Source organism: Kitasatospora sp. NPDC018619 (assembly GCF_044391605.1).
In the GTDB taxonomy this organism is placed as follows: domain Bacteria; phylum Actinomycetota; class Actinomycetes; order Streptomycetales; family Streptomycetaceae; genus Kitasatospora.
In genome coordinates this window covers 312618-426836 of sequence record NZ_JBISAI010000001.1, presented here as the reverse complement: position 1 = coordinate 426836, position 114219 = coordinate 312618, and the positions used below count along the sequence as shown (strand labels likewise).

The 114219-nt window shown below is 75.0% G+C and carries 99 protein-coding genes and 1 pseudogene (1 of these 100 cut by a window edge); 43 read left to right on the top strand and 57 right to left on the bottom strand.

Annotated features, from left to right (window positions below; all coding sequences use genetic code 11):
• Positions 1–92 carry the final stretch of an IclR family transcriptional regulator gene (locus ACH5AR_RS01635; RefSeq protein ID WP_396299334.1) on the top strand. It extends 691 nt beyond the left edge of the window, so only the last 92 of its 783 coding nucleotides appear in the window; the start codon falls outside the window, past its left edge; the stop codon is at positions 90–92.
• 149 nt (positions 93–241) lie between these two features.
• On the opposite strand, the gene ACH5AR_RS01630 is transcribed toward ACH5AR_RS01635, so the two are convergent.
• The 6 genes from ACH5AR_RS01630 to ACH5AR_RS01605 form a co-directional block, all read right to left on the bottom strand.
• On the bottom strand, positions 242–850 hold the full coding sequence (locus ACH5AR_RS01630) for a winged helix-turn-helix domain-containing protein (protein ID WP_396299333.1): 609 nt from the start codon (positions 848–850) through the stop codon (positions 242–244).
• A gap of 791 nt (positions 851–1641) precedes the next feature.
• Entirely contained in the window at positions 1642–1797 is a 156-nt protein-coding gene (locus tag ACH5AR_RS01625; RefSeq protein WP_396299332.1) for a hypothetical protein, read from the bottom strand.
• A 462-nt stretch (positions 1798–2259) separates the two neighbouring features.
• The gene (locus tag ACH5AR_RS01620; protein ID WP_396299532.1) at positions 2260–2808 is read right to left on the bottom strand and encodes a GTP-binding protein; all 549 of its coding nucleotides are present in this window, start codon (positions 2806–2808) and stop codon (positions 2260–2262) included.
• Positions 2809–2911: 103 nt separating this feature from the next.
• Positions 2912–3259, bottom strand: coding sequence for a DUF742 domain-containing protein (locus ACH5AR_RS01615; protein ID WP_396299531.1), 348 nt, complete (start codon positions 3257–3259; stop codon positions 2912–2914).
• A gap of 311 nt (positions 3260–3570) precedes the next feature.
• A complete protein-coding gene (locus ACH5AR_RS01610; protein ID WP_049652175.1) occupies positions 3571–3990 on the bottom strand; it encodes a roadblock/LC7 domain-containing protein in 420 nt (139 codons plus the stop codon).
• Positions 3987–7037, bottom strand: coding sequence for a nitrate- and nitrite sensing domain-containing protein (locus tag ACH5AR_RS01605; RefSeq protein WP_396299331.1), 3051 nt, complete (start codon positions 7035–7037; stop codon positions 3987–3989). Before ACH5AR_RS01605 ends, ACH5AR_RS01610 begins: the two co-directional genes overlap by 4 nt.
• Before the next feature lie 523 nt (positions 7038–7560).
• Here ACH5AR_RS01605 and ACH5AR_RS01600 point away from each other — a divergent pair.
• From ACH5AR_RS01600 to ACH5AR_RS01590, 3 genes are all read left to right on the top strand, one after another.
• Positions 7561–9387, top strand: coding sequence for an AMP-dependent synthetase/ligase (locus ACH5AR_RS01600; protein WP_396299330.1), 1827 nt, complete (start codon positions 7561–7563; stop codon positions 9385–9387).
• Between the two features lie 301 nt (positions 9388–9688).
• Positions 9689–10873, top strand: a complete 1185-nt coding sequence (locus ACH5AR_RS01595) for a polysaccharide deacetylase family protein (protein ID WP_396299530.1) — start codon at positions 9689–9691, stop codon at positions 10871–10873.
• Between the two features lie 526 nt (positions 10874–11399).
• On the top strand, positions 11400–12332 hold the full coding sequence (locus tag ACH5AR_RS01590; RefSeq protein WP_396299329.1) for a nitroreductase/quinone reductase family protein: 933 nt from the start codon (positions 11400–11402) through the stop codon (positions 12330–12332).
• Between the two features lie 137 nt (positions 12333–12469).
• Here the strand turns inward: ACH5AR_RS01590 and ACH5AR_RS01585 are convergent, their stop codons facing one another.
• The 3 genes from ACH5AR_RS01585 to ACH5AR_RS01575 form a co-directional block, all read right to left on the bottom strand.
• Positions 12470–13267, bottom strand: a complete 798-nt coding sequence (locus tag ACH5AR_RS01585) for an SGNH/GDSL hydrolase family protein (RefSeq protein WP_396299328.1) — start codon at positions 13265–13267, stop codon at positions 12470–12472.
• Between the two features lie 497 nt (positions 13268–13764).
• Positions 13765–14421 carry a hypothetical protein gene (locus tag ACH5AR_RS01580; protein WP_396299327.1) on the bottom strand — a complete coding sequence of 219 codons (657 nt, stop codon included), beginning with the start codon at positions 14419–14421 and terminating at the stop codon, positions 13765–13767.
• Between the two features lie 326 nt (positions 14422–14747).
• Positions 14748–15971 (bottom strand): hypothetical protein, encoded by a 1224-nt coding sequence (locus ACH5AR_RS01575; RefSeq protein ID WP_396299326.1) that lies wholly within the window; start codon positions 15969–15971, stop codon positions 14748–14750.
• A 237-nt stretch (positions 15972–16208) separates the two neighbouring features.
• On the opposite strand from ACH5AR_RS01575, the gene ACH5AR_RS01570 reads away from it, so the two are divergent.
• Positions 16209–17378, top strand: a complete 1170-nt coding sequence (locus ACH5AR_RS01570; RefSeq protein WP_396299325.1) for an exonuclease SbcCD subunit D — start codon at positions 16209–16211, stop codon at positions 17376–17378.
• Positions 17375–20413 (top strand): AAA family ATPase, encoded by a 3039-nt coding sequence (locus tag ACH5AR_RS01565; RefSeq protein ID WP_396299324.1) that lies wholly within the window; start codon positions 17375–17377, stop codon positions 20411–20413. Before ACH5AR_RS01570 ends, ACH5AR_RS01565 begins: the two co-directional genes overlap by 4 nt.
• A 60-nt stretch (positions 20414–20473) precedes the next feature.
• Here ACH5AR_RS01565 and ACH5AR_RS01560 read toward each other — a convergent pair whose 3' ends face one another.
• Positions 20474–20692, bottom strand: a complete 219-nt coding sequence (locus ACH5AR_RS01560) for a hypothetical protein (protein ID WP_396299323.1) — start codon at positions 20690–20692, stop codon at positions 20474–20476.
• Here ACH5AR_RS01560 and ACH5AR_RS01555 point away from each other — a divergent pair.
• Positions 20620–21288 (top strand): annotated as a pseudogene (locus ACH5AR_RS01555) (DUF1990 family protein); the annotation flags it as partial. The gene ACH5AR_RS01560 and the pseudogene ACH5AR_RS01555 overlap by 73 nt on opposite strands.
• 267 nt (positions 21289–21555) lie before the next feature.
• Here the strand turns inward: ACH5AR_RS01555 and ACH5AR_RS01550 are convergent.
• Positions 21556–22017 (bottom strand): YjbQ family protein, encoded by a 462-nt coding sequence (locus tag ACH5AR_RS01550; protein ID WP_396299322.1) that lies wholly within the window; start codon positions 22015–22017, stop codon positions 21556–21558.
• A 255-nt stretch (positions 22018–22272) separates the two neighbouring features.
• Entirely contained in the window at positions 22273–22539 is a 267-nt protein-coding gene (locus ACH5AR_RS01545; RefSeq protein ID WP_188298127.1) for a hypothetical protein, read from the bottom strand.
• A gap of 796 nt (positions 22540–23335) precedes the next feature.
• Here ACH5AR_RS01545 and ACH5AR_RS01540 point away from each other — a divergent pair.
• Complete coding sequence (locus ACH5AR_RS01540; RefSeq protein ID WP_396299321.1) at positions 23336–25540, top strand: CDP-glycerol glycerophosphotransferase family protein; 2205 nt, start codon at positions 23336–23338, stop codon at positions 25538–25540.
• A gap of 136 nt (positions 25541–25676) precedes the next feature.
• Here ACH5AR_RS01540 and ACH5AR_RS01535 read toward each other — a convergent pair whose 3' ends face one another.
• Complete coding sequence (locus tag ACH5AR_RS01535) at positions 25677–25889, bottom strand: EF-hand domain-containing protein (RefSeq protein WP_396299320.1); 213 nt, start codon at positions 25887–25889, stop codon at positions 25677–25679.
• A gap of 176 nt (positions 25890–26065) precedes the next feature.
• Here ACH5AR_RS01535 and ACH5AR_RS01530 point away from each other — a divergent pair, with 176 nt between their 5' ends.
• Positions 26066–26734: a lysophospholipid acyltransferase family protein gene (locus ACH5AR_RS01530; protein ID WP_396299319.1), complete on the top strand. Its 669-nt coding sequence runs from the start codon at positions 26066–26068 to the stop codon at positions 26732–26734.
• Between the two features lie 63 nt (positions 26735–26797).
• Here the strand turns inward: ACH5AR_RS01530 and ACH5AR_RS01525 are convergent, their stop codons facing one another.
• Positions 26798–28639, bottom strand: coding sequence for an ABC transporter ATP-binding protein (locus tag ACH5AR_RS01525; RefSeq protein ID WP_396299318.1), 1842 nt, complete (start codon positions 28637–28639; stop codon positions 26798–26800).
• Positions 28640–28848: 209 nt separating this feature from the next.
• A complete protein-coding gene (locus ACH5AR_RS01520) occupies positions 28849–29622 on the bottom strand; it encodes an SDR family NAD(P)-dependent oxidoreductase (RefSeq protein ID WP_396299317.1) in 774 nt (257 codons plus the stop codon).
• A 232-nt stretch (positions 29623–29854) separates the two neighbouring features.
• Here ACH5AR_RS01520 and ACH5AR_RS01515 point away from each other — a divergent pair, with 232 nt between their 5' ends.
• The 4 genes from ACH5AR_RS01515 to ACH5AR_RS01500 all read left to right on the top strand — a co-directional run bounded on the left by ACH5AR_RS01515 (position 29855) and on the right by ACH5AR_RS01500 (position 32917).
• Positions 29855–29980 carry a hypothetical protein gene (locus tag ACH5AR_RS01515; RefSeq protein ID WP_355252924.1) on the top strand — a complete coding sequence of 42 codons (126 nt, stop codon included), beginning with the start codon at positions 29855–29857 and terminating at the stop codon, positions 29978–29980.
• A gap of 65 nt (positions 29981–30045) precedes the next feature.
• A complete protein-coding gene (locus tag ACH5AR_RS01510) occupies positions 30046–30756 on the top strand; it encodes a hypothetical protein (RefSeq protein WP_396299316.1) in 711 nt (236 codons plus the stop codon).
• The gene (locus ACH5AR_RS01505) at positions 30753–31691 is read left to right on the top strand and encodes a DUF6895 family protein (RefSeq protein ID WP_396299315.1); all 939 of its coding nucleotides are present in this window, start codon (positions 30753–30755) and stop codon (positions 31689–31691) included. The genes ACH5AR_RS01510 and ACH5AR_RS01505 overlap by 4 nt, the downstream gene beginning before the upstream one ends.
• Before the next feature lie 212 nt (positions 31692–31903).
• On the top strand, positions 31904–32917 hold the full coding sequence (locus ACH5AR_RS01500) for a serine hydrolase domain-containing protein (protein WP_396299314.1): 1014 nt from the start codon (positions 31904–31906) through the stop codon (positions 32915–32917).
• Between the two features lie 89 nt (positions 32918–33006).
• Here the strand turns inward: ACH5AR_RS01500 and ACH5AR_RS01495 are convergent, their stop codons facing one another.
• Positions 33007–33669, bottom strand: a complete 663-nt coding sequence (locus ACH5AR_RS01495) for a LysE family translocator (RefSeq protein WP_396299313.1) — start codon at positions 33667–33669, stop codon at positions 33007–33009.
• Between the two features lie 186 nt (positions 33670–33855).
• Here ACH5AR_RS01495 and ACH5AR_RS01490 point away from each other — a divergent pair, with 186 nt between their 5' ends.
• Complete coding sequence (locus ACH5AR_RS01490; protein ID WP_396299312.1) at positions 33856–35316, top strand: PLP-dependent aminotransferase family protein; 1461 nt, start codon at positions 33856–33858, stop codon at positions 35314–35316.
• A gap of 86 nt (positions 35317–35402) precedes the next feature.
• Here ACH5AR_RS01490 and ACH5AR_RS01485 read toward each other — a convergent pair whose 3' ends face one another.
• The 3 genes from ACH5AR_RS01485 to ACH5AR_RS01475 are packed head-to-tail and all read right to left on the bottom strand — an operon-like array spanning position 35403 to position 38865.
• Complete coding sequence (locus ACH5AR_RS01485) at positions 35403–36299, bottom strand: SDR family oxidoreductase (RefSeq protein WP_396299311.1); 897 nt, start codon at positions 36297–36299, stop codon at positions 35403–35405.
• Positions 36296–37297, bottom strand: a complete 1002-nt coding sequence (locus ACH5AR_RS01480) for an alpha/beta fold hydrolase (protein WP_396299310.1) — start codon at positions 37295–37297, stop codon at positions 36296–36298. The genes ACH5AR_RS01485 and ACH5AR_RS01480 overlap by 4 nt, the downstream gene beginning before the upstream one ends.
• Positions 37294–38865 carry a flavin-containing monooxygenase gene (locus tag ACH5AR_RS01475; protein WP_396299309.1) on the bottom strand — a complete coding sequence of 524 codons (1572 nt, stop codon included), beginning with the start codon at positions 38863–38865 and terminating at the stop codon, positions 37294–37296. The genes ACH5AR_RS01480 and ACH5AR_RS01475 overlap by 4 nt, the downstream gene beginning before the upstream one ends.
• Before the next feature lie 202 nt (positions 38866–39067).
• Here ACH5AR_RS01475 and ACH5AR_RS01470 point away from each other — a divergent pair, with 202 nt between their 5' ends.
• Together ACH5AR_RS01470 and ACH5AR_RS01465 are read left to right on the top strand one after the other, a co-directional pair.
• Positions 39068–39856: a MerR family transcriptional regulator gene (locus ACH5AR_RS01470; RefSeq protein ID WP_396299308.1), complete on the top strand. Its 789-nt coding sequence runs from the start codon at positions 39068–39070 to the stop codon at positions 39854–39856.
• Between the two features lie 59 nt (positions 39857–39915).
• A complete protein-coding gene (locus ACH5AR_RS01465; RefSeq protein WP_396299307.1) occupies positions 39916–40902 on the top strand; it encodes an ABC transporter substrate-binding protein in 987 nt (328 codons plus the stop codon).
• A 51-nt stretch (positions 40903–40953) separates the two neighbouring features.
• Here the strand turns inward: ACH5AR_RS01465 and ACH5AR_RS01460 are convergent, their stop codons facing one another.
• From ACH5AR_RS01460 to ACH5AR_RS01440, 5 genes are all read right to left on the bottom strand, one after another.
• On the bottom strand, positions 40954–41913 hold the full coding sequence (locus tag ACH5AR_RS01460) for a CPBP family intramembrane glutamic endopeptidase (RefSeq protein ID WP_396299306.1): 960 nt from the start codon (positions 41911–41913) through the stop codon (positions 40954–40956).
• A gap of 499 nt (positions 41914–42412) precedes the next feature.
• Complete coding sequence (locus ACH5AR_RS01455; RefSeq protein ID WP_396299305.1) at positions 42413–44050, bottom strand: M4 family metallopeptidase; 1638 nt, start codon at positions 44048–44050, stop codon at positions 42413–42415.
• Positions 44051–44554: 504 nt separating this feature from the next.
• Positions 44555–46552, bottom strand: a complete 1998-nt coding sequence (locus tag ACH5AR_RS01450; RefSeq protein WP_396299304.1) for a protein kinase — start codon at positions 46550–46552, stop codon at positions 44555–44557.
• Between the two features lie 112 nt (positions 46553–46664).
• Positions 46665–47666, bottom strand: coding sequence for an alpha/beta fold hydrolase (locus ACH5AR_RS01445; RefSeq protein ID WP_396299303.1), 1002 nt, complete (start codon positions 47664–47666; stop codon positions 46665–46667).
• Between the two features lie 152 nt (positions 47667–47818).
• On the bottom strand, positions 47819–48577 hold the full coding sequence (locus ACH5AR_RS01440) for a dienelactone hydrolase family protein (RefSeq protein WP_396299302.1): 759 nt from the start codon (positions 48575–48577) through the stop codon (positions 47819–47821).
• Positions 48578–48803: 226 nt separating this feature from the next.
• On the opposite strand from ACH5AR_RS01440, the gene ACH5AR_RS01435 reads away from it, so the two are divergent.
• Entirely contained in the window at positions 48804–49154 is a 351-nt protein-coding gene (locus ACH5AR_RS01435) for a DUF6191 domain-containing protein (RefSeq protein WP_396299301.1), read from the top strand.
• On the opposite strand, the gene ACH5AR_RS01430 is transcribed toward ACH5AR_RS01435, so the two are convergent.
• Positions 49115–49516 carry a VOC family protein gene (locus ACH5AR_RS01430; protein WP_396299300.1) on the bottom strand — a complete coding sequence of 134 codons (402 nt, stop codon included), beginning with the start codon at positions 49514–49516 and terminating at the stop codon, positions 49115–49117. The two genes, ACH5AR_RS01435 and ACH5AR_RS01430, sit on opposite strands and share 40 nt — an antisense overlap.
• 316 nt (positions 49517–49832) lie before the next feature.
• Between ACH5AR_RS01430 and ACH5AR_RS01425 the strand changes: the two genes are divergently transcribed.
• Positions 49833–50630, top strand: coding sequence for an inositol monophosphatase family protein (locus ACH5AR_RS01425; RefSeq protein ID WP_396299529.1), 798 nt, complete (start codon positions 49833–49835; stop codon positions 50628–50630).
• 103 nt (positions 50631–50733) lie between these two features.
• Here the strand turns inward: ACH5AR_RS01425 and ACH5AR_RS01420 are convergent, their stop codons facing one another.
• The 4 genes from ACH5AR_RS01420 to ACH5AR_RS01405 form a co-directional block, all read right to left on the bottom strand.
• Entirely contained in the window at positions 50734–52248 is a 1515-nt protein-coding gene (locus ACH5AR_RS01420) for a pyridoxal phosphate-dependent decarboxylase family protein (protein ID WP_396299299.1), read from the bottom strand.
• Entirely contained in the window at positions 52245–53717 is a 1473-nt protein-coding gene (locus ACH5AR_RS01415; protein WP_396299298.1) for a diaminobutyrate--2-oxoglutarate transaminase, read from the bottom strand. The genes ACH5AR_RS01420 and ACH5AR_RS01415 overlap by 4 nt, the downstream gene beginning before the upstream one ends.
• A gap of 156 nt (positions 53718–53873) precedes the next feature.
• Positions 53874–54566 carry a response regulator gene (locus ACH5AR_RS01410; RefSeq protein ID WP_396299528.1) on the bottom strand — a complete coding sequence of 231 codons (693 nt, stop codon included), beginning with the start codon at positions 54564–54566 and terminating at the stop codon, positions 53874–53876.
• Positions 54567–54649: 83 nt separating this feature from the next.
• Positions 54650–56437, bottom strand: coding sequence for an ATP-binding protein (locus ACH5AR_RS01405; protein WP_396299297.1), 1788 nt, complete (start codon positions 56435–56437; stop codon positions 54650–54652).
• 222 nt (positions 56438–56659) lie between these two features.
• On the opposite strand from ACH5AR_RS01405, the gene ACH5AR_RS01400 reads away from it, so the two are divergent.
• Positions 56660–58105: a cation:dicarboxylate symporter family transporter gene (locus ACH5AR_RS01400; protein ID WP_396299296.1), complete on the top strand. Its 1446-nt coding sequence runs from the start codon at positions 56660–56662 to the stop codon at positions 58103–58105.
• 129 nt (positions 58106–58234) lie between these two features.
• Here the strand turns inward: ACH5AR_RS01400 and ACH5AR_RS01395 are convergent, their stop codons facing one another.
• Entirely contained in the window at positions 58235–59245 is a 1011-nt protein-coding gene (locus ACH5AR_RS01395) for a hypothetical protein (protein ID WP_396299295.1), read from the bottom strand.
• Positions 59246–59351: 106 nt separating this feature from the next.
• Positions 59352–59882: an RNA polymerase sigma factor gene (locus ACH5AR_RS01390; protein ID WP_396299294.1), complete on the bottom strand. Its 531-nt coding sequence runs from the start codon at positions 59880–59882 to the stop codon at positions 59352–59354.
• Positions 59883–60207: 325 nt separating this feature from the next.
• On the opposite strand from ACH5AR_RS01390, the gene ACH5AR_RS01385 reads away from it, so the two are divergent.
• A complete protein-coding gene (locus tag ACH5AR_RS01385; protein WP_396299293.1) occupies positions 60208–60579 on the top strand; it encodes a hypothetical protein in 372 nt (123 codons plus the stop codon).
• A gap of 172 nt (positions 60580–60751) precedes the next feature.
• Here the strand turns inward: ACH5AR_RS01385 and ACH5AR_RS01380 are convergent, their stop codons facing one another.
• From ACH5AR_RS01380 to ACH5AR_RS01350, 7 genes are all read right to left on the bottom strand, one after another.
• On the bottom strand, positions 60752–61420 hold the full coding sequence (locus tag ACH5AR_RS01380; protein ID WP_396299527.1) for a GTP-binding protein: 669 nt from the start codon (positions 61418–61420) through the stop codon (positions 60752–60754).
• Between the two features lie 82 nt (positions 61421–61502).
• Positions 61503–61832 carry a DUF742 domain-containing protein gene (locus ACH5AR_RS01375; RefSeq protein ID WP_396299526.1) on the bottom strand — a complete coding sequence of 110 codons (330 nt, stop codon included), beginning with the start codon at positions 61830–61832 and terminating at the stop codon, positions 61503–61505.
• Positions 61833–61975: 143 nt separating this feature from the next.
• Entirely contained in the window at positions 61976–62386 is a 411-nt protein-coding gene (locus ACH5AR_RS01370; protein WP_316524797.1) for a roadblock/LC7 domain-containing protein, read from the bottom strand.
• On the bottom strand, positions 62383–65331 hold the full coding sequence (locus tag ACH5AR_RS01365; protein ID WP_396299292.1) for a nitrate- and nitrite sensing domain-containing protein: 2949 nt from the start codon (positions 65329–65331) through the stop codon (positions 62383–62385). The genes ACH5AR_RS01370 and ACH5AR_RS01365 overlap by 4 nt, the downstream gene beginning before the upstream one ends.
• Before the next feature lie 158 nt (positions 65332–65489).
• Positions 65490–66413, bottom strand: a complete 924-nt coding sequence (locus ACH5AR_RS01360; RefSeq protein WP_396299291.1) for an MHYT domain-containing protein — start codon at positions 66411–66413, stop codon at positions 65490–65492.
• A gap of 392 nt (positions 66414–66805) precedes the next feature.
• Positions 66806–68236: a cytochrome P450 gene (locus tag ACH5AR_RS01355; RefSeq protein ID WP_396299290.1), complete on the bottom strand. Its 1431-nt coding sequence runs from the start codon at positions 68234–68236 to the stop codon at positions 66806–66808.
• Positions 68237–68387: 151 nt separating this feature from the next.
• Complete coding sequence (locus ACH5AR_RS01350; protein WP_396299289.1) at positions 68388–69455, bottom strand: RNA ligase (ATP); 1068 nt, start codon at positions 69453–69455, stop codon at positions 68388–68390.
• A gap of 380 nt (positions 69456–69835) precedes the next feature.
• On the opposite strand from ACH5AR_RS01350, the gene modA reads away from it, so the two are divergent.
• From modA to ACH5AR_RS01335, 3 genes are all read left to right on the top strand, one after another.
• Complete coding sequence (gene modA / locus ACH5AR_RS01345) at positions 69836–70702, top strand: molybdate ABC transporter substrate-binding protein (RefSeq protein WP_396299288.1); 867 nt, start codon at positions 69836–69838, stop codon at positions 70700–70702.
• A 71-nt stretch (positions 70703–70773) separates the two neighbouring features.
• Complete coding sequence (locus ACH5AR_RS01340) at positions 70774–71610, top strand: ABC transporter permease (RefSeq protein WP_396299525.1); 837 nt, start codon at positions 70774–70776, stop codon at positions 71608–71610.
• A gap of 202 nt (positions 71611–71812) precedes the next feature.
• Complete coding sequence (locus ACH5AR_RS01335; protein ID WP_396299287.1) at positions 71813–72919, top strand: ABC transporter ATP-binding protein; 1107 nt, start codon at positions 71813–71815, stop codon at positions 72917–72919.
• Positions 72920–73085: 166 nt separating this feature from the next.
• On the opposite strand, the gene ACH5AR_RS01330 is transcribed toward ACH5AR_RS01335, so the two are convergent.
• Both ACH5AR_RS01330 and ACH5AR_RS01325 read right to left on the bottom strand, forming a co-directional pair.
• Positions 73086–73736, bottom strand: coding sequence for a response regulator (locus ACH5AR_RS01330; protein WP_396299524.1), 651 nt, complete (start codon positions 73734–73736; stop codon positions 73086–73088).
• A gap of 59 nt (positions 73737–73795) precedes the next feature.
• Entirely contained in the window at positions 73796–75091 is a 1296-nt protein-coding gene (locus ACH5AR_RS01325; protein ID WP_396299286.1) for a sensor histidine kinase, read from the bottom strand.
• 202 nt (positions 75092–75293) lie between these two features.
• Here ACH5AR_RS01325 and ACH5AR_RS01320 point away from each other — a divergent pair, with 202 nt between their 5' ends.
• Genes ACH5AR_RS01320 through ACH5AR_RS01310 form a run of 3 tightly spaced genes read left to right on the top strand, consistent with a single transcriptional unit; the run spans position 75294 to position 77808 of the window.
• Positions 75294–76211: an ATP-binding cassette domain-containing protein gene (locus tag ACH5AR_RS01320; protein ID WP_396299285.1), complete on the top strand. Its 918-nt coding sequence runs from the start codon at positions 75294–75296 to the stop codon at positions 76209–76211.
• Complete coding sequence (locus ACH5AR_RS01315; RefSeq protein ID WP_396299284.1) at positions 76208–77035, top strand: hypothetical protein; 828 nt, start codon at positions 76208–76210, stop codon at positions 77033–77035. The genes ACH5AR_RS01320 and ACH5AR_RS01315 overlap by 4 nt, the downstream gene beginning before the upstream one ends.
• A 29-nt stretch (positions 77036–77064) precedes the next feature.
• Positions 77065–77808, top strand: coding sequence for a hypothetical protein (locus ACH5AR_RS01310; RefSeq protein ID WP_396299283.1), 744 nt, complete (start codon positions 77065–77067; stop codon positions 77806–77808).
• A 106-nt stretch (positions 77809–77914) separates the two neighbouring features.
• Here the strand turns inward: ACH5AR_RS01310 and ACH5AR_RS01305 are convergent, their stop codons facing one another.
• The 3 genes from ACH5AR_RS01305 to ACH5AR_RS01295 form a co-directional block, all read right to left on the bottom strand.
• Entirely contained in the window at positions 77915–78724 is an 810-nt protein-coding gene (locus ACH5AR_RS01305) for a peptidyl-tRNA hydrolase (RefSeq protein WP_396299282.1), read from the bottom strand.
• A gap of 169 nt (positions 78725–78893) precedes the next feature.
• A complete protein-coding gene (locus tag ACH5AR_RS01300; protein ID WP_396299281.1) occupies positions 78894–79451 on the bottom strand; it encodes a hypothetical protein in 558 nt (185 codons plus the stop codon).
• Positions 79452–79539: 88 nt separating this feature from the next.
• A complete protein-coding gene (locus ACH5AR_RS01295; RefSeq protein ID WP_396299280.1) occupies positions 79540–80469 on the bottom strand; it encodes a hypothetical protein in 930 nt (309 codons plus the stop codon).
• Between the two features lie 125 nt (positions 80470–80594).
• Here ACH5AR_RS01295 and ACH5AR_RS01290 point away from each other — a divergent pair, with 125 nt between their 5' ends.
• Both ACH5AR_RS01290 and ACH5AR_RS01285 read left to right on the top strand, forming a co-directional pair.
• Entirely contained in the window at positions 80595–80966 is a 372-nt protein-coding gene (locus tag ACH5AR_RS01290; RefSeq protein ID WP_396299279.1) for a YbjQ family protein, read from the top strand.
• A gap of 109 nt (positions 80967–81075) precedes the next feature.
• Positions 81076–82212, top strand: a complete 1137-nt coding sequence (locus ACH5AR_RS01285; RefSeq protein WP_396299278.1) for an NAD(P)-binding domain-containing protein — start codon at positions 81076–81078, stop codon at positions 82210–82212.
• A gap of 3 nt (positions 82213–82215) precedes the next feature.
• Here ACH5AR_RS01285 and paaE read toward each other — a convergent pair whose 3' ends face one another.
• The 8 genes from paaE to ACH5AR_RS01245 all read right to left on the bottom strand — a co-directional run bounded on the left by paaE (position 82216) and on the right by ACH5AR_RS01245 (position 91183).
• Positions 82216–83430 carry a 1,2-phenylacetyl-CoA epoxidase subunit PaaE gene (gene paaE / locus ACH5AR_RS01280; protein WP_396299277.1) on the bottom strand — a complete coding sequence of 405 codons (1215 nt, stop codon included), beginning with the start codon at positions 83428–83430 and terminating at the stop codon, positions 82216–82218.
• The gene (paaD, locus tag ACH5AR_RS01275) at positions 83431–83982 is read right to left on the bottom strand and encodes a 1,2-phenylacetyl-CoA epoxidase subunit PaaD (RefSeq protein ID WP_396299276.1); all 552 of its coding nucleotides are present in this window, start codon (positions 83980–83982) and stop codon (positions 83431–83433) included.
• A complete protein-coding gene (gene paaC / locus ACH5AR_RS01270) occupies positions 83976–84890 on the bottom strand; it encodes a 1,2-phenylacetyl-CoA epoxidase subunit PaaC (protein WP_396299275.1) in 915 nt (304 codons plus the stop codon). The genes paaD and paaC overlap by 7 nt, the downstream gene beginning before the upstream one ends.
• Before the next feature lie 13 nt (positions 84891–84903).
• A complete protein-coding gene (gene paaB, locus ACH5AR_RS01265) occupies positions 84904–85221 on the bottom strand; it encodes a 1,2-phenylacetyl-CoA epoxidase subunit PaaB (RefSeq protein WP_396299274.1) in 318 nt (105 codons plus the stop codon).
• A 28-nt stretch (positions 85222–85249) separates the two neighbouring features.
• A complete protein-coding gene (gene paaA, locus ACH5AR_RS01260; RefSeq protein ID WP_396299273.1) occupies positions 85250–86320 on the bottom strand; it encodes a 1,2-phenylacetyl-CoA epoxidase subunit PaaA in 1071 nt (356 codons plus the stop codon).
• A 211-nt stretch (positions 86321–86531) separates the two neighbouring features.
• Positions 86532–88301, bottom strand: coding sequence for a M20 family metallopeptidase (locus tag ACH5AR_RS01255; RefSeq protein WP_396299272.1), 1770 nt, complete (start codon positions 88299–88301; stop codon positions 86532–86534).
• 804 nt (positions 88302–89105) lie between these two features.
• Entirely contained in the window at positions 89106–89765 is a 660-nt protein-coding gene (locus tag ACH5AR_RS01250; protein WP_396299271.1) for a response regulator, read from the bottom strand.
• A complete protein-coding gene (locus tag ACH5AR_RS01245) occupies positions 89762–91183 on the bottom strand; it encodes a sensor histidine kinase (RefSeq protein WP_396299270.1) in 1422 nt (473 codons plus the stop codon). The genes ACH5AR_RS01250 and ACH5AR_RS01245 overlap by 4 nt, the downstream gene beginning before the upstream one ends.
• Positions 91184–91452: 269 nt before the next feature.
• Here ACH5AR_RS01245 and ACH5AR_RS01240 point away from each other — a divergent pair, with 269 nt between their 5' ends.
• The 4 genes from ACH5AR_RS01240 to ACH5AR_RS01225 all read left to right on the top strand — a co-directional run bounded on the left by ACH5AR_RS01240 (position 91453) and on the right by ACH5AR_RS01225 (position 94560).
• Positions 91453–92325: a class I SAM-dependent methyltransferase gene (locus ACH5AR_RS01240; protein WP_396299269.1), complete on the top strand. Its 873-nt coding sequence runs from the start codon at positions 91453–91455 to the stop codon at positions 92323–92325.
• A gap of 49 nt (positions 92326–92374) precedes the next feature.
• Positions 92375–92677 (top strand): GNAT family N-acetyltransferase, encoded by a 303-nt coding sequence (locus tag ACH5AR_RS01235; protein ID WP_396299268.1) that lies wholly within the window; start codon positions 92375–92377, stop codon positions 92675–92677.
• A 255-nt stretch (positions 92678–92932) separates the two neighbouring features.
• Positions 92933–93868, top strand: coding sequence for an aldo/keto reductase (locus tag ACH5AR_RS01230; RefSeq protein ID WP_396299523.1), 936 nt, complete (start codon positions 92933–92935; stop codon positions 93866–93868).
• 104 nt (positions 93869–93972) lie between these two features.
• The gene (locus ACH5AR_RS01225; RefSeq protein ID WP_396299267.1) at positions 93973–94560 is read left to right on the top strand and encodes a TetR family transcriptional regulator; all 588 of its coding nucleotides are present in this window, start codon (positions 93973–93975) and stop codon (positions 94558–94560) included.
• A gap of 133 nt (positions 94561–94693) precedes the next feature.
• On the opposite strand, the gene ACH5AR_RS01220 is transcribed toward ACH5AR_RS01225, so the two are convergent.
• Both ACH5AR_RS01220 and ACH5AR_RS01215 read right to left on the bottom strand, forming a co-directional pair.
• A complete protein-coding gene (locus ACH5AR_RS01220) occupies positions 94694–94957 on the bottom strand; it encodes a GlsB/YeaQ/YmgE family stress response membrane protein (protein ID WP_396299266.1) in 264 nt (87 codons plus the stop codon).
• 136 nt (positions 94958–95093) lie between these two features.
• Entirely contained in the window at positions 95094–95360 is a 267-nt protein-coding gene (locus ACH5AR_RS01215) for a GlsB/YeaQ/YmgE family stress response membrane protein (protein ID WP_359824894.1), read from the bottom strand.
• A gap of 219 nt (positions 95361–95579) precedes the next feature.
• Here ACH5AR_RS01215 and ACH5AR_RS01210 point away from each other — a divergent pair, with 219 nt between their 5' ends.
• Entirely contained in the window at positions 95580–96821 is a 1242-nt protein-coding gene (locus ACH5AR_RS01210; protein ID WP_396299265.1) for a glycosyltransferase, read from the top strand.
• Between the two features lie 58 nt (positions 96822–96879).
• On the opposite strand, the gene ACH5AR_RS01205 is transcribed toward ACH5AR_RS01210, so the two are convergent.
• From ACH5AR_RS01205 to ACH5AR_RS01190, 4 genes are all read right to left on the bottom strand, one after another.
• Entirely contained in the window at positions 96880–98448 is a 1569-nt protein-coding gene (locus ACH5AR_RS01205) for an NCS1 family nucleobase:cation symporter-1 (RefSeq protein WP_396299264.1), read from the bottom strand.
• An 89-nt stretch (positions 98449–98537) separates the two neighbouring features.
• Positions 98538–99551 carry a TIGR03842 family LLM class F420-dependent oxidoreductase gene (locus ACH5AR_RS01200; RefSeq protein ID WP_396299263.1) on the bottom strand — a complete coding sequence of 338 codons (1014 nt, stop codon included), beginning with the start codon at positions 99549–99551 and terminating at the stop codon, positions 98538–98540.
• 150 nt (positions 99552–99701) lie between these two features.
• Positions 99702–101132, bottom strand: a complete 1431-nt coding sequence (hydA, locus tag ACH5AR_RS01195; RefSeq protein ID WP_396299262.1) for a dihydropyrimidinase — start codon at positions 101130–101132, stop codon at positions 99702–99704.
• A gap of 11 nt (positions 101133–101143) precedes the next feature.
• Entirely contained in the window at positions 101144–101986 is an 843-nt protein-coding gene (locus ACH5AR_RS01190) for a nitrilase-related carbon-nitrogen hydrolase (protein WP_396299261.1), read from the bottom strand.
• A gap of 559 nt (positions 101987–102545) precedes the next feature.
• Here ACH5AR_RS01190 and ACH5AR_RS01185 point away from each other — a divergent pair.
• The 10 genes from ACH5AR_RS01185 to ACH5AR_RS01140 all read left to right on the top strand — a co-directional run bounded on the left by ACH5AR_RS01185 (position 102546) and on the right by ACH5AR_RS01140 (position 114209).
• Positions 102546–105677 carry a hypothetical protein gene (locus ACH5AR_RS01185; protein ID WP_396299260.1) on the top strand — a complete coding sequence of 1044 codons (3132 nt, stop codon included), beginning with the start codon at positions 102546–102548 and terminating at the stop codon, positions 105675–105677.
• 107 nt (positions 105678–105784) lie between these two features.
• Positions 105785–105862: a putative leader peptide gene (locus tag ACH5AR_RS01180; protein ID WP_396299522.1), complete on the top strand. Its 78-nt coding sequence runs from the start codon at positions 105785–105787 to the stop codon at positions 105860–105862.
• A gap of 186 nt (positions 105863–106048) precedes the next feature.
• Entirely contained in the window at positions 106049–106705 is a 657-nt protein-coding gene (locus ACH5AR_RS01175; RefSeq protein WP_396299259.1) for a cysteine dioxygenase, read from the top strand.
• Positions 106699–107085: a rhodanese-like domain-containing protein gene (locus tag ACH5AR_RS01170; protein ID WP_396299258.1), complete on the top strand. Its 387-nt coding sequence runs from the start codon at positions 106699–106701 to the stop codon at positions 107083–107085. The genes ACH5AR_RS01175 and ACH5AR_RS01170 overlap by 7 nt, the downstream gene beginning before the upstream one ends.
• Before the next feature lie 214 nt (positions 107086–107299).
• The gene (locus tag ACH5AR_RS01165; protein WP_396299257.1) at positions 107300–108496 is read left to right on the top strand and encodes an ABC transporter ATP-binding protein; all 1197 of its coding nucleotides are present in this window, start codon (positions 107300–107302) and stop codon (positions 108494–108496) included.
• Positions 108486–109154: an ABC transporter permease gene (locus ACH5AR_RS01160; RefSeq protein WP_396299256.1), complete on the top strand. Its 669-nt coding sequence runs from the start codon at positions 108486–108488 to the stop codon at positions 109152–109154. The genes ACH5AR_RS01165 and ACH5AR_RS01160 overlap by 11 nt, the downstream gene beginning before the upstream one ends.
• Positions 109151–109828, top strand: a complete 678-nt coding sequence (locus tag ACH5AR_RS01155) for an ABC transporter permease (protein WP_396299255.1) — start codon at positions 109151–109153, stop codon at positions 109826–109828. The genes ACH5AR_RS01160 and ACH5AR_RS01155 overlap by 4 nt, the downstream gene beginning before the upstream one ends.
• A gap of 44 nt (positions 109829–109872) precedes the next feature.
• Positions 109873–110811 carry an ABC transporter substrate-binding protein gene (locus ACH5AR_RS01150; protein ID WP_396299254.1) on the top strand — a complete coding sequence of 313 codons (939 nt, stop codon included), beginning with the start codon at positions 109873–109875 and terminating at the stop codon, positions 110809–110811.
• A gap of 135 nt (positions 110812–110946) precedes the next feature.
• The gene (locus tag ACH5AR_RS01145) at positions 110947–111528 is read left to right on the top strand and encodes a hypothetical protein (protein WP_396299253.1); all 582 of its coding nucleotides are present in this window, start codon (positions 110947–110949) and stop codon (positions 111526–111528) included.
• A 623-nt stretch (positions 111529–112151) separates the two neighbouring features.
• Positions 112152–114209, top strand: coding sequence for a glycosyl hydrolase family 18 protein (locus tag ACH5AR_RS01140; RefSeq protein ID WP_396299252.1), 2058 nt, complete (start codon positions 112152–112154; stop codon positions 114207–114209).
• Positions 114210–114219 lie beyond the last annotated feature (10 nt).

Below are 114219 nucleotides of genomic sequence, written 5' to 3'. Positions count from 1 at the left end.
CCGACGACCGGATGGACTGGTTCCTCGGCCATGCCCGCGCCTGCGCCGACGCACTCGCCGTCCTCCTGCTGCCGCCGGACCAGCGCGCCTGACGCCCCTGCGGCACACGACAGCGCAGCAGCGGGCCGCCCGTCCCGGACGTGGACGGACGGCCCGCTGCCGCCCCACTACCGGCGGCGCCCGGAGGAGCCGACGGAGCAGGACGGCGTCCGGCAGCGGCCTGCCGCCGCCGGACCGGCGGTCAGACCGCCGCCGGGGTGTACTTGTAGCCGACCCGGCGGACGGTCACGATGGTGTCCCGGTAGGCTGGCCCGAGCTTGCGGCGCAGCCGGGCCACGTGCACGTCGACCGTCCGCCCGTCCCCGACGTGGCCGTAGCCCCAGACCGCGGAGACCAGGTGGTCCCGGGTGTGCACCCGCTGCGGGTGCTCGGTGAGGTGGGCCAGCAGCTCGAACTCCAGGTAGGTGAGGTCGAGCAGCCGCCCGTCGACGTAGGCGTTGCGCCGCTCGGTGTCCACGGCGATGCCGCGTCCGGCCGGGCGGACCGGGCGGACCGCAGCCATCGGGGCGGCGGGGGCGCCGTTCACCGGCTGCGCCCCGGGGGCCGGGTGGGCCGGGTGGGCCCCGGAGGGGGCGGCGCCGACCGCGACCTGGACCCCCGGCAGCCCGACGGCCCCCGCCGCCGGGCTCTCGGCCGGCACCAGCACCAGGTACCCGACCACCGGGCTGCCGTTCGCGCCGCCGAACTGGGTCCCGTACTGGGCGAGCAGCCCCTGCGGCAGCACGCCCTGCGGCAGGGTGGCGACGACGGCCGCCCCCTCCGGCAGCGCGGCCAGCAGCGCCTGGGGCACCTGAGGGACGGCCGGGCCCGGCTGCGCGCCGACGGCAGCCGGGGCGGGGCCCGGACGGGCGGATCCGGCGTGGGCCGCCCCCGCAGGGGACGGCCCCGCATGGGGCCCCGCATGGGACGGACGGCCCGCCGCGGACCATCGCTCGGGCACCGGCACCGGGGGGACGGACGCTCCCGCGGCCCCGGAGGTACCGGGACCGACCGGCGCGGTGCCGGGGACGGAGGAGACCGGCGGGACGGAACGGACCGCGCGCAGGTGCGGGGTCGCGGTGGGCAGGGGAAGGGTGGCCGTGGAAGAAGAAGACATGGTGTGCCGCTCATTTCGCGCGTGACGGACGGGGTGGAGTCGTCTGCGCGTCGACCGGGCGTACTGCCTGGGCTGGACCGGTCCGAACCGGGTCAGCGGGCGGAGGGCCGGGACGCGCTGGGCGAGCCGGGACACGTCTGATCGAACAGGTGCGGCTGCCGGGACGGCCAGAACGGTTCGAGGTCGGGGCGACCCCGGCGGCTGTCCACGGCGCGGCTCCCGCACCGGTTCCACCGTCCGGTCCGTCCACCCGCGCGCATCGCGGGGGCCGACCCGGCCGTTCGGGTACGGCCTACGATGCCGGGGGTGGTGCTGGGGCAGACGATGCTCACTGGTGTCTCTCCGCTGGGCGGGTCCGGTTGGTCGGCCGCGGGCACGCCCGACGGGCGGTCCGCTACGGCCTGGTCGACGGGTGTCGGCGGTGCGCCGGGTGGAGGGCCGGATGGGCCGTCAGCGCCGGGGACGCACCGGGAGGGTCAGGCCGGTCAGCGACAACACGCGCTGCAGATCAGCGCGTGGTCGATGTAGCGGCGGACGGTGAGCGCCGGATCGGCGGCACCGGGCACGGCAGCGCCGGGCAGGAGGGCAGCGGGCACCGGGGAGCCGGGCACGGCGGTGGTGCTGCGTCGTCCGACGGTCATCGCGCTGCCCTCCCCCTCCTTCTCGATGCGGCGGCGCACCGCTGCCGGCGCCCGCCGACGATGCCTCGCCGGTCCGTCGAAGGCCGTCCGCCGGTCGCAACACCCGTGCGAACGGGGTGTTTCCGGCACTCCCGACGGCATGGCCGGGCGGCCTTCGACCACAGAGCCTTCCACGGCCGGGGCGGTCTAGGCAACCTTCCACGCAGTGATCGTCCAGGATGCGGACAGCTGAGTGAGACACCGGAAGGAAGGGGCAGGTCGGGGCGCCCACCTGCCGATCCGTCGCCCGACGGTCGCGCGGCCGTCGCGAAGCCGTCGCCCGGCCGCCGCCGACCGGGGCCGGCCCGGGTCGAGCCGGACCGGAGGGCGACGGTGCCGAGACCGAAGCCCGACGGCGCCGAGACCGGAGCCCGACGCTGCCGGACGGTGCCGACTCGGTGCCGGACGGAGCCGAAGGCTCCCTCAGGCGCCGACCGTGGTGCGGCGACGGAGGGCGGCGGCGTGCTCGACCAGGGCGACGAGCAGGTCCTTGCCGTCCTGCCGCAGCCGCGCGTCGCAGAGCAGCACCGGGATACCCGGGTCCAGGTCGAGCGCCTCGCGGACCTCGTCCGGCGCGAACCGCTCGGTGCCCTCGAAGCAGTTCACCGCGACCAGGAACGGGATGCCGCGCTGCTCGAAGAAGTCCACCGAGGGGAAGCAGTCGGCCAGCCGCCGGGTGTCCGCGAGCACCAGGGCCCCCAGCGCGCCGCGGGCCAACTCGTCCCAGACAAACCAGAACCGGTCCTGTCCGGGTGTGCCGAAGAGGTAGAGCGCGAGGCCCGGCCGCAGGTCGATCCGGCCGAAGTCCATCGCGACGGTGGTGGTGCGCTTCGCCTCCACCCCCGAGGTGTCGTCCACCGGGCGGCCCAGCTCGCTGAGCTCCTCCTCGGTGCGCAACGGCCGGATCTCGCTGACCGAGCCGACCAGGGTGGTCTTCCCCGCGCCGAAGCCGCCCGCGACCAGGATCTTCACCGCGACGGCCGGACCGCCGCGCCAGCGCGGGGAGTCGGCGTCCGCCGGGCGGGGCCCGGAGCCGTCCCGGTCGGGTGCGGCGCCGTCCGGGCGGGGCTTGGGGTCAGAGCGCACGGAGTCCATTGATCACGTCTCGCAGCAGGCGCTCGTCCGGCAGCTCGGCGAGCGGAACGGGTCGGGTGACGCTGATCAGCTCGGCGTCGTAGAGGTCGCCGAGCAGCACCCGCACCACGCTGACCGGCAGGTCGGTGTAGGAGCCGAGCTCGGCGACGGAGAGCGGCTCACGACGGCACAGGGTGAGCAGCGTGTGGTGCTCCGGATCGAGGACGTGCGCGGGCACCGACCCCGCGACCGGCCCGGGATCGACGGCGGTGACCAGCGAGATCAGGTCGAAGAGCCCCTCCTCGACCGGCCGGGTGCGGCCGCGGGTCATCGAGTAGAGGCGCACCACCGGGCCGGCCTCGTCGTCGAACCAGCGGTCCTCGACCGGGGTGCGGGGCCGGAACGGGTCGGCCTCGGGCCCGTCCGGCTCCGCCGCCTGCCCGTCCTCCGCCGACGCCTCCGGGCCGACGGGACCACCGCCGCCCGGGCCGCCCGCACCGGGCGGCCCGCCGAGAGCCGAGGGGTCGGCGAGAGCCGACGGGCCGACGGGGCCGGACGGGCCGACGCCGGACGGCCCGGCAGGGCCCACCGGCACCTGGGGGCCGTCCGACGTCTCCGGCTCGTCCGGCACGCCCGCCATCGGTTCCGCCATCGGACCGCTCATCTCACCGGCGGGGCGGTTTCGGTGCGCGGCTCGGCGGCCATGTGCTCGCCGACCCGCTTGACCAGCAGCGCCATCTCGTAAGCGATCTGGCCGATGTCCGCCTCGGCCTCGCTCAGCACGGCCAGACAGCTGCCGTCGCCGGCGGCCGTGATGAACAGGAAGGCCTCGTCCAGCTCCACCATGGTCTGCCGGACACCACCGACCTTGAAGTGACCGCCGGCCCCCTTCGCCAGGCTGTGGAACCCGGCGGCGACGGCGGCCAGGTGCTCGGCGTCCTCGCGGTCGAGGTCACGGGAGGCACCGGTGGCCAGACCGTCGTTGGAGAGGATCACCGCGTGCCGCAGGGCCGCGACGCGCCCCACCAGGTCGTCCAGGAGCCAGTTGAGGTCCCCGGACGACTGCATCGACGTGGTCATGAATCAGTTCCTTCCGCTGGAGCGGGTGGTGCGTGTGGAGCAGGTGGAGCAGGTGGAGCGGGTGGAGCAGGTGGAGCGGACCGCCCGGGCGGTGACGCGGATCGAGCGGGTCCGGCCGGTGGTTCGGGTACGGCGGGTGGCGCGGGCGCCCGGGTGTCCGGGCTCCGGCGGACCGGCGGCCCGGGCGGAACCCGGCGCGCGAGCGGCGCCCGACCGGTCTCCTGCGGCGCGGGCAGCGCCGCCGGGGCCGGCGCCGGAGCGATCGCCCGCGGGGACCGGTCCGACGGCTGCCCGAGCGGTACGGCGGTGGCCCGCCCGTTCCCGCGCACCGCACGATCGTCGGGCGTGCCGGGACGATCCGTCAACGGAGCCCCGACGCGCTCCCCCGGCGCACCGGCGCGGGCCGACGCTCCCGCCGTGCGGTCGGCCGGGGCGGTGGCGCCCCGGCCCCGGGTGAAGCCGCGCTGGAACGAGGCGAAGGTGGCCCGGGCCTCCTCGGGCGAGCGCTCCCGGGGCTCCCGGGCCTCCCCGCCGTCACGGCGGCTCCGCTCGTCCCGGGTCTCCCCGGCCGACACTCCCCGGGCCGATGCTCCCCCGGCCCCGCCGTCCGCTCCGGCCCCGTTGCGGAACCGTTCCTTCAGCTGCTCCGTGAGCTGGTCCCTGAGCTGCGGCGCCAGGTTCGCCTGCCGGACCCGCCGGGGCAGGCCGCCCGCCGTCCGGGCCACCGCAGGCGCGGCGGCAGCGGCGTCCGCAACGGGCGCGGTGCCCTCAGCGGGCCCGGCACCCCCGGCAGCCCCGGCAGCCGCGACGGCCGCCTCGGCCGCCGCCACCACGACGTCCTCCCGCCGGTGCCGCCCCGTCCCCGGCGCCTCCTCGGTCTCCGCCGCGGGCGCGGGCGCGGGCACGAGCACCGGCCCGCCCTTGGCCCGCGAGGTCCGACGCGGCAGCCCGCCGGCCGTACGACCGGCGTCCGGCGCGGAGGGCCGCGGCCCTCCCGTCGTCCCACGGTGCCTGCCGCCCGCCGCGCCGCCGGCCTCGCTCTCCGTCCTCCTCTCCGCTCCGGCCCCGGGCACCGCGACCAGGTCCCGTGGTCCGCGCCGACCGCCCGCCGCGGACCGCTGCCCGGCCCCGCCCGCCTCCGGCATCCCGTCCGGCGCCTCCGCGAGCAGCTCGCGCGGGATCAGCACCACGGCCGTCGTCCCGCCGTACGGGGACGGCCGCAGGTGCACCCGGATGCCGTGCCGCCGGGCCAGCCGGCTGACCACGAACAGGCCCAGCCGGTCGGTGTCGGCGAGGTCGAACTCCTGCTCCACGGCGAGGCGTTCGTTGATCTCGGCGAGCAGCTGCTCGCTCAGGCCGAGGCCGCGGTCGTCGATCTCCAGGGCGAAGCCGTGCGCCACCACCTCGCCCTGGACGGTGACCTGGGTGTTCGGCGGGGAGAACACCGCCGCGTTCTCGACGAGTTCGGCGACCAGGTGGGTGACGTCGGCGACGGCACTGCCGAGCAGGCCGGTGCCGGGGAACGGCCGGACGATCACCCGGGCGTAGTCCTCGACCTCGCCGACCGCCGCCCGGACCACGTCCACCATCCGGACCGGCTTGCGCCAGGCCCGCCCCGGCGAACCCCCGGCCAGGATGATCAGGCCCTCGGCGTGCCGGCGCATGCGGGTGGTGAGGTGGTCGACCTTGAAGAGGTCCTCCAGCTCCGCCGGGTCCTCCGTGCGGCGCTCCATGGTGTCGAGCAGGGTGAGCTGGCGGTGCAGCAGCACCTGGCTGCGGCGGGCCAGGTTGACGAACACCGCCGAGACCCCGCGCCGCAGTTCGGCCTGCTCGACGGCGGCCTCCACCGCGGCCCGCTGCACGGCGTTGAAGGCCTGGCCGACCTGGCCGATCTCGGCGTCCCCGAAGTGCAGCTCGGGGGCCTCGGTGGCCACGTCCACCGGCTCGCCGCGGCGCAGCCGCAGCATGACGGACGGCAGCCGGGTGCCGGCCAGCTCGTCGGCCGCGTTGCGCAGACCGATCAGCTCGCGGGCCAGGCCGCGGCCGATCCGGAACGAGATCATGATCGACAGCACCACGGCGACCAGGCCGACGGCACCGGCGATGCCGCCGCGCCACAGCAGTCCGATCGAGGAGGACCGCGCGCGCTCGTCCAGCCCGGCGGCGATCCGGCTGTTGATCGAGGCGAGGTCGCCGAGCGCCCGGTCGGCGGTCTCCCGCCAGGAGTCGCCGTTCAGCGCCTGGACCACCCGCTCGGGGCCGCCCGCGCCGACGAAGTCCGCCTCGGCGCGGGCCAGCGCGCCCCAGGCCTCGCCACCGCGCAGCGCGACGTAGTCGGACTGGTCCGCGGGGTCGAGCTCGGCGACGTAGACGGTGAACAGCGCCTGCTGGTTGTGCAGCGCGTCCAGCGCGACCTGGTACTGCTCGGCGGTGGGCTTGGCGGCGCCGGTGCGCAGGCCCTCCATCGCCGCGTCCTCCTGCGACAGGTACTCGCGGGCGCGCACCAGCTCGATCAGGATGGTGCCCTGGCGCGGCAGCTGGCCGCTCTGCCGGGCAATGTAGGCGGACCGGAAGCCGAACACCGGCTTGACCAGGTCGCTGTACTGGCCCAGCGCGAACTCCCAGTTCAGCGCGGAGCGGCCGACCTGGGCACGCAGCGGTCCGATCTGGTCGGCGGCGGCGACGATCTGCACGAAGCGGCCGCGCTGCGGAGCGGAGAGCTTGCCGGCGGAGCCGTCCTTCAGCTGCCGCAGCACGTCCAGGCTGCGGTCGGTGGCGGCCTTGGCCCGCTCGTAGGCGTCCCGGGCGACCGGCGAGCGCGGGTCCGCCAGCCGCTGCACGGCGGCGCGGCGCTCGTTCTGCAGGTCGCCGGTGTACTGGTCGACCGGGCCCGCGAACTCCTTGTACGTACGGCTGATCCCGAGCTGGTTCCAGACGTCCCCGGTGGTGGCGATCGTCGCGTACGCCCACAGGGCGGTGAGGGCGACGATGGGCACCAGGAGCAGCGCGATGATCTTCGCGCGGATCGAGCTGCTGCGCAGACGCATGGAGTCCTCGGTCGGGAAGTGCCAGGCGCGGACGGGGAGCGGTGGGCCGGTAGGGGCAGGACGAGCGGTGGGCCGGTGGGAGCGGTACGGGCGGTGGCACCGGCGGGTGCGGTGGGTGCGGCGGAGGAGCGGTGTCGAGGGCGGGGCGGCGCGGCGCGGCGGGTGCTGGGGGCAAGGTCGGAGGAGGGGTTCCCGGCCACAGGTCTGCGAGACTCTACTACGCCCTCCGCACTCGTTCGAGGGGCGAACCGGCCCGCCGGGCGGTCTCGTCCCGCACACGTCAGAAACCGCTCCCGCCGTCCTCCGCCCCGCGTCCGGAACGTCCGCTGGTGCCCGGAATCAGGGGATCCGCACGGAGCGGCCCCACCCTCCGCGCTTCCTCCCCCGCGCCTCCCCGGGGGCGTCACCACCGGAAGCGGCCCGTGCCGATCCCGTCGTGTCACCGCCACAACCCTGGGCAGTGACAGGGCGATCCGATAGTTTCGGCGCACTCCGTACCATCGGCACCGAACTGGGGAGGACTGTGCGCGAGTTCACCACCCCCGCCCCGGCCGCGCCCGAGGCCGCCGGAGGACTCGCCGACTCCCTCTACGACACCGCCGAGCGCACCCCCGACCTGGTCCAGCTGTCCTGGCGGGCCGGGGACGGGCCGTGGCAGGACGTCACCGCCCGGGAGTTCCGGGACCAGGTCCTCGCCTTGGCCAAGGGCCTGCTCACCCACGGCGTGCGCTACGGCGACCGGGTCGCCCTGATGTCCCGCACCCGCTACGAGTGGACGCTGTTCGACTACGCGCTCTGGTCGATCGGCGCGATCACCGTGCCGGTCTACCCCACCGCCTCGCCCGAGCAGGTGCGCTGGATCCTCGCCGAGACCCAGGCGGTCGCCTGCCTGGTCGAGGACGAGGACGCCGCGATGACCGTCGGCGCGGTCTGCGACGCGCTGCCCGACCTCACCGGCATCTGGCAGCTGGACCGCGACTGCGTCGGCGCGATCACCGAGGACGGCCTCGGCGTGCCCGACTCCGTGGTGCACCGCCAACGCCTCGGCGTCGCCGCCGGGAACATCGCCACGGTCGTCTACACCTCGGGTACCACCGGCCGCCCCAAGGGCTGCCTGATCACCCACGCCAACCTGGCCGCCGAGGCCGACGCCCTGCTCGCCGGCTGGGGGGAGGTCCTGCGCGACACCGGCGGCGGCCGCCCGGCCACCCTGCTGTTCCTGCCGCTGGCGCACGTCTACGGGCGGGCCGTGCAGGTCGCGGCGGTCCGCGGCGGCTTCCGGATCGGGCACATCCCCGAGGTCTCCACCGGCGCCCTGCTGCCCGCGCTGGAGAGCTTCCGTCCGACCTTCCTGCACGCCGTCCCCTACGTCTTCGAGAAGATCTTCCAGCGGGCCCGGCAGGCCGCCGAGGACGCCGGGCGCGGCGAGCTCTTCGAACAGGCCCGGCAGGTGGCCGTCGACTGGGCCGCCGCCCGCGAGCAGAAGGCCTTCGGCCGCGGCCCCGGCCCGGGCGCGGCCCTGCGGCTGCGCCACCTCGCCTACGAGCGGACCGTCTACCCGAAGCTGCGGGCGGTGCTCGGCGGCCGGGTGCGCAGCGTGATGTGCGGCGGCTCCACGCTGCGCCGCGAGCTGGGCCTGTTCTTCACCGGCGCCGGACTCCAGCTGTACGAGGGCTACGGGCTGACCGAGACCACCGCCGCGATCACCGCCAACCCGGCCGGTCGGCAGAAGCTCGGCACGGTCGGGCAGCCGGTGCCGGGCGCCTCGGTGGCGATCGCCGACGACGGCGAGGTGTGGGTGCGCGGCGGCTCGGTCTTCGACGGCTACCTCAACCACCCGCGGTGCACGGCCGAGTCCCTGGTCGACGGCTGGTTCGCGACCGGGGACCTGGGCCGGCTGGACGAAGACGGCTACCTCAGCATCACCGGCCGCAAGAAGGACCTGATCGTCACCAGCAGCGGCAAGGTCCTGGCCCCGGCGGCCCTGGAGGAGCGGGTCGAGGCGCACCCGCTGGTCTCCCAGTGCCTGGTGGTGGGCGACGACCGCCCGTACGTGGCCGCGCTGATCACGCTGGACCCGGCGGCGCTGGCGCACTGGTTGAAGACCCACGGGCGGGAGCAGGCGGACCCGTGGGCGGTGCTCGCGGACGAGGACCTGCACCTGGAGGTCCAGCGCGCCGTGGCGGCCGCGAACACGGCCGTCTCGCGGGCCGAGTCGATCCGCGCGTTCCGGCTGCTGCCGCGGGAGTTCAGCCAGGAGCAGGGGCTGCTGACCCCCTCGCTCAAACTGCGGCGGGCGGCGATCGCCGAGCACTACGCGACGGACATCGAGGAGCTGTACCTGTCCTGAACGGGCGTCTCCCGGACCGTCCCTGACGTACCGTCCCGGCCCGCGCGGCGCACGGGCGGCGGGTGTGCCGAAACCGGCCGACGGGCGCGGGGTTCATCCGCCGTTCCCTTGACGGCCCCATTGGTCTAGTCCATCGTTGCGACGATCCCGGGTTCCCCGATCCGGGTTCCACAGCCCTGAGTTCCCCCCACTTCCCGAGCACCCCCGTTCCTGAGTTGCCCCGTTCCTGAGTTCCACGGCCCGATTCCACTCACGCCCTCCCCCCGGGCGTGCCCCCACCTGCTGGAGTCCTCACGTGTCGATGTCCATGCGCCTGTCCGCGCTGGCCGCCTCGGTCGCACTGCTCACCGGCCTCACCGCCCCGGCGGCCTCCGCCGACGCCGCCCCCACCGCCCCGGCGGCCTCCGCCGACGCCGCCCCCACCGGCCCGGCGGCTCCCACTGCCACCGCTCCGACGGCCCCGACCGTCGACCTCGCCACCAATCCCGGCTTCGAGGCCCCCTCCCCCGACCTCGCCGACCGGGGCAGCATCCCCGGCTGGAGCTGCACCGGCGGCCCTGCCGAAGCCGCCGTCACCACCGCTGCCCCGCACACCGGCACCTCGGCGCTGACCGTCACCCCCGCGAGCGCGGACTCCACCGGGGAGTGCGCGCAGACCGTCGCCGTCCGGCCCGACACCACCTACACCGCCTCGGCCTGGGTCCGCGGCGACTTCGTCTACCTCGGCGCCACCGGCACCGGCAGGGACGTCGCCCCCTCCTGGACGGCGACCACCGGCGGCGGCTGGCAGCGGCTGAGCACCCGGTTCACCACCGGCCCGAACGCGCGCAGCGTCCGGCTGTACGTCCACGGCTGGTACCAGCAGGGCCCGTTCTCCGTGGACGACGTCCGGGTGGACGGCCCCGCGCCCGCCCCGGCCGTCGCCACGGGCTCGGTGCCCACCGGCGACAAGGTCGTTTTCTTCACCGTGGACGACGGCTGGCAGCGCACCCCCGAGGCGGAACGGTTCATCGTCGACCACCGGCTTCCGGTCACCGCCTTCCCGCTGCCGATGCCGGCCGCCACCGACCCGGCCTTCTTCCGGCGGGTCACCGCCGTCCCCGGGTCCTCCGTCCAGGACCACAGCGTCTCCCACACCGACCTCAGCAAGCTCCCCCTGGAGCAGCAGCAGGTCGAGATCTGCGACGCCCGCGACGCCATGACCCGCCTCTTCGGCACCGCGCCGACGTTCTTCCGCCCGCCGTACTTCGCCTGGAACGCCGACACCCTCCAGGCCGCCGCCAACTGCGGCATCCGCACCGTACTCACCGCCGACGCGGACTTCAGCTGGGGCGCGTCCGACATCTGGCACCCCGGGCTGCTGCAGCCCGGGGACGTCGTCCTGATGCACTGGACCGACACCCTCGCCACCGACCTCCAGCGCGCGCTCGCCGCCGCCGACGCCGCCGGGCTCCGGCCGGCCGGCCTGGCCGACTACCTCCGCTGACGGGCGTCGGCCGTACCCGAACGGAGAACGCGCCGTCACTTCCCCGGGGGTGGCGGCGCGTTCTCCGGCGCCGGGCGGCCGCGGCCCTCCCTGCGCCCCCGTGGAGATCGAGATCGTTGACAGCGCGCCGGCGTCCTGGCTCTAATGGGGGCGTGCAGCGCGGCGTCGGCCACAGAGCAGTGGGCCGGCCGACAGCCGAGCGGGCACCTTTCCGAAGGGACGATGCGCGATGAGCACTCTCTCCGCTTCCCTGATCTGACGCCGGGCGGTCAGCGCGCTGCCTGCGGGTGCGGACCACATGGCGCGTCCGTGGTCCACGTTCCGTACGCCGTGTCCTGTGCGCCCGGGTTCCGTGCGCCGGGTTCCGTGCGCCCGGGTTCCGGTTTCCGTGCGCCCGGGTTCCGTGACGAACGTCGCCGGGCAGCCGACCGGTCGGTCGTGCCACCGGCTCGGACTCCGGCTCCCGCATCCGCACCGGCACCGCTGCGACCGCGACATCCCCATCCCTGGAGATCCCTACCCACGCATGCCCATGTCCTTCAACCAGAACGTCATCGAGGAGTTCCGCGCCAACGAGGGACGGGTCGGCGGCCCGTTCGAGGGCGGCGACCTGCTCCTCCTGACCACCACCGGCGCGCGCTCCGGCCGACCGCACACCGTGCCGCTCGGGTACGTCCGGGCGGAGGGGCTGCTCCTGGTCGTCGCCTCGGCGGCCGGGGCGCCGGAACACCCCCAGTGGTACCGCAACCTCCTCGCCCACCCGGTGGTCCGGGTCGAGCTCGGCACCGAGGCCTTCGACACCGTCGCCGTACCCGCCGAAGGCGACCGCCGGGAGCGGCTGTTCGCCGCCGTCGTCCGGCAGGCCCCGGGCTACGGTGACTACCAGGCGCACACCGAGCGGCAGTTGCCGGTCGTCGTGCTGGAACGGCCCGATCCGCCCGCCGACGGCCCGGCCCCGGTGGTGCGCAGCCTCGCCGACAAGCTCCTGGAGGCGCACACCTGGCTGCGCGCGCAGCTGCGCCACGTACGGGAGGAGGCGCACGCCCACACCCCGGGCCGACCGCCCGCGCTCGGGCTCCAGCTGCGTCAGCACTGCCTGGCCTTCTGCGACGGGCTGGCGCACCACCACACCGGGGAGGACACCGCGGTCTTCCCGGCCCTCGCGCGCAGCCACCCGGAGCTGGCCGACGTCCTGGCGCGGCTCGACGAGCAGCACCGGGCCATCGGGCGGATCAAGGAGGAGCTGGTCGCCCTGTTGGCCGGGATCGCGGTCACCGAACCGGAGCGGCTGCGCGCGGAGCTGGACCGGATGGCCGCCGAGCTGGAGGCGCACCTCGACTTCGAGGAGGCCGAATTGCTGCCGGTCCTCGCCGCCATCCCGTTCCCGCCCCACGGGCCCGCGCCGACCGGGCCGCCGCCGGGCCGCGGTCGGAGCGGCCAGGACGGCCAGGACGACTAGAACGGTCGGAACGGTCCGAACGGCGGCCGAAGCGGCTGAGGCGGTCGCAACGGCGGTGCCGCCGCCCCCTCCCGAGGCGTGGGAGGGGGCGGCGGCACCGGTTGGGGCCTGTGCCGGGCAGGCCGTTGCGGCACGGCTCAGAGCGAGGAGAACACCGGCAGGTAGCCGCCGGACTGGCCGGCCGCCTTGGGGTGGTAGCTCTCGTCGACCGGCAGGGTGGTGCTGTTCAGCCAGGTGGTCAGCGAGCCGCAGATCTCGTGCTCGTTGAAGATGCTGCGGACGTCGCCGAAGGCGAAGCCGGCGTTGGCGGCCCGCTTGGCGAGGACGCCGTCCAGGGTGTCGGCGGCACCGTTGATGGCGGCGCGCTTGGTGTCACCGATGCCGAAGATGCAGCTGCCGCCGACCTTGTAGATGTGCGGGTAGCCCATCACCACGACGTGGGCGTTCGGGGACTTCGCCTTGATCGCCGAGTACACCTTGTCCAGCTGGCCGGGCAGGGTGGTGGTGGCGTAGTTCTTGGCCGTGTCGACGGCGTTGATGCAGTCGCTGTCCGAGCCGAGCACACAGGTCTGCATGGTGTCGGCGAACCCGGCGTCGTTGCCGCCGACCGAGATGCTGACCAGCGTGGTGCTGGCGTCCAGGGCGGAGATCTGGCTGTTGAGGATGTCGCCGGTCCTCGCGCCCGAACAGGCCACGAACTTGAAGGAGGACGGCGCGTGCGCGTTCTTCCAGAGGTACGCGTACGCGTTGGTGCTGCGCTTGCAGCTACCGCTGTCGCTCAGGTAGCTGCCGGCGCCGACACCGGAGGAGTACGAGTCGCCGAGCGCCACGTAGTTGACGCCGGCGGCGTTCGCGGACGACGCGGTGAAGAGCGTCGTCATGGTGAGGCCTGCCGCTATGGCGGCGATGGACAGGGCGCGGGCAGGGCGAATCATCACAGCTCCAGTGGGGTGGCGTGGTGAGGGTCACAGAAGTGATACCAGGCGGTAGCCCACCCCGGAAGCGGTCATGCCAAAGATATTGACGGACCGTCTGACAGCCTGGAGATGAACTGCCGCTGACGCTCCGTGATTTCGCCCAGGTCAACGAGGGTGCAGGGTGACGCGCGTAGCGCCGCACACCCGGACCGGCAACTTGCAGAAATTCCATGCAAGGCAAGCGGGGGATTGCCGCCCGGTCATTGCCGGGTCGGATTCCGATCGGGTGTCAGGGCGCGCAAGGGGGGGCTGATGGCACGGGTCGGGAAATACCGGAAGGTGGGCCAAAAGGGGCATCGGTGCCATCCCGAGATTCACCGTCGCGGCCGACCCGCCCTGGGCGGTCGGTGTTGACGGCGGCCGTGGCGGCGCATCAGCCGTGTCACGCACACCGGGCCGCGTACAAGAGCGGCATACAGGAGCGCCGTCGCGCAGGAGTACGGCGAGGCTCGCGGTCATCCCTGCGCGCCGGGGCGGCCGCCTCCCGGGTGCGGGGCGCCCGGGTCGACGGCCTCCGGGAAGACCGTGCAGCCCTCGACCGGCAGTTCCTCGATCGCCTCGTTCGCGGCCACGGGCACGCCGAGCCGGCGCGCCGCGGTGGCGACCGCCGCACGGGCCTGCCGCAGCCCGGGCGCACCCCAGCCGAGCAGCTCGACGGCGAGGCCCGGCGCGACCAGCAGGCGCCGGTAGTGCCGGCCCGAGGCCGGGTCGGCCTCGCTGGGGCCGACCGCCCGCAGCGCCGCCGCCATCCGGACCCGTGCGCACTCGTGCCCGCCGTTGGCCGAACCGACCCGGTCGTAGAGGTAGCCGAGGTAGTACGGCCGACCGATCAGGGCCTGCGCCTCCTCGCCGGCCTCCCTGGCCAGGGCGGCCGCGGGATCCCCGCCGTCCTCCGGCTCCAGCGAGCCGCCGGGCAGCGAGCAGATGCCGTCCCGCGGGTTCACCAGTGTCAGCACCCGCCCGTCCGGCGCGAACAGCCACCCCCAGGACTGCTTGACCGGCAGCCCCTGCGGCACCTGCTCGCCCGGGCGCCACGGCCAGCCCGCCGTGGGGCGACGCCGCACCCTCCCGAGCAGTTCGGAGATCTCCGCGCTGTACTCGATCGGGCTCATGCTCTCGCCCCGCGGACCTCGACGGGGGTGTCCACCCGCGTGCACCCCCGGGCACCGAGCTCGCTCCGCTCGTTCATCCGTCCCCCTCTCGCTGTCGGGCTTCGCCGGACCGGCGATGCGCGGGAGGACCTGCAGGGCGCGGTACGGAGCGGCCGGAACGGCGGCGTGGGGCACCGCACGCTCCTGCTGTTGATCTTCTCCGAATCTTCCCCGAACAGGCGGTCGATGAACAGTCCCCAGCGCCGCATGGTGGACGCGGAGGCGGTGGAAGCGTGGACACCGAGCCGACGACACCCCGGCCGCTCCGAGCCGACGGACGCCCCGGATCACCCCAGCGGCCCACCCCCCTCCGCGGCGCCCCGGAAGCCGGGCAGCGGGAACCCCGGCCTGGGCTCCACCCCGGGCGGGAAGGGCAGCCCCCGCGCGGCGTCGTCGGCCAGCTCGTCGAAGACCTCGTGCGCGGTCATCGGCCGCAGCCGCCCGCCCGCCAGGGCCCAGCCGAGCACCGGCGGTCGGGGCGCGGCGCCACCCGCCGGGGAGGCTCGCGGGCCGTCGGCCCCCGCCCCGGCCGACGGATCCCCGTGCAGCAGCAGCGCCCCCTCGCCGCCCAGTGCGATGCCGGCCGCGAGCGTGACGCAGAACGCCTCGGCGTCCCGCCCGGCCGGGCGCAGCAGCCCGTCCTCCACGCGGACGTCCACCGCGGAGGTGAGCTCCTCGCCGTCCTCCGGGCCGTGGCAGCGCAGCGTCAGCAGGTGGCACCCCTCCCCGGCTCCCCCGGCGAGCGCCAGGTAGACCGACGTCACGTACCGCATCACGGCCGTCATCCGGAGCTGCCCGGCCGGGTCCTCCCCGACGGCGTCCAGCAGGGCCGCGCAGGCCACGGACATCCGGACCCGCGCCCGGTGGTCGTCCAGCAGCACCGGGATCAGCTCGGCCAGCCGCTCCCCCGCGTAGACGAACGGCTCCCCGGCCAGGTCCGGATCGCCCGCATAGGCGACCCGGGCGGCGGGCAACCGCGGATCGAGGCCGAGCGCCTCGCAGTAGTCCTCGAAGTCGCCCGCCTCCAGGACCCGCAGGTGCACCTCCAGCCCCTGCCGGTGCAGGGCCGTCAGCTGCTCCTCGGCCCGACGCAGGTAGGCCTGGTGCCCCAGCCCGCCGAACAGCCCGTACCGCGCCAGCCCGGCGAAGTCCGCCGGGTCGACGGCCAGGGCCAGCGCCACCGGCTGGGGCGGCGGCGCGCCCCGTGCCCGCCCGCCGTACCCGGCCACCCGCGCGCCGCCTCCGCCCGCACGGGCCCCCGGCGGCCGCCCGCCGCCGGGCGGCACCGGGCCGCCGGGACCGGCCGCCGACGCCCCGCCGACCCCGCCGCCCGGCCTCCGCCCGGACAGCACCAGCACCCGCCGGCGCCGCCGGGGCGGCGGGGCCGCCGCGCCGCCCCGCACCTCGCGCCCCCACCCGCTCACCGCCCTGCTCACCACTCCGCTCGTCAGCGCCGTACTCGTCACCGACCCGCGCACCGACTCGCCCACCGTCCCGCTCACCGCAGTCATCGCTCCTCCTCCTGGCTCGCCCGACACCGGGCCCCCGGCCGCCCCCGGCTGGAGCGGCCGACGTCGAGGAACATACACAGAGCCACTGACAATGCACCCCCGGTAATCGAACAAGGTCGGTGCCGCGCCCTCCCGTCACCCGCCGCCCCCCGGACCCGGGGCCCGCGGCCCCGCCGGTGCGTGCGCTTCCCCGGCGCCGGACGGGATTGTCGGTGCCCCGGGTTAAGGTCGGGGACCATGCGACTGCTGCATACCTCCGACTGGCACCTCGGGCGCTCGTTCCACCGGGAGAGCCTGCACGACGCCCAGCGCGCCTTCCTGGACCACCTGGTGGAGGTGGTCCGGTCCGCGGGCGTGGAGGCCGTGCTGGTCGCGGGGGACGTGTACGACCGCGCACTGCCCGGCCTGGAAGCGGTCGCGATGTTCGACGACGTGCTGCACCGGCTGGCCGACCTCGGCGTCCCGACGGTCTTCATCAGCGGCAACCACGACTCGGCGCGGCGCCTGGGCGTCGGAGCGGGGCTGATCGGCCGCTCCGGCATCCACCTGCGGACCGACCCGGACGGGTGCGCCGAGCCCGTCCTGCTGGCGGACGAGCACGGCCCGGTGGCCGTCTACGGGCTCCCCTACCTGGAGCCGACGCTGGTGCGCGAGCGGTTCGGGCTGGCGAAGGGCGGGCATGCGGCGGTGCTCGGCGCAGCGATGGAACGGGTCCGGGCGGACCTCGCGGCGCGGCCGTCCGGCACCCGGGCGGTGGTGCTGGCGCACGCCTTCGTCACCGGCGGCGCGCCGAGCGACAGCGAGCGGGACATCGCGGTCGGCGGAGTCGCCTCCGTGCCCGCCGCGGTCTTCGACGGCGTGCACTACGCCGCACTCGGCCACCTGCACGGCTGCCAGACGCTCGCCCCGCACCTGCGCTACAGCGGCTCCCCGCTCGCCTACTCCTTCTCCGAGGCGAGCCAGCGCAAGACGATGTGGCTGGTCGACCTGGCCGCCGACGGCGCGGTGACGGCCGAGCGCGTCCCGTGCCCCGTGCCGCGCCGGCTGGCCACCCTGCGCGGCACCCTCGACGAGCTGCTCGCCGAGGAGCGGTACGCCGAGCACGAGCAGTCCTGGGTGCAGGCCACGCTCACCGACGCGGCCCGGCCGAGCGAGCCGATGGAGCGGCTGCGCCGGCGCTTCCCGCACACCCTCCAGCTGCTGTTCGACCCCGAGCGCAGCGAGGCCGAGCCCTCCCGGTCGTACGCGGCGCGGGTCGGCGGCCGCGCGGACCTCGAGATCGCGGAGGGCTTCCTGCGGCACGTCCGCCCAGGGGCCGCGCCCGGGCCGGAGGAGCTCGGCTGGCTGCGCGAGGGCTTCGAGCGCGTCCGGGAGACCACCGACCGGAAGGCGGACCTGCCCGGATGAGGCTGCACCGGCTCACCGTCACCGCCTTCGGCCCGTTCGCGGGCAGCGAGACGGTGGACTTCGACGCGCTCGCCGCCGGCGGGCTGTTCCTGCTGCGCGGCGCCACGGGCGCGGGCAAGACCAGCGTGCTGGACGCGGTCTGCTTCGCCCTGTACGGCGAGACGCCCGGTGCCCGCCGGGCCGCCAGGCTGCGCAGCGACCACGCCGATCCGAAGCGGCTGACCTCGGTGGACCTGGAGCTGACGCTCGGCGGGCGGCGGCTGTGGATCACCCGGCTGCCGGAGCAGCGCCGGCCGAAGAAGATCGGCACCGGCACCACCGTGGAGCGGGCGCAGACCCTGCTGCGCGAGTGGGTCGAGGACACCGGCGACGGCACGCCCGGCTGGCGCGGGCTCAGCAAGTCGCACCAGGAGGCCGGGGAGGAGATCCACCGGCTGGTCGGCATGAACCGGGAGCAGTTCTGCCAGGTGGTGCTGCTGCCGCAGGGGGACTTCGCCCGCTTCCTCAGGGCCGACTCGGAGGAACGCGGCAAGCTGCTGCGGCGGCTGTTCGACACCGAGCGGTTCCAGCACGTGGAGGCCTGGCTGGCCGAGCAGCGCCGCGGCGGGGAGGCCGTCGTCCAGGCCGGCCGCCGCCGGTTGCGGGACCTCGCCAGCAAGGCCGAACAGGCGGCCGGCCCGGGTGCCGAGCCCGCCGCGGACTGGGTGCCGGCCGAGGACGACGACCCCGGCCTGACCGACGGGGTGCTGGCGTGGGCGGCGGTCCTGCGCGGCGGCGCGGCCGAGCAGCTCGCCGTCGCCGAGGCCGCCCTCGCGAGTGCCGGGGCGGCCCAGCGCGCCGCCCAGGAGCGGCGCGAGGCCGCCGAGGAGTTGGCCGGGCACCAGCGCCGACACCGGGAGGCGGTGGGCCTGGCCGAGCGGTTGGCCGGCTTCGAGCCCGCCGCGGCCGCGGACCGGCGGCGGCTGGCCGCCGCTCAGGAGGCCGTCGGGGTGGAGTCGGCACTGCGGCTGCGCGAGGGCGCGGCCGAGGCGCTCGGGCGCGCCCGGCTGGCGGAGCAGCGGCACCGGGCAGCCCTCGCCGGCGCCGGCGGCGAGGGCCGGGAGCTCGCCGGGGCGGACACCGCCGGGCTGGCCGAGGCCGAGCTGCGGCTGCGGGCCGAGGTGGTCCGCCTGGAGGCGGCCCGGGCGGAGGAGCGGCGCTGCGCCGAACTCGCCCACGAGCAGCGCTCCCTGACGGAGGCGCGACGCACCGCCGAGGAGCTGGCCGAGGAGGCGCAGGACTGGCTCGCCGAGTTCGAGGGTGAGCTGGGCCGCCTGGAGCAGCAGCACACCGAGGCCGGGTCGGCGTCGTCCCGGGTCGAGCAGTTGGACGGGCAGCGCGCGGAGCTGGCCGTGCGCCTGGGCGCGGCCCGGGAGCGCGACGGCCTGCGCGCCGAGATCGCCGCGGCCGAGCCCCGGGTCGCCGCGCTGCGCACCGCCGTCCTGGACGCCCGCGAGCACGGCCTGGACCTGCGGGACCGCCGGCTGCGCGGCATGGCCGCCGAGCTGGCCGAGCAGCTGCGCCCGGGCGAGGCCTGCCGGGTCTGCGGCTCGCCCGAGCACCCGGCGCCCGCCGCGGCCGCACCCGGCAGCCGGGTCGGCGCCGAGGACGAGGAGCGGGCGCGTCTGGCGCTGGCCGCCGCCGAGCGGGTCTGGACGGAGGCCGACCAGGCACTCACCGCGCTGCGGGTGCGCGAGGCCACCGCCGCCGGCGCGGCCGGGCCGGACACCGTCGAGGCGCTCGCCCTGGCCCTCGCCGGGCTGGAGCGCGATCACCGCGAGGCGCGGCACGCGGCGGAGGCGCTCGGCCGGGTCGAGCAGGAGATCGCCCGGCTCTCGCAGGAGCGTGCCCGCCGGGTCGACGAGCTGCACGGCGCCAGGGAGCGCGCCGCCGTCCTCTCCGACCGGCTGCTGGCGCTCGGCGCCGAGCAGCAGGCGCTGTCCGCCCGGGTGGCGGCCGCCCGGGGCGAGGCGGCCTCGGTCGCCGACCGGGCCGCGGCCCTCATCCGGCTCACCGAGGCGGTCGCCGGGGCCGCCGCCGCCGCCCGGGCGCACGCGGAGGCGGCGGCCCGGCTGGGCGAGGCCGAGGAGGCGCTGGGCAAGGCCGCGGCCGCGGCGGGCTTCCCGGACGCCGAGGCGGCGCTGGCGGTCCTGCTGCCGCGCGAGGAGCGCGAGCGGCTGGAGGCCCGGCTGGAGCGGCACCGGGCGGAGACCGCCGCCGTCCGCCGCGAGCTGGCGCGGCCGGAGCTGGCCGCGGCCGCGGGCCGTCCGCCGGTGGACCTGACCGCCGTCACGGCTGCGCTGGACGCCGCCACCGACCGGCTCGGCCGGGCGCACGCCGCCCACGCCGCGGCCCGGGAGCGCTGTGCGGCGCTGGCCGGGATCGGGCGCGAGCTGGCCGGGCTCGCCGCCGAGCTGGCCCCGGCGCTGGACCGGTACGGGCGGATCACCCGGCTCGCCGCGCTCGCGGCCGGCACCTCCGCGGAGAACCGGCTGCGGATGCGCCTGGAGTCGTACGTCCTGGCGGCCCGGCTGGAGCAGGTCGCGGCGGCGGCCAGCGACCGGCTGGTGCGGATGTCCGGTGGGCGCTACACCCTGGTGCACAGCGACGACCGGGGCACCGGCACCAAGCGCTCGGGCCTGGCCCTGCGGGTGGTCGACGCCTGGACGGGCACCGAGCGGGACACCGCGACGCTCTCCGGTGGCGAGAGCTTCTTCGCCTCGCTCTCCCTGGCCCTCGGGCTGGCCGACGTGGTCACCGACGAGGCGGGCGGCATGCCGCTGGACACCCTCTTCATCGACGAGGGCTTCGGCACCCTCGACGAACAGGCCCTGGAGGAGGTCATGGACGTCCTCGACGGGCTGCGCGAGCGGGACCGCGCGGTCGGCATCGTCAGCCATGTCGCCGACCTGCGCAGCCGCATCCCCTCCCAGTTGCTGGTCCGCAAGGAGCGGCACGGCTCGACCCTGGCGCTGGCGGGGCGGGAGGACGCGTAACGGCGAGCGGCCGGCCGGGCCTGCCCGGGCGGGCCCGGGCCCCGGCTGCCCGGCCCCGGGTCAGCCCGAGCAGGCGATCCGCTGCGCCTGCTGCCAGGCGCACACCGGGCAGAGGGTGCTGCCCGGCCGGTCGGCGGGCAGCTCGGTCGGCTCGCCGCACAGCACGCAGTCGGCGCGCGGCCCGGCCGCCTCCGGGTCGTGCCGCAGTGCCGCCTCCGCCGTGCCGTCGGGCGCGAGGTCGCAGACGGCCGCTTCCTGGTTCGTACCGGTGTCGCTCATGCCGCCTTCCTACTCCGCTCCCCCGCTCCGCGGCAACCGCCGCCCCGGGCCCGCGGGCGGAGGGGTGCGCCGCCGACGCTCTGCCGACGCCCCGCCGGCCGCCCCCGCCCGCCCGGCGGCCACCGTGGCCGGCATGCCCGCCGACCTGCACCGGCGCCTCGTCGCCGCCCGCGCCACCACCCCGTCGTACCCCGAGGCGGGCGCCACCCGGGGTGGGGCCGGCCGGCTCGCGGACGGGTACGCCCACCTGCGGCGCCGGGTCCACCCGGGGCAGGGACCGGCGGCTCTCGGACCGGTACGCCCACCTGCGGCGCCGGGTCCACCCGAGGCAGGGACCGGGGGTGCTGGAGCGGGCCGGGCGGTACGTCCTCGGTTGGGGCAGCCGGACGGGCACCGGCTTCGCGGTGTACCCGGGCGGCCACGCCCGGGAGGGTGAAACGGTTCTGCCGCGGCTGAACCTGCCGGGCAGCCACCGACCGCGACCGGTGGTCCCCCGCCGGGTGGGGTGGACGGTCGAGGAGCCGGACCGGATCGGCTTCGGGTACGGCACCCTCCCCGGGCACCCGGAGCGCGGCGAGGAGGCGTTCCGGTGTCCCTGGACGCCGACGGCGAGGTCCGGTTCGAGGTCACCGCGTTCTCCCGGCTGTCCGCCTGGCACGCCCGGGGCCGGCAGGCCGGTCGCCCTGCTCTGCCGGCACCTGGCGATCGGGCACTACCTCGCCGCGGTGGCCGTGAACGTACGCTGGTCCCGCCGGGGCCGCTGTGCCGGCCGCGCCGAGTGCCCGCTGCCTCCGCCCGCCGGGCTGCCCGCCGTCGGGTGGTGCCACGAGCGGCCCCCTTCCGTCCGCCTCCGGCCCCGCGCGTCAGCCGAGGAAGGAGAGCCGGACGGTCCGGCGCGGGTTGTCCCCGTTGGTGTCGATCAGCACCACCGACTGCCAGACGCCCAGCGCCAGTTGGCCGCCGAGCACCGGCAGGGTGGCGTGCGGGGCGACCAGGCCGGGCACCACGTGGTCCCGACCGTGGCCCGGGCTGCCGTGCCGGTGGCGCCAGCGGTCGTCGGCCGGGAGGAGGTCCCGCAGGGTGGCCAGGAAGTCGTCGTCGCTGCCGGAGCCGGTCTCCAGCACCGCGATCCCCGCGGTGGCGTGCGGGACGAACACGTTGAGCAGGCCGTCACGGCCGGTGGCCCGTTCGTCGAGGAACGCGGCGCAGCGGTCGGTGATGTCGAGCGCGACCTCGCGGTTTCCCGTGGTGATCTCGAAGGTGCAGCTCTGGAAGGTGGTGGTCGGGAAGGCGCCGACCCGGGTGGAGTGGTTGTTGTCCGCCATGGCGCCATCCTGGCCCAGGTCAGCGGATCGGGCGTACTCCCTCGCCGTCTCGCCGTGCCGGGGAGGCAGACTCGCGTAGGGTGAAAGGTTCAGACCACTCGCGCGGCCCGGCCGGGGACGCCCGCCGGGCCGTCTCCGGACACACCGAAGACCCGGCGGACCGTGAGGTCCACCGGGTCGGTTCCCGAGCGGGCGGCGGGGAGGGACCCGTACCGCGCCGACCGGATCAGGGCCTGGGACAGCAGGCCCCGGCGTCTAGCCCCGCCCGCCGAAGAGGCTCCGCCGCAGCCGACGCAGCGGCGTGAGCAGCGAGATCCTGGTGTGGCGGCGACGGGTCGTCGGGGCCTCGGCGCCGCGCGGCGTGAGCTCCCTTATCAACCCGAGCGCCTCGGCGGTGTCCACCGCCGGGAGTGCGGGCGCGCCGAGCACGGCCAGGTGTCGGTCGATCCGGCGGCCGGTCGTACCGACACCGCACTGGACCGCCGGCACGCGGGGCCGAGTCCGCACTTGCATGTGTTCCATCAGTTTTCCCACCCCTACGAGGCGCCAGGGCCGTGAGGCGAAGACTATCCGTGTCGGACGGCCTTCGCGCAACCGTCCTTGGTGTTGTGCCACCGTATCGTGCGGCGTCAACTGACGAAGCACCAGGGGCCGCCCGGTCCGGTCACGACTAGGCATCAATGATGGTGCACGACCGGCCGTACGTCACCAGGGCCGGCGGGCGCGGGCGCGGAAACGTGCGCTCGACGCGCGCCCGGCGCACCGCGAAGCGCCCCGGCGGCTCCGCGGCCCGCCCCACCCCGTCGGCGTGCGCGCGTCCGCGTTCCCGCATACCGTCCGCGTCCCCGTATAAGGGGACAGCCGCCACATCGACATAGCGATCACCCCCGTGTCCGCCGCAGCCCGGCGACGACCGGCGGGGCGCGACCGCAATCGTGACCGCCCGACTTCAGGAAGTGAACACATTCGAGGGATTGACTCCCGTCATTCCTCCAAGCAGTATCTGATGCACACGCCGGTGCCCGCACCGCACTCGTGCGCGTGTTCGAGTAGTGATGAAGAACTCCGGCTCCCGCGAGCCACTGCCCGGCCGCCTCGACGCTGCGGTGGCCAGGCTCGCGCGGTGCCCGGACCGGCGGTCGGCCGTCGAGGGTCGGCCGGACCGCCACCTGACTGCCGGTGCCGCCCCGCGAGGGGCCCGGCACCGGCGGTCCCGGGTCCGCCGGGCTCCCCCGCCGTCGGCCCCGCCCAGGGCCTCCCCCGGCCGCACCGGACGTCCGCGCAGGTCGCACCCGGTGGATCGGTACACTCGGCCAGCGTGTCCCTCCTCCTCAGCATCGTGCTCCCGGTCCACGGCGTGGAGCGGTACCTCCCCCGCTGCCTCGACTCGATCCTCGGCGACACCCCCGCCGCGGAGACCCGATTCGAGGTGATCGCGGTCGACGACCTCTCCCCCGACGGCTCCGGCGCGATCCTGGACGCCTACGCGGCCCGCGACAGTCGGCTGCGGGTGCTGCACCTCACCGAGAACCAGGGCCTCGGCGGCGCCCGCACCGCCGCCCTGCCACAGGCCCGCGGCGAGTACGTCTGGTTCGTGGACAGCGACGACTGGGTGCCCGAGGGGACGGTCGGCGCGCTGCTGGACGAGCTGGCGCGCGAGCACGACCGGGAGACCCCGGTCGACGTGCTGATCACCGACTTCACCCACGTCTACCCGGACGGCGGGACGGAGCCCAACCCCTGGCGCCACGTGCTGACCGGCTCGCCGCTGGTCGAGGGCTGCACCCTGGCCGAGCACCCGGCGCTGTTCCGGACCGTGATGTCGGTCTGGAACAAGCTGTTCCGCCGGGCCTTCCTGGACGGCCTCGGCGTCTCCTTCGGCCGCGGCTACTACGAGGACATCTCGGTCACCTACCCGGCGCTGCTGGCCGCCGAGCGGCTGCGCTACCTCGACCGCCCCTGCTACTTCTACCGGCGCGGCCGGGACGGCGCCATCACCGCCACCGCCTCCCCCAAGCACGCCGACGTGTTCGCCCAGTACGACGCGATCTTCGCCTTCCTGGACCGCCCGGACCGCCCCGGCCGACCCGTCCCGGAGTCGCTGCGCACCCTGGTCTTCGACCGGACCGTCCGCCAGGCGCTGAACGTCTACGACACCCCCGGGCTGGTCCCGACCGACCTGCGCAGGGACTTCTTCCAGCGGACCGCCCGGCACTTCGACCGCCACCGCCCGGCCGGGTACCGCTTCCCGGGCGGGATCCGCGGCGTGCAGTACCGGCTGGCCGCCCGCGGCGCCCGGATCGCCTACGCGGAGCTGCGCCGCACCGGCCGGCTGCCGCGCGAACTCAAGCGCGGGGCACGGGCGGTGGCGCCCGCGGTGAAGAAGGGGATGCGCAGCGGCGCCCGGTTCACCGCGTACAACGCGTTCCGGCGGCTGCCGCTGGACCACGACCTCGCGGTCTACGCCGCGTACTGGCACCGGGGTTACGCGTGCAGCCCGGCGGCGATCTACGAGAAGGCGAAGGAACTCGCCCCGCGGATCCGGGGGGTGTGGGTGGTGGAGAACCGCGCCCAGGCCGCCGCCATGCCGCCGGGGGTGCCGTACGTGGTCGTCAACACCCCCGGGTACCTCAAGGTGATGGCGACCGCCAAGTACTTCGTCAACAACGTCAACTTCCCCCGCACGATGACGAAGCGGCCGGGGACGGTGCACGTCCAGACCCAGCACGGCACTCCGCTCAAGGCGATGGGCATGGACCTGCGCGACCACCCGGCGGCGGCCGAGGGGATGGACTTCGACCAGCTCCAGGAGGCCGTCGACCGCTGGGACTTCCTGGTCTCCCCCAACCCGCACACCAGTGTGCACTTCGCCCGTGCCTTCCCCGGCCGGTACGAGATGCTGGACACCGGCTACCCGCGCAACGACCGCCTGGCGAACGCGACGTCGGACGAGGTCCGGGAGATGCGCGAGCGGTTCGGGCTGCGGCCGCAGACCCGGGCGGTGCTGTACGCGCCGACCCACCGCGGCAGCAAGGGCGGTTACGTGCCGCTGCTGGACGTGGCGGAGCTGGCCCGGCAGCTGGGCCCGGACTTCACCCTGCTGGTGCGCACCCACTACTTCCACACCGACGGCCCGGGCGACCTGACCGGAGCCGGGGCGGAATCGGCGCGGATCGTGGACGTCTCGGCGCACCCGACCGTCGAGGACCTCTACCTCGCCGCGGACGCGCTCGTGACGGACTACTCGTCGATGATGTTCGACTACGCCGTGCTGGACCGGCCGGTGGTGATCTTCGCCCCGGACTGGGAGGAGTACCGGCGGGAACGCGGCGTCTACTTCGACCTGTTCGCGGAGCCGCCGGGCGCGGTCACGGTGGACGCGGACGGGCTGGCGCGGGCGCTGCTGGCGGGCGATCCGGAGCCGGCGGCGCGGAAGCGCTTCCGGGCGAAGTTCTGCGTCTGGGACGACGGCGGGGCCGCGGAGCGGGTGGTGCGCCGGGTGTTCCCGGTGGAGGACCGGTAGGGCCCGCACGCGAACGGGCCCGCACGCGAACGAGCCCGCACGGACGGGCCTGCGGACAGGGCCGGTGCCGCCGGTACGGCGACCGGCCCCGTCGGCGCGGGGCCCGGCGCGGGCCCGGCGCCGGCTCAGCGAGGGCTCAGCGCTGGCGGGCGGACAGGAACTCCTCGAAGGTCAGCACACCGTCGTGGTTCGTGTCCATGCTGTGGATCAGCGCCTCGGCCATCGAGAGGGTGACGTCGTGGTCGCCCATCTCGTTGGCGGCCAGGGCGTACTCGGCCGCGGTGATCTTGCCGTCGCCGTCCTTGTCGAAACGGTCGAAAAAGGCCTTGATCGCCTCGGTGGTCTCCATCGTGCCCTCCTGGGTACTACGGGGTGTTGCTCGGTTCGGACGGCCGTACCCTACCCGGCCGTGGCGCGCGCCACGGTCGCCGGGAGTGGACGTGCGCGGGGGTGGGTGTCGTAGTCTGCGGGTCTGATTGCAGGCCCGGGCTCCTCCCGGGCGGTCGTTCGTCCAGGGAGGGAATCGTGCTCGACCTCGCCACCAAGTTGGTGCTGAAACCGGTCTCGCGGGGGATCTGGCGGCCGGTCATCGAGGGGGTCGAGAACGTGCCGCGCAAGGGCGGGGTGATCCTGGCCAGCAACCACCTGTCCTTCATCGACAGCGTGGTGATCCCGCTGACCGCCCCGCGCCGGGTCCACTTCCTCGCCAAGGCCGAGTACTTCACCGGCACCGGGCTCAAGGGCCGGCTCTCCAAGGGCTTCTTCGAGGCCATCGGCGCCGTGCCGGTCGAGCGCGGCACCTACCGCTCCGCTCAGGCCTCGCTGGAGTCGGCGCTGGAGATCCTGGAGGCCGGCAAGGCCTTCGGCATCTACCCCGAGGGCACCCGCTCCCTGGACGGTCGGCTCTACCGGGGCAAGACGGGTGTCGCGTGGCTCGCGCTGACGGCGGGCGTCCCGGTGGTGCCGGTGGCGCTGGAGGGCCCGGAGCAGATCCTGCCGGTGGGCAAGCGGGTGCCGCGGCTGAAGAAGGTGACGGTCCGCTTCGGCGAGCCGCTGCACTTCGACGAGCTGCACGGGCAGGCCCGCTCGCTGAAGGCCCGCCGCCAGGTGACGGACGAGGTGATGGCGGCCATCCAGCGGCTCTCCGGCCAGGAGGTCGCGGAGAGCTACAACGAGGTCCCGAAGGCGGCCTGACCGCCGGACCCCGTCCGGGGCCCGCGGCCGGACACCGGTCCGGCGCCGCGCCCGGCCGTCCCCTCAGACCCGCCCGACCGCGGCCCGCTCCGGCTGCCACGGCACGGCCTCCGGCGCCTCCCGGCGCAGCAGCGCCGCGTACCGGCCGTCCAGCGCCACCAGCTCCTCGTGGGTGCCGAGTTCGACCACCTCGCCGTGGTCCAGGACGGCTATCTGGTCGGCGCCGCGGACGGTGGAGAGCCGGTGCGCGATGGTGATGGTGGTACGGCCGGCGGCCAGGGTGTCCACGGCCTGCTGGACGGCGCGTTCGGTGCGGTTGTCCAGCGCGCTGGTGGCCTCGTCGAGGATGAGCACCGGCGGGTTGCGCAGGATCGTCCGGGCGAGCGCGAGCCGCTGCTTCTCGCCGCCGGAGAAGCGGTAGCCGCGCTCGCCGACCAGGGTGTCGTAGCCGTCCGGCAGGGCCGTGATGGTCTCGTGGACCTGCGCGGCCCGGGCGGCCTCGACCAGTTCCTCGTCGCTCGCGCCGGGCTTGGCGAAGCGCAGGTTCTCGGCGACCGAGGCGTGGAAGAGGTAGGTCTCCTGGGAGACCACGCCGACCGCGCGGGCGAGGGTCTCGAAGGACAGCTCCCGCACGTCCACGCCGTCCAGGGTGACCCGCCCGCCGGTGACGTCGTACAGCCGCGGGACGAGGTAGCTGAGGGTGGTCTTGCCCGAGCCGGTCTCGCCGACCACGGCCAGTGAGGTCCCGGCCGGGACCGTCAGCTCGACGCCCGCCAGGGTCGGGCGCTCCTGCGCCGGGTCGTAGCGGAAGTCGACGCCCTCGAAGCGGACCTCGCCGCGGACGTCGGCCAGGGTGACCGGATCGGCCGGCTCGTCGATCTCGACCGGCAGGTCCAGGTACTCGAAGATGCGCTGGAAGAGCGCGAGCGAGGTCTGCACGTCCACGCCGGTGGAGAGCAGGCTGACGGTCGGGCGGAAGAGGCCCTGCTGGAGGGTGACGAAGGCGACCAGGGTGCCGACCGAGACGATCGGCGCACCGGCGGCGGAGGTCAGCCCGGCCGCCCAGTAGATCAGCGCGGGCATCGCGGCCATCACGATCTGGATGGTGTTCATCCGCCAGCGCCCGGCCATGCTGGCACGCACCTCCAGCTCGGCGAGCTGGTCGGACTGCCCGGTGAACTCGCGGGCGAGCGAGCCGGAGCGGCCCATCGTGCGGCCGAGCAGGATGCCGCTGACCGAGAGCGACTCCTGGACCGCCGAGCTCATCGCGGCGAGCTGCTTCTGCCGCTCGGTGGTGATCTTCTTGCGCTCCTGGCCGACCCGGCGGCTGATCCAGACGAACAGCGGGAGCAGCAGCAGCGAGACGACGGTCAGCCGCCAGTCGAGGGCGACCATGGCGACGACGGACGCGACCACCGCGGTCAGGTTGGAGACCAGGCTGGTCGCGGTGGACGTCACCGTGGACTGCATGCCGCCGATGTCGTTGGCGATCCGGGACTGCACCTCGCCGGTGCGGGTGCGGGTGAAGAAGGCCAGCGACTGCCGCTGGAGGTGGCCGTAGACGGCGGTGCGCAGGTCGTGCATGACGCGCTGGCCGACCGTGGTGGAGATCAGCGTCTGGAGGACGTTGAAGATGCTGTTCACCACGGCGGTGAGGATCATGCCGAGCGCGAGCAGGCTGAGCAGCCCGGTGCGGCCCTGCGGGATGGCCGTGTCCAGGACGGCCTTGAGCAGGAACGGCGAGACGACCGACACCACGGCGGACGCGGCGACCAGCAGCCCGACGGCGGCCAGGCGGCCCCGGTACGGGCGGAAGAGGGCGAGGATGCGGCGCCACTCGGCGGCCGGTCGGGGGTCTCCGGCGGCGCGCTCGGGCGGGGTCCAGTCGATGGCGGTGGGCCTCAAGGACGGGCCTCCCTGGGTGGGGCGGTCGGGCGGACGGTCGGGCGGACGGTCGGGCGGGTGCCAGCATAGCGAGGACAGCTCATAGTTAGACAAGCTAATAGTGAGGGTAGCTCTATTCCTTGGCCCCTCCCGGTCGGTCTGCCGGTCGGCCGGTCGGACGGACGGACGGGAGACCGGTACCCCCGCCGTCCCGACCGCCCCTCCCCCGGTCAGTCGGTCCGGTAGGTGCGCGCGGCCTTCGAGGAGAGCCCGCCGAGCTTGCCCGAGGGCAGCACCCGGGCGATGGCCACCGCCGCCTTGTACCGCTTGCCCGGCACGGACACCGACCGGCCGCGTGCCAGGTCGCGCATCGCCTCGTCCACCACCCGCTCGGCGGAGAGCCAGGACCAGGACGGGATGTTGCCCGTACCCATGCCGGCCCGCTGGTGGAACTCGGTCCGGGTGAAGCCCGGGCACAGCGCCATCATCCGCACGCCCGTGCCCCCGAGGTCGCGCAGCACGCCCTGGGTGAAGCTGACCACCCAGGCCTTGCTCGCGCCGTACGTGCCGCGCGGCAGGAAGGCCGCCACCGAGGCGACGTTGACGATCGCGCCGCGGCCCCGCTCCCGCATCCCGGGCAGGGCGGCCGTGGTCAGCCGCAGGATCGCCTCGATGTGCACCTTCAGCATGGCCAGCTCGTCCTGGAGCGGGACGGTCCCGAAGGCTCCCTTGTTGCCGAAGCCGGCGTTGTTGACCAGGAGGTCCACCGGGCGGGAGGCGTCGGCGAGCCGGGCCTCCACGGCGCCGATGCCCTCGTCGGTCGCGAGGTCGGCGGTCAGCACCTCCGCCTCGGTGCCGTACCTGCCGTGCAGGTCGGCGGCTGCGCGCTCCAGGCGCTCGGTGTCCCGGGCCACCAGGACGAGCCGGTAGCCGCTGCGGGCGAGCCGGCGGGCGAAGGCGGCTCCGATGCCGGCGGTCGCGCCGGTGATCAAGGCTGTGGTCATGCCCCGACCGTACCGACTCCCCGCACCCGCGCCCACACCGAGCGCACTGCCCCGGCTCAGCGGGCTCCGGATGCACGTGCCGGGAGGTGCTCGTAGTGTCGAACAGGGGCATCGTCCGACCGGGCGGTGAAATCCTGACGAGGAGGCACTCCTGATGCTTACTCAGTTCCGGACCGAAACGGCCACGACGTCACACAGCGCGACGCTCGAGGCCGAGACACTCGCGAGCCTGATGGTGGAGGACGAGGCCGTCGTGTCCGACGCGCCCACGTACCTGCCCGAGGCCGCCGGCGCGGTGCTGCTCGCCGCCCTGCTGCTCCTCTCCCCGAAGGGACCGAAGGAGAAGCCGACCCGGTAGGCCGGCCTCTTCCCCGCCGGGCCTCGGGCCCGTGACCAATCCTCCCGAAGGGGGACCCGATCACCATGCCAACCGCCGAGACCCCTCTCCGTGACGAGTTCGCCGCGGCGGTCGAGCGGGTGGCGGACCGGACCCTCGCCGTCCTGCGGGACGGCGAGGGCACGGCCGCACTCGCGGACCCCGACACCCTGGTGCCCCGCCCGCTGCTGGCCGCGGTACGGGTGCTCGGCGCGGACCTGTTCGCGCCGCAACTGCTCACCGGCGCGGAACCCGACGACACCACCGCCGCCCTGCTGGCCGAGGCGCGCGTGGCCTTCCCCGCACCGGCCCCCGCCTCCGAGGAGGCCGCCCTGGTGATCGGATGGCAGGACTGGGCGGCCGGCCGCCTGCTCGCCCGCACACCGTACGGGGCGGAGGAGCCGGCGCCGTACGCGGCGCCGTCCGGCCCCGAGACGGTCGGCTGGCAGGCCTGGTCGAAGCGGATGGCCCAGCTGTCCTCGCTGGCGCTGCCGACGCTGGACGGCCCGGTGCACGACGCCGTCCGCTCGAACACCCTGGACCTCGCCCGCGGCACCGTCCGCAGCATGCTCCGCCGCGACCCCACCACCGCCGTCCGGCTCGCCCGCTGGCTCGCCTGGGCGCAGGCCGAGGGCCGGCCGCTCCGGCTGGAGCTCGAACCCGTGCTGGACCGGATCCGCTTCGCCGGCGACGGGACGGCCCGCTCCGGCCTCGAACTCACCATCGCGCAGTACCTGTTGAACGGGGCGACGAGATGACCGACACCGGGATCCTCACCACCGCCCAGCAGCTCGGCTCGCGCTCGCTGGCGTGGCTGCACGACGGCTACCAGCGCGGCTACAGCCGCCTGGAGGAGAGCACCATCGTCGACCTGGCCGACCCCGAGGACGTCTACAAGCCGCTCTGCGAGGCCGCCCTGGCCTCCTCGCTGGTGCTGCGCGACGGCGTCACCGGCCCGCACGACGCCCGCCTCGCCCGGGAGCTGCTCGAAGCCGCCTGGGCCCAGCTGGGCGAGGGCGACCTGCTGCTCGAACGACAGCTGCGGCACGTCACCCTCGTCGACCCGCTGGAGACGTACGGCCACTTCGCCCGGTCCGGCTACCGCCACGCCGCCATGGAGGAGCTGCTCACCTCGATCGGCCGGCTCCGGGCCGTGCACGCCGTCGAGATCCAGGGCAGCCGCCACCTCGCCCTTGCCAACGCCCGGCGGATCGCGGGCCTCGAACCCCAGCCCGACTGGCCCCGACTGGCCCGGAACACCTGGCTCGGCGCCCTCCCCGAACCGTGGACCATCGCCTGGGTGATCGCCTACCAGGTCACCCACACCGTCTTCCACCTCACCGACTGGGGCGCCCGGCCCGAGTGCCTGCCCGAGCCGATGCGCGACTACCTGCGCGACTGGCTGCCGGTCTGGCTCGACATCTGGCTGGAGATCGAGCAGTGGGACCTCGCCGGCGAGCTGCTCATCGTGGACTCCTGCATCGGCGAACCGGTCACCGGCCGGGCCGGCTGGGAGGCGCTGACCGCGGCCCAGCAGCCGGACGGGATGATCAAGTGCGAGGGCTCCGCCCCCGACAACGAGGACCCCGAGGAGGACTTCCGCCAGCACTGCCACACCGCGGTGGTCGGGGTCGTGGCGGCCACCGTCACCCTCTCCCGGGCCCTCGGCGGGACACCGGTGGCGGCCCCTTGAGGCGGCTCGACGCGGGCGGCTCGGGCACGCGCCCGGCCGGAGCGGATGCGCGTGGCTCCGGCCTGCGGGGGCCGGACGCGCGCGACGCGGGCCCGGCTGACTCGGAGCCGCGCGGCTCGGGCCCTCGCGGCTCGGACGCGCACGACTCGGGCCCTGAGGGTTCGGGCCCGCGCCGTTGCGGCAGGCGTGACCTGGATGCCGCGGTCACGGCGGTGGTGCGGGCCGCCCAGCCCTACGCCACCGCCGTGACGGTCGCCCTGGCCCACGGCGACGAGGCCGACGTGCGCTGCTTCGGGCGGACCGGACGGGCCCCGGCCGCTGCGCCCTGCACCCCCGAGACGGTCTTCGAGCTCGGCTCCGTCAGCAAGACGTTCACCGCGCTGCTGCTCGCCGAGATGGCCACACGCGGTGAACTCGCCCTGGACGACCCGCTCGACGCCCGACTGCCGCGGGACTGGCGGGCGGCGAAGGTGCGGTCGGCCGAGCCGATCCGGCTGCTGCACCTGGCCACCCACACCTCGGGCCTGCCCGGGCTCCCCCCGGGACTGCTCGCCAAGGCCGTCCCGGCCTGGTTCAGCAACCCGTACGCGACCTACGACGACCAGCAGTTGAGGGAGGCACTGGCCCGAACCACGGTGCGGAGCGAGCCCGGTAGCCGGTACGGGTACTCCAACTACGGGGTGGGGCTGCTCGGGCGGCTGCTCGCCGAGGCGGGCGGCCTGCCGTACGGGGACCTGCTCACCGAACGGGTCTGCGGGCCGTTGGGCCTGCGCTCCACGACCTGCGCCCCGGACCCGCCGGGCCGGGCGACGGGGTACCGGCGCGGACGGGCGCTGCCGCCCTGGCAGATCCCCGGGCTGCCGGGGGCCGGGGCGGTCCGCGCCGACGGGGCCGACCTGCTGCGCTACCTCCGGGCGCACCTGGACGGCGGGCCTGCGGCCGACCCGGGCGGCCCGCTCCCGGCCGCACTGCGGGACGTCCAACGGCTGCGCCTGCGGCTGCCGCACTCGACCGACCGGATCGGCCTGGCGTGGCTGCACCGCCGCTCGGGCGACCGGGACCTCTACTTCCACAGCGGCGGCACCCGGGGGTTCACCGCCTTCGTGGGGTTCTCCCGGGAGGGTCCGGCGGCCGTCGCGGCGGTGGCCAACACCGCCCCGGCGCTGGACGGCCGGTTCGTCCAGGCCGGGTACGAGGCGCTACGGGTGGCCAGCCGTACGGCCTGAGGACGCCGGACGGAGCCCGGACGGGGACGGCACGACGGGCCCGGGCGAACCCCGGACGGCCACGGCAGATTCAGACGGCGACGGCAGGTTCAGACGGCGACAGCCTTGGCCCGGTCCGCGGCGATGTGCACGGCGAGGCCCGCGAGGACGGTGCCCATCACGTAGCGCTGGACCCGCAGCCAGCCGGGCCGGCGGTTGAGGAAGGCCGCGATGCTCCCCGCGCTCACCGCGATCAGGCCGTTGACGCTGACCGCGATCGCGATCTGGACCAGGCCCAGCAGCAGGCTCTGCAGGGCGACGTGACCGCGCTCCGGAGCCACGAACTGCGGCAGCAGCGAGATGTACATGATGGCGATCTTGGGGTTGAGCAAGCAGGTCAGGAAACCCATCGCGAACAGTCGGCGCGGCGGATCCGGCGGCAGTTGCTGCGGGGCGAAGACCGCCGTGCCTCCCGGCTTGACCGCCTTCCAGGCCAGCCACAGCAGGTAGCCGGCACCGGCCAGCTTGATCACGGTGTAGAGGGCGGGCACCACCGAGAACACCGCGGCCACCCCCGCCGTCACCGCGACCAGGTAGACCAGGAAGGCGGCCGCGACCCCGGTCAGCGAGACCAGCCCGGCACGGCGGCCCTGCGCGATCGAGCGCGAGACCAGGTAGATCATGTTGGGCCCGGGCGACAGCACCATGCCCAGGGCCACGGCGGCGATCCCGAGCACCGCCCCGCCGTTCACGGCGGATGTCAACGCGTCCATGAGAGGAGGCTAGGACGGGGCGCCGGGTCGGTGCAATGATGACTTTGCCCTCGGTGCAATGTGCGCCAGGGCCGGGCCGAACCCGTCCCGGCCGTACCCGTTCGGGCCGTACCCGTTCGGGCCATGGACCTCCGGGCCGTCCGGGGGCGGGCAGCGACGAGGGACCCCCGGGAGGGCTGACCACCGATGGACGACTACCGCCTGATCGCCGACCGGATCGCCGCCGAGATCGCGGCGGGGCGGCTGCGGCCCGGCCAGCAGCTGCCCACCCAGCGCGCGTTCGCCCGCAGCCGGGGGATCGCCGGCTCCACGGCCGGACGCGTCTACCGCGAACTGGCCCGACGGGGCCTGACCGTCGGCGAGGTCGGCCGCGGGACCTTCGTCCGGGCCGGGAGCACGCCGGACGGCGCCCGGGTGGCGCTCGCGGAACCCGCCAACGCACCTGTGGACCTGGAACTCAACTACCCCTCCGTGCCCGGGCAGCCCGAACTGCTGGCGGGGGCACTGGCGCCGCTGCTGCGGCCCGACGCGCTGGGCGAGGCACTACGGCCGGTCGGCGCCGCCGGGACGGGCGCGGCACGGCGGGCGTTCGCGGGGCTGGTGTCGGACGGCACCCGGGCGGCCGGTTCGGGGGAGACGGGTGCCTGGCAGACCGGCTCCCGGGAGGCGGGTGCCGGGGAGACCGGCTCCGGCGAGGCTGGTGCCTCGAAGACCGGCTCCGGGGAAGCGGGTGCCTGGGAGGTGGACGCGGAGGCCCTGTTGTTCGCCGGCAACGGGCGGCAGGCCATCGCCGGAGCGCTGTCCGCGCTGGTGCCGCCCGGGCAGCGGCTGGGCGTCGAGGAGCTGACCTACCCGGTGGTCAAGGCGGTGGCCGAGCGGCTGGGCATCGTGCTGGTGCCGCTGGCCGTGGACGGCGACGGACTGCTGCCGGACGCCGTGGCGGCCGCCCACCGGACGGCGCCACTGCGGGCGGTGTACGTCCAACCGCGGTTGCAGAACCCACTCGGCACGAGCCTGCCGCGGGAGCGGGCGACGGCGCTGGTGGCGGTGGTGCGGCGGCTCGACCTGCCGGTGGTCGAGGACGCGATCTGGTCCTTCCTACGGCCCGGGTCGGCGCCGCTGGCGGCACTCGCGCCGGAGCGCACCGTGCTCGTGGACAGCCTCTCCAAGCGACTCGCGCCTGGGCTGACCACCGGGTTCGCGGTCGTCCCGGCGGCGCTGCGGGCCCGGGTGGCGGGGGCCCTGCGCTCGGGCGGGTGGACGCCGGGCGGCTTCGCGCTGGAGGCGGCGGTGCGCTGGATCGGGGACGGCACGCTGGCCACGGTCCAGGCGACGAAGCGGGCCGACGCGACGGCCCGGCAGCTGCTCGCGCGCGAGGTACTGGCGGGGCAGCGGCTGCGGTCCGACCCCTGCTCGTACTACCTGTGGTGGGAGCTGCCGCCCGGCCTGCGGGCGGAGGCCTTCGTCGCGGAGGCGGCGCGCGCCGGGATCGCCGTCACTCCGGCGACGGCCTTCGCCGTCGATCCCCGGCGCTCACCGGCGGCCGTCCGGGTCGGACTCGCCTCGCCGCCGCTGCCGGTACTGGCGCGGGCGCTGGAGACGCTCGCGGGGCTCGCGGGGCGGGGCGGGGCGGCGACGAACAGCTGACAGATGACAGATGACAGATTTCGAAATCTGTCATCTGTCGACCGTCATCTGTCAGCCGTCGGCCGTCGGTTGTTACCTGGCGCCCGCTACCTGCCGCCCCTCCCCCGGACCTCCGTGTCCGCCGCACCCCCGGCGCCGACGGCGCGCAGTCGGCTCGCCGCGGTGGCGGCGAGCTGGGGAGCGATCCGGGCCACGTCCCGGGATCCGACGACCGCGATCAGGGTCGGCAGCAGCCAGCGGACCGGCTGCATCCCGCGCAGCCAGGCCTGCGCGTAAACGTGCGCGGAGCGGCGGGCGATCCCGGCGATGATCCGGTCCACTGCGGGCTCCAGCGGATACGTCTTGTTCGCCGGCCATGGGAGCCGGGAACGCATCTGCTTCAGCACCGCGTCCTCGTCGGCCCCGCGCACCATGTCCGTGTCGGTCCAACTCAGGTATCCGACGCCCACCTTGACGCCCTGATAGGCCACCTCGGCGCGGATCGAGTGGGCGAAGGCCTCCACGCCGGACTTGCTGGCGCAGTACGCGCTCATCAGCGGCGCGGGGGTCAACGCGGCCAGCGAGGCGATCTGGAGCAGGTAGCCGCGGCTCTCGGCAAGCGCCGGCAGGAAGGCCCGGGCGGTGGCCACGCTGCCGAGCAGGTTGACTTCGATGACCCGGCTGAAGGCCCGGTGGTCGCTGTCGGTCAGCGGACCGCCGATGGCGATCCCCGCGTTGGCGACCACGGTGTCGATCCGCCCGTAGTGCTCCTTGATCCGCCGGGCGGTGTCCTCCAGCGCGTCGAGGTCGGTGACGTCCGCCTCCCAGCTGGTCGCGGACGGGCCGCACTGCGCGGCGACGGCTTTCAGCTCCTCCGGCTCCAGCCCGAGCAGGGCCACCTTGGCCCCGCGCCGGGAGAGCTTGCGGGCCAGCGACGCACCGACACCGCGCGCGGCCCCGGTGACGACGACGACCTGCCCGGACAACGGCGGGATGGCGTTCATGCGGCGGCGGTCCTCTCATCGGCGGAAGCGGCAACGGCCTCGTCGGAGGCGGCGTAGGGAGCGGTGGCGGGAACCGCGACGGGCACGGCCGTCAGGTACGCGGCGGCCATCCGGTGGATCTCGGCGGCGACCTCGACCGGCCGCTCCAGTGGCGCCATGTGGCCGACCCCGGGCAGCAGCAACAGGCCCTGCGCATCGCGGAGTCCGGCGACGATCCGGTGCGCGTGCACCGGCGGGGTCAGCCGGTCGGCGGTGCCGACCACCACCGCCGTGGGCGCGGTGAGCCGGGCGAGCCCGGCCTGGACGTCCAGCCGGTCCAGCACCCCGGCCCAGTTGGCGCGGACGGAGGTCGGGCAGGCGTGCACGATCCGGGCCGTCGCCTCGACCTGGCCGGCGGACGATTCCGGCCCCATGGTCGCGTACTTGAGCGCCGCCCGACTGACCGGCGACACCCGCCCGAGCGGCATCCGGGAGCGCAGCAGCTGCCGGTGCAGGAAGCGCCGCAGGCCCCGGGCCCGTACGGCCGGCGGCAGCACGGTGAGCTCGGCGACCAAGTCGCCCGAGCCGGTGGAGACCAGGACGGTCGCGGCGGTCCGCTGGGCGACCTCGGGGCGGCCACCGGCGGCCATGATGGTCATCCCGCCCATGCTGTGGCCGGCCAGCACGGCCCGCTCCCCCTCCGGGACGGTCCGGGTGAGCACCGCGGACAGGTCCTCGGCCAGCGCCCGGGTGGAGTAGCGGGCCCGGCTCGGCGGGATCTCGCTGCGCCCGTGGCCGCGCTGGTCGTAGGCCACCACCCGGTAGCGGTCGGCCAGTTGCCGGATCACGGGGGCCCAGAAGGCGGTCGAGCAGGTCCAGCCGTGGGCGAGCACCAGGGTGGGCGCGCCGGGCCGGCCGTGGACCTCGACGTGCAGCCGGATCCCGTCCGCCGAGATGACGCCCAACTCCTCGGTGGGTACCGGCGGTTCGTACTCCTCGGGCAGGTGGACGCCGTTCACGCGGAGACCCCCTGGGCGGTGCGGGCGGCGGTCGGCGCGGTGCGCATGATCAGCTCGTACTCGCCGAGGTCCACCTTGCGGGTGGCCCGCCGGAACGAGGTGGTGGAGCCGGGCCAGAGCACGGTGTTCTTTCCGCTCGGGTCGAGGTACCAGCTGCGGCAGCCGCCGGTGGTCCAGACGGTGCGGTCCATCCGGTGCTGGAGTTCGAGGTTCCACTGCCGCTGGGCCCGCACGGTCGGCTGCATGGCAGCTGCACCGATCGATCCCAGCATGGTCAACGCATCGATCATGTAGTTCAGTTGGGACTCGATCATCAGGATCATCGAGCTGTTGCCGAGGCCGGTGTTGGGGCCGATGACGAAGAAGAGGTTCGGGAAGCCGTGCACGGTCGAGCCGCGCAGCGCCTCCATGCCGTCCTTCCACTCCTCCGCCAGGCTGGTGCCGTTGACGCCGAACACCCGGGCGCCGATGGGCATGTCGGTGACGTGGAATCCGGTGCCGAAGACGATGGCGTCCACCTCGTGCTCGCTGCCGTCGGCCGCGACCAGCGTGGAGCCGCGCAGTTCGCGCAGGCCGGAGGAGACGACCTCGGTGTTGGCGGCCGCGAGCGCCGGGTAGTAGGTATTGCTGAGCAGGATGCGCTTGCAGCCGATCCGGTAGTCCGGGGTGAGCCGGGCCCGCAGCGCCGGGTCGGGGACGCCCTGGGCGATGTGGCGCTCGGCGAGCTGCTGGACCAGGCGCAGCAGTCCGGGCCGGCGCACGAACGCGTCCACCTGGAGCTCGCGGAGGGCGAAGAGGGTGCCCCGGCGGAGCTTCGCGGTGATCGGCAGGCGGCCGTGCAACCACTTCTCCAGCTGGCTGATCTCACGGTCGCGGCGCGGTAGCACCCAGGCCGGGGTGCGCTGGAAGACCGTCAGCTTGCCGACCTTGGGCTGGATCGACGGGATGATCTGGGCGGCGGACGCACCGGTGCCGACCATCGCGACGCGCTTGCCGGTCAGGTCGAAGTCGTGGTCCCAGCGGGAGGAGTGGAACACCGTGCCGGGGAAGGTGCTCAGGCCGGGCAGGTCGGGGATCTGCGGGTCGGCGAGCGGTCCGGCGGCGGAGACGACGGCGTCGGCGGTCCACTGGCCGGCCGAGGTGGTGACCCGCCAGCGGGTCTGCTCGCTCTCCCAACGGGCCTCCAGCACTTCGGTGTTGAAGCGCAGGTGGGGGCGGAGGCCGAAGACGGTGGCGACCTTCTCCAGGTAGGCGCGGATGTCCGGCTGGCCGGAGAAGCTGCGCGGCCAGTCGGGGTTGGGCGCGAAGGAGAAGGAGTAGAGGTGCGAGGGCACGTCGCAGGCGCAGCCGGGGTAGCTGTTGTCGCGCCAGGTGCCGCCCACCGAGTCCGCCCGCTCCAGGACCACGAAGTCGGTGATCCCGGCACGGCGCAGCCGGACCGCGGCGCCGAGCCCGCCGAAGCCGGAACCGATCACCGCCACCCGGACGTGCGGGACGGACTCCTGCGCGGTGGCGGGGTCGGGCGCCTCGGATGCGCCGGGGCGGGGGCGCTTGCTGCTGGGTGCCATGCGGCAGAACCTCCTGAGGGTGGGACGGTGATCGTCACGCTTTCCCGGGGACCGCTGCCCCGGAACCTCTCGGGGTCCGCCTCCGGAACCCCGTCAATCGCGCCAGTAATCACTGGCATGGTTGGCAGGGTAGCCCTTGCTGACACCGGATGGAAGAAGCGCGACGCCTCCGGTTCGGCGAGCCTCCCGGGCCCGCCGTCCTATGCTGATCGCCGTGGACAAGGTCAGAGCTGCTGCGGGCGACAGAAAACGCGAGTACCGGGTGGAGGAACTGGCCGAGGCCGCCGGCATCACCACCCGCACCCTGCGCTTCTACCGCGAGCGCAAGCTGCTTCAGCCGCCCCGCAAGGAGGGGCGCATCGCCTGGTACGGCGAGGAGCACCTGGCCCGGCTGCGGATGATCGGCGAACTGCTCGACCGCGGCCACACCCTGGGCGGCATCAGCGAGCTGATCGGCGCCGGCGAGAGCGGCCGGGACGTCGCCGAGCTGATCGGGCTGGAGGCGGCGATCGTCGCGCCGTGGTCCGACGAGACCCCGGTGCGCCTGGACTGGGACGAGCTGAAGGCCGCCTTCGGTGACCAGTTGACCGAGGAGAACACCGCCGAGTCGATCGCCCAGGGCTACATCAGCGTCGAGGAGGACGGCATCACCCACGTCAGCCGCCGGCTGATGGACGCCACCACCGAGTTGGTGGCGGAGGGCGTACCGCTCGCGGCCGTGCTGGAGGCGAGCCGTCGCACCCGGGAGCACGTGGACGCCATCGCCGAGATCTTCATCGAGGTGGTCAGGGAGCACGTGCTCAGCGCGCTGGCCGCCGACACCCCGCTGCCGCCCGGCGAGGCGGCCCGGCTCACCGAGCGCATCCTGCGGGTGCGGCCACTGGCGCGGACGGTCGCGGACGCCCAGTTCGCCCTCGCGATGGACCGACGGGTGCGGGTCGAGTACGCCGAACTCATGCGTCAGCGACGGGAGAACGGTTCCGAGGCGTAGCCGGGCCCCTGCGCGGGCAGGGATTCCCGCGCCCTGCCCGTACGTTGGAGGTACCGCCGATGCCCCGACCGCTCAGCCGCCGTGCCGCCCTCGGACTCGCCGCCGGGATCGCCCCGGGGTTCCTGCTCGCCGCGTGCGGGTCCGGATCCGGGGCGCCGGGCTCAGGTGCTGCCGAGACCGGCGGCACCGGCGGCACTCGGACGGTCCGGCACGCGCGCGGCGAGAGCACCGTACCGGCACGGGCGAGCCGGGTGGTGGCCCTGGACACCGACGCGCTGGACTCGGTGGTCACCCTCGGCCTCAACCCGGTCGGCGCCGCCACCGTCACCGCGGACGCACCCTTCCCCGCCTACCTGCCGCCCGGGCGACTGTCCGGGACGAAGCCCGTCGGGGCGATCGGCCAGCCCAGCCTGGAGACGATCGCCGCCCTGCGGCCGGACCTCATCCTGAGCAACCAGGTCCGCGACGACAAGCGGTACGACGAGCTGTCGAAGATCGCGCCGACCGTGCTCTCCAGGACCACCGGGCCCACCTGGAAGGAGAACGTCCGGCTGCACGCCGAGGCGCTGGGCCGCCAGGCGGAGGCGGACGCGGCGGACGCGGCGTACCGGGCGAAGCTGGGCGACGTGGTCACCGCACTCGGCGGCCCGGCGAAGGCGGCGGCGACCCGGGTCGAGATGGCCCGCTTCCTGGCGGGCGCGCCGACGAGGCTGTACCTGAACGACACCTTCGTCGGCTCGCTGTTCAAGGACCTCGGGCTCGGTCGGCCCGCCAACCAGGACAGGCCCGGCTTCTCCGTGGAGATCAGCCCCGAGCAGGTGGACCAGGCCGCGGCCGACGTCATCTTCTACGCGGTGTACGGGGACGCGGCCAAGTCCGACCAGGCGAAGATCACCGAGGGGGCGCTCTGGAAGGACCTGGACGCCGTGCGCAACGGGCGGGTGTTCCGGGTGGACGACAACCTGTGGATGCTCGGCATCGGCTACACCGGGGCCGGACTGATCCTGGACGAGATCCGCAAGGACCTGGCGCCGGGCGGCGGATGACCGGCGACGGGCGACGGGCGACGGGCAGCCGGTAACAGAGGATGAAATCTGTCATCTGTTATCTGTCATCTGAAGTCTGTCACCCGTCACCCGCCCCACCCCGTCACCCCGCCCGTACCGGCCCGGCCGCAGGCGCCCGGTGGCGGCGAGGAAGGCGACGAACCCGCCGAGGACGATCCAGCCCGGCCAGCCCGCCGGCGACATGGTGAGCGGGTCCAGCCCGACGCCCGGGTCCGCGAACTCCCGGACCATCGACACGCTCGTGCTGCTCGTGAAGGCGTGCGCCAGCACCGCCGGGACCACCGACCCCGAGCGCAGCCTCAGCCAGGTGAAGACCGGCAGGACGAGCACGCAGCTCACCGTCAGCGCGGGCGCCGCGAGGTACCAGGGCCGCCCCGGGTACTGGCCGCCCATCAGCAGGGTCGGCAGGTGCCAGAGCGCGAAGGCCACCCCCGTGAGCAGGTAGGCCCGCCCCAGCGCCGCCGCGCCTGCGACGCCCGCACCACCGCCCGGGCCGTCGCCCCCGTCCGCACGCCGACCGAGTCGTAGCAGCCGGGGAAAGAGGAAGCCCTGCCAGCCGATCTCCTCACCGAAGAACAGCGGCAACGACAGCACCATCCCGATCGAGCCCCGGACGGCCCACGCTCCGACCCGCCCCGCGTCCAGCGCGCCGAACCCGGCGAACGGATAGCTGCCGGCGAGCGCACCGAGCACCAGGGTCGCGGCCGTCAGCCCACCGAGCACCCCGAGCGGCAGCAGGCAGGCTCGGACCGCCCGGCCCCGGGGCTGCGGCCGGCGCAACGCGAGCGCCTCCCGCACACCGCCGCCCCGCTCGACGAACCGGACCACGAGCAGCGCCGCCAGCGCCGGGGCCACCATGGCGGCCGCGATGCAGACCTGTTCGAGCGCGCCGGCCTCCTCCCGGGCGTCGACCCTCCGGTAACCGTCGGCGAGCAGCGGCGCCATGGCCGCCCACATCCCGGCGTAGGCGAGCACCAGGTAGAGCAGCACACCGCGCCGCCGGACGGCGCTCGGCAGAGCCTGCGTCGACGGATCCGATGACAACAGCCCCGGTCGCAACGGTCCCGGTGGCAGCGGCTCCGGTGGCAGCGGCTCCGGTGGCAACGGTCGGCGCGGTGTCGGCGGTGTCGGCGGTGTCAGTGGCTTCATGCCGGGGACGCTACGGACCGGGAGCCTGCTCCCGGAACCAAGTGCACTGCCGCCCCCGGGAGTTGTCCACTACCACGGAAACGGTCGAGTTTTCCGGGTGCACCGGAACCGCCCGGAGGTGCTACTGCACGCCCCGCGCTCCGCCGTCCGCCACCCCGCACGCGACGGGACACCACGAAAGCTGCATGAGATGGGAAATTGACGTATCGTCAGGCGTCACACGGCGGGGGCGACGGTGGTCCGCTCACCGTCGCCCCCGCCGTAACCCCCGCCGGCCCGGCACCCACGGCCCGGCGGGGCCTTCGACACCCACGGAATCCGGGGCCCTCCCGGATCCCGGTCAGTTCACGTTGACGGCCGTCCAGGTGGCGGCGACGGCGTTGTACTCCGCACTGCCCGAGCCGTACAGGTCCGCCGCCGCGCTGAGGGTGCCCGCCCGGGCTCCCGCGTAGTCGGTGGTGGAGGTGAAGTAGGTGGTCAGCGCGCGGTACCAGATCTGCGCGGCCTTGTCCCGGCCGATGCCCGCGAGCGTGGAGTTGTCGTACGTCGGGCTGTCGTAGCTGAACCCGTTGATCGTCTTCGCGCCGCTGCCCTCGGACAGCAGGTAGAAGAAGTGGTTCGCCACGCCGGACGAGTAGTGCACGTCCAGGTTGCCGACGTTCGCGTCCCAGTAGTCCGCCGAGGCGCCGTCCTTGCTCGGCTGGTCCATGTAGCGCAGCGGGCTGCCGTTCCCGTTGAGGTTGATCAGCTCGCCGATCCAGTAGTTCGGCGGGTTGGAGGGCAGCTTGGCGTACCACTCGACCATCGTGCCCATGATGTCGGAGGTGGCCTCGTTGAGACCGCCGGACTCGCCCGCGTAGTTGAGGTTGGCGGTGGCGGCCGTCACGCCGTGGCTCATCTCGTGGCCGGCCACGTCGATCTCGGTGAGCGGCGCGGTGTTGTTGCTGCCGTCGCCGTACGACATGCAGAAGCAGCTGTCTTCCCAGAAGGCGTTGACGTAGTTGGAGCCGTAGTGCACCCGGCTCAGGGCGCCGACGCCGTCGTTGCGGATGCCGTTGCGGCCGAAGGTGTTCTTGTAGAAGTCCCAGGTGGTGGCGGCGCCGAACTGGGCGTCCACGGCGGCGGATTCGCGGTTGTTGGCGGTTCCGTCACCGAAGCTGTTGCTGGTGTTGGCGAACAGCGTGCCGGTTCCGTCGGTGCCGCCGTTCAGGTCGCTGGTGGACTGGCCGCCGCGGCTCGCGTCGTTGAGCGAGTAGGTGGAACCGCTCTGGGTGGTGGTCAGCGGGACCTGGCCGACGAAGACGCCGTTGCCGGTGCCGGCCGCGGTCTCGATCGTCTCGTGGACGGCGAGGACCCGGCCGTCGGCGGCGTCGGTGACCAGGACCTGGCGGCTCGGGGTGCCGTCGGCCCGCAGGCCCTCGACCGTGCTGCGGTACGCCAGGCGCGGGGTGCCGTCGGTGGCCCAGACGACCAGCTCGGCCCGGCCCGCCCGGTGGACCTCGGTGAGCGGCGCCTGGTCGGCGTCCACGGTCTTCCCGACGGTGGCCCGGACTCCCGCGGTGACCTGCTCGACGGCCTGGTCGGCGGCGATCTTCGGGGTCAGGCTCGGCAGCGAGATCCGGGCAGCCACCGCCTTGTCGACCGACTTCACCGAGCCGTCGGCCCTCTGGTGGACGACCAGGTCGCCACCGATCACCGGCAGGCCGGCGTAGGTGCGCTCGAAGCGCAGGTGGCGGGTGCCGTCCTGGTCCACGACGGCGTCCTTGGCGACCAGTTGCTCCTGGCCGCCCAGCTTGAGCGCCTTGGCCAACGGTCCGGCCTGACCGGCCGCCAGCTTGAGCACGGCGGCGTGCTGCTGGGCGGCCTGGGCCTCCAGCGCGGGAGTGGGAGCGGCCTGGGCGGCGGTGCTCACCTGGATCACACCGGTCAACAGGGCCGTGGCCGAGAGTACGGCGACGGCCGCGAGCTTACGCTTCACGTACGAGTCCTTCCGGGAGGCCGCGTCTGGGCGCGGTCGCACCACGTCCCGCGGACCGGATCGGTACCGGCGCGGCGGGACGGGCGCTGACGTGTAGGAACCCCGCGCAGTCGAGCGGCTCGCCACCAGGGGGTGGGGGTGGGGGCTACCGCTGGGGGATGACCAGAAGCATGACAATCAACCAGGTGAATTGACAGGTCTTGCTCAGCGATTGGCCAGGTCCCGCCAGCGGGTAAAGAATCCCCCATCGACCGACGAACCAGGGCAATTCACCCCGAAGCGCCGAGGGCTCCGGCCCGGGCGAGGGCCGACCGCCTGCACCTACGGGCGTTCGCCCGCCGCACGCCGGCCCGACGCCCGGGGGCCGCCGACCGTGGATCGACTTTTACATCTGTGTAGAAGATCCCATACGGTTCCTTGACACACCGGTGGCGAGTTCCCGCCACCCGCCCCTTCTTGCCGGCCGGGAGACCGGCTGCTAACCAGCCCTGCGGCGGGGCCCCGTCACTGGAGCCGCCACTCCTGGGCGGTGTTGCCGGGGGTGCAGGCGACCATGGTGACGGCGGCGCCGGGGCCGTTGTTGGTCATGCAGCGCTGGTTCTGGTAGTCGGCGAGCGTGTACGAGCCGGCCGAACTCCCGCTTCGAACTGTCCAGTTGGTGAGGAAACCGAACCCGCTGTTCAGCGCGACCTTCCCGTCCATGGTCTGGACCATCGTCGGGCCGCCGTTGTTGCAGGCGTTGAAGGTGAGCCACGAGCCGGGATTGGTCGAGCGCACCCAGCCGTACTGCGCGTGCCCGCCGACCACGATCGGGTTGTCGCCGTTCAGGTTGTCGTCGCGCATCCCGATCGGCCGGCCGTCCTTCACGCTGACGATGTTGCTCCAGCTGCTCCCCTGACAGGACGGCGGCCGACTCGCTCCCGCCGTGCCCTCGCCGGCGCCGCCCGTCGCCGGGGCCGGAGGCTGCTGGTTCTGGTTGGCGGCCGGATTGGCCGGGTTGCCGCCGCCGGGCTGGCTCGCCTGGCCGCCCGCCGACCCTCCGGCGGCGGCACCCGTACCACCGGCCCGGTTGCCGCCGGAGCCGGAAGCACCGCCGCTGCCGCCCTGGCCGCCCCCGGCCGGGACCGGAGGAACCGGGGCCTGCGGCTGGTTCTGGGCGGCGGCGCCGGCCGTCTGCTGGTCGGCGCCCGGGGTGGCCGCCGGCGTGTCGGTCGACGCCGCAGTGGCCGGTGCGCCGGTGGTCGCGGGCACGCCGGTCGCGGTGCCCGGGCTCACGGGGGCGGTGACCACCACGGTCGGCTGGGCGGCCGGAGGCCGGGCCGTGTCGGAACCGCCGGCGCCGCGGTCGATCAGCAGGACGGTCGCCGTACCCATCGAGATGACGACGGGGATGACGACGGGCACCAGCAGGGTGCGCCGCGAGGGCCGACGGCCCGGTTCGGTCGGCGCCTGCGGCTTCACCTCGGCGACCTCGGCCGCCGCCCCGACCGGCTCCGCCGTACCGGCCTTGGCCCGTTCGGCTGCGGCGCCCGCCTCGGCCGGAGCAGCACCCCCGGCCCCGGCGCCCGCCTCGGCTGCCGGGCCCGCGCCGGCCCGGAGCACGATGGTCCCGCTGTCGGCGGCCGCGGGCTTCTCGAGCACGGGCCCGCCACTGGCGGCCCCTCCCCCCACGAGCGCCGCCCGGGCGGCCCGGGCCGCGGCCGCCATCTCGGCGGCGTCCGCGTACCGGTCCCCGGGCCGCTTGGCGAGGGCCCGGGCGACCAGTGCGCGCACCGGCGCCGGGAAGGTGTCCGGCAGTTCCGGCACCGGCTGGTTGACGTGCTTGAGCGCGATCTGGAGCGGCCCGTCACCGGAGTAGGGCGGCTCGCCGACCAGCAGCTCGTAGCAGACCACGCCGATCGAGTAGAGGTCGGTGGCCGGCCCGAGGGTCGCGCCCTCGGCCTGCTCCGGGGACATGTAGAGCGCGGTGCCGATGATCGCGAAGGGGGCGGTGAGCTTGGTGCTGGCGAGTGCCCGGGCGATGCCGAAGTCGGTGATGGCCACCCGCCCGTCGGCCCGCACCATCAGGTTGGACGGCTTGACGTCCCGGTGCACGATCTCCCGCCCGTGCGCGGCGTGCAGCGCGTCCAGCGCTCCGGCCACCAGGTCGAGGGCGCGCTCGACGTCCATCGGACCGGTGTCCTTGAGCACCCGGTCCAATGGCCTGCCCTCGATCAGCTCCATGACGATGTAGGCGCAGCGCTCCTCGCCGTCCCCACCGCTCTCGCCGTAGTCGTGCACGCCCACGACACCGGGGTGGTCCACTGCGGCGACCAGCTGGGCCTCCCGGCGGAAGCGTTGGGCGGAGGTGTCGTCCTCCAGCAGTTCCGAGCGCAGGATCTTGACCGCGACCCGGCGCGCCAGCACGGTGTCCTCGGCCTTCCAGACCGATCCCATCGCGCCGCCGCCGATCTTCTCGACCAGCCTGTACCGCCCGCCGAGCACGGTGCCCGTGCCGCCCATACCCCTGCTCCCCCGTGTCATGACCCCATCCCGCGGGCCGTCGGCACACAGTGTGCCAGAGCATGTCGTGGAGTCAGCCGGGCAGGCACGGCAAGGAATTGATCAACCGTTGTCAGTTCGCGCCGAAGTACCGAACCCGCTCCGCGACCTCCCGGACGGCCGCGACGACCGCCTGCGGCTGGTCGGCCTGGATGGCGTGTCCGGTGCCGTGCACCGCGCCATGGGTTCCCCGGAGGGCGTTCCTCGCGACACCCGCTTGCAGGGCCGTCCAGTGGGCCCGCATCGCCCGGGGCAGCCCCCTGGTCGCGCTCAGGACCGCCAGCGGCGCCGCGAGCGGCGGCGCGGCGGCCCGGCGTCGCCGGATCTCGGGTGCGGCGGCTGCGGTCAGCCGCTGCTCGGCGAGGATACTCCGCCGCTGGTGCCGGTACGCGGTCACGGCTGCCTCCGCCACCTCGGCCGCTTCGGCCGCCTCCACCCGGTCGGCCGGGGTCGCCGCTTCGGGCGCCGTCAACGACAGCGCCTTCCGGGAGAACTCTCTTGGGGGCGGCCCGCTTTGGCGAAGTGCCACCCGGTACAGCCACAGCCGGTTCAGTACGGCCTCGGCGCCCCGGACGGCCCGCGGCTGGAACTCCTCGTGCGCCGGATCCACCAGGACCAGCCCGGCCACCAGCTCCGGCCTTTGCCAGGCGAGGAGTTGGGCCAGCTGACCACCCCAGCTGTGCCCGACCAGGAGCGCCGGGCCGGCATCCAGGTACCGGACGAGGGCAGCCAGGTCGGCGAGCTGCCCGTCCAGTGTCGGTGCGGCAGCCCGACCGGGGTCACTGGCCCCCAGGCCGGCCCGGTCGTACGCCACGACCCTTCCGTACCGGGCCAGTTCGGGCAGAACGGCCGACCAGCCGAGCACCGTGGTACCGCAGCCCGCGATCAGGACCACCGGCGCCACACCGCCCCGCCCCGCCGCCACCCAGCGCAAAGCCCGTCCGCCCCGGTCCAGTTCGCCGGTGTCCGGGCTGCCGCCGGGCAGGTGCTCGCCGAGCGCCCGTGCGACGGCCTGTTGGACGCTCCGCAGCGCCGGCCCGGCGGCCCTCCCCGGCCCGCCCTGACTGGCACCCATGTCCCCTCCCCCTCAGCCCCGTCCTGCCGGTCGTTCCCGGGTGCGACGCTCCCCGGGCCCCTCGTCCGCCCCCCGGGGCCGGTCCCCGATGGGCCGGCGCGTGGCCGCTGCGGCACCGGTGCGGCGCCGGAGCGGCCACTCGGCCCGGCGCCTCAGGCCGGCAGGGCCCGCTTCAGCAGGCCGAGCAGCGCCTCCCAGTGCCGCTCGGTGGCGGCAGCGTCGTAACGGCTGGTGTCGGCCTGGGTGTAGCCGTGCGGGGCGCCCTCGTAGACCTCGGCGCGGAAGCGGACGCCGGCGGCGGTGAGCGCCGCCGCGAGCCGCTCGACCTGCTCGGGCGGCAGCGCCGGGTCCTTGTCCGCGTGGCCGAAGTACAGCTCGGCGGTGATCCGGTCGGCTCCCAGGTGGGGGCTGTCCGGAGCCTCGGTGGCCAGGCTGCCGCCGTGGAACCCGGCCGCGGCGGCGATCCGGTCCGGGTGGCTGGCGGCCGTGCGCAGCGCGAGCAGCGCCCCGCGGCAGTAGCCGGTCAGGCCGACCGGCCCGTCCTGGACCAGCGGGGACTCGGCGAGCCAGCGCAGGTACGCGTCCGCGTCCCGGGTGGTCACCTCGGGGGTCAGCGTGTCGAGCAGCGGGCCGATCCGGGCGAAGAGCTCGTCGGCCTGCGCCAGGTCGATGCGCTCCGGCAGTTCGACGACCGGCGCGCGGCCGGCCCGGTGGAAGATGTTCGGGGCGAGCACGGCGTACCCGGCTGCGGCCAGCCGGTCGGCCATGTCCTTCACGTGCGGCCGGAGGCCGAAGGCGTCCGTGTAGAGGATCACGCCCGGGTGGGCCCGACCGTCGTCGGGGTGGGCGAAGTAGGCGTCGGCGGTGCCATCCGCTGTCGGGATGTCCACGAGTGTTCCGCGTACGGGCATGGTGAAAGCGCTCCTTCCGGTTCGTCCGGCAGCGTAGCCGGTGGGCCGACCGGCCGCCCTGCGCTTTCCGCCACGCCGCGGCCGCGGCGCCACCGACCGCCCGACGGGCCGGCCCGGGTGCACGACGGACCGCCCGACCGCCCGATGGCCGCCCGGGCGCACGACGGGTAGCCCGGCCGCGGGGAGGCCGGGGAACGCCGAACCCCCTCGGCCGCGTTGAGCGGGCATGGGGTTGATCGTGGGTGTGGCGGCGGCTGTCGCGGCGGCGCTGGGGCTGGTGCTGCTGGCGGCGTGGCAGGTGCTGGACGAGTCCTCGTCGCGGCCCCGGCAGCGCGGGCCCGGAGTACACACCGGGGCCGGCGGGTTGGAGGAGCTGCACGCGCTGTTCAGTCCGGGCAAGCAGGTGCAGATCGAGCAGAAGCACGAGCGGCTCGTCCTGCGGGACGACGCGCAGGCCGGAGCGCCGCCGCACTTCGGCGTGGACCTGGACCGGGGCGTGGCGGTGCTGCCCGGCGGCGGCGCGGGACGGACGGAGCCTCAGACCTCCCAGCTGCGGGAGCAGAGCACCAGCCGGTAGCCGTCCGGGTCGGCCACCGTCACGCCGTGCTCGTCCCAGTACGGGTTGTGGGACGCGACCCGGGTGCCGCCGGCCTCCTCCAGCCGGGCCACCAGGGCCTCGTCCACCGGGGCGCCGAGGTAGACGACGAACAGGTCGTCCACCGTCGGGGTGGGCTCCAGCGGCCGCTCCGGGTCGTGGGTCAGCTCGAAGTGCCAGCTGCCGCCGGCCGGGCCGACCATCAGCAGGTCGTGCTTGCCGGACACCCGCTCGGTGCTGCGCCACAGCACGGTGAGGCCGAGGCCGCCGACGTAGAACCGCTCGGCCGCCGCGATGTCGCGCGAGGGGCGGGCGATCCGGACCCTCGTGGTGGAATCGATCATGCCGGCGACCCTAGCCGACGCCCCGGCCGGCGGAGCCGCCCCGTTCACCGCCGCCGCCTCTCGCGCCACGGGTTCCCGAGGCGTCTCGCCCGGGGTTCCACCACCTGGGGGGCACGGATGACAGCCGACAGATGACAGATTTCGAAATCTGTCATCTGTCAGCTGTCGACTGTCATCTGTTACCCGCCAGCTGTTCTCTCCTTCACCCGCTGTCCGTCCGCCCTCTCGCCGCCCCACCACCGCCCCCGGTCCGCCGCCACTCCCCTGCACCACTCGTGGGAGAGTGGTAGGCAGCGAAGGGAGCGCGAACGTGCTGATGGACAAGGTGGCGGAGATACTCGCCGAGGCATCGGCCGAGGCGGTAGAGCCGCGCTTCCGGGCGCTGGCCGCCGGCGAGGTGATGGAGAAGGCTCCCGGCGAGATCGTCACGGTCGCCGACCGCGAGGCCGAGGCGATCATCGCCCGCCGACTGCACGAGCTGCTGCCCGTGCCCGTGGTCGGCGAGGAGGCGGTCGCCGCCGACCCTTCGCTCGCCCTGGCCCTGCACGACGAGCCCGCCGCCTGGCTGGTGGACCCGGTGGACGGCACCGCCAACTTCGTCGCCGGCAAACCCGAGTACGCCGTGATGTGCTCCCTGGTCCGCTCCGGCCGGACCGTCGCCTCCTGGATCTGGCAGCCCGCCACCGCCACCGCCTACAGCGCCGAACTGGGCTCCGGCGCCTGGCGCGACGGCGTGCGCCTGAGCCGGCCTCCGGCGCCGAAGGAGGTCGCACAGCTGCGCGGCTCGGTGAAGAGCCGCTACCTCGACGCCGAGCACCGCCGCCTGTTCCACGACAACTCCGCCGCCTTCGGCGAGATCTCCCCCGGTCGGCACGCCGCCGGGATCGAGTACCCGGACGTCGTCGAGGGCCGCTTCGACTTCCTCCTCTACTGGCGCACCCTCCCGTGGGACCACGCCCCGGGCTCCCTGCTGGTCACCGAGGCCGGCGGCGTCTCCGCCCGCCCGGACGGCAGCCCGTACCGCCCGGAGGCCCCCGGCTGCGAGGACGGCCTCCTGGTCGCCGCCGACCCGGACACCTGGGAACGCACCCGGGCGATCCTCCTGGGCGCCTGACCCCACAGCCCGGTCGGCGCCCGCCCTGGTCAGCACCCGCCCCGGCCGGCGCCGCCCCCGCTTCCACCCCCGCCTCGCCTGCGCACCCGCCGCCCCAGGCGCCCTACCCCGCCCGCTCGCCCGCCACCTTGCGGCCCGCGCCGACCACCTCCCGCAGCAGCGTGCCGACCTCCCCCACCGTGGTGTGGGGGTTCAGCAGCGTGAGCTTCAGCCGGACCCTCCCCGCGCCGCTGCCCGGGAGTTCGGTACGGCCGACCACGGCCCGCCCGGTGCGCAGCAGCAGGCGCCGCAGGCGGCCGTTCACCTCGTCCAGCGCCGCCTCGTCCGTCACCCCGGGCGGCCGGTAGCGGAAGAGGACGGTGGTGAGCACGGGCTCGACGTGGAGTTCGAGTGCCGGGTCGGCGCGCACGGCCTCGGCCGCGGCGAGCGCGAGGTCGTGGCAGGTGTCGACCAGCCGGCCGAGCCCGTCGCGGCCGAGGGTGCGCAGGGTGACGGCGAGTTTGAAGGCGTCGGCCCGGCGGGTGGTGCGCAGCGAGCGGCCGAGCAGGCTCGGGTAGCCGGCCTGCTCGTCGTCGACCGGGTTGAGGTACTCGGCGCGCCGGGCGAGCGAGACGTACGTCTCGGCCCGGCGGACCAGGAAGACCCCGGCCGCGGCGGGCTGCCAGCCGAGCTTGTGCCAGTCGAGGGAGACAGAGTCGGCGCGGGCGATGCCGTCGAGCAGCGGGGCGAGCCGGTCGGAGAGCAGCGCCCCGCCGCCGTACGCGGCGTCCACGTGCAGCCAGGCGCCGTAGCGGCCGGCGAGGTCGGCGGCGGCGGCGAGCGGGTCGATGGCGCCGGTGTCGGTGGTGCCCGCGGTGGCGACCACGGCGATCGGGGTCCGACCGGCCCAGCTGGCCTCGGCCATCGCCCGCTCCAGCCCGTCCTCCCGCATCCGCAGCCCGCGGTCGACCGGGACGGGGATGACGGCCCGCTCGCCGAGGCCGAGCAGGGCGGCGGCGCGCTGGACGGAGAAGTGCGCGGCCTCGGAGGCGAGGATGCACGGCCGGGCGCCGGCCGGGATGCCGTCCAGCTCCACGATGCCGTCGAGCTTCTGGTCGCGCGCGAGCATGAGCCCCATGAGGTTGGACTCGGTGCCGCCGGAGGTGAGGACGCCGGCGGCGCGCTCGGGGGCGTAGCCGACGAGTCCGGCGATCTCGGCGAGCAGGGCGCTCTCCAGCGCGGTGGCGGCGGGGGCCTGGTCCCAGGAGTCCTGGGAGGGGTTGAGGGCGCTGACCGCGAGGTCCGCGGCGGCGGCGACGGCCAGCGGCGGGCAGTGCAGGTGCGCGGCGCAGGCCGGGTCGGCGGGGTCGGCGGCGCCGTAGGCGAGGAGTTCGGTGAGCCGGGCGAGCGCGCCCGGTCCGTCGTCGGTGGCCAGGGCCTCGTCGACGAGGGCGGAGATCTCCGCCGGGCTGCCCGCCGGCAGGGGTCCGGAGCGCATGGCGGTGCCCGTTTCCAGGGAGTCGAGGACGGTGGCCAGCAGTGGTCCGAGCGCGCCCGGCCCGGCCGCTCCGCCCGCGAGGGCGTCCCTGGCGGCGTCGCCCCCGGGGAGCCCGACGGGGCCGGCTCCGGGCGCCGTCACCGGTCCCCCCGCACCGTCGCGGTGCCCGCCGGCAGGCCCTGGCCGCCCGATCCCCCCGATCCCCCCGCCCCGCTCCGCCCACTCGGTCCGCTCCGCCCGCTCGCGGCGGCCGCCGCGACCGCCTCCGCCAGCCGCTCCAGCACGGCCGCCACCTGCTCGTCCGTGATGGTGAGCGGCGGGAGCAGCCGCAGCACCGCGTCGTGGCGCCCGCCGAGTTCGACGATCAGCCCCCGTTCCAGGCACGCCTCCCGGACCCGCACCGCGAGCGCCGGGTCGGCCGGCCGGGCGCCGCACGCGTCGGGCTCGGCCGTCGGGTCGACCAGTTCGACCCCGAGCATCAGCCCCCGGCCGCGCACGTCGCCGATCACCGGCAGTTCGGCCGCGAGCTCGCGCAGCCGGGCCGCCATCCCCTCGCCGACGGTGGCGGCCCGCTCAGCCAGCCCGTTCGCCGCGACGTGGCGCAGCGTCGCGGCCCCGGCGGCCATGGCGAGGGTGTTGCCGCGGAAGGTGCCGGTGTGGGCGCCGGGCCGCCAGCCGTCGTAGTCCTCGCGGTAGACGACGACGGCGAGCGGGAGGCTGCCGCCGATGGCCTTGGAGAGGACCATCGCGTCCGGGACGATGCCGCTGTGCTCGACCGCCCACATCGCGCCGGTGCGGCCGACTCCGGTCTGCACCTCGTCGACGATCAGTGGGATGCCGCGCTCGGCGGTGATCCGGCGCATCGCGCGCAGCCAGCCGTCGGGCGCGGGGACGACCCCGCCCTCTCCCTGGACGGCCTCCAGGATCATCGCGGCGGGCGCGACCACACCGCCCGAGGGGTCGTCCAGCAGCCGTTCCACGTACGTCGCGGCGAGGTCGGCGCCCGCCTCGCCGCCGACCCCGAACGGGCAGCGGTAGCCGTAGGGGTAGGGCAGCCGGGCGACCTCGCCACCGCTCGGCAGCGGCTCCTTGACCGCGACGTTGCCGGTGAGCGCGAGGGCGCCGGCGGTCATGCCGTGGTAGGCGCCGGTGAAGGCCAGGGCGCCGCGGCGGCCGGTGGCGGTCTGCATCAGCTTGAGCGCGGCCTCGACGGCGTCCGTCCCGGCCGGCCCGCAGAAGTGCACCCGGGCACGGGCGGCGAACTCCGCGGGCAGGCTCTCGAACAGCGCGCTGGTGAAGTCGTCCTTCTCGGCGGTGGCGAGGTCGAGCAGGTGCAGCGGGGCGCCGCTGTCCAGGGTGCGGCGGATCGCCTCCAGCACCACCGGGTGGTTGTGGCCGAGGGCGAGCGTGCCGGCGCCGGAGAGGCAGTCCAGGTAGCGCCGCCCGTCCGCGCCCTCGACCGTCATGCCGTGGGCGCGGACCGGGACGATCGGGAACGAGCGGGCGTACGTCCTGGCGGCGGACTCGCGGACGCGCTGACGGCGCAGGATGGCTTCACCGGCGGCCGGGGCTGCGGAGGCGGCCTGGACGGGTACGGCAGCGAGTGACACGAGAAACCCCCAGGGAAAGTTAGGTAAGCCTAACTTTACTGCTCATGACCTGGCGGAATGCCCACGGGGCGCCGGAACCACCCGGGCGAGTGAACCTCCCCCGGTTTCCCCAACGAGTGCCGCGCGAAAAGGTCACGGGCCGATCCCGGCGGCCCGTCAGGCCCGCCCCCTCCACCGGTAGCAGAGCTCCGGCCGCCCGACGCTCCCGTACTGCGGCTCCCGCACCGCGCACCCGGTCTCCACCAGGTGTTCCAGGTAGCGCCGCGCGGTGATCCGCGACACCCCGGCCGCGGCGCCCGCGGCCGCCGCCGACAGTCCGGCGGCCGCCTCGCGCAGCACCGAGGCGACGGCGTCCAGGGTGGGCGCGCTCAGCCCCTTGGGCAGGGTGCTGCGTTCGGGCGTGCGGAGCAGGGCGAGCGCCTGGTCGACCTCGTCCTGCCCGGTCGCCTCCCCCGTCCGCCCGAGAGTGTCCCGGTAGCGGGCGTAGCGCTCCAGGCGGTCGTGCAGGGCGGCCGCGCTGAAAGGTTTCAGCAGGTACTGGACGACGCCCGCGGAGACCGCCTGGCGGACCATGGCGAGGTCGCGGGCCGAGGTCACCGCGATGACGTCGGTGCTGTGGCCGGCCGCGCGCAGCGTGCGGCAGAGCTGGAGCCCGTGGCCGTCCGGCAGGTAGAGGTCGAGCAGGGTGAGGTCGACAGGCGTCCCGGCGGCGCGGGCCCGGTCCAGGAAGCGCAGCGCGTCGGCGCAGCTGTGGACCGTCCCGGCGGCGTGGAAGCCGGGCTCGCGCCGGACGTACAGGGTGTGCGCGGCGGCGGCCACCGGGTCGTCCTCGACCACCAGGACGGAGATCCCCGCGGCGGCGGGGCCAGCGGTACCGGCGGGGTCGGCGGCACCGGCGCCACCGGCGCCACCGGCGGCGTCGGCGGGGCCGGTCACAGCAGGGCCCCTTCCCGCTCCGCAGCGGCGGCCCCGCCCGCCCGCCCGGCCAGCGGCAGCCGCACCGTGAGCACCGCGCCGCGGTCGCGGCCGACCTCGACGGTGCCGCCGTTGCGCCGGGCGGTCTGGGCGACCAGCGCCAGGCCGAGCCCGTGCCCGCGGCCGTCCTGCTTGGTGCTCCAGCCGCGCCGGAACACGTCCTCGACGGCGCCCGGGTCGATCCCCGCGCCGGTGTCGGCGACCCGCAGCAACAGGCAGTCGCCGAGCGCCCCGCCGTTCCCCGCGCCGTCTGCGCCCCCGTCGCCGGTACAGCCCTCCCGCCCCTCGGCGATCCGCGCCGTGACGGTGACCTCCGGCGGGACGGGGCTCTGCGCCGCGCCGGCGATGGCGGCGTCCACCGCGTTGTCGATCAGGTTGCCGAGCACGGTGATCAGGTCCCGCGCGCAGAGCCCGGGCGGCAGCACCCCGTCGTCGATCCGGCTGTCCTCCGTGAGCGTCAGCTCCACGCCCCGCTCGGCGGCCTGGGCCGCCTTGCCGAGCAGCAGCGCGGCCAGCACCGGTTCGCTCACCGCCGCGACCACCCGGTCGGTGAGCTGCTGGGCGAGTTCGAGCTCGGCGGTGGCGAACTCCACCGCCTGTTCGTGGCGGCCGAGTTCGATCAGCGAGACGACCGCGTGCAGGCGGTTGGCGGCCTCGTGGGCCTGCGCGCCCAGCGCCTCGGTGAAGCCGCGCACCGAGTCCAACTCGCCACTGAGAGCCTGGAGTTCGGTGTGGTCCCGGAGGGTGACCACCCGGCCGAGGCCGCTGCCGGTACCGATCGTGGAGGTGTTCAGCACCACGACGCGCTCGGCGGTCAGGTGCACCTCGTCCCGGACCGGCTCCTCCCCCAGCACGGCCGCCACCAGCGCCTCCGGCAATCCCAGCCCGGCCACCGGACGTCCGTCCAACTCGCCGCTCAGTCCCAGCAGTTCGCGGGCCGCGTCGTTGCACAGCACCACCCGGTGCGAGCGGTCCAGCAGGACCAGCCCCTCGCGCACCGAGTGCAGGGTGGCCTGGTGGTACTCGTAGAGGTGGCTGAGCTCGTCCGGCCCCATCCCGTGGGTGTGCCGCCGCAGCCGGGAGTTGGCGAGGTACGTGCCGGCACCGCCGAGCGCCAGCGCGGCCACCGCGACCCCGACCAGCGCCAGCAGCGGACCGCTCAGCTGAGCGGAGATCGACTCCACCGTGAGGCCCGCGCTGACCAGCGCGACCACCCGCCCCTGGTCGTCCCGGATCGGCGTGACCACCCGCACCGACGGCCCGAGCGTGCCGGTGTACGTCTCGCTGCGGGTCTGCCCGGCCAGCGCCCAGTCGATGTGGCCGAGGTACGTCCGGCCGATCTGCTCGGGCAGCGGGTGGGTCCAGCGCACGCCGTCGGTGTCCATGACGGTGATGAAGGAGACTCCGGTGTCGGCCCGCACCTGTTCGACGTACGGCTGGAGCAGCGCGGTCGGGTCCGGCGCACCGACGGCGGCGCGGACGGACGGCGAGTCGGCGACGGCGTGCGCGACCGCGGTGACCTGCCGGCGGGCGGAGTCCTCGGCGCGGCCGGCGGTGAACAGGTACGCGAGCACCGCGCCGCCCGCGACGACGGCGGCGACGATCACCACCTGGACGACGAACAGCTGCCCGGCCAGACTGCGGACCAGCCGCCGGGGCCCGCGGCCCGTCGACCGGCGCGTCGGCCGGCCCGTCGACCGGCGCGGACGGCGGCGCGGGGCGGTGGGGGCGGTGCGCTCGGACATGCCTGCCAGTGTGCACCACACGCCCGGCGGCGCCTCCGGGGTCGTGGGGGCTCCGCGCCGGGCGTCCGGGCCGCGCGTCCCGGGGGCGGGGCACAGGCCCGGGGCCCGACATCGCGTTCGTGAACTCTATGAACGCAAACGTGACCTCCGTCACTGCGAAGCCCATAGTCGGAGCGGCCCACCCCCCGGGGCCACCAGGACTGCACGGCAAGGGAGCCGCAGATGTCGATCGCTGGAGCCGCCCCGGCGGCGGGACCCAGACGCAAGGACCGGACCCACTACCTCTACATCGCCGTGATCGCCGCGGTGGTCGCGGGTGTGGTGGTCGGTCTGGCCGCCCCCGGATTCGCCGTGGAGCTGAAGCCGGTCGGCACCGGCTTCGTCAACCTGATCAAGATGATGATCAGCCCGGTGATCTTCTGCACCATCGTCCTGGGCATCGGCTCGGTGACCAAGGCCGCGAAGGTCGGCAAGGTCGGCGGCCTCGCCATCGGCTACTTCCTCGCCATGTCGACCGTCGCGCTGGCCATCGGCATGGTCGTCGGCAACCTCCTGGAGCCCGGCGGCGGCCTGCACCTGACCGCCGCGCTCGCCAAGTCCGGGCACGCCCAGGCCGCGGCGGGCGGCGCCCAGTCGACCACCGACTTCGTGCTCGGGATGATCCCCGAGACCCTCTTCTCCGCCCTCACCCAGGGCAAGGTGCTCCAGACCCTGCTGGTCGCCCTGCTCACCGGCTTCGCGCTCCAGGCGATGGGCCCGGCCGGCCGGCCGGTGCTGCGCGGGATCGAGCACGTGCAGCGACTGGTCTTCCGGATCATGTCGATGATCATGTGGGTCGCGCCGGTCGGCGCCTTCGGTGCGATGGCCGCCGTGGTCGGCGCCACCGGCACCGCCGCCCTGAAGAGCCTGGCCGTCATCATGATCGGCTTCTACGTCACCTGCGTGCTGTTCGTCGTCGTGGTGCTCGGCGCCCTGCTGCGCCTGGTCGCCGGGGTCAACGTGTTCTCGCTGCTGAAGTACCTCGGCCGCGAGTTCCTGCTGATCCTCTCCACCTCCTCCTCCGAGAGCGCGCTGCCCCGCCTGATCGCCAAGATGGAGCACCTGGGCGTCAGCCGTCCGGTCGTCGGCATCACGGTGCCGACCGGCTACAGCTTCAACCTCGACGGCACCGCCATCTACCTGACCATGGCCTCGATCTTCATCTCCGAGGCGATGGACAAGCCGATGTCGCTCGGCGAGCAGCTCTCGCTGCTGGTCTTCATGGTCATCGCCAGCAAGGGCGCGGCCGGGGTCACCGGCGCGGGCCTGGCCACCCTGGCGGGCGGACTCCAGTCGCACAAGCCCGCACTGGTCGACGGCGTCGGCCTGATCGTCGGCATCGACCGCTTCATGTCCGAGGCCCGTGCGCTCACCAACTTCGCGGGCAACGCCGTCGCGACCGTGCTGATCGGGCACTGGACCGGCGAGCTCGACACCGAACGTGCCCGACGGGTGCTGGCCGGCGAGCTGCCGTTCGACGAGCTGACGCTGGTCGACGCCCACGGCGCGCCCGCCGCCGGCGACGCCTCGCCGGCCGGCTCGACGGCGGACGGCCCCGAGGCCGCCCCCGCCCCGGGCAGCACCGCCCAGGGCACCTCAGCCCAGGGCACCACCGCCGTCGGCGCCTGATCCTGAGCCGAGCCCGAGCCCGGGCCCGGGCCCGACGACGAAACCCCGTACTCCCCCGGTCCGGCGCCTCCACCATCCCCCGGAAACAGCGCCCGGACCGGGGGCTTCGCCCCTCCGCGGGGCAGCCCCTCACAGCTCCTGCGAGCCGCTGACCACCCAGGCCACCCCGCCGAGCGGATCCTCCAGCGCGACGTGCAGATGGTGCAGCCCGGCCGACGGCTCCTGCCAGGTGAAGCAGCGCATCCGGGCGACCAGGGCGTTCACCCCTTCCCGGTCCACCCCGGCCGGACCGGCCGCCTCACCCGTACCATCCGGGCCGTCCGCCCCGGCCATCGCGGCCAGCGCCCGCCACAGCCCCACCCGGCCGTGCGCGCAGCCCTGGTCCCGTCCCACCGCCGCGGCGCGCACCAGCGCCGGGTAGACGAGGGCGAACGGCAGGTAGCCGCCGACGACCCGCCGGTCGCGGGCCAGCAGGGCGGCCGCCGCCGGAGCCCGGCCGCGCACGCAGGCCGTCTGCGCCCACGGCGCCAGCGCACCCAGCCCCGTCAGGGCCCGGACGGCCCGCGGCCCGTCCGGCCGTCCGGCTTCCTGCGCCACCGGCGGCAGCTCCACCTCCCCCAGGCCCTCCCGGCTGGCCGGCAGGGTCAGCAGCGCACTGCGCGCGCCCCCGCCGGGCAGGTACTCGCGCACCCGGGCCGACTCGTCCCAGCCCGCCGCCTCCCACGGCTCCAGGCGCAGCGGCACGCCCTCCGGATCGGGTTCGGCCCCGTACGAGAGGTCCTCACCGAGCAGCGCCCGGGTGTGCGCGACCAGCCGCCGCACCGGGGCCGGGCCCAGCAGCGGGGCCAGCCGCAGCCAGGAGTGCCGGGTCGCCAGCACCTCCCAGAGCGGGCCCGCGTCGTGGTCGGCCACCCCGGCGGCCGTCCCCTCGCCGCCGTCCTGGTCGAACAGCCGGACGGCCAGCTCGGGCGGCGCGGCGTAGGCGATCAGGTGGCCGAGCGGCGCGGTCAGCGCGGCCGCGGCCTCCTCGCCGGCCTCCGCCACGGCGGCCGCCCGGCCCTGCCGGTAGGCGGCGAGCAGCTCGGGCCAGCGGCCGTCCTCGGCCAGTGCGCGCAGGCTGCCGTCCTGGTAGGTGATCACGACTCGCAGGGTACGGGCCGGGGCGGCGCATCAGCCGACTTGCCATCGGCTCGGTGCGTCGGGTGGCGGGCGCCACGGCGGGCCCGCCCGCTCCGCGCCCGCGCCCTCAGCTCCGCTCGCGCTCCCGTTCGCGCCCCGTCTCCCGTTCGCGCTCCTGGCGGAGCACGGCGCGCAGGCGGTCGTGGGCGCGGCGCCGGGTGACGGCCAGCGTGCTGCGGTGGAGCCCGAGCAGTTCGGCGGCCTCGTCGACGCTGTAGCCGTCGAGGTCCACCAGCACCACCGCGCGGGCCTGCTTGGCCGTCAGGAAGCCCAGCAGGCGGACCACCTCCCAGCGTGCCTGCAACTCGGCCATCCCGCCGACCCGGGGATCGGGCGCTCCCCGGTCGCGCTCGCCGAGGTCGCCCGGCTCCGGCAGCTCGGGCATCGACACCCGCCGGCGCTCCCGGCGCCACTGGTCGCGCAGGATGTTCACCATCGTGGTGAACGCGTAGGCGTACGGCTGGGGATGCCCGAGGAAGCGCTCCGGTCGGCGGGCTATCCGGAGGTACGCCTCGTGGACGACGTCACCGGCGCCGACCGGACCGCCGGCGAGGGAGGCCGCGGCCTGATGGAGTCTGGGCAGGAGGTCCGTGAACACCCGGTTGAATTCGGCCGCTTGACCACCGCTCCGGCTCGGACCGACGTCCGTTTCCCGTCCGCCGCCCGCCTGTCGACCACTGCGATCCACCATGCCGCTCTCCCCGGAAATCGGCACCCCGAGCACCTGGCCCGCCCTGGCCTCAGGAGCCATGAGCCGACCGGATGACTTGTGACACAGGTCACATCATAGTTCGTCGTCTCACTGTACGCAGTCATTCGTGTGCAAGACGTCACCGACCGCACCGAGGGCGGGAGTTCGACTCCGCATGGACGCCCCGGCGTCCGGAGCTCCGCCCGACGAGCACCCCGGCAAGGAGAACCACGTGCGAGGTCACATCACCAGGAAGATCGCCGCGTTCGGGCTGGCCGCCACCGCCGCCCTGGGCGTGCTCGGGGCCACCACCACGCCGGCCGCCGCGGCGACGGAGCAGGCCCGGACCATCGCCCCCGAGGACACCGAGATCTGGACCACCGTCGCGGGCGCGGCCTACCACTGCGTCATCACCGCCAACTACGGCTGGCGCTGGGAGGGGAGCTGCAACGTCTACTCGGGGCAGCTGCGCACCGTCACCTACTGCGCCGACGGCTCGCACACCACCGGTCTGTGGATCGGCGCGCGCCCGCAGGCCTGGGCGGTCTGGGGCAACTGTCCCGGCTCCACCTGGACGCGGGTCGTGTTCCAGTGGCGCAGCTGAAGCGCCGGGAGAAGTGCGATCGGCCGTCGGCGAGCGACGGCTGACGACTGACAGCTGACAGCTGACAGAGTTCGAAATCTGTCAGCTGTCATCTGTCGTCCGTCTGTTGTCAGTTGTCACTTGTCAGCCGTCGCTCGCCGACGGCCCGCCCGCCCCGCTCCTCCCGCCTGCCTCAGCCCACCGGCGAGACGTCCGCGAGCAGCCGGGCGGCGTGCACCCGGCCCGCGTGTTCGACCAGGTTGATCAACACCTCCTTGCCCGAGGCCCGGTGGCGCGCATCGCACAGCAGCACCGGCGTCCCCGCGTCCAGGTCCAGCGCGCGGGCGACCTCCTCGGGGCCGAACTCCCGCGTCCCGGCGAAACGGTTCACCGCGACCACGAAGGGGATGCCCCGGTGCTCGAAGAAGTCGACGGCCGGGAAGCAGTCGGTCAGCCGGCGGGTGTCGGCGAGTACCACCGCACCCAGCGCCCCCTGGGCCAGCTCGTCCCAGAGGAACCAGAACCGGTCCTGCCCCGGGGTGCCGAAGAGGTAGACCGCCAGACCCTCCCGGATGGTGATCCGGCCGAAGTCCATCGCCACCGTGGTGGTGGACTTCCGCTCCACCCCGTCCAGGTCGTCCACCCCGCGCCCGGCCTCGGTCAGCCGCTCCTCGGTGCGCAGCGGACGGATCTCGCTGACCGCGCCGACCAGCGTCGTCTTGCCGACCCCGAAACCGCCCGCCACCAGGATCTTGAGCGCGAGCACGGTCTCGTCGGCGTCCTCCGCCTCGAACGGATCCGGGCCGCCGTCCGGACCGGGGCCGCCGAACGGATCCGCCGGACCGCACCGCGCGGACGGCATGGAGCGGTCGGAACGGTCGGACGCCACCGAGCGGTCGGACGGGGCGAACGGGCCGGACGGGCCGGACGGGGCGGACGGGTGGTCAGAGTGCACGGAGTCCACGGATGACCTCCTGGAGGATGCGCTCGTCGGGGAGCAGGGCGGGCGGGACGGGACGGCGGACCCGGATGAGCCCGGCCGCCAGCAGGTCACCGAGCAGCACCCGCACGACGCCCACCGGCAGGTCGAGCTCGGCGGCCAACTCGGCCACGGACAGCGGGGTGCCCCGGCACAGGGCGAGGATGCGCGCCTGTTCCGGGCCGACCGGCGGCTCGGGCGCGTCCGGCACGAGCCCGGGGTCGGGCAGTTCGGTGATCACCACCGCGATCAGGTCGAACTGCTGCTCCCCGGCCCCGGTGCGCCCCCGGGTCATCGCGTACGGGCGGACCAGCGGCCCGGCGTCGTCGTCGTACCAGCGGGCCCGGTGGGCGGCGGCGAGCGGGTTGCGGGGGTGCCCGTCGGGTTCGGCCCTCGGGTGCTCGGGATGTCGCCCCCGGTACGGGCGGGGCACCGGACTCACCGTCCGCCCACCGCCCGCGGCGGGGCGCTCAGGTGCTCCCCGACCCGGCGGACGAGCCTGGCCATCTCGTAGGCGATCAGGCCGAGGTCGGCCCGGGCGGTGGCGAACACGGCGAGGCAGGTGCCCTCCCCGGCCGCCGCGACCAGCAGGTAGCCGCCCTCCAACTCGACCATCGTCTGGCGGACTTCGCCCGCGCCGAAGTGCCGGCCGGCGCCCTTGGCCAGGCTGTGGAAGCCGGAGGCGACGGCCGCGAGATGCTCGCCGTCCTCGCGCGGGAGGCCGGCCGAGGTACCCATGGCCAGGCCGTCGGCGGAGAGCATCACGGCGAAGCGGAGCTCGGGGGCGCGCTGGACCAACTCGTCGAGGAGCCAGTTCAGTTCCCCCGCGCGGTGGGTGGTGGCGATCACGGACGCTCTCCTTCGGGTCGGGACGGGGGTTGGGGGTGGCGTGCCCACGGCGGCTGCGGAGCGTCGGCGGGCTGCCCGTCCCGCCGACCCTCCGGGAACAGACCGCGCGCCCATCCGCTCTGGAAGGCGGACATCGCGGCCCGGGCCTCCTCAGGGCTACGGCCCGCGGCGCCGGAGCCGGAGCCGTCGGCGCTGCCGGGCCCGACCGAGACGGCGGCCGTGCGACGGCGGTGCGCCGTCGCACGGGCCGGGGCCTCGCGCAGCTGCGGCGCGAGGCTCGCCTGCCGGGTACGGCGGGGCAGCTCCTCGGGGCCCGGGCCGGCTCGGTGGCCGTCCGCCCGCAGGTCCTCCGCCCATGGGCCGCCGTCCGCCCGTTGAGCGGGCCGGCCCGGTTCGGGGCCCGGCTCCGCAGGCCGTTCCGTGCCATACGGCCGCTCACCGTACGACTGCTCACCGTACGGCTGCGGCGCCCCGGACTGCGGACGGGCGGCCGCGCCCGCGCCCCCGTCCGCGGTCTGGCCGGTCGCCCGGGCCCCGGAGGTCCGGAAAGGGGTGCGACGCACCGGCGCAGGGGCGCCGCCCCGGGCGCCGAACGGCAGCAGGGCCCCGCCCTCCGGCGGTGCGCCTCCCTCCGGCAGCGGCCCACCCACCGCCGGATGCCCGTCACCGGCCCGGCCCCGCGGGTGCTCCCCGTACCCCGGGTCGCCGCCAGGGCCGCCCAGGCCGCCCGGTGGCTCTTCCGCGCGGCCGTGCACGGGCGGGTCCTCCCGTTCCGGGCCGCCGTGCCGCGCCCGCTCGGCGAAGCCCGGCCCGGCCGCGCCCAGCACGGACTGCCCGAGTCCCTCCGGTGCACCGAACCCGCCGGGCCCCGTGGCAGGCGGCGGCCCGAACCCGTACGGCACGTCCCCCGCCTCCGCCTCCACCGGCTCGTCCCCCTCCACCAGCAGCGCGGTCGGCAGCAGGACCACCGCCGTGGTGCCGCCGTACGCGGAGGTCACCAGCGAGACCTTGACGTCCTGCCGCCGGGCGAGCCGGCTGACCACGAACAGGCCGAGCCGGTCGCTGTCGAAGAGGTCGCTCTGCTCCGCGGCGCAGATCCGGCGGTTGGCCGACGCCAGCATCTCCGGCCCCATGCCGAGGCCGCGGTCCTCGATCTCCAACGCGAAGCCGTTGCCGACCCGTTCGCCCCGGATGTGCACCCGGGTGTGCGGCGGCGAGAACCCGGTGGCGTTCTCGACCAGTTCGGCCACCAGATGGGTGAGGTCGGCGACGGCGTGGCCGACCACCGCGGCGCGCGGCAGCGGGTGGACCTCGACCCGGGCGTACTCCTCGACCTCCGAGACGGCCGCGCGCACCACGTCCACCAGCGGGACGGGCCGGCGCCAGCCCCGGCCGGGGGCGGCGCCGGAGAGGATGATCAGGCCCTCCGCGTGGCGGCGCATCCGGGTGGTGAGGTGGTCCAGCCGGAACAGGTCGGCCAGCTCGGACGGGTCCTCGGTACGGCGCTCCATGGTGTCCAGCAGGGTGAGTTGGCGGTGCACCAGGACCTGGCTGCGGCGCGCGAGGTTGACGAACACCCCGGAGACGCCGGAGAGCACCTCGGCCCGCTCGACCGCCGCCGTGACGGCGGCCCGCTGGACGGAGCCCAGCGCCTGGTGCACCTGGCCGATCTCGTCGCCCCGGCCGACCGGCCTGGGCGCCTCGGCCTCGATGTCCACCTCCTCACCCGCACGCAACTTCCTCATGGTCGCCGGGAGTTTGCGGCCGGCCAGCTCAAGTGCCGAGTTCCGCAGGCCGATCAGCTCGGTGACCAGCCCCCGCCCGATCTGCACCGAGATCACCAGTGAGGCCACCACGCCGACCAGCCCGAGCAGCACGGCCGTCCCCGCCGGGGTGAACAGGCCCAGGGCGTACGGGTCCTGGCGTTCGGCGGCGAGGCGTCCGGCCCGGTCCTCGACGGCCCGCAGGGCGCCGGCCACGTTGCCCGCGACCATCGCCCACCGGTCGGCCGGCACCGCCGGGAGCGCCGCCCGGCCGTCGGCGGCCGTGCGCACCCTGTCCTCGTAGCCGAGCAGCTCACGGTGGTCCTGGCCGCCGGTCACGGCGAGCAGTTCCTCCCGTTCGGCGCCGCGCAGGTCGGCGGCGGCGACCCGCTCGAACTCCCGCCGGGCGAAGGCCGCGCCGGAGAACTCCCGCAGCTGCTCGTCGCCGAGGCCGCCGGACAGCTGGGCGGCGCGCAGCAGGGCGTCCTCCCGGGCGAGCAGTTCGCGGGCCCTGGCCAGCTCCAGCAGCACCCGGGCGTCGGCGGCCACCTGGCGGTCCTGGAGGGGCGTGACGGCGCCGGCGGCGGCGAGCGCCCGGTCCACCGCCTCGCCGTACGCGGCGTACGCCTCGGGCCAGCCGACGCCCCGGGCCAGGATCCGGGCGCGCAGGGCGGGCAGGGCGGCGAGGGCGCTGCCGAGGGTGTCCAGCCGGGCGGCCGCCTCATCGCCCAACCCCTGGGCGTCGGCCCGGTTGTAGCCCGGGGTGGGTCGGCGGGCGTCCGGGAACAGCGGGGTGAGCGCCCGGTCGGTGGCCGCCGCCGCCTCGCGCAGGGCGCTCTCCGGGGCGGCGGTGGGGGTGCCGACCGGGGCGGCCAGCAGCTGTCCGGCGGCGGTGCGCTCGGCCTGGAGCCCGGCGACCGTCTCGGCGACGGGGGTGAGCAGCGTGCGCTGGGTGTCGCGCTGGCGCATCAGGCCCCAGACTCCCTGAGCGGTCGTGACGGTGGCGAACCCCCACAGGGCGATCACGGAGACGACCGGGACCATCAGCAGGGCGATGATCCGGGCCCGGACGCTCCGGGGGCGCAGCCCGCGCAGCCACGGGCCGGGGCGCGGCGAACGGGCCGGCGGGCCGGCATGGGCGCCCCGACGGGCACCGGGGGCGGTACCGCGGTCTTCTCGCATGGGTGAGGAGCCTTTCGGGCGGGGAGAGCGGGAGAGCGAAGAGCGGGAGAGCGGGAGAGCCGGGGCCTGGGGGGGGGGGACGGCCGGCGGCGGGCGGAGGCGGACAGCGGCAGGGGCGCGGGACGCGGGGCGCGGGTGGCGAGACGCGAGGGCGCCGCTCAGGCGGCGCGGCCGTGCCGCGCCTCGTCGCGCCGGTCGGCCCCGGCCGGGCTGGGTTCGTGCCGGACAGGCCCGTGGCCCGAGGGGTCGCAAGCCGCGGCATCGGAACCCGAGTGACCGGGCCCCGTGGACCCGGTGCCCGGAGGCCCGCCCGGGAAGTCCTCCAGGACCAGTGCGCCGGCCTCCCGGTAGCCGGCCCGCTCCTGGTCCGTCGGCGAGAGCGCCACGAAGGCCGAGGCGAGGAAGAGGAACGAGCCGAGGCCGACGGCGAGCGGGAAGACGAACTCCATCGGACTGACCCCGCCGAGGCCGGTCCGGGTCGGCTCCAGCCGCACGTGGACGGCGGCCATGCCGGTGTAGTGCATGCAGCTGACGGCGAGGCCCATGGCCATCGCGGCGGCGGCCGCGGCGTACACGTTGCGGATGGTGACGGCGGCCCAGAGCGCGGCGGTGGCGGCGCCGACGGCGACCAGCACGGAGAGCGCGACCGTCCCGGCGTCGTAGTGCAGCCCGCCGTGCATCCGCAGGGCGGCCATGCCCAGGTAGTGCATCGCGGCGACCCCGAGGCCGGTGGTGACGCCTCCGGACAGCAGGGAGAGGCCGCGGTGCCGGCCGTAGCAGACCACGGTCAGGCCGAGGCCGGTGACGAGCACCGCGACCACCAGGCTGAGGACGGTCAGCGGCACGCTGTAGCGCAGCTCCGTGCCGTCGACGGTGAAGCCGAACATGGCCACGAAGTGCATGGTCCAGATACCGGAGCCGATCGCGGCGGCGGCGGTGACCAGCCAGTTGCGCCGGGCCGGGTCGCTCGCGGCCAGGCCGCGCAGCGTGCAGCGCAGCCCGAGGGCGGCGCCGGCGCAGGCCATCAGGTACGAGAGGACGGGGGTCAGCCAGCCGAGGCTGAGGTGGTTGAGGGTACCCATGGGACCTCCGGTCGACCGGTCGGGCCCGGGGCGGTACTCGGTGCGCCCGGGCTCCCCGGGCCGGGCGGACTGCATGCGATTGGCATATGCCCATCGCATGTGCGCTTCCGGCCCTGGGGTGCGTGGGACGCTACCGAGGGTCCGGAATCGGCCAGACAAAGATCTGAAAAGCTGCCCGCGAGGCGAGGGCATTGTGTTCGAATGACCCGGTCGTCTGCCCAGCGAGCGGTGGGTGCACGGACGAATGCGCGACGCTGCGGGGAAAGGCGGCGGGCGGGCGACGCACAGCTGACAGCGGTCGGCGGACAGATCACAGCGGACAGATCGCAGCGAACGGATGACAGATTTCAACATCTGTCATCCGTTCGCTGAACCCTGTCTCCCGTCAGCTGTCAGCCGTCAGCCGTCACCCGGATCCGCATCGGGCTCGCCGCCCGCAGCGTGATCCCCTGGGCCAGCGCCACCCTGCGGTCCACCGCCTCCAGGTCGAAGTCCCGCAGCAGCACCCCCAGTGCGAGCACCGCCTCCAGCATCGAGAAGTGCTGCCCGATGCAGGCGCGCGGCCCGCCCCCGAACGGGAACCACGCATAACGGTGCCGGGCCCGCTCCGCCTCCGGCAGGAAGCGGTCCGGGTCGAAGCGCTGCGGGTCCACCCAGTGGTCCGGGTGCCGGTGGGTGACCAGCGGCGCGACGACGACCTGCGCCCCCGCCGGGATCACGTACCCGTCGATCACGGTCTCCTCGACCGCCCGCCGCCCGCCCAGGGCCGCCGACGGGTAGAGCCGCATCGCCTCCTTCAACACCCGGGTGATGTACGGCAGCGCGTCCAGGTCCTCGGCCGTCGGCGCACGCCCGGCCAGGACGGTCCGCGCCTCCTCCCGCGCGGTCCTCCGCTGCTCCGGGTGCAAGGCCAGCAGGTGCAGCGCGAACGCCAGCGCAGTGGCCGTGGTCTCGTGCCCGGCGAGCAGGAACACCAGGACCTGGTCCCGGAGTTCGGCCGGGTCCAGCCGCTCGCCGTCCTCGTCGCGGGCCCGCCCGAGGAGGGTGAGCAGGTCGTCCGCGCCCTCGTCCCCGCCACCCTGCCCGGCCCCTTCGGCCCGCGCGGCCCGCTCGGCGATGATCCGGTCGCAGACCCCGTACAGCGCCCGCTGTGCCTCGGCACCGCGCCGGTTGGCCGGGGTCGGCCAGCTGCGCGGGAGGCGGACCGGGGCGTAGCCGCGCTCCATCACGTACTCGCCGAGCACCGGGAAGCTGCGGTGCACCACCGCTATCGCCTCCTCCACGTCGGCGCCGAAGAGGATCCGCGCGACCGCGCGGAGCGCGAACCGGGACGTCTCGTCCGCCGCGTCCACCACCCCGCCGGGCACCGCCCGCCAGCGCTCGGCGAGCGCCTGCGCCTCCTGGGCGAGCGCGTCCGCGTAGCCGTCCACCCGGCGCCGGGTGAACAGCGGCTGCACCATCCGGCGTTGACGCTGGTAGACCTCGTCCTGACTGGTCAGCAGCCCGTTGCCGACGCTGGTCCGCAGCTCGTCGTAGAAGGGGTCCTCCTTGCGGAAGTTGGCCGCCTCGACGGCCAGCACCTGCCGGACGCCCTCCGGCGAGAACACCCCGTAGAAGTCGGCCCGCAGCCCGGGCGGCCCGGCCTGGAAGCGCACCACGTCGCCGTGGTCGCGGCGGGCCGCGAGGTAGCTGCGCAGCGGACGGCGGGTGAGGTCGAACAGCGATCCGACCAGACGGTTCCCCGCCGGTACGGGTATCGCGGAGGTGGGGGCGGGCGCCGGCGCCCGCCCGGGGGCCGGACCGGAGATGACGTCGATGGCCATCGGCACTCCTTCTGTACGGGGATGTGCCCGCCGCCGCTACCGACGGGCGGTCAGCACCAGGAGAGCGGAGCCGCGCCCGGACCGGTCGGCCGGGCCGGTCACCCGCACCGGCCGGCCGGGCCGGCATCGCCCGGCCGGATCCGGACCCGTCTCACTCGTATTCGGTGCCCCCCTTGCGGGTGAGGTAAGCGTCGCTGACCACCTTGGCGATGGCCCGCCCGCCCAGCACCGGGCTCCAGCGCTCGGTGACCGGCCGCACCACCACGCCCTCGCGCAGGTGCAGTGCGCGCCCGGAGACGGCCTCCCTGCCCCCGGCGTACGCCAGGACGGTCTCCGCGTCGAACGGGCCGCGCCACAGCTCGGGCACCAACGGCAGTTCCCCGTCCAGCAGTTCGGCTGCCGACAGCCAGTGCAGCTGCCCGTCCACCAGGGCCGAGACGTCGAAGGCCGCGTAGCCGGGCCGCTCGGTGCGCGCCGACGCGCCGTAGCCCAGGTCCTGCACGCCCTCGCCGAAGACCTCGCCGAAGACGCCGACCCGCTCGGCCCCGAGGCGCTCCGCCAGCCGGGCCGCCACCGCCGGGATGCCGTACGCGCGCACCGCCCGCCAGTAGAGGTTCCGCGCGTCCTCGGCCAGCGCCAGCCCCTGCGCGCCGATGCCCTTGGACGACACCTGCACCTCGCCGGTGGCGGCGGAGTACGTGACCAGGCAGCAACTGCCGTGCAGCTTCTCGGTCAGCACCACCGGCTCGCCCGGCTCGAAGACGTCGGGATAGCGCTTGAGGTTCTCGATGTCCACCCAGGGCAGCAGGTCGGGCGCACTGACCACGTCGCCGCTCATCGAGGTCGGCACCGGCGGCTGCCACTTCACGACCCCGAGCAGCTCGGCGAAGTCCACGCCCTGCTCGGCCGCGGCGGCCAGGTCGGTGTCGGCGAGCGCGGCCGGTCGGCAGACGACGCCCTGGGACAGCTCGCCGCGCAGCCGTACCGCCTTCACCCGGTTCGCCCGGGCGCCGGCCAGCTTGCCGGTCAGCCCCAGCTCCTCGATCAGCCCGTCGGGGAGCACGGACTGTTCGGGGATGTAGACGGCGTGCTCCCCGGTCCGGTAGGCGCCCTTCGCGACCACCGCCCGGTAGAGGCCGACCTGGGCGAGCTCCAGGGCATCCGCGTTCGGGTGCTCCAGGATGACCAGCTTCTCGGCGGTGACGCGCAGCGTGGACACGGACGGACTCCTCCCCTCGGTTCGGTCGCGGGTTCGCGGCGGCGCCTGCGACCGGGACCGACCAGGCCGTTACGTACGGACGCCGCCCACTCTGACCGTTCGGCCACCGTCGGCGCGACGCAATTTCCGCGCGCCCCCTTCTCCGCTCGCACCACCCCACCCACCTGCACTACGCCACCACCTGCACCACCCCACCCACCTGCACCACCCCGCCCGCTTGAGACATCCCACAGCAGCCCGAGAGACCGTACCGCCCCCGCCTGTGCGAACCCACAGGGGATTTATCGCTCGCATTTGCGGCACTATGATCGCCGTAATCGCCGCACCTGCGGCCGGTCCCTCGCGCCCCTTCCGGCGCGCGCCCTGGAGGGGAAGCCCCGATGAGAACCCGTACGCCCACCGCCCGCAGGTTCGCCGTCACCGCCGCCGCGGTCCTCGTCCTCGGGCTCGGAGCCGGCGCCTGCGGCAGCGACGGCGGGAAGTCCTCCGGCTCCCCGGCCCCCTCCGCCGGCTCCCCCGACACCTCGGCCTCCTCGAACGCCTCGAACGCCGCCGGCGGCGTCCCGAAGGCCTCCGGCACCGTCACCGTCTTCGCCGCCGCCTCGCTCAAGGAGACCTTCACCGAGCTCGGCAAGAAGTTCGAGGCCGCCAACCCCGGCGCCAAGGTCACCTTCAACTTCGGCGGCAGCTCCAGCCTCGCCACCAGCATCAACTCCGGGGCCCCGGCCGACGTCTTCGCCGCCGCCAGCCCGGCCACCATGAAGACCGTGACGGACGCGGGCGGCGCGAGCGGGCAGCCGGCCACCTTCGTCCGGAACGCGCTGACCATCGCCGTCCCCAAGGGCAACCCCAAGCACGTCGCGGGCCTCAAGGACCTCACCGCCCCCGGCGTGAAGGTCGCCCTGTGCGCGAAGGAGGTGCCGTGCGGCGCCGCCGCCCTCACCGCACTCAAGGCCGCCGGCCTCGACCTCACCCCGGTCACCCTGGAGCAGGACGTCAAGGGCGCGCTCACCAAGGTCGAACTCGGCGAGGTCGACGCGTCCCTGGTGTACCGCACCGACGTGAAGGCCGATGCTGCGAAGATCGACGGCGTGGACTTCCCCGAGGCCGACAAGGCCGTGAACGACTACCCGATCGCCGCGCTCGCCAAGGCCCCCAACAAGGGCGGCGCCGCCGCCTTCGTCGCGTACGTCCAGTCGCCCGACGCCCAGCAGGTGCTGACCGAGGCGGGCTTCCAGGCGCCGTGAGCGACCGCACCTCCGACGACGACCCGACGGGCTCCCCGCAGACCCCGCCGCGCCGCGCCCCGGGAGCCCGCCTGGCACGGGCGGCCCAGCGCCCGGGGGCCCGGCGCCCGCGAACCCGCCGCCCGGGCGCGCACCGGGTCCCGGTCACCCTGCTGCTCCCGGCGCTGCTCGGGCTGGCGTTCCTGATCCTGCCGCTGGTCGGCCTGCTGGTCCGGGCGCCCTGGAGCGGCCTGTCCGAGCAGCTCACCAGCACCGCCGTCTGGGACGCGCTGCGCCTGTCGCTGGTCAGCGCGACCGCGGCCACCGCCGTGTCGCTGGTCCTCGGCGTACCGCTGGCCTGGCTGCTCGCCCGCACCGAGCTGCCGGGCCGGCGGGTGATCCGGGCGCTGGTCACCCTGCCGCTGGTGCTGCCGCCGGTGGTCGGCGGTGTGGCGCTGCTGCTGGTGCTCGGGCGGCGCGGCATCGTCGGCTCCTGGCTGGACTCGGCCTTCGGCCTCACCCTGCCGTTCACCACCACCGGGGTCGTGATCGCCGAGGCGTTCGTGGCGATGCCGTTCCTGGTGATCAGCGTCGAAGGGGCGCTGCGGGCCGCCGACCCCCGGTACGAGAAGGCCGCCGCGACCCTGGGCGCCTCCCGGCTGACGGCGTTCCGGCGGGTCACTCTGCCGCTGATCGCCCCGGGGATCGCCGCCGGGGCCGTCCTGGCCTGGGCCCGGGCGCTCGGCGAGTTCGGCGCGACGATCACCTTCGCCGGCAACTTCCCGGGCCGCACCCAGACCATGCCGCTGGCCGTCTACCTGGCGATGGAGTCCGATCCGCAGGCGGCGATCGCGCTGTCGCTGGTGCTGCTGGTGGTCTCCGTGGCCGTCCTGGTCGGCCTGCGCGACCGCTGGCTGTCGACACCGTGACCCCGGCCCCCGGCCCGGCCGCCGTCCCAGCCGTGCCCCCGGCCGCCGCCCCGTCCGTCCCCGCGGCCCTCGCTCCGTCCGCCCCTCCGTCCACCCCTCCGTCCGTCTCTCCCGCCAACGCCCCAGCCGTGCCCCCGACCACCGCCCCGACCACCGCCCCGGCCGTTCCCCCGGACGCACTGGACCCCTGGACGCCGCCCCGATGAGCACCGACCGCCGCACCGGCCACCACCGCGCCCCGGGCCGCCACCCCGGCCCCGCCCTGGACGCCCGCCTGCGGGTCGAGCGCGCCGCGTTCGCCCTCGACCTCGCCCTCACCGCCGCCCCCGGCGAGGTGGTGGCGCTGCTCGGCCCCAACGGCGCCGGCAAGTCCACCGCCCTGCGCGCCCTCGCCGGGCTGCTCCCGCTCACCGGCGGCCACCTACGGCTGGACGGCCGCGTCCTGGAGGACCCGGCCCGGCGCGTGCACACCCCGGCCGAGGAGCGGCCGGTCGGCGTGGTGTTCCAGGACTACCTGCTGTTCCCGCACCTCAGCGCGCTCGACAACGTCGCCTTCGGCCCGCGCTGCCAGGGCCGCCCCAAGCGCGAGGCGCGCGCCGAGGCGGCCGGCTGGCTGGAACGGATGGGCCTGGCCGACCACGCCTCGGTCCGCCCCGGCCGGCTCTCCGGCGGCCAGGCCCAGCGGGTGGCGCTCGCCCGGGCCCTCGCCGTGCGCCCCCGGCTGCTCCTGCTGGACGAGCCGCTGGCCGCCCTGGACGCGCGCACCCGGCTCGACGTACGGTCCCAACTGCGGCACCACCTCGCGGAGTTCGAGGCGGTGGCGGTCCTGGTGACGCACGACCCGCTGGACGCCATGGTGCTGGCCGACCGGCTGGTGGTGATCGAGGACGGGCACGAGGTGCAGTCCGGCAGCCCGGCGGAGGTGGCCCGGCGGCCGCGCACCGACTACATCGCCCGGCTGGTCGGGCTGAACCTGTACCAGGGCCGGGCCGAGGGCGCCAAGGTCACGCTCCGGGACGGCACCGTGCTGTCCACCACCGACGAGCTGGACGGCCCGGCCTTCGTCGCCTTCCCGCCCTCCGCCGTGACGCTCTACCGGGAGCGGCCGCGGGCCAGCGCGCGCAACCTGTGGAAGGCCGAGGTCACCGGACTGGACCTGCACGGCGACCGGGTCCGCGCCGAACTCGCCGGCGACCTGCCGATGGCCGCCGACCTCACTCCCGCCGCCGTCGCGGAACTGGAGCTGGCGCCCGGCGCCGCCGTCTGGGCCTCGGTCAAGGCCACCCAGACCCACGCCTACCCGGCCTGACGCCCCGCCGCCCGGACATCCGCCGCCGGATCACCTGCCTTCCCCGGGGCCGCCGCCAAGGGCCTCCGTCAGGACCGCCCCCCGAGGCCGCCGCCAGGGCAGCCGACAGGGCCCGCCGCCAGGCCCGCCCCCGGGGCCATCGCCGGTCGCCGCCCACCCCGCCCGGTCACTCCGAGGGCTCGACGAACCCCGACTCGTACGCCGCGATCACCGCCTGGGTGCGGTCCCGCGCGCCCAGCTTCGCCAGCACGCTGCTGACGTGCGTCTTCACCGTCTGCACGCCGAGGAACAGCCGCTCGGCGATCTCCCCGTTGCTCAGGCCCCGCGCGACCAGCCGCAGCACCTCCGCCTCGCGCTCGGTCAGCGCCGCCCGCGCCATGGCCGCCCGGGCGGCCGGGTTGCCGTGCCCGGCCGCCAGGCGCCGGATCGCGGCCGGGAACAGCAGCGACTCGCCCGCCGCCACCAGCCGTACCGCCTGGGCGATCTCGGCCGGGCGGGTGCGCTTGAGCAGGAAGCCGTCGGCGCCCGCGCGCAGCGCCTGGTAGACGTAGTCGTCGTTCTCGAAGGTGGTCACGACCAGGATGCGGGGCGGCCGCTCCCCCGGTGCGCCGGGCCGCAGCAGCTCACGGGTGGCCGCCAGGCCGTCCAGGACGGGCATCCGGACGTCCATCAGCACCACGTGCGGGCGCAGCGCCCGGGCCAGCGCGACCGCCTCCGCGCCGTCCGACGCCTCGCCGACCACCCGGAGGTCCCCCTGCGCCTCCAGGACGGCCCGCAGACCGGCCCGGACCAGTTCCTCGTCGTCGGCGAGCAGGATGTCCGTCTTGCCCTCGGCCCCGGCCGCCGCGGCCGGACCGTACGCCCCGAGATCGTTCGTCACGAGCCCAAGCGTAGGGGCAGCCGGACGTGCAGCACCCACTGCGCTCCGCCCTCCTGCGACACCCCGGCCCCCGCAGCCGGCCCGACCCCCGCCCCGGCCGCCACCCCCGCCTCCGCCTGCCCGCCGAGCAGCGCGGCGCGCTCCCGGATGCCGCGCAGGCCCTTGCCGCCCTTGCCCACCGGCCCCCTGCCCGCCGGTGAACGCCCGGCACCCGGCAGCGGGTTGGCGCACCGCAGCTCCAACCGGCCGTCCCGTACGGCGATCCGGATGTCGACCGGCTCCCCGGGCGCGTACTTGAGCGCGTTGGTGACGCCCTCCTGGACGATCCGGTACGACTCGCGGGACAGCACGCCGGGCAGCGCACCCGCCGCCACCTCCACCCGCGCCGCCACCGGGCTGCCGGCCGCGCGGGCGGTGTCGAACAGCTCCGGCAGCTGGTCGATCCCGGGTTGTTCGGTGGCCGTGCCGCTCGCCCCGGCCGGGGTCTCGCGCAGCAGCACGAGGGTGCGTTCGAGGTCCTCCATGGCCCGCCGGCCGGTCTCCTCGATGACTTCGAGCGCCTTGACGGCGAAGGCCGGGTCCCCGACCTCGCGCGCCGCTCCCGCCTGGAGGACCGTCACCGTCAGGGCGTGGCCGATCGAGTCGTGCAGCTCCCGGGCCAACCGGTTGCGCTCCAGCAGCCGCTCGGCCCGCAGCTCCGCCTCCGCCAGCCGCTCGTTCGGCGACGGGCCCAGAAGCCTTACGGCCATGGCGAGTTGGAGGCGTCCGGCGAGGACCAGGAACCAGCCGAAGGCGAGCACCAGCAGCGGCGAGAACGGGAGGTACCAGAGCGCGTCCGGGCCGGTCAGCCGTCCGTAGCAGGCGGCGGAGCCGAGGGCCAGCACGAAGCCGGCCACCGAGCCGAGCGCGACCCGGCCGACCAGCCAGCCCGCCGTGCGCCGCCGGTCGGCCCAGGTCCGGGAGGGCTCGGTGCCGATGTCCTCCTCGCGGTCGGGCACCAGCAGCAGCCGGGCCTGCACCCCCTCCGCCCGCCGCGCCGCCGGGATGAGCGCGACCGCCGCGAGCAGCACGCAGTCCACCGAGACGCTCGCCGTCAGGATCTCGCCGAGGCCCTTCCGGTACGTCCCCGGGTAGACCATCAGCACCACGCCCGCGAAGATCCACCCGACCAGCAGGTGCAGCAGCCGCGCGTACGTGACGCCGGCCGTCAGCGGCGTGAAGAGCCTCGACACCGCGCTGCCCCGCGCGACGGCTCCGGACATCGCGCCCCTGAGCGCTGCGGTCTTGGACATGGCGCCATCCTGCCAGGCTGCCCCGGGGGCCCGGCTCCCGCGCCGGTCTCCGGCCGCCTCCCTCCCGGGAGGGAGGCGGCTCCCCGCCCCGGCGGGATCCGCCGCAGCGGCCCGCTCCGGTCGAATGGAGCCACCGCCCGGGCCGGCCACAGCGGGCACCGGCGGCGAAGACCACCGACGACGAGACGCAGGGAGCGGGGCCGTGATCGAGATCCGGGGCCTGACCAAGGAGTACGGCGGCCGGCGCGTCGTCGACGACCTGACCTTCGAGGTCCGACCGGGCGTGGTGACGGGCTTCCTCGGCCCGAACGGCGCCGGCAAGAGCACCACCATGCGCCTGGTCCTCGGCCTCGACCGGCCGACGGCCGGCCACGCCCTGGTCGACGGCCGGCCGTACGCCGAACTCCCCGGCCCGCTGCGGACGGTGGGCGCGCTGCTGGACGCCCAGGCGCTGCACGGCGGCCGGACGGCGCACGGCCACCTGCGCTGGCTCGCCGCGAGCAACGGACTGCCGGCCGGCCGGGTCGACGAGGTGCTCGGCCAGGTCGGGCTGGCGGACGCGGCCGGGCGGCGGATCCGGGGCTTCTCCCTGGGCATGCGCCAGCGCCTCGGCGTGGCCGCCGCCCTGCTCGGCGACCCGCCGGTCCTGCTGCTGGACGAGCCCGTCAACGGCCTCGACCCCGAGGGCATCCGCTGGATCCGCACACTGCTGCGCGGTCTGGCCGCCGAGGGCCGCGCGGTGCTGGTCTCCTCCCACCTGATGACCGAAATGGCGCTCACCGCCGACCACTTGATCGTGATCGGGCGCGGCCGGCTGCTCGCCGACGCCGCCACCTCGGAGTTCATCGAGCGCCACGGCCGGAGCCGGACGAGGGTCCGCGCCGTCGCCCCGGCCAAGCTCGCCGCCCTGCTCGGCGACCCCGGCCACGGCCTGGACGCCACCGAAGTCGACGGCGGCGCCTGGGAGGTGAGCGGCGCCGAACCCGAGCGGATCGCCGCGCTCGCCGCCACCCACGGCGTGGTGCTGTACGAGATCGCCGTGCAACAGGACTCCCTGGAGGAGGCGTTCATGCGGATGACCGCCGACAGCGTCGAGTACCGGACGGAGGCCGCCGCATGACCGCCGCCTCCCGCACCACGACGGCCCCGCGCACTCCCGCCACGACGGCCCCGCGCACTCCCGCCGCGACGGCCCCGCGCACCCCCACCGCTTCGGCCCTGCACGCCTTCCGCGCCGAACGGATCAAGCTCACCACCCTCCGCTCGCTCTGGATCACCCCCCTGCTCGCCCTGCTGCTCACCCCCGGGGTCACCACGGCCGTCGGGGCGGCCCTCGGCGGCCGGGACCGCAACCTCACCGACGACCCCGGCGTCGGGGTCTTCTACGGGCTCAACTTCGGCCAGGCGGCGCTGGCCTGCTTCGGCATCCTGCTGATCGGGCAGGAGTTCAACACCCGCATGATCGGCACCTCGCTGACCGCCGTCCCGCGCCGCGGCCGGCTGTACGGCGCCAAGCTCGCTCTCGGCGCGCTGGTCGGCCTCGCCGTCGGCGCGGTCGGCACGGCGGGCGCCTTCGCCGGGTACGCCGCCACCGTCCCGGCGGCCTGGGACGGCCCGGCCCTCGTCCGCAGCGCCGTCGCGGGCGTGCTCTACCCGGCACTGCTGGTGGTGCTCTGCCTCGGGGTGACGACGCTGCTGGGCAACCTCACCGCCGCCATGGGGCTGCTGGTGCCGAGCATCTTCCTGCTGTCGCCGCTGCTCGGCGGGGTGCCCGGGGTCCGCCAGGTGGTCCGGTTCCTGCCCGACCGGGCGGGCCAGTACGCCCTGCGCTACGTCGACGACCCGCAGGTCGGGTACGGGCACTGGACCGGGCTGCTGATCATGGCGCTCTGGACCGCCCTGGCGGCGTACGGCGGCCTGCGCGCCCTGCGGCGCGCCGCGTGACCCCGGCCGGAAGGACGACAGGAGGAGGCATGAGCGCGATGACCGACGCCCTGCGCGCCGAGCGGGTCAAGTTCACCACCCTGCCCTCGCAGTGGGCGGCTCCGCTGGTCGCCCTGGCGCTGACCGTCGGCGTCACGGCGGCCGTCAACGCCGCCTACGGGACGAAGGACCACACGCCCGGCGAGGACCCGGCCGGCGGGATCTTCTACGGCCTGCTCTTCGGCCACGTCGCGGTGGCCTGCTTCGGCATCCTGCTGATCGGCCAGGAGTTCAACACCCGCATGATCGGCACCTCGCTGACCGCCGTCCCGCGCCGCGGCCGGCTGTACGGCGCCAAGCTCGCGCTCGGCGCCGGGCTGGGCCTGCTGCTCGGGCTGGCCTCGACGGCGGGCTCGTTCCTGGCCGCCGGCTCCACCGTCGGACTGGACCTCGCCACCCCGGGCCTGGCCCGCAGCTTCCTGGCCGGTGTGCTGTACCACCCGATGATGGTGCTGCTCTGCCTCGGACTGACGGCGATGCTGGGCAACTTCAGCGCCGCACTCGGCCTGCTGACCCCGATGGTGTTCCTGGGCACCACCTGGCTGGCCGCCATCCCCGGCGTCCGCGAGCTCGGGCAGTTCCTGCCCGACCGGGCCGGGCTGTACGCGACGCGGACCCTGCCCGAACCGGGCGTCCACTACGGCCACTGGGCCGGGCTGCTCATCATGGCGCTCTGGACGGCCCTGGCGGTCTACGGCGGTTGGCGGGCGCTGGGGCGGTACGAGCACAGCTGACGGCGCCAGCAGGCCGACGGCCGGGCGGGCCCCCGGGAGAGGACCAGGCCGAGGGCCTGTCGTCGAACTCCCGCAGGCGGGAGTTCGAAGACAGGCCCTCACCAGGTCACCCGGCCCCGTTCCCGTCGGCCCGCGAGAGCGGACAGTAGCGCGTGCCTCCCTCGGCCGCGACGGTCGGCCCGGGGGCGATCTCGGTGAAGCCCGCGTCGTGGACCACCGGCAGCCCGCTGCGGACGAGCTCCGCCCACGCCTCCGGCGAGGCCGTCCGGACCGCGAGCGGGAATCCGGCCCCGGCCCACTCCTTGCGCTGCGCCTCGTCCAGCCGCCACCAGGCGAGCTGCGCGGCGTGCCCGGTCTGCGCCATGGTCTTGCCCGCGCTCATCTCCAGTTCGGGATTGAGCCACAGCACCGGCAGCCCCGGCTCGGGCGCTCCGGGCTCGACCGTCTCCTCCAGTTCCGTCCCGGACACCTGGAGCTTGGCCAGCTCCTTCGGCCAGCCGTCCAGCGGGACCGGCGGGAACACCCGCACCTCGGCCTCCCGCCCGTGCACCGTGATGCCGGGCAGCTCGCCGACCCGGCGCCACTCCCCGCCCCGGGCCCGCCGGACCACCTTGCGGATCCGGGCGTCCTCCCAGGCCGTGACCCGCTGGGCCCACTCGCCGTCCGGCTCGGTCACCCGCGGGTCGGCCAGCAGGGTGAGCACCGCCCGCGCCGAGGTCTCCAGCGCGTCCGTCCGGCTCGGCGGGGTCGCCCGCTCCATTCGGACGACCAGCGGCAGCACGTACTGCGGCCGCTCGTCGCGGTCGTCCCCGGGCGCCGGAGCGGCTTCGACGGCTTCCGCGACGGCGGCGGGAGTCGCGGACGCCGGAGCCGCGGGAGCGGGCGTCGAGTCCTCGGGCGCGGGCGTCGGGGCCACGGAGGTTGCAGCGTCGGAAGTCGGAGCGTCGGAAATCGGGGCGGCGGAGGTCGGGGCGTCGGCAGGAGAGGTCACCCGTCCAGGATGCCAGCCCCGTCCCGACCGGCTCCGCCCGCCCCGTCCGCCTCGGCACCCACCCGGGCGCCGGCCGGGACCGGCGCCGGAGCGCTCACCGCAACCGCTGCCGCAGCTCGTCCACCGCCGCCCGGATGCCCGCGGTGTGCGCGTCCTCGGGCAGTGCGTCCAGGCTGCGCACGGCCTGTTCGAGCTGTTCGCGGGCGAGGGCCGGCTCACCGAGCTTGAGGAGGTCCGAGGCCAGGTTGAGGTGCAGCGAGGGGTAGAAGGCGCGCACCTGGAGCGCCGACTCGTACGTCCGGGCGCGATCGGCGTCGAGCGAGTCGGCGGCGGCCAGGGCCCGCCGGTCCCACTCCAGCTCGGCCCGCGGGTCGTCCTGGAGGTCGGCCAGGTAGTGGGCGACGACGCAGCGGTGGAAGACGTCCCGCTCCCCGAGCGCCTCCCAGAGCGCCTCGAAGCCGGCCCGGGCCTCGGCCGTCCGACCGTGCTGCGCCGCCCGCACCCCGTCCAGGCCGAGCGCGATCCGGGCCAGCGCCGACTCGTCCTCTCCGCCTGACACCCCGCGCGGAGAGCCGGCCGACGCCCCGCGCGACCCCTCGGGCCGCTCGGGCCCCTCGGCGGACATGTCACGCGTACCGCGCACATCGGACATGACCGCAGCCTAGCCGCCCGGCCTCCCCGCCGCCCGGCCGGTCGACCACCGGCTCGGCCGACCGGCCTTCCGGCGCCGAAACGCCCCGTCAGCGCCGGTAGCCGCGCTGCGGGTCCCGCTCCTCCGCGTCCTCGTACATCAGGAACCAGCCCTCCGGGTGGGTGGCCGCCAGCAGCGCCTCCGTGCGCTGCTCCGCCCCCAGCTCCGGATCGCCGTCGTCCGGCCCGTAGACCCCGAAGAGCTCGTCGTGGCAGCCGTCCCAGTCGTAGTCGTACAGGTCGGCCGGGAGGTCCCCCATCATGTCCGCCACCGACTCGGGCTGCGCCCCGAGCAGCGCCCGGGCGTCCACCAGGGCCATCCGCAGCGCGACCTCCTCGGCCAGGCAGCGCGGCAGCGGCCACTCGCCGAGCGCGAGGTCGTCGGCGAGGTCGTCGAAGGCCCGGGCCATCGCACGGCGCCAGCCCCGGTGCAGCCGCCAGGTGCGCTGGGGCAGCCGGGAGAAGACCGTCCAGTCCGCGTCCTCGCCGTCCGCGACGGGCTCGTCCCCGTGCTCGTCGAAGTCGTCGTACGCGGCGTCGGCCAAGCCGATCAGCTGGGCGTGGAGGAGGCAGGCGGTGCGCGGGGTGAGCCTCCAGTCCGCACCCGCGCCGCCGTCCTCCTCGTCGCCTTCCAGCGGGAACAGGTCGGCGAAGTCCGGTGTGAAGTCCTCCGTGACGCTGATCTCCAGCGTGCCGCCGACCGCTTCGACGCCGGGGACGGCGGCCACCAGCCGGTCCGGGTGCAGCAGCGCGCCGAGCGCCGCGTTGGCGTCCTCGGCGACTTCGCGCAGCAGTTCGCGGCGCTGGCCGGCCGGGTCGATGCCCTCGAAGTCCAGTTCCTCGACGGCCCTGATCGCGGCCGCACGCAGGGCCGGCCAGTCGGTGATCCGCAGGCCCAGCACCACTGTCGCCTCGACCTCCTGCGCACCGGATTCCTCCGCCGCGCCGGGCCCCTGTGGATGATCGCTTCGCTCGCCCATGGGGCTAACGGTACGGCCTTTCGGGCCCCCGATCACCGGTCCGGACCAGCTTCCGGGAGCCTTCTCGGCCACCGCCCCGCCGTGTCTCTGTCACCCGGACGCAGGAACTTGGCAGGATGGGCCCCATGGCAGACATCAACGAGTACGGCGGCGGGCAGGGCCCGAACGCCGACGTCCTGGTCGTGACCACCAACGACGTCCCCGGTTTCCGGGTCGACCACACGATCGGCGAGGTCTTCGGGCTCACTGTCCGCAGCCGCCACATCGGCAGCCAGATCGGTGCCGGGCTGAAGTCGCTGATCGGCGGCGAGCTGCGCGGCCTGACGAAGACCCTGGTCGAGAGCCGCAACGAGGCGATGCAGCGGCTGATCGAGCAGACCAAGGCGCGCGGCGGCAACGCCGTCCTGATGATGCGCTTCGACGTCACGGAGGCGGCCGACGTCGGCACCGAGGTCTGCGCCTACGGCACCGCCGCGGTCATCTCGCCGATCTCCTGACGCTCCTGCCCGCCGCCCGCAGGCCGGGGACCGGCGGGAAGACCCGCCCGACCCCGGATGTTTCACCAGTGTGACTGTTTACGGTGCAACGAAGAGCATTCCGGGCCGGGTGGACGTCCTGGTGGTGGGCGCCGGGCAGGCCGGCCTGTCCGCGGCCTACCACCTGCGCCGCCGCGGCTTCGCCCCCTACCGGGCGGGCGTCGACGGCGGCTTCGTCGTCCTCGACGCCAACGCCGCCCCCGGCGGCGCCTGGGCGCACCGCTCGCCGTCCCTGCGGATGGCCACCGTGCACGGCGTCCACGACCTCCCCGACGCCGAGCTCCCGCCGCCGGCCCCCGACGCGCCCGCGCGCGAGGTGGTGCCGGAGTACTTCGCGGCGTACGAGGCCCAGCACGCGCTCCCGGTCGTACGCCCGGTCGTGGTGCGCTCCGTCCGCGCCGAGTCCGGGCGCCCCGACTCCCGGCTGCTGGTCGAGACGGACCGCGGCACCTGGTCCACCCGCGCGCTGGTCAACGCCACCGGCACCTGGACCCGCCCCTTCCTGCCGCACTACCCGGGCCGCTTCACCGGCCGCCAGCTGCACTACGCCGAGTACCGCGGCCCCGAGGAGTTCACGGGCAAGCGGGTCCTGGTGGTGGGCGGCGGCGCGTCGGCGGTCCAGGTGCTGTCGGAGGTGGCCGCGGTCGGCGAGACGGTGTGGGTGACCCGGTCCGAGCCCGTCTACCACGACGGCCCGTTCACCCCCGAGTACGGGCGCGCGGTGGTCGCCAAGGTCGAGGAGCGGGTCCGCCAGGGCCTGCCCTCGCTCAGCGTGGTGAGCGTGACCGGGCTCGGCCCGTCCGTCGCCTACCGGCGCGCCGAGGAGCTGGGGGCCCTGCACCGTCGACCGATGTTCGACCGCCTGACCGAGCACGGCGTCGCCTGGGGCGACGAGGAGCTGGCGGTGGACGCGATCGTCTGGGCGACCGGCTTCCGCCCCGAGGTCGGACACCTCGCTCCGCTCGGCCTGCGCTCCCCCGGCGGCGGCATCGCGCTCACCGGAACCCGCGCCACCCTCGACCCGCGCGTCCACCTGGTCGGCTACGGACCGTCCGCCAGCACCGTCGGCGCCAACCGGGCCGGCCGCGCGGCCGTCAACGACCTGGTCGGGCTGCTCGGGGACCCGCGGTCGGGGAGCCCCCTGCCCGGGGCCCGGTCGGAGAGCCCCGTGGCCGCAGCCCCGGCCACGGCGCCCGCCGCCGTCTGACGCTCAGCGGTCGTAGTCGACCGTCACCCGGTCGGTGAGCGGGCGGGCCTGGCAGGTGAGGACGTAGCCGGCCGCCAGCTCCTTCTCCTCCAGCGCGAAGTTGCGGCGCATCTCCACCTCGCCCTCGGTGACCAGGGCGCGGCAGGTGCCGCACACCCCGCCCTTGCAGGCGAACGGCAGGTCGGGGCGCGAGCGCTGGGCACCGTCCAGGATCGAGCGGTCGCGCGGGAGGCGGAGGGTGCTGCCGCGGCCGTCGAGGACGACGGTGACCTCGCTCTGCGCCTGGGATCCGGTGCCGGACGGGGTGTCCGAGCGGTCCCAGTCCTCGTCGCGCTCGGGGAGCGGCTCGTCCTCGGCGTGGAAGAGCTCCTGGTGCACCCGCCCGCCCGGCACGCCCAGCTCGGCGAGCAGCTCCTTCGCCGCCACGACCATGCCGAACGGGCCGCACAGCCACCAGTGGCCGACGCTCCCGACGTCCACCAGCGCCGCCAGCAGCGCGCGGACCCGCTCCCGGTCCAGCCGCCCGCTGAGCAGCTCGGCGTCCCTGGTCTCCCGGGAGAGCACGTGGACCAGCTGGAAGCGGTCGAGGTAGCGGTCCTTCAGGTCGGCCAGCTCGTCGGCGAACATCACGGTGTCGCTGCGCCGGTTGCCGTAGAGCAGGGTGACGGTGGAGGTGCGGTCGGCCGCCAGCACCGAGCCGGCGATCGACAGCATCGGGGTGATCCCGGAACCGGCCGCGAGCAGCACGTGGTCGGCCGGGACGCCGAGCTCGGGGGTGAACAGGCCGGACGGCGTCAGCACCTCCACCTCCTCGCCCTCCGTCGCCTCGCGCACCAGCCAGCGCGAGAACAGCCCGCCGGGCACCTCGCGGACGGCGATCCGCAGCGGCCCGCCGACCGGGGCGCAGATCGAGTAGGAGCGGCGCTCGTCGGCTCCGTCCACCAGCCTGCGCAGGGTCAGGGTCTGCCCGGGCCGGAACGCGTACTCCTGCGCCAGCCCGTCCGGCACCGCGAAGGTCACCGCGACGGCGTCCTCGCAGAGCCGCTCGATCCGGCCGATCCGCAGCGCGTGGAAGCTCGGACGGCGGGCCGGGCCGGCAGCGGCGCGCGAAGCGGCGGAAGCGGCGGAAGCGGCGGGGGACGCGGCGGCGGCACGGGACGCGGCAGAGGAAGCAGCGGGGGACGCGGCGGCAGGGGAAGCAGCAGAGGCGGCGGGCATTCAGATCTCCTTGACGCGTTCGAACGGCTCGCGGCAGGCCCGGCAGCGCCAGAGCGCCTTGCAGGCGGTGGAACCGAAGCGGGACAGCTCCTCGGTGTCGCTGCCGCCGCAGTGCGGGCAGGGCACGGGCGGCGCGGCCCCGGTGCGGGTCCGGCCGAGGGTCAGTGCCACCGGTCCGGCCGGTCCGCCCGCGGCGGCGGTTGGGCGGGGCGGGGCGATGCCCGCCTCGGCGAGCTTGCGGCGGCCCTCGGCGGTGATCAGGTCGGTGGACCACGGCGGGTCCAGCCGCAGCCGCACCCGGACGTCCGGGTACCCGGCCGCGCGCAGCCGGCGGTCCACGTCGGCGGCCATCTCGGCGACGGCGGGGCACCCGGAGTAGGTCGGGGTCAGCCAGGCGGTCACCGTACCGCTGTCCGCGTCCACCCCGACCTCGGACAGGACGCCCAGGTCGGCCAGGGTGAGCATGGGCAGCTCAGGGTCCGGGACGGCCGCGGCGACCGCCCACGCCGCGGCGCGGGTCGAACCGGAGGGCGCCGCCCCACGCGTCACCACGTCGCCCCCGGGTGGGCACGGGCCACCACCTGCAACTCGGCGAGCAGCGGGCCGAGCGCCTCGGTGTGCACGCCGTCCCGACCGGCCCGGCCGAGGACGGTGGCCAGCGGCGGGACGTCCGGCACGGTCAACCCGGCCTCGGCGAGGACGGCGGTCAGCGAGCGCAGCACCGGCCCGCGCAGGCCCGCCGGGTCGACCCCGACCCTCAGCTCCACCGGGTGCGCCGTGAACAGCTCCTCCAGCAGCGGCCACACCGCGTCGATCCCGGCCTGCATCCGCTCCGCGGAGTACGGCGTGCCGTCGCCCAGGCGCAGCGTCCAGGCCGTGGCGTACTCCTGGTGGTACGCCAGCTCCTTGACCCCCCGGGCGGCGACCGCCGCCAGCACCGGGTCCGGGTGCGCGCTGAGCGCCTCGTACAGGGCGGCGCGCGCGGTGGAGAACAGCAGCAGGCGGGCGATCGAGTACGCGAAGTCGCCGTTCGGCGTCTCCACCAGGCGGACGTTGCGGAACTCGTGCTCCTCGCGCCAGTACGCCAGGTCGTCCTCGGTGCGGCCGGTGCCGTCCGCCTGACCGGCCCGGGTGAGCAGCAGGCGGGCCTGGCCGAGCAGGTCGAGGCCCAGGTTGGCGAGCGCCACCTCCTCCTCCAGCTCGGGCGCCCGGGTGCACCACTCGATCAGCCGCTGCGCGAGGACCAGGGCGTCGTCGCCCAGCATCTGGCAGTAGGCGGCGAGGTCGGCGCCGTCCAGCCCGGCGGGCAGGTCGGTGTCCACGCCGAGCAGCGGGTCGGCGAAGCCCGTCCCGTACGCCCAGCGGCCCTCGCCCTCGGGGCCGGGGGCGGCGTCGGCGAGGCTCAGGTAGACGTGGTCGTCCTGGCCGCGGCCGGTGGTGGCGGTGGTGTGGTCGTGCACGGTGGCTCCCCCGTCAGATGTGCGGGACATCCTCGGGGATGTCGTAGAAGGTCGGGTGGCGGTAGACCTTGTCGCCGCTGGGCTCGAAGAACGGGTCGCGCTCGTCCGGGGTGGAGGCGGTGATCGCGTCCGAGCGGACCACCCAGAGGCTCACGCCCTCGTTGCGCCGGGTGTACAGGTCACGGGCGGCGAGCAGGGCCATCCGGTCGTCGGCGGCGTGCAGCGAGCCGACGTGGACGTGGTTCAGCCCGCGCCGCGGGCGCACGAACACCTCGTACAGCGGCCAGCCGGCCTTGGAACCGGTTGGGGAGCCCACCTGGGGGTCGGTCACTTTCCGTTCTCCTGTTCGCTCGCTTCGCTCACTTCGTGGCTTCGGTGGCTTCGGTGGCTTCGGTGTCGTCGGTCGCCTCGGCGGCCTCGGCCGCGCGCTTGGCCGCGCGCTTGGCCGCGTAGGCGACGGCCGCCTCGCGTACCCAGGCACCGTCCTCGTGGGCGGCGCGGCGGCGCTCGATCCGCTGGGCGTTGCAGGGGCCCTGGCCGTGGATGACCCTGGTCAGCTCGGACCAGTCCGGCTCGCCGAAGTCCCAGCCGCCGCGCTCCTCGTTCCAGCGCAGCTCCGGGTCCGGGAGGGTGACGCCCAGGTGCTCGGCCTGCGGGACGGTCATGTCGACGAAGCGCCGGCGCAGTTCGTCGTTGCTGTGCCGCTTGATCCGCCAGGCCATCGAGCGGGCGGTGTTCGGCGAGTCGGCGTCCGAGGGGCCGAACATCATCAGCGAGGGCCACCACCAGCGGTCCACCGCGTCCTGGACCATCCGGCGCTGGGCCTCGGTGCCGCGCATCAGCGTCATCAGCAGCTCGTAGCCCTGGCGCTGGTGGAAGGACTCCTCCTTGCAGATCCGCACCATCGCACGGGCGTAGGGGCCGTAGCTGCACCGGCAGAGCGGGACCTGGTTGCAGATCGCGGCGCCGTCCACCAGCCAGCCGATCACGCCGACGTCGGCGAAGGTGAGGGTCGGGTAGTTGAAGATCGAGGAGTACTTCTGGCGGCCGGAGATCAGCTTCTCGGTGAGTTCGGCGCGGTCGACACCGAGGGTCTCGGCGGCGGCGTAGAGGTAGAGGCCGTGGCCGGCCTCGTCCTGCGCCTTGGCGAGCAGGATGGCCTTGCGGCGCAGGGACGGGGCCCGGGTCAGCCAGTTGCCCTCGGGCTGCATGCCGATGATCTCGGAGTGGGCGTGCTGGGCGATCTGGCGGATCAGGGTGGCCCGGTACGCGTCGGGCATCCAGTCCCTGGGCTCGATCCGCTGCTCGGCGCCGACGACCGCCTCGAACCGGTCCTCCGGCGTCTGCGCGGGGGCTGCCTCGGCCACCTCTGCTGTCACCACGGTCCCCTCTCGCCATCCCCAACCGACTGACCGTTCGGTCGGTACCATTCTGCGTGGCGGGGCGGAGGGATGGCAAGGTGCGCACGCAACAGATAACAGCTGACAGATTTCAGAATCTGTCAGCTGTTATCTGTCGGCTGCACTCTGTTCGCTGTTCTCTGTTCGCTGTTCCCTGTTCTCTGTTCGCTCTCCTCGGCTACCTGTCCCCTGTTGCTTGTTGCTGTCCGCGGCCGCCGGCCGTCAGCGGCTCACCGCCGGCTCACCCCTCCGCGCGGTCGCGCAGGCGCGGCAGAGGCACGGCGAGCAGCCCCGCCAGCAGGGCGATCCGTGGCGCGATCTGGTCGATCCGGATGTGCTCGTGCCGGGCATGGGCCCCGGCACCCACCGCGCCGAAGCCGTCCAGGGTCGGGAGCCCGCGCGAGCCCGGCAGGTTGGTGTCCCCCGCCCCGCCCGCCGGAGCGCCGTCCAGTTGCTGCCCGAGCACCGCGGCCAGCGAACGCACGTGCCGCAGCAGCGGGTTGCCGGTCCGCTCGGGCCAGGCCGGACGGCTGGACAGCACCTCCGTACGGACCCGGGCGCCCGGACGCAGCGCGGTGAGCCGGGCGAGGTGGTCGAGCGTGCGGCGCTGCGCCTCGACGGTGGCGAAGCGCAGCCCCAGCTCGGCCTCGGCCCGGCCGGCGACCACGTTGGCGCGCGAACCACCACTGATCCGCCCGGCGTTGAGCTCCGTTCCGGGCTGGCCCGCGAGGCCGCGCACCAGCACGAGCTGGTCGACCAGTTCATCGACCGCGGACACTCCGTCATGGGCGTCGTTGCCCGCGTGCGCCTCACGGCCGGTCACGGTGAGCCGTACCCGGGTACTGCCGCGCCGGGCGGTCTTCAGCCGACCGTCGGGGTGCGGCGGTTCGAGCCCCAGCACGGCGGCGGCGCCGCGCAGCTGGCGCTCGACCAGGCGCCGCCCGTCCGGGCTGCCCACCTCCTCGTCCGAGACCACGACCAGCCGGACCGTCCGGTGCGGACGCTCACCGAGGTCCGCGAGCAGTGACAACGCCCCCTCCAGGATGGCGAGTCCGCCCTTCATGTCGACCACCCCGGGGCCGGTGAGCCGGCCGTCCTGTTCGGTCACCGGCCACTCCGCGAGGGTGCCGACCGGCCAGACGGTGTCGTGGTGCCCGACGATCAGCAGATGCGGCAGGGACTCGTCCCGGCCCTCCCACTCCAGCACGAGGTGGTCTCCGGCCGGCCCGGGCTCACGCCGGGCGGTGGCGCCGGTGGCGCGGAAGCCCGCCGCCAACTCCTCGGCAAGGGCGTCGAGTCGGGCAGCGTCACCGCTGGGTGACTCGATCCGCGCCAGGTCGGCGCAGCGATGCCGGACGGCTCCGGCGAGGGTACGGGCCCGGGCGCTGAGGGCCTGCGGCACACCGGGCAGCGCCGTGGTGACGACGGGAGCTCCGGGCGAGACGGTGGCGGCCGTGCCCGTCGTCGGCTTCGCCCCCACGGTCTTCGTCCCAGCGGTCTTCGCCACAGTGGTCTTCGCCACGGCGGCCTTCGCCCCTGCGGTGACGGCACCCGCCGTACCGGCCCCCGCGGCCTTCGCGACGACGGGTGCGGTGAGGGCGGACTTCGTGAGGCCGGACTTGGCGGCCGTGGCGGCTGTGGCGGTCGTGGTCCTGGCTGCTGCGGTCTTGGTTGCTGCGGTCTTGGCGACGGCTGCCTTGACCGCGGCGGTCTTCGCGGCACTGGACGCGGCCGCGGCGGCCTGGAGCGGAGCGGCGGGAACCGTAGCGGGCGGAGCCGCAGCGGCAGTTGCCGTGCCCACCGGGGCGACGGCGGAGGTGGCGGCAGAGGCCGCGGCGGAGGGGTCGGCGGCGGTGCCGGGGCCGGCGATGGTCCCGGGAGCGGGGGCCATGGCGGCACCCGAAGCGGCAAGCGCCCCGCCGTCGGCGGCGGCCGGAACGGTGGCCGGCGTCGGGTCCGGCTCCGCGGCGGCGCCCGGTACGGCGGGCGACCCGACGGTCTGCGGACTCAACGCTCGCCTCCGCGGCCGCCGCCGGTATACAGCGGCCGTACCGGCCGACCGATCCCGCCCGGGCACCAGGCCCGGCCGGAGCGCACCGGCCGGCCGGGCCGACGGGCGGCTCCCCCGATCGGCCCGTCTGGCCCAAGTACGGTGGAACGGTTGGGCGGCGTGCTTGGCATGTGCGTCCTCCTCGCTCGATCCGGTGGCCCCGGTCCGCCCGGAGCCCCGTGGACGGCGGCCTCCTGGCGGCGGGCGCAGTGGCCGGACCGTCGCAGGGAAGCCGAGATGTGAGCCTAGAAGAACCGTTCGGTTTCCTGCGAGGTGGCCCTGCTCCCAGCGTGCCGCTACCGGGCCCCGCTTCGGACATCGCCCGGCCGCGTTCGGCGCGGGCGCTCGGCGTGCGGGCCTGGATCGGCGCGCGGACGCGGTCGCCGGATCGCGCCCATCTCCACCATGGACCCGCCGCACCGGTTCGGCAGCGCAAACGGCCAAGGCACGGCATTTCCACGCCGGATGGGTGACAGCGGCTCAGCATGCGGTACGAACCGGGGGCACACGGCGGCTCAGGGAAGCCCGCTCCGACGCCCGCCCCGAATCCCGGGCGACATCCGGGGAACGCCTGCGTGAACACCGGTCGCTGCCGTGCCCCGATGTGCTCCACCGAGCCCTGCCGTGCCTCAGCTGCTCCCCCGGGGGCTCGCCGGAACGGCACCGGGGCGGAGTGGACGGCGCCCGAGCGCGAGCGTACGCGGACGTGCGCGGGCGCACCGGGCGCACGCGCGGCCCCCTTCGACCGTTCTCGTCCGTCCGCCCTCAGCCGCCGTCGCCCACCAGCCCGGCATCCCGTGCGAGCAACGCCGCCTGGACGCGGTTGCCGACTCCGAGCCCGGTCAGGATCCGGCTGACGTGCGCCTTGACGGTGCTCTCGCGCATTCCGAGCACGCCGGCGATCTCGGCGTTGGAGAGCCCGTCGGCGAGTTCGCGCAGGACGTCCGTCTCCCGCGGGGTGAGCCCGGCGACCCGGCCGCGGGCGGCCACCGCCCGTGGCGCTCCGACCCGGTGGTAGCGGTCGATCAGCCGCCGCGCCGCCGCCGGGTGCAGCATCCCCTGGCCGCCCGCGACGACGTGGACGGCCCGGGCGATCTCCGCGGGCGGGGTGTCCTTCAGCAGGAAGCCGTCCGCCCCGGCCGCGAGCGCCTGGTACACGTACTCGTCCAGGTCGAAGGTGGTGAGGGCGATGACCCGGGGACCGTCGGGCAGTTCGCGCAGCCGCCGGGTGGCGGCGATCCCGTCGAGCCGGGGCATCCGGATGTCCATCAGCGCGACGTCGATCCGTCGGCCGGCGGCCAGCTCGACGGCCTGCAACCCGTCGGCGGCCTCCGCGACCACGGTGAGCGCCGGGTCCTGCGCCAGGAGGTCGACCAGGCCGAGACGGACCAGCGCGTCGTCGTCGACCACCATGGTTCGGATCATGCGGCGTCCTCCGGGTGTGGCTCCGGCTTCGGTTCCCTGTCCATGTGCTCCGCCCGCTCTCTGTGCCCGGCGCGCTTCACCGGCATCGGCCCTACCGGCTCTACCGGCTCTACCGGCCGCTTCGGCTGGACCGGACTCCCCGGCCCTTGCACCCCGTGCGCCTCTCGCGCCTCTCGCTTCGATGGTCGCGCCGGTCCGTCACCACCGGCGGGGGCCGGGGCGGGCGCCGCTCTCGGCGGGCGGTCGGGCGCGGGCAACCGGGCGGCGAGGCGGAAGCCGCCGCCACCGTCCGGACCGGCGTCGAGGTGGCCGCCGAGGGCGTCGACCCGTTCGGCCAGCCCCACCAGCCCGTACCCGCCGCCGGTCGCCGGCTCGACCGGCGACGCCCGGCCCGGACCGTTGCGCACCTCGACCGTCGTCGCCGGTGCCCCGTAGCCGACCCGGACGGTGACGGGGGCCGCGTGCGCGTACTTGCGGGCGTTGGTCAGCGCCTCCTGGACCAGCCGGTGCACCGCCAGCCGGTGAGTGGTCGGGACCGTCTCCGGATCTCCGGAGAGGGTGAGTTCGACCTGCTGACCGGCCTGGGTCGCCTCACCGACGAGCTCGGTGAGGTCGCGCAGGGCGGGCGCCGCGACACGCCCGCCCTCGGCGGCCCCTGGAGCACCGTCCTGCGGGGCAGGAGCGGCCGGTGGGTCGGCGCGCAGCGCTCCCAGGACGTCGCGCAGGTCGTCGAGCGATCGGGCCGCGGTGGTGCGCAGCAGTTCGAGGCGGTGCGTCAGCCGGTCCTGGTCCGCGGCGACGGTGCCGGCCCTGGCCTGGTCGCGCAGCACCCCGGCGTGCAGGACCAGGAGGCTGAGCCGGTGGGCGAGCACGTCGTGCATCTCCCGGGCGATCCGGGCGCGTTCGGCGGCCCGGGCCTGTTCGGCGCGCAGCTCCCGCTCCCGCCGCAGCGCGGCGACCTGCTCGTGCAGGGTGCGGATCAGCACCCGTCTGCCGTGCAGCCACAGGCCGACCGCCAGGATGGCCGCCTGGACCAGGAGTTGGGAGCCGGTCGTGCCGGCCCACCCCACCAGCGAGTCCGCGCCCGTCGCGCTGGTGACCGCGATGACCGTGCCGCCCACCATCGCCTGGCCGGGCCGGCCGAGGTAGGCGAGGTGGAAGATGCTGAACAGACCGGGGAAGGCCCGGTTCAACAGCCCGCCCGTGAGGACCGGCAGCACGGCCGAGGCGACCGGGTAGCGGCGGGCGAAGAGCAGCGAGAGCGCGGCGAGCGCGGCGACGACCGCGCGCGGCAGGCGCAGCGGGCCGTCGGACCGCACCCACTGGATCACGGCCTCCTCGACGGCCAGGCCGAGGACGCCGAGCAGCAGCAACGTGTCCGTCCCCGCCCGGTGGTCCGGCCCGTACCATCCGAGCACACTCCTGCGCACGGCACTCCTCCTTCCTCTCCCTCGCTCCGGAGGCCCTTCGAAAGCGCTCCGGACGAAGCCCCCGGGAACGCTGCGGAAGCCCTCCGCACGTTCGCGCTTCCGCACGCCCGGCCTCGGGGACGTCGGGCTCGATGCTAGGGGCGCCCGGCCGCCGGACGCCCCTGTCTTCCGGCTAACCGCACCCTCGACTTTCGTCAGGGGTCGGCGCCGCTGACCGGCCGATCCGCTGCGACCGCGCCCTGCCTAGCGTCGACGGCATGACCACAGACCGGTTCCTCGACCGCCCGAACTCCCCTTCTCCCCCGTACGGTTCGCCCGCCGGCGGGGACCACCTGCTGTTCCTCTCGGAGGCGCTGCGCACCTTCCACGACACCGGCGCGCTGGCCCCGAGCGGGCCGGCGCTGGTGAACGCGCTGGTGGTGCCGGTCACCAGCCGTCCGAACCGACCGATCTCGGTGCTGGAGGTCGGCGCCGGTACGGGCGTGGTGACCCGTCGGCTGGCCCAAGTGCTGCGCCCCGGGGACCGGTTGCACGTCGTCGAGGCCAACCCGCGGTTCGCCGAACGGCTGCGGGAGGACCCGGTCCTGGCCGCGCGGCACCCCGGGGTCGGCCTGCGGCTGTCGGCCTGCCGGGTCGAGGAGCTGCCGGAGTGCCGCCCGCCGGCGCCGGAAGGGGACGGGGCCGAGGGCCGTGCCCAGCGGTACGACGTGATCGTGTCCGGGCTGCCGTTCACCAACTTCGAGCCCGCCCAGGTGCGCGACCTCCTCGACCTCTACCTGCGGCTCCTGGTGCCCGGCGGCGAGCTGACGTACTTCGGGTACCTCGGCACGACGACCGCGCGCACCCTCACCTCGGGCCCGCGCCGGGGCGCCCGCCACCGGGCGGTGGTCCGACTGCTGCGGCGGTTCGAGGAAGCGTACGGGCTGGGCCGGCGCACGGTGTGGCGCAATGTGCCGCCCGCCCGCGCCCACCTGCTCCGGGCACCGGGCGGGCGCGAGACCTGGTCGCCGGCCGCGACCCCGGCGGACGGAAGCCCCGCGGACGGGAACGAGACGGCGGACGGAAGCCCGGCGGCCGGGAACGAGACTGCGGCCGGACCAGCGGGCGGGCCCGCCCGGGCCGCCCGATGATGGACCGGGGCCGGCCCCGGCTCCGACTCTCCGGCAGTGAGGAGCCGCGATGACCCTCTCGGTACGTGACGTGGAAGCCCGGAACCGCTTCGAGGCCTGGGAGGACGACGAGTCGGCGGGCTTCGCCGAGTACCTGCGCATGGACCAGTTGGTGGTCTACCCGCACACCGTGGTCGAGCCCGCCTTCGAGGGCCGGGGCATCGGCAGCGCGCTGGCCCGCGCGGCCCTGGACGACGCCCGGGCCCGCGGCCTGTCCGTGCTGGCCACCTGCCCCTTCATCAAGGGCTGGATGCTCCGACACCCCGAGTACGCCGACCTGGCGTACGAGAACCGCGGCGGCGTCTCCGATTGACGGGCCGGCCCGCGGGCCGACGCAGCCGTCCGAACAGATGACAATCGACAGATTTCAACTTTCAGATAACAGACGACAGCGAACAGATTTTGAAATCTGTTCGCTGTCGTGCCATAGTGGCACTCGGGTCCCCCTGCCCCGTACCTCCCGGCACCGCACCCCTCCCCTGGAGCACCCGTGTCCACGTACACCCGCCCCGCCCAGCGCACCCTCGGCACCACCGGCCCGGTCACCTCGGCTCTCGGCCTCGGCTGCATGGGCATGTCCGACCTGTACGGCCCGGCCGACGAGGCCGAGAGCATCGCCACCATCCACGCCGCACTCGACGCCGGGGTCACCCTCCTCGACACCGGCGACTTCTACGGCATGGGCCACAACGAGCTGCTGATCCACGAGGCCCTGCGCGGCCGCGACCGCGAGAACGTGCAGATCAGCGTGAAGTTCGGCGCCCAGCGCGGCCCGGACGGCCAGTGGCTCGGCTTCGACGCGAGCCCCGCCGCCACCCGGACCGCGCTCTCCTACACCCTGCGCCGCCTGGGCACCGACCACGTCGACGTCTACCGCCCGGCCCGGCTGGACCCGAACGTCCCGATCGAGGAGACCGTCGGCACCATCGCCGACCTGGTGAAGGCCGGCTACGTCCGCCACATCGGACTCTCCGAGGTCGGCGCCGACACCCTGCGCCGGGCCGCAGCCGTCCACCCCATCAGCGACGTCCAGTTCGAGTACTCGCTCCTGTCCCGCTCGATCGAGACCGCCGTCCTGCCCGCCGCCCGCGAGCTCGGCATCGGCGTCACCGCGTACGGCGTGCTCTCCCGCGGCCTGCTCAGCGGCCACTGGGACCGGGGCCGCGCCCTCACCGGCACCGACTTCCGCAGCCACAGCCCGCGCTTCCAGGGCGAGAACCTGGACCACAACCTGGCGCTGGTCGAGGCCCTGCGCGAGATCGCCGCCGCCCGGGGCGCGACCGTCGCCCAGGTCGCCATCGCCTGGGTGGCCTCCCGCGGCCAGGACGTCGTCCCGCTGGTGGGCGCCCGCCGCCGGGACCGGCTGACCGAGGCCCTCGGCGTGCTGGACCTCACGCTGACCGCGGCCGACCTCGCCGCCATCGAGGCCGCCGTCCCCGCCGGCTCCGCCGCCGGCGACCGGTACGCTGCCGCACAGATGGCCCACCTGGACAGCGAGCGCTGACCGCACCACCCCGATCGCCGACCGCGCCGCCGACCGCACCCCGGTGCCGTCGCCGCACGGCGGCCGCACGACCCGACCGCACGACCCTAAGGACGGACCTCCCCGTGACCACGGACACCACACTCACCGCCGAGCAGATCCTGATCGCGGCGGAGGACGTCCTCCGGCGGTTCGGCCCGGCCAAAACCACCGTCGTGGACGTCGCCCGCATCCTCGGTGTCAGCCACAGCAGCGTCTACCGCCATTTCCCGAGCAAGGCCGCACTGCGCGAGGCGGTCACCGAGCGCTGGCTCGACCAGGCGCACCACGAGCTGGCGGCCATCTCCGACGAGGGCGGCCCCGCCGCCGACCGCCTGCACCGCTGGCTGACGACGCTGTTCGCGGCCAAGCGGAAGAAGGCGCTGGACGACCCGGAGCTGTTCGCCACCTACATGGTGCTGGTCGAGGAGAACAGCGGCCTGGTGGACGCCCACATCGACACCCTGGTCACGCAGATCGGGCGGATCGTCGCCGAGGGGATGGAGGGCAAGGAGTTCAAGCTCGCCCACATCCGCAACACCGCCCGCGCCGTCTTCGACGCCACCGGCCCCTTCCACGACCCGGCCTACGCGTCGACCTGGTCCACGGCCGGGGTCGACGACCGGTTCGAGAGCGTCTGGAAGCTCGTCCTCGGCGGCCTGAAGGCCAAGTGACCACCCACCGGTGACCGAGGCGCCGGCGAGCGGACCTCTCCACCGCCCGCCGGCCCCCGCCCCCTCCACCGGCCTTCCGCGCTCGGCCTTCGCGGCCGACTCCCTGGGCAGCCGCCGCGGTCGGCCTTCGCGCTCAGCGCCGGGCGAGGAAGCGGAGCACCCGCCAGCCGAGGAGCAGCACCATGGCGCCACCGATCGCCGAGACCCAGGTCGTGACGTCGAGGAAGCTCACCTTCACCGTCCCGTGCATCCAGCGCGAGACGATCCAGGTGCCGATGTAGGAGCCGGTGATGCCGATCAGGGTGCTGCCGACCAGGCCGCGCTCTCCCCTCGACATCGCCATCCGGGCCAGCGTCCCCGACACCAGGCCCAGCACGATCCACGCCATCCAGCTCATCCGCCGCCCCTTGCGTCATCGGTGTGCCGACCCCGTCGCGCCCCCGCCCGGGTCCGACCGGAAGGACGAACGGGGGGACCACACCGTTCCCCCGAACCGGCCGCCGGGAGCGCCGGAGCCGCGCCGAACCCGTCGGTCAGCGGCGGGAGTTGCCGAACAGCAGTCGGTAGATGATCAGCAGCACCAGGGCGCCGCCGATCGCGGAGACCCAGGTCGCCGCATCGAAGAAGTGCGCGGTGACCGAACGGTGCAGGAAGTGCGAAGCGATCCAGCCGCCGACGAACGACCCGGCGATGCCGATCAGGGTGGTCACGATCAGGCCGCCCGGGTCCTTCCCCGGCAGCAGCAGCTTGGCCAGCCCGCCCGCCAGCAGGCCCAGCACGATCCACGCGACGATGCTCATCCGTCGTCCCCTCCCCATCCGAGGCGTGACGGCCCCGTCCCGTCCGCACTACTCCCTACGACGCCGGCGGCCGGCACCCGGTTCCCACCCCGGGCCGCCGCCCCTTCCCACCACCCGGCTCGGCCGCCCGTGGCACCGGGACCGGCTCCGGCCGACGCGCGGGGCCCACCCGCGCGTGGCACCTGTCGGCCGGTCGCCCGGCACCGGAATACTGCGGCCATGCGCATCCTGATCGCCACCGCCGGCTCCCGGGGCGACATCGCGCCCTTCACCGGGCTCGGCGCCCGCCTGCGGGCGGCCGGACACCAGGTGGCCGTCGCCACCCACGACATCTTCGCCGAGTCGGTCCGGGCCGCCGGGCTGGAGTTCCGCCCGCTGCCGGTCGACCCGCGCGCCGAACTCGCGTCCGCCGAGGGCCGGCGCCTGCTGCGGGCCGGCGGCGGTCCGAGCGCCGTCCTGCACCTCCTGCGGCTCGGACGGAAGGCCATGCCCGCGCTCGGCGACGGCATCGCCGACGCCACGGCCCGCGGCGCCGACCTGCTGCTGACCACCAGCACCACCAGCGCACTCGGCCAGGCCGCCGCCGAGGCGGCCGGCATCCCCAGCATCGGGCTGTACCTCCAACCCCTCGCGCCCACCCGGGAGTTCGCGCCCGCCGTGACCGGCACCCGATCGCTCGGCCGGTCCGGCAACCTGCTCGCCGGGCACGCCGTCCAGACCGCGACCGACCAGCTGTTCGTCCCGGCAGTCCGCGAACTGCGCCGCCGGCTCGGGCTGCCACCCCTCGGCATCGCCCGGGCCCGACGCAACCTCCCCGTCCTGCACGGCTTCTCACCGCTGGTGGTGCCCCGGCCGACGGACTGGCACCCCCGCCTGGACGTGGCGGGTTACTGGTGGCCGGCCCGCCGACCGGACTGGCAACCCCCGGCCCGGCTGCTCGACTTCCTCGCCGCCGGGCCGCCGCCGGTGTTCGTCGGCTTCGGCAGCCTGGTCGTCCCCGACGCCGAGCGGCTCACCGCGACCGTCCTCGCCGCGGCCCGGGCCGCGCGGGTGCGCCTGCTCCTCCAGTCGGGCTGGAGCGAACTGACCGCCGCGGACTCGGAGTCCGTCCTGACCATCGGCGACACCCCGCACGACTGGCTCTTCCCCCGGACGGCCGCCGTGGTCCACCACGCGGGCGCCGGCACCACGGCCGCCGCCCTGCGCGCCGGGACTCCGAGCATCCCCGTGCCCGCCCAGCTCGACGCACCGTTCTGGTCCGCCCGCCTGGCCGCGCTCGGTGTCTCCCCCGGCGCCGTCCCCTTCCGCTCCCTCACCCCCGCCCGCCTCGCCGCCGCCCTCCGCCTGGCCCTCGACGACCACCGCTACCGCGCCCGCGCCCGGGCCCTCGCCGCCGAACTGGCCGCCGAGGACGGCGCGGCCAAGGTCCTCGCCGCGGTCGAACGGGCGGCGAACAGGTGACGGCAGACAGCCGGCAGAAGACAGATGACAGCTGACAGATTTCGAAATCTGTCAGCTGTCATCTGTCAGCCGTCCTCTGCTCCCGCTCCTCCCGCCCGAACACCCCGCTCAGTCCCAGGTACACCACGGCCGCCGCCGCCAGCCCGACCGCCCAACCGAAGTCGGCGAGCGGCCTGAGGACGGGGATCAGGCCGTCCGCCGGGAAGGGGCCCTGCTTCGCGCCCTTGGCATCGACGGCGGAGTACGAGCCGCCGACGGCCAGGACGCCGCCCACCAGCAGCGCCGCGACGGCCCGCCAGTTCCAGCCCGCCGTGTACCAGTACGCCCCGCCCGGGCGGTACAGCTCGACGACCCGAAGGCGGGTGCGGCGCAGCACCCAGTAGTCGGCGATCAGCACGCCGCCGACCGTGCCGAGCAGGCCGCCGACCACCCCCAGCCAGGTGAAGATGTACACGTGCGGATCGGCGATCAGCCGCCAGGGGAAGATCACGATCCCCACCACCCCGGTGATCAGCGCACCCGTGCGGAAGGTCACCAGGCGGGGCAGCAGGTTGGCGAGGTCGTAGGCGGGCGAGACGACGTTGGCGGCGATGTTCACCGACAGCGTGGCGACCAGCACGGTCAGCAGCGCGAACAGGATGCCGACCGGGTTCTCCATCCTGGCGGCCAGCTGGATCGGATCCCACACCGGCACCCCGTAGACCGCCTCGGAGCCCGAGGTGACCAGCACGGACAGCAACGCGAAGAGCGTCATCGTGGTCGGCAGGCCGAGGGCCTGCCCGCGCACCTGGGCCCGCTGGCTGCCGCCGAAGCGGGTGAAGTCGGGGATGTTCAGCGAGAGGGTGGACCAGAACCCGATCATGCCCATCAGTGCCGGGAGGAAGACCTTCCAGAAGCCGCCGCCCCACCCCAGCCTGGACGGCTGGTCGAGCAGCGGCCCGAACCCGCCCGCCTTGACGGTGATCCACCCCAGCAGCGCCAGCGCGCCGACGATGACGAACGGGGCCGCCCAGTTCTCGAACCGCCGCAGTGCGTCCATCCCGCGCGCGATGACGGCCATCTCGATCAGCCAGAACAGCAGGAAGGAGAGCCACTGCGTCCACGGGTAGCCGCCCAGCTCACCGGCCGTCCGCCAGGATTCGCCGAACAACCTGCCCGCCAGCAGGAAGATGCCCTCGCCGCCGATCCAGGTCTGGATGCCGAACCAGGCACAGGCCACCGCGGCCCGCAGCAGGGCGGGCAGGTTGGCACCGCGCAACCCGAAGGCTGCCCGGGCGAACACCGGGAAGGGGATGCCGTACTTCGTGCCGGCGTGCCCGGTGAGCAGCATCGGGCCCAGGACGACGAGGTTGGCGAGCGCGATGGTCAGCACCGCCTGCTTCCAGTCCATCCCGAGCGCGACCAGCCCCGAAGCCAGCGTCCAGGACGGGATGTTGTGGGCCATGCCGACCCAGAGCGCGAGGAAGTTGTACGTGGTCCAGGTGCGCCGTTCCACCGGGACCGGCCGCAGGTCCTCGCTGGTGAAGCCGTTGGGAGGCAGGTCACCGACGGCCGGGCCGGCCTCGGCCCGGCCGTCGGGGCGGCGCCGTTGCCTGCCGCCGCTGTCGCCGGTCGCGGTTTCGGTCACGGTCAACTCCCGTCCGCCGCGGCCGGATCCGCGGCTGGGCTCGGATGAGGTGCGGAGGCGGGCTCACGAACGGCGCGACGGGCCCGCCGTCACAGGTGCGGGATGACGTCCGCCCCGTACGCGTCGATGGTGGCCTCGATGGCGTCGTGCATGGCGTAGACGGCGAACTGGTCCACGCCGAGCGAGCGGAGCTCCGCCAGCCGGTCCCGCTGCGCCTGCGCCGGGCCGATGAGGCAGAAGCGGTCGATGATCCCGTCCGGGACGAAGGCGGTGTCCGGGTTGCCGGCCCGCCCGTGGTGGCTGTAGTCGTAGCCCTGGCGGTCCTTGATGTAGTCGGTGAGCGCCGCCGGCACCAGGTCGGAGTGCTCGCCGTAGTGGCTGACCAGGTCGGCCACGTGGTTGCCCACCATCCCGCCGAACCAGCGGCACTGTTCACGGGCGTGGGCGAGCGCCTCGGGCGAGTCGTCGGCCGTGACGTAGGCCGGGGCGGCCACGCAGACGGTGACGGAGTCCGGGTCCCGGCCGGCCTCGACGGCAGCGGACCGTACCGCCTTGACCATGAACTCGGTGAGGTACGGGTCGGCCAACTGGAGGATATAACCATCCGCTTGACGTCCGGTCAGCTTCAGCGCCTTCGGCCCGTACGCGCCCATCCAGATCGGCAGCGAGGCACCCTCGCGGACCCACGGCAGGCGCATCTCGGTGCCGTCCACCTCGGCGGTCCGGCCCTCGGCCAACTCCTTGATGGCGTACATGGCTTCGGACAGCCGGGCGAGGGTGGCGGGCGGCCGCCCGGCGACCCGCATGGCGGAGTCGCCGCGGCCGATGCCGCAGACCGTCCGGTTGCCGTACATGTCGTTGAGCGTGGCGAACGTGGACGCGGTCACCTCCCACGTCCGGGTGCCGGGGTTGGTGACCATCGGGCCGACGGTCATCCGCTCGGTCTCGGCGAGGATGCGGCTGTAGACGACGAAGGGCTCCTGCCACAGCACGCAGGAGTCGAAGGTCCAGCCGTGGCTGAACCCGGCCTGCTCGGCGCGGATCATCCGGTCGATGAGCAGCCGGGCGGGCGGGTCGGTCTGAAGGACGAGGCCGATGTCCATGAGGGGCTCCAGGTGACGGGGTTCGGCCGCCGCCGGTCGCCGGTCGGTTCGGGCGGCGACCGGGCGGACGGCGACCGGGCGGACGGCGACCGGCGTTACGACAGGCGGACGTTGGCAGGCCGGGCGGTTCAGGGGGCGCGGGCAGTGGGCTCAGAGCAGGTACTGGCAGGTGTCCCGGTGCAGGAAGGTGCCGTGGCCGGCCCGGCCGAGCCAGTCGCCGCCGTCCAGCACGACGGTGCCGCGCGAAATCACCGTCCGGGCCCGGCCGGTGAGCCGGCGGCCCTCGTAGGCCGAGTAGTCCACGTTCATGTGGTGGGTCGCGGCGGAGACGGTCTGCACCGCGGTGGGGTCGTAGACGACCAGGTCGGCGTCGGCGCCCGGAGCGACGGTGCCCTTGCGCGGGTGCAGGCCGAACATCCGGGCCGGGGTGGTGCAGGCGATCTCGACCCAGCGGCGCCGGCTGATGTGCCCGTCCACCACGGCCTGGTGGAGCAGGTCCATCCGGTTCTCGACGCCCGGCAGGCCGTTGGGGATCTTCGAGAAGTCGCCCCGGCCCAGCTCCTTCTGGCCGACGAAGCAGAACGGGCAGTGGTCGGTGGAGACCACCTGGAGGTCGTTGGTGCGCAGCCCGCGCCAGAGCGCCTCCTGGTGCTCGCGCGGCCTGAGCGGCGTGCTGCACACGTACTTGGCGCCCTCGAAGCCGTCGGCGCCCTCCTCGGCGAGGTTGTCGGTGGAGAGGAAGAGGTACTGCGGGCAGGTCTCGCCGAAGACGTTGAGGCCCGCGTCCCGGGCCGCGGCGAGTTCGGCGAGCGCGGCGGCTGCGGAGACGTGCACCACGTAGAGCGGGCTGCCGGCGACCTGGGCGAGCTTGATCGCCCGGTGCGTGGCCTCGGCCTCCAGCAGTTCGCGCCGGACCTCGCCGTGGTGGCGCGGAGCCGTCCGCCCGGCGGCGAGCGCCTGCTCGACCAGGACGTCGATGGCGATGCCGTTCTCCGCGTGCATCATGATCAGCCCGCCGTTGACGGCGCCGCGCTGCATCGCCCGCAGGATGCGGCCGTCGTCGCTGTAGAAGACGCCGGGGTAGGCCATGAAGAGCTTGAAGGAGGTGGACTCACCGGAGTCCACGAGGGCGTCCATCTCCTTCAGGACGGCGTCGTTGACGTCGGAGACGATGGTGTGGAACGCGTAGTCGATCGCGCAGTTGCCCTCGGCCTTGGCGTGCCAGGTGTCCAGGCCCTCGCGCAGCGAGCCGCCGACCGGCTGGACGGCGAAGTCCACGATGGTGGTGGTGCCGCCCCAGGCCGCGGCCCGGGTGCCGGTCTCGAAGGTGTCGGAGGCCGCCGTGCCGCCGAACGGCAGCTCCATGTGGGTGTGGGCGTCGACGCCGCCCGGGATGACGTAGTGGCCGGTGGCGTCGATGACGGTGTCGGCCGTCCAGGCCTCGGCGGCGGAGCTGCCGGTGGCGGCGAGGGCGGCGATGCGCTCGCCCTCGATCAGGACGTCGGCGTGGAGCTCCTCGGTGGCGGTGATGACGAGGCCGCCGCGCAGGACGGTGCGCCGGTGCGGGTCACGGGTGGTCATCGCGCTGCCCCTCACGCCTCGGCGAGCGGTCCGTAGGCGTCGGGCCGGCGGTCCCGGTAGAACGCCCACTGCCGGCGGACCTCTTCGATCAGGCCGAGGTCGAGGTCCCGGACGACGAGCTCCTCCTCCTTGTCGGAGGCGACGTCGCCGACGAACTGGCCGCGCGGGTCCACGAAGTAGGAGGTGCCGTAGAAGTCGTTGTCGCCGTACTCCTCGGTGCCGACGCGGTTGATCGCCGCGACGAAGTACTCGTTGGCGACGGCCGCGGCGGGCTGTTCGAGCTGCCAGAGGTAGGCGGACAGGCCGCGGCTGGTGGCGGAGGGGTTGTAGACGATCTGCGCGCCCGCCAGGCCCAGGGCGCGCCACCCCTCGGGGAAGTGGCGGTCGTAGCAGATGTACACCCCGACCTTGCCGACGGCGGTGTCGAACACGGGCCAGCCGAGGTTTCCGGGCTTGAAGTAGTACTTCTCCCAGAAGCCCTTGACCTGCGGGATGTGGTGCTTGCGGTACTTGCCGAGGTAGCTGCCGTCGGCGTCGATGACGGCAGCGGTGTTGTAGTAGACGCCGGTCTGCTCCTCCTCGTACACCGGGACGACCATCACCAGCCCGAGCTCGCGGGCCAGTTCCCGCATCCGGCGCACGGTCGGGCCGTCGGGGACGGCCTCGGCCCAGCGGTAGTGCTCGGCCTCCTGGACCTGACAGAAGTACGGGGAGTTGAAGACCTCCTGGAAGCCGATGATCTTCGCGCCCCGGGCGGCGGCCTCGCGGGCGTACCGCTCGTGGAGCGCGATCATGCTCTCCTGGTCACCGGTCCAGCGGGTCTGGACGAGCGCGGCCCGGACGATCTGCGACATGGTTACCTCCGCGACTCCGCGGCCCGGCCGTGCGGTCGGGCCGGCGGTCTGAGGGTTGACGAGGCGCGTCCCACCCGTGGATCCCGTCGGGGAACCACAGGATCTACGTGCGTAGAAGCGATCTGTAGACGGTAGGCCCGGCCTCGGTGGCCTGACAATACGTTGGCGCGATCGCATCCGGGGCGACCTGGTTCCCGGACACGCGGACAGTCCCGGGTGGGATGAACAGCTGATCTACCCCACCTGTCACCTTCTTACTCGTTCGGGTGAAAACCGATGCCCGGGGTGCGCAACCGGCAAGGGTGGGGTAAGACCCGCGTGGACATCGCGGTCGGTCTCCACGGAGCGTCAGCACGTCGTGGTTCCATGCGAGTTCAGCGGCTCGGTCACGGGGGATCGGGGCGGCCGAGCGGGGGTGACGACGACGGTGGTGGCGGATTCCGCGGCGGAGGCGGCGGGAACGACAGGCACGGCGGATACGACAGGCACGGCAGGTACGACAGGCACGGCAGGCAGGGCAGGCACGACGAAGGCGACGGGCACGGCGGGTACGACGGGTATGGCAGGAGCGACGGGCACGGCGAGCGCGGCACCGGTCGGGGTCCCGGTGGTGCGGCCGCCCGCTCTGCCCGCCTGGGCCGGCCTGCTGCTCGCCCTCGGCGCGCTCCTGCCGGTCGCCCTCGGCGGCCTGCTGTTCCACCGCCGCGCCCCGCACGTGCGGGACGTCGCCCTCCAACTGGCCGGTACCCGCGCGGCCGCCGAGGCGGTGGTCGGCGGGCGGGCCGCGGATCACCTGGCAGCGCTGCGCGCCGACGGCTGGCTGATCGGCGGCTACGGGCTGACGCTGGTCGCCGCCGCGCTGGTCGGCGGCTACGTGCTCGGGCCGGTGCGCCGGCGGCGGCAGGCCCTCGCGCTCGGCGGCGCCGGGCTGCTCGCGGCCTGCTGCGACCTCGGCGAGGACGCGCTGCTGCGCGCGGGGCTCGACGGCCTCCGGCCGGGCGCGGGCGGCTCCGACGCCCCCTTCGCCGCCGCCACCGCGCTCGCCGCCGTCAAGTGGCTGCTGCTCCTGCCCGCCGGAGTGCTCGCGGCAGGGGTCCTCCTGGTGACCGCCACCCGCGCCGTGCGCGGGCTCCGGCCGGCGGGGGCGAAGGCCGGCGGCGCGGACTGCCCCGACCGCCCGGCGCTGATCCCGCCCTGGCCGGTCGCCGGCCGGCACGGCCCGGCACCGGCCGGCGCCCGGCCTGGCACCCCGCTCGCCCCCGCCGGCGCACCGCCGCCCGCTCCCGGCCCGCACGCCCACTGGCGCGACGCCGCCCGGGTGCCGCCCGGCCGCGAGCCCGCCGAGCTCGGCTTCTGCGTCTCCGGTGGCGGCATCCGCTCCGCCTGCGTCACCCTCGGCGCGCTCCAGTCGCTGCGGCCCTGGCTGAAACGCGCCCGCTACCTGGTCTCCGTCTCGGGCGGCGGGTACACCGTCGGGGCGTTCCAGCTCGCGCTCAGCGACTCCGCCCCCGGCGGCCCGGTGCACGCCGTCTCGGGCCTGACGGCCGACACCGTGCTGGAGCCCGGCTCCCCCGAGGAGGACCACCTCCGACGGCACGGCAAGTACATCGCCGACGGCGCCGGCGAGTGGCTGGTCGCCCTCGGGACGCTGCTGCGCGGGGTGCTGTCCGCCCTCACCCTGCTGCTCGCCGCCGTGCTGACCCTCGGCCTCGGGCTGAGCCTCTTCTACCGGGCCGTGCCGCTCACCGACCTGAGCCACCTGGCCGCGGCCGGGCTGCGCCACGCCGGCGCCGGGCCCGGGCCCCTGGGGTTCCGGGCGCCGGCCCTCGCCGCCTGCGGCGTCCTGCTGGCCTCGGCCGCCGGGTGCTGGCTGCTCTGGCTGCTGGTCTTCCCCTCGCTCGGCTGGCAGGCCGTGCTGCCGCGCGCGCTGCGCCGGGCCAACCTCGCCCTGCTCGGCCTCGCCGCCCTCCTGGCGCTCGGGGTGCTGGCGGTGCCGGGGCTCGCCTGGGGCGCGGTGCGGCTGCAGGACGCACTGGCGGCGGGCCCGCAGCTGACCGGTGCGGGCCTCGGCCTGACCGTGGCGCTCAGCTATCTGGCGCTGCTGGTCGGCATACTCTGGCGCGACCGCCGGGCGCCCGGGCGCGCGGCCCCGCGCGCCGCCGCGGGCCGGGCGGGCCGGGGCACGGCCGACGGAGCGCGCAGGCCCCGTGGCGCCGCCGGCCTCCCCCAGACGCTCGTGGTGTGCTCCGCCCTCCTGGTGCTGACGGCGGGCGCGCTGCTGGCCCTCGGCTGGGCGGTCGCCACCGGCTACGCCTGGCCGCCGGCCGTCCAGGTGCTGCTGCCCCTGGTACTGGGCGGGGTCGGGCTGAACCTCGACCAGACCTGGATGAGCCTGCACCCGTTCTACCGGCTGCGGCTGGCCTCGGCGTTCGCGGTCCGGCGGGCCACCGAGGGCGGCCGGTCGCTGGCCCGCCCGTACCACTTCTTCCGGGAGCAGACGTGGCTGAGCCACTACGGCGCCCGGCGCCCCGACTTCCCCCAGGTGATCTTCTCCGCGGCGGCCAACCTCTCGGGCAACTCCCGTACGCCACCGGGCCGTCCGGCGGTCTCCTTCTCGCTCTCGTACGACTACGTGGGCGGCCCGGACATCGGGTACGCCCGCACCGACCTGCTGGAGCGGCGCACCCGCCCGCACGTCGCCCGGGACCTCACCGTGCAGTCGGCGATGGCCGTCTCCGGTGCGGCCTTCTCCTCCGCCATGGGGCGGGAGTCCCGGGTCTACCAGCGGCTGTTCGCGGTGACCAACGCCCGGCTCGGCACCTGGCTGCCCAACCCGGCGGTGCTCGGCCCGGACTGGACGGGCGCGCCGGACTGGCGCCGCCCCGCACAGCCCGCGGTCCGCCGCCTGCCGTACCTCCTGCGGGAGCTGGTCGGGCGGTTCCCGGCCGACGACCGCTTCCTGCTCACCACCGACGGCGGCCACTACGAGAACCTCGGGCTGGTCGAGCTGCTGCGGCACCGGGTGCGGACGGCGGTCTGCATCGACGCCAGCGGGGACGCCGGCTACGCCGCCAACCTGGCCGCCGCGATCACCCTGGCCCGCGAGGAGCTGGGCATCGCCATCACCCTGCACCAGCCCGAGCTGCTGATCCCGGGCAGCGCCGCCGACCGGCCCGCCGAGGGCGAGGCCCGGGCCGACGGGCCGCCGCTGCGCGGGCTCGCGGCGCAGCTGTCCGCCCGGCTCTCGGCCCGTGCCGTCGTCACCGGGACCATCCGCTACCCGGACCTGGGCGAGGGCCCCGGGGCCGTCCGGCACGGCAGACTGGTCGTCCTCCAGGCGGTGCTGACCCCGGACATGCCGTACGAGTTGCACGCCTACGCGACGGCGAACCGGGCCTTCCCGAACGACCGCACCAGCGACCAGTGGTTCGACCACCAGCAGTTCGACGCCTACCAGACGCTCGGCCGCCACCTGGGGGAACAGGCCGCGCCGCTGATCGAGCAGGCGCTGGGCCTGGGCGAGCGGGCATTGGGCGAGCAGGCGCTGGGCGAGCAGGCGCCAACCGAACACGTGCCGGCCGATGCGCCGCCCGGCACCGCCGGGCCCGTGCCCGCGCAGCCGACGGGCACCGTCGACGCGCCCGGTCCGGCCACGGCCCCACCCGCGCCACGCCGCCCGACCGGCGAGTAGCAGCGGGGTGGCGGACCGGGGCGCAGGAGGCAGCGGCGGGCCCGCCGGACGGCGGCGGGCCCCGTTCGGCTTGACTTCGTCCGGTTCGCTCCGGAAGGATCCGGCACATGGAGACCGGCGCCACTCTGGTATGCCGCCTGCACGTCGATCTGCGACGCCAGGCGAGCTCCATCTGTGCCTGTTGACCTTGCTCTCCCCCGCCGGTCCCGCCCTGTGACGCCTGCCAGGGCCCGCGCCGCGCACCCGCAGTCCTGACCCCGCCCCGCCCCGGCGCACCCGTGCGTGCCCGGCCGATCCGTCGGCCCGTGCGCGTCCGACACTGCCGGACGGGCGCTTCCGCCGACGTTCCCGCCGCACCCGAGGACGCCCTCATGAGCCTGAGCCCGAGCATCAGCCCCGACACCGACCGCAGCACCCCCGCCCCGACCGTCCGTGGCGGCGCCGCGGGGCCGGTGAACCCCACGAGCTCCGCGGGACCGGTGAACCCCGCGAATCCCGCGGGCCCGGTGTACCCCGCGAACCCCGCGGGCACCTCCGAGCCACCACCGACGCCGCCGGCCGGGGACACCCGCGCCCCGCTCACCCCCGCCACCCTGCGGACCATCGTCCGCGAGCTGTCCGAGCGGCCCGAGGAGTGGATCCACCACGTGCGCCTCTCCACCGAGGAGCGCTGGTACCGGCGCCTGGTGGCGGACGACGACCACGAGGTCTGGCTGATCAGCTGGCTGCCCGGCCAGTCCACCGGCTTCCACGACCACGGCGGCTCGCGCGGCGCCTTCGCCGTCGCCCTCGGCGAGTTGGAGGAGCTGTCCCTCGGCGGGCCCGACCAGGGCCTGTCGATCCGCCGGATCCTGGCCGGAACCGCCCGGGCCTTCGGCCCCGACTACGTGCACGACGTGCGCAACACCGCGGTCGGCCCCGCCGTCACCCTGCACGCCTACTCCCCGCCGCTGGGCTCGATGGCGCACTACGACCTGCGGGCCGGCGGGCTCGTCCGCACCTCCGAGGAAGGACCTGACCAGTGGTGACCACGATCGACGACCTGGTGGAGCGGGCCCGCGCGGGCGTCCACCGACCGCGCGCCCGCGAGGCGTACCAGGCCCAGCTGGACGGCGCGCTGCTGGTGGACATCCGCCCGGCCGCGCAGCGGGCGGCCGAGGGGGAGATCCCCGGCTCGCTGGTCATCGAGCGCAACGTGCTGGAGTGGCGGCTCGACCCGACGGGCAGTCACCGGATCCCCGAGGCCACCGGCTACGACGTCGAGGTGGTCGTGGTCTGCTCCGAGGGCTACGCCTCCAGCCTGGCCGCCGCGTCCCTGCGCGAGCTGGGGCTGCACCGGGCGACCGACCTGGACGGCGGCTTCGTCGGCTGGGCGGCCGCCGGCCTGCCGACCCGTCAGGGCGGCTGAGTCCGCAGTCGCACCGCGTGCCGGGGCGGTAAATCAGGGACAGGAGATGATGCAGGTCATAGTCTGATCAGAGTTTCCGCCGGTCCAAAGCTGGGCAACCACGCGGGCGGAAGTACGCCCGGGCGCGTGAGACCGCCGCCACCGAACGACCCGAACGACCGAACGACCGACCCAGGCGCCGCCTCCCCGGGGCGCCCTGACGAGGAAACTCCACGTGATCAGATTCGAAGGCGCGGGAAAGCGCCACCCCGACGGCACGGTCGCCGTCGAGGGCCTGGACCTGGAGGTCCCGACCGGTCGGATAACCGTCCTGGTCGGGCCGTCCGGCTGCGGGAAGACCACCCTGCTGCGCATGGTCAACCGGATGGTCGAACCCACCTCCGGCCGGGTCCTCCTGGACGACACGGACGTCGCGGAGCTGGAGCCCGCCAAGCTGCGCCGGGGCATCGGGTACGTGATCCAGCAGGCCGGGCTCTTCCCGCACCGCAAAGTGATCGACAACATCGCCACCGTGCCGTACCTGCTCGGCTGGGACCGGAAGAAGGCCCGCGCCCGCGCCGCCGAGCTGCTCGAACTGGTCGGGCTCGCGCCGGAGACCGCCAAGCGGTACCCGTTCCAGCTGTCCGGCGGCCAGCAGCAGCGCGTCGGCGTGGCGCGCGCGCTGGCCGCCGACCCGCCGGTACTGCTGATGGACGAACCGTTCAGCGCCGTCGACCCGGTGGTGCGGGCCGGACTGCAGGAGGAGCTGCTGCGGCTCCAGTCCGAGCTGCACAAGACGGTGCTGTTCGTCACCCACGACATCGAGGAGGCCGTCCGGCTCGGCGACCAGGTGGTGGTGCTGCGCGAGCACGGCCGGATCGCCCAGCTGGCCGACCCGCACACCCTGCTGACCACCCCCGCCGACGAGGGCGTGGCCGCCTTCCTCGGGCGCGACCGGGGCCTTCGCGGCCTCGGCCTGCGCCCCGCGAGCGCCGTCGAGCTCCGCCCGGTGGACGGCGGACTCCGCTACGGGGGGTGGGAGTTGGCCCTGGACGACGAGCGCCGCCCGATCGGCTGGATCGACCGCGACGCCGTCACCGCCGAGTTGCACCCGGCGGCCGGCTTCCGCCCGGACGGCGACACGCTGCGCACCGCGCTGGACGCCGCCGTCCTCTCCCCCGCCGGGGTCGCCGTCGCGCTGGACGCCGACGGCCGGGTCAGCGGGACCGCCGACCGCGAGGCCGTCCTCGCCGCGCTGCGGCCGGAAGGCACGGGCGGCTCGACGGCCCTGACGGACCCGACGGCACCGAAGGCACCGAAGGCACCGAAGACCCTCGCGGACCCGAAGCCCCTGACGGACCCGGAGGGCCCGAAGGACGCCAAGGGCACCGACGGAACTGCCGGTACGGACGGAGCCGACGGTGGACGATGAACCGATCGTCCGCTGGTACTGGATCGGCGACCACCTCGGCTACCTCGGCCACCTGCTCGCCGACCACGCCCTGATCGCCCTCGTCCCGGTGCTCATCGGCCTGCTGCTCGCCGTCCCGCTCGGCCTGGCCTGCGCCCGCTACCCCCGGCTGTACCAGCCGCTGTCCGCCGTGTTCAACATCGTCTACGCGCTGCCCTCGCTGGCCGTGTTCGTGGTGCTGATCCCGTACACCGGCCTCGCCACCCAGGCCACCGTGATGATCCCGCTCACCTTCTACGCCCTCGCCGTGCTGCTGCCGACCACCGTGGACGGGCTGCGTGCCGTCCCGGACGCCGTCCGGCAGGCCGCCACCGCGATGGGCTACGGCCCCTGGCACCGCCTGACGTCCGTCGAACTGCCCGCCGCCGTGCCGTACCTGATCGCCGGCCTGCGGGTCGCGGCGGTGTCCAGCATCTCGCTGGCCAGCGTCGGCGCGCTGGTCGGCCGCGGCGGGCTGGGCTACCTGTTCGTGGACGGCTTCCAGCGCACCTTCCCGACCCCGATCGTGGCCGGGATCGTGCTGATCGCCGTCCTCGCGCTGGCCGTCGACGTGGTGCTGGTGGCCGCCCGGCGGCTGCTCGCGCCCTGGGCCGTCCGGGAGAAGGGGGCCGGCTCGTGAGCTGGTTGGACTGGCTGAGCGAGTTCTTCACCGCCCCGGAGCACCGCAGCGGGCCGGACTCGATCGTGCACCGGGTCTCCGAGCACCTGCTGCTCTCCGGCGAGGCGCTGCTGTTCGCCGCACTGCTCGCCGTGCCGCTCGGTCTGCTGATCGGCTACACGGGCCGGGGCGTCACCGTGGTGACCGCGCTCGCGGGCGCCGCCCGCGCCCTGCCCACCCTCGGCCTGGTGACGCTGGCGGTGCTGCTCGCCGGGGTCGGCGACACCGCGGTGCTGGTCCCGCTGGTCGCACTGGCCGCGCCGCCGCTCCTGGTGGCCGCCGTCGAAGGGGTGCGCGGCACCGACCCGGACGTGCGCGACGCCGCGCGCGGTATCGGGCTGACCCACCCCCAGGTGCTGCGGCAGGTCTGCCTGCCGTCGGCCGCGCCGACCCTGCTGGCGGGCTTCCGCACCGCGACCGTGCAGGTGATCGCCACCGCCACGGTGGCCGCCTACGTCGGGCTGGGCGGCCTCGGCCGCTACGTCATCGACGGGCTGGCGACCCGCAAGTACGCCGTCACCGTGGGCGGCGCACTACTGGTGGTGCTGCTCGCGGTCGCCGCCCAGCTGCTCTTCGCCCTGCTCGCCCGGTTCGCGCTCCCGCCCGGGGTGCGCGCCCAGCAGCGGCCCCACTGACTCCGCTTCCCCTCCTCTCCCGTTCCGGAAGGACATCTGTCACCATGTCGACATTCAATCGAAGCCGCCGCGCCGCGGCCCTCGGCGCCCTCGCCGCGCTCGCCCTCGGCGCCACCGCCTGCGGCTCCTCGGGCGGGGACCCGCTCGGCGGCGGTCCGAGCGCCTCGGCCCCGGCGGGCGGCTCGGGCGGCTCCGGGTCGACCGTGGTGGTCGGTTCGGCCAACTTCCCCGAGAACGTCCTGCTCGGATCGATCTACTCGCAGGCCCTCAAGGGCAAGGGCGTCAAGGTCCAGGAGAAGTTCAACATCGGCAGCCGTGAGGTGCTCTACGGGCAGTTGCAGAGCGGCAACCTGACCGTCCTGCCGGAGTACAACGGCTCGCTGCTCGCCTACCTCGACCCCAAGTCCACCGAGGTCACCACCCAGGACGTGAACGCGGCGCTCGCCAAGGCGCTGCCCGCCCCGCTGGGCCTGCTCGACTCCTCCCCGGCCGAGGACAAGGACTCCCTGAGCGTCACCCAGGAGACCGCCGACAAGGACAACCTCAAGAGCATCGCCGACCTCGCCGCCAAGGCCGGCGAGTTCACCATCGGCGGGCCTCCGGAGTTCAAGTCCCGCCGCGAGCAGCAGCTCAAGGACGTCTACGGATTGACGTTCAAGGAGTGGAAGCCCACCGGCGACGCCACCGCGAACGCGCTCAAGGACGGCAGCGTCCAGGTCGGCAACGTGTTCACCACCGACCCGAAGATCGCCCAGTACAAGCTCGTCCCGCTGGCGGACCCGAAGAACATCTTCGGCGCGCAGAACGTCACCCCGCTGGTCTACAAGGCGGGCGTGGACGCGACCGCGACGGCGGCGCTCAACGCGGTGTCGGCGAAGCTGGACACGGCCGGGCTGATGGCCCTGATGAAGCGCGTGTCGGTGGACAAGGAGGACCCGTCGGCGGTCGCCAAGGACTGGCTGAAGTCGAGCGGGATCGGCTGAGGGCCGCCCGGGCCGACGGCACGAGCGCGCGGCACTGCATGAAGGATGGCGGACCGGAGGAACCTCCTCCGGGCCGCCATCCGCGTGCCCGGGGAGCCTTCCCTTCCACGCCGCGAACATGACAGTCTGGGCGCCATGCGCACTCGTCTCCTCGCCGCCACCCTCACGGCACTCGCCGCGGTGAGCCTCGCTGCCTGCTCCAGCTCCGGTTCGGCCTCCGGCTCGGGGCGGCCCGCCTCCGCGGCCGACTCCCCCACCGCCGCCGCCACGGCCGGCACACCCTCCGCCGCCGCCGGCACGCCCGCGGCCACCGCCCCCGGCACGGCCGCCCCCACGGCCGACGGCGGCACCGGCACCCCCGCCCCCGACGCCGGGGCCGCTGACGCCGGCACCCCGGGCGCCCCGGCACCGGCCAAGCCCGCCCCGCCCGCCGACGCCGGACTGCCCGCCAAGCCGGGCGCCGATGCCACGGCCAAGCTGGTCGCCGCACTGGACGCGATCGACCCGGGGATCGTCGGCGGCAAGCCGGACCGGGCCGTGGACCGGGCGCGCAACCAGTGCCAGTCGATCTACCAGTTCCCCAAGGACAAGCAGAAGCTGGTCGACCTGGCCAACCAGCGCTTCACCTCCGCCGACCACCCGCAGGGCTTCGGGCCGGAGGCCTCCGCCAAGATCAACGAGGCGCTGCTCGCCACGCTCTGCCCGCCGTCCCGCTGATCCCACGGCCCGTCGGCCCGTCGACTCGCCCGGCACGCCCGGCACGCCGGGGCCTCCCGGCCCTCGGTGCCCGGATCGACAGGCCTTCTGGTCGCCGGCCGCCGACCTGCGGCACCATGAACCGCCCGGTGTCCTGAGCGCCGGGCCGCCGTGGCCGCGCCCCTTCCCGGGTGCGCGGCCACGGTCTTCTCGTCTCCGGAACGGGCCCCGCCCACCGCGTACCCGCCCCCTGCGCGTCGCCACCCGCCGTCCGCCCCCTTCCGCCGTGCGGGCCGTATGCTGACGAACTGTTAGGTCTCTTGACAGACCAGTGGTCTAGTCCAAACATAAGCATGTCGATCCGACCGGGATGCACTGTGGGGGTGTGACCACCGGCGGCTGAGGCACTGCCCTGCCATGCTCCGCACCACCCCCGCTCCGTACGGCGCGCGCACCCGCACGCCGCCCGCGTCCACGCGAGCCGGTGGGCCGTCGCACGCCCGCACCCGCACCCCCGCAGTCCCGCACCCCCGTACTCCCGACATCCGACCCGGCCCCAGGCCCCCGGCCGACCCCACACGGCCACCGCCCGGACCGGTCGGAGATCCCCAACGTCCTGCCCCACCAAGTCTGTTGGAGAATCCATGCGCCTCCGCCGAACAGTCCAGGCCGTGCTGACGGCCTGCGCCACGCTGGCCGCCTCGGCCGGCCTGGTCGCCGCCGGGACGAGCTCCGCCCAGGCCGCCACCCCGCTTCCCAGCCGGGTCTTCGCCCCCTACTTCGAGGCCTGGACCGGCCAGAGCCCGGCCCAGCTGGCCGCGCAGTCCGGCGCCAAGCACCTGACCATGGCGTTCCTCCAGACCGCCACCAAGGGCTCCTGCACGCCGTACTGGAACGGCGACTCCTCCATGCCGGTGTCCTCCTCGACCTTCGGCGCGGACATCGCCACCATCCGCGCCAACGGCGGGGACGTCATCCCGTCCTTCGGCGGCTACACCGCCGACAACACCGGCACCGAGCTGGCCGACAGCTGCACCGACGTCAACCAGATCGCGGCCGCCTTCGAGAACGTGATCACCACCTACGACGTCAGCCGGATCGACCTCGACATCGAGGACAACTCGCTGACCAACAGCGGCGGGATCGACCGCCGCAACAAGGCGATCAAGCTCGTGCAGGACTGGGCCGCCACCAAGGGCCGGACCATCCAGTTCTCCTACACCCTGCCGACCACCACCTCCGGGCTGGCCGACAGCGGCCTCGCGGTGCTGCGCAACGCGGTCAGCAACAACGCGCGGATCGACGTCGTCAACATGATGACCTTCGACTACTACGACAACGCCACCCACGACATGGCGGCCGACACCCAGACCTCCGCGCAGGGCCTCTACAACCAGTTGGCGAAGCTCTACCCCTCCAAGACGCCGGCCCAGCTGTGGGGTTCGATCGGGATCACCGAGATGATCGGTGTCGACGACTTCGGCCCGGCCGAGACCTTCACCCTGGCCAACGCCAACACCGTGTACAACTGGGCGGTCTCCAAGGGCATCAACACGCTGTCCTTCTGGGCCCTCCAGCGCGACAACGGCGGCTGCCCGGGCACCAAGGGCAACGACAACTGCTCCGGGATCGCCCAGAACACCTGGGACTTCACCCACATCTTCGCGCCGTTCACCAGCGGCTCGACGGTGAACAACGACTTCTCGGTGTCGGTCAGCCCCAACTCCGCCACGGTCGCGGCCGGTTCGTCCACCTCGGCGACCATCGCGACGGCCGTGACGGCGGGCTCGGCGCAGAACGTCAACCTCACGGTCAGCGGCGCGCCGGCCGGCGTCACCGCCACCGTCACCCCCGGCAGCGTCACCGCCGGCAGCAGCGCCACGCTGAACATCAGCACCGCCTCCTCGGTGACGCCCGGCAGCTACCCGATCACGGTCACCGGCGCGGCGGCCTCCGGCAGCCACACCGGCACGTTCACCCTGAACGTCACCGGCACCCAGCCGGGCAACGACTTCTCCGTCGCCGTCAACCCGAACGCCGGTACGGTCGCGGCCGGTTCGTCCACCTCGGCGACGGTCTCGACGGCCGTGACGGCGGGCTCGGCGCAGAACGTCAGCCTCGCGGTCATCAGCGTCCCGCTGGTCGGCATCAACGCCTCCGTCACCCCCGGCAGCGTCACCACCGGCAACAGCGCCACGCTCAACATCAGCACCACCTCGACCGCGACGCCGGGCACCTACCAGCTCGGGGTCACCGCCACCGGGCCGTCCGGCAGCCACACCGCGACCTACACGCTGACCGTCACCGGGACCGCCCCGGCGACCGGCCTGGTCAACGGTGACCTGGAGAGCGGCACCCTGGCCCCGTGGACCTGCCAGAGCGGCGGCGCCGTGGTCTCCACCCCGGTCCACGGCGGCTCCAAGGCGCTGCAGGCCGCGGCCACCGCCGCGCAGACCGGCGAGTGCTCGCAGACCGTGACGCTGAAGCCCAACACCAGCTACACCCTGAGCGGCTGGGTGCAGGGCAGCTACGCCTACGTGGGCGTCAGCGGCGGGGCCACCGCCAGCGCCTGGACCAGCTCCTCCGGCTGGACCAAGCTGTCCGTCCCCTTCACCACCGGCGCCAACGGCACCGTCACCGTGTACCTGCACGGCTGGTACGGCCAGGGCAACGTGTACGGGGACGACTTCTCGATCGCCTGAGCCGGGCTCG

Coding starts and splice junctions, on each gene's coding strand:
- ACH5AR_RS01625 (WP_396299332.1), bottom strand. CDS start 1,797: ATGACCGTCGGACGACGCAGCACCACCGCCGTGCCCGGCTCCCCGGTG.
- ACH5AR_RS01610 (WP_049652175.1), bottom strand. CDS start 3,990: ATGACCACGTCGATGCAGTCGTCCGGGGACCTCAACTGGCTCCTGGAC.
- ACH5AR_RS01605 (WP_396299331.1), bottom strand. CDS start 7,037: ATGCGTCTGCGCAGCAGCTCGATCCGCGCGAAGATCATCGCGCTGCTC.
- ACH5AR_RS01595 (WP_396299530.1), top strand. CDS start 9,689: ATGTCCATGCGCCTGTCCGCGCTGGCCGCCTCGGTCGCACTGCTCACC.
- ACH5AR_RS01590 (WP_396299329.1), top strand. CDS start 11,400: ATGCCCATGTCCTTCAACCAGAACGTCATCGAGGAGTTCCGCGCCAAC.
- ACH5AR_RS01585 (WP_396299328.1), bottom strand. CDS start 13,267: ATGATTCGCCCTGCCCGCGCCCTGTCCATCGCCGCCATAGCGGCAGGC.
- ACH5AR_RS01580 (WP_396299327.1), bottom strand. CDS start 14,421: ATGAGCCCGATCGAGTACAGCGCGGAGATCTCCGAACTGCTCGGGAGG.
- ACH5AR_RS01575 (WP_396299326.1), bottom strand. CDS start 15,971: ATGACTGCGGTGAGCGGGACGGTGGGCGAGTCGGTGCGCGGGTCGGTG.
- ACH5AR_RS01570 (WP_396299325.1), top strand. CDS start 16,209: ATGCGACTGCTGCATACCTCCGACTGGCACCTCGGGCGCTCGTTCCAC.
- ACH5AR_RS01565 (WP_396299324.1), top strand. CDS start 17,375: ATGAGGCTGCACCGGCTCACCGTCACCGCCTTCGGCCCGTTCGCGGGC.
- ACH5AR_RS01560 (WP_396299323.1), bottom strand. CDS start 20,692: ATGAGCGACACCGGTACGAACCAGGAAGCGGCCGTCTGCGACCTCGCG.
- ACH5AR_RS01550 (WP_396299322.1), bottom strand. CDS start 22,017: ATGGCGGACAACAACCACTCCACCCGGGTCGGCGCCTTCCCGACCACC.
- ACH5AR_RS01545 (WP_188298127.1), bottom strand. CDS start 22,539: ATGGAACACATGCAAGTGCGGACTCGGCCCCGCGTGCCGGCGGTCCAG.
- ACH5AR_RS01535 (WP_396299320.1), bottom strand. CDS start 25,889: ATGGAGACCACCGAGGCGATCAAGGCCTTTTTCGACCGTTTCGACAAG.
- ACH5AR_RS01520 (WP_396299317.1), bottom strand. CDS start 29,622: ATGACCACAGCCTTGATCACCGGCGCGACCGCCGGCATCGGAGCCGCC.
- ACH5AR_RS01515 (WP_355252924.1), top strand. CDS start 29,855: ATGGTGGAGGACGAGGCCGTCGTGTCCGACGCGCCCACGTACCTGCCC.
- ACH5AR_RS01510 (WP_396299316.1), top strand. CDS start 30,046: ATGCCAACCGCCGAGACCCCTCTCCGTGACGAGTTCGCCGCGGCGGTC.
- ACH5AR_RS01505 (WP_396299315.1), top strand. CDS start 30,753: ATGACCGACACCGGGATCCTCACCACCGCCCAGCAGCTCGGCTCGCGC.
- ACH5AR_RS01495 (WP_396299313.1), bottom strand. CDS start 33,669: ATGGACGCGTTGACATCCGCCGTGAACGGCGGGGCGGTGCTCGGGATC.
- ACH5AR_RS01490 (WP_396299312.1), top strand. CDS start 33,856: ATGGACGACTACCGCCTGATCGCCGACCGGATCGCCGCCGAGATCGCG.
- ACH5AR_RS01485 (WP_396299311.1), bottom strand. CDS start 36,299: ATGAACGCCATCCCGCCGTTGTCCGGGCAGGTCGTCGTCGTCACCGGG.
- ACH5AR_RS01475 (WP_396299309.1), bottom strand. CDS start 38,865: ATGGCACCCAGCAGCAAGCGCCCCCGCCCCGGCGCATCCGAGGCGCCC.
- ACH5AR_RS01470 (WP_396299308.1), top strand. CDS start 39,068: ATGCTGATCGCCGTGGACAAGGTCAGAGCTGCTGCGGGCGACAGAAAA.
- ACH5AR_RS01465 (WP_396299307.1), top strand. CDS start 39,916: ATGCCCCGACCGCTCAGCCGCCGTGCCGCCCTCGGACTCGCCGCCGGG.
- ACH5AR_RS01450 (WP_396299304.1), bottom strand. CDS start 46,552: ATGGGCGGCACGGGCACCGTGCTCGGCGGGCGGTACAGGCTGGTCGAG.
- ACH5AR_RS01445 (WP_396299303.1), bottom strand. CDS start 47,666: ATGGGTGCCAGTCAGGGCGGGCCGGGGAGGGCCGCCGGGCCGGCGCTG.
- ACH5AR_RS01440 (WP_396299302.1), bottom strand. CDS start 48,577: ATGCCCGTACGCGGAACACTCGTGGACATCCCGACAGCGGATGGCACC.
- ACH5AR_RS01435 (WP_396299301.1), top strand. CDS start 48,804: ATGGGGTTGATCGTGGGTGTGGCGGCGGCTGTCGCGGCGGCGCTGGGG.
- ACH5AR_RS01430 (WP_396299300.1), bottom strand. CDS start 49,516: ATGATCGATTCCACCACGAGGGTCCGGATCGCCCGCCCCTCGCGCGAC.
- ACH5AR_RS01425 (WP_396299529.1), top strand. CDS start 49,833: ATGGACAAGGTGGCGGAGATACTCGCCGAGGCATCGGCCGAGGCGGTA.
- ACH5AR_RS01405 (WP_396299297.1), bottom strand. CDS start 56,437: ATGTCCGAGCGCACCGCCCCCACCGCCCCGCGCCGCCGTCCGCGCCGG.
- ACH5AR_RS01400 (WP_396299296.1), top strand. CDS start 56,660: ATGTCGATCGCTGGAGCCGCCCCGGCGGCGGGACCCAGACGCAAGGAC.
- ACH5AR_RS01380 (WP_396299527.1), bottom strand. CDS start 61,420: ATGCCGTCCGCGCGGTGCGGTCCGGCGGATCCGTTCGGCGGCCCCGGT.
- ACH5AR_RS01375 (WP_396299526.1), bottom strand. CDS start 61,832: ATGACCCGGGGGCGCACCGGGGCCGGGGAGCAGCAGTTCGACCTGATC.
- ACH5AR_RS01365 (WP_396299292.1), bottom strand. CDS start 65,331: ATGCGAGAAGACCGCGGTACCGCCCCCGGTGCCCGTCGGGGCGCCCAT.
- ACH5AR_RS01360 (WP_396299291.1), bottom strand. CDS start 66,413: ATGGGTACCCTCAACCACCTCAGCCTCGGCTGGCTGACCCCCGTCCTC.
- ACH5AR_RS01355 (WP_396299290.1), bottom strand. CDS start 68,236: ATGGCCATCGACGTCATCTCCGGTCCGGCCCCCGGGCGGGCGCCGGCG.
- modA (WP_396299288.1), top strand. CDS start 69,836: ATGAGAACCCGTACGCCCACCGCCCGCAGGTTCGCCGTCACCGCCGCC.
- ACH5AR_RS01335 (WP_396299287.1), top strand. CDS start 71,813: ATGAGCACCGACCGCCGCACCGGCCACCACCGCGCCCCGGGCCGCCAC.
- ACH5AR_RS01325 (WP_396299286.1), bottom strand. CDS start 75,091: ATGTCCAAGACCGCAGCGCTCAGGGGCGCGATGTCCGGAGCCGTCGCG.
- ACH5AR_RS01315 (WP_396299284.1), top strand. CDS start 76,208: ATGACCGCCGCCTCCCGCACCACGACGGCCCCGCGCACTCCCGCCACG.
- ACH5AR_RS01310 (WP_396299283.1), top strand. CDS start 77,065: ATGAGCGCGATGACCGACGCCCTGCGCGCCGAGCGGGTCAAGTTCACC.
- ACH5AR_RS01300 (WP_396299281.1), bottom strand. CDS start 79,451: ATGTCCGATGTGCGCGGTACGCGTGACATGTCCGCCGAGGGGCCCGAG.
- ACH5AR_RS01295 (WP_396299280.1), bottom strand. CDS start 80,469: ATGGGCGAGCGAAGCGATCATCCACAGGGGCCCGGCGCGGCGGAGGAA.
- ACH5AR_RS01290 (WP_396299279.1), top strand. CDS start 80,595: ATGGCAGACATCAACGAGTACGGCGGCGGGCAGGGCCCGAACGCCGAC.
- paaE (WP_396299277.1), bottom strand. CDS start 83,430: ATGCCCGCCGCCTCTGCTGCTTCCCCTGCCGCCGCGTCCCCCGCTGCT.
- paaA (WP_396299273.1), bottom strand. CDS start 86,320: ATGGTACCGACCGAACGGTCAGTCGGTTGGGGATGGCGAGAGGGGACC.
- ACH5AR_RS01250 (WP_396299271.1), bottom strand. CDS start 89,765: ATGATCCGAACCATGGTGGTCGACGACGACGCGCTGGTCCGTCTCGGC.
- ACH5AR_RS01240 (WP_396299269.1), top strand. CDS start 91,453: ATGACCACAGACCGGTTCCTCGACCGCCCGAACTCCCCTTCTCCCCCG.
- ACH5AR_RS01235 (WP_396299268.1), top strand. CDS start 92,375: ATGACCCTCTCGGTACGTGACGTGGAAGCCCGGAACCGCTTCGAGGCC.
- ACH5AR_RS01230 (WP_396299523.1), top strand. CDS start 92,933: ATGGGCATGTCCGACCTGTACGGCCCGGCCGACGAGGCCGAGAGCATC.
- ACH5AR_RS01220 (WP_396299266.1), bottom strand. CDS start 94,957: ATGAGCTGGATGGCGTGGATCGTGCTGGGCCTGGTGTCGGGGACGCTG.
- ACH5AR_RS01215 (WP_359824894.1), bottom strand. CDS start 95,360: ATGAGCATCGTCGCGTGGATCGTGCTGGGCCTGCTGGCGGGCGGGCTG.
- ACH5AR_RS01210 (WP_396299265.1), top strand. CDS start 95,580: ATGCGCATCCTGATCGCCACCGCCGGCTCCCGGGGCGACATCGCGCCC.
- ACH5AR_RS01200 (WP_396299263.1), bottom strand. CDS start 99,551: ATGGACATCGGCCTCGTCCTTCAGACCGACCCGCCCGCCCGGCTGCTC.
- hydA (WP_396299262.1), bottom strand. CDS start 101,132: ATGACCACCCGTGACCCGCACCGGCGCACCGTCCTGCGCGGCGGCCTC.
- ACH5AR_RS01190 (WP_396299261.1), bottom strand. CDS start 101,986: ATGTCGCAGATCGTCCGGGCCGCGCTCGTCCAGACCCGCTGGACCGGT.
- ACH5AR_RS01185 (WP_396299260.1), top strand. CDS start 102,546: ATGGCAGGAGCGACGGGCACGGCGAGCGCGGCACCGGTCGGGGTCCCG.
- ACH5AR_RS01180 (WP_396299522.1), top strand. CDS start 105,785: ATGGAGACCGGCGCCACTCTGGTATGCCGCCTGCACGTCGATCTGCGA.
- ACH5AR_RS01175 (WP_396299259.1), top strand. CDS start 106,049: ATGAGCCTGAGCCCGAGCATCAGCCCCGACACCGACCGCAGCACCCCC.
- ACH5AR_RS01150 (WP_396299254.1), top strand. CDS start 109,873: ATGTCGACATTCAATCGAAGCCGCCGCGCCGCGGCCCTCGGCGCCCTC.
- ACH5AR_RS01145 (WP_396299253.1), top strand. CDS start 110,947: ATGCGCACTCGTCTCCTCGCCGCCACCCTCACGGCACTCGCCGCGGTG.
- ACH5AR_RS01140 (WP_396299252.1), top strand. CDS start 112,152: ATGCGCCTCCGCCGAACAGTCCAGGCCGTGCTGACGGCCTGCGCCACG.